Annotated in this window: 97 protein-coding genes and 4 tRNA genes (2 of these 101 only partly in view); 60 read left to right on the plus strand and 41 right to left on the minus strand. The window is 57.6% G+C overall.

Features of this window, described 5'->3' with window-relative positions; genetic code table 11:
• A protein-coding gene (exbD, locus tag C1N84_RS02680; protein WP_021509588.1) for a TonB system transport protein ExbD crosses the window boundary here: on the plus strand, nucleotides 1–119 show its 3' end. Its footprint begins 304 nt before the window's first position; the window shows 119 of its 423 coding nt (coding positions 305–423); its start codon lies beyond the left edge, outside the window; the stop codon is at nucleotides 117–119.
• 112 nt (nucleotides 120–231) lie between these two features.
• Here the strand turns inward: exbD and C1N84_RS02685 are convergent, their stop codons facing one another.
• The 4 genes from C1N84_RS02685 to C1N84_RS02700 all read right to left on the minus strand — a co-directional run bounded on the left by C1N84_RS02685 (nucleotide 232) and on the right by C1N84_RS02700 (nucleotide 9,776).
• The gene (locus tag C1N84_RS02685) at nucleotides 232–2,589 is read right to left on the minus strand and encodes an Ig-like domain-containing protein (RefSeq protein ID WP_394541715.1); all 2,358 of its coding nucleotides are present in this window, start codon (nucleotides 2,587–2,589) and stop codon (nucleotides 232–234) included.
• A gap of 196 nt (nucleotides 2,590–2,785) precedes the next feature.
• Nucleotides 2,786–4,591, minus strand: coding sequence for an Ig-like domain-containing protein (locus C1N84_RS02690; RefSeq protein WP_264441961.1), 1,806 nt, complete (start codon nucleotides 4,589–4,591; stop codon nucleotides 2,786–2,788).
• 12 nt (nucleotides 4,592–4,603) lie between these two features.
• Complete coding sequence (locus C1N84_RS02695; RefSeq protein WP_264441962.1) at nucleotides 4,604–7,738, minus strand: Ig-like domain-containing protein; 3,135 nt, start codon at nucleotides 7,736–7,738, stop codon at nucleotides 4,604–4,606.
• A 193-nt stretch (nucleotides 7,739–7,931) separates the two neighbouring features.
• Nucleotides 7,932–9,776, minus strand: a complete 1,845-nt coding sequence (locus tag C1N84_RS02700; RefSeq protein WP_264441963.1) for an Ig-like domain-containing protein — start codon at nucleotides 9,774–9,776, stop codon at nucleotides 7,932–7,934.
• Between the two features lie 401 nt (nucleotides 9,777–10,177).
• On the opposite strand from C1N84_RS02700, the gene C1N84_RS02705 reads away from it, so the two are divergent.
• Nucleotides 10,178–11,500, plus strand: a complete 1,323-nt coding sequence (locus C1N84_RS02705) for an MFS transporter (protein ID WP_021509584.1) — start codon at nucleotides 10,178–10,180, stop codon at nucleotides 11,498–11,500.
• 630 nt (nucleotides 11,501–12,130) lie between these two features.
• Complete coding sequence (locus C1N84_RS02710) at nucleotides 12,131–13,285, plus strand: IS481 family transposase (protein WP_238561055.1); 1,155 nt, start codon at nucleotides 12,131–12,133, stop codon at nucleotides 13,283–13,285.
• Between the two features lie 350 nt (nucleotides 13,286–13,635).
• On the opposite strand, the gene C1N84_RS02715 is transcribed toward C1N84_RS02710, so the two are convergent.
• The 5 genes from C1N84_RS02715 to C1N84_RS02735 are packed head-to-tail and all read right to left on the minus strand — an operon-like array spanning nucleotide 13,636 to nucleotide 18,844.
• On the minus strand, nucleotides 13,636–14,598 hold the full coding sequence (locus C1N84_RS02715) for a Csu type fimbrial protein (protein ID WP_141496425.1): 963 nt from the start codon (nucleotides 14,596–14,598) through the stop codon (nucleotides 13,636–13,638).
• Nucleotides 14,595–17,027, minus strand: a complete 2,433-nt coding sequence (locus C1N84_RS02720) for a fimbria/pilus outer membrane usher protein (protein ID WP_264441964.1) — start codon at nucleotides 17,025–17,027, stop codon at nucleotides 14,595–14,597. Before C1N84_RS02720 ends, C1N84_RS02715 begins: the two co-directional genes overlap by 4 nt.
• Nucleotides 17,027–17,725, minus strand: coding sequence for a fimbrial biogenesis chaperone (locus C1N84_RS02725; protein WP_370445701.1), 699 nt, complete (start codon nucleotides 17,723–17,725; stop codon nucleotides 17,027–17,029). The genes C1N84_RS02720 and C1N84_RS02725 overlap by 1 nt, the downstream gene beginning before the upstream one ends.
• A 23-nt stretch (nucleotides 17,726–17,748) precedes the next feature.
• Nucleotides 17,749–18,252, minus strand: coding sequence for a Csu type fimbrial protein (locus tag C1N84_RS02730; RefSeq protein WP_021509579.1), 504 nt, complete (start codon nucleotides 18,250–18,252; stop codon nucleotides 17,749–17,751).
• 22 nt (nucleotides 18,253–18,274) lie between these two features.
• Nucleotides 18,275–18,844 (minus strand): spore coat protein U domain-containing protein, encoded by a 570-nt coding sequence (locus C1N84_RS02735; RefSeq protein WP_021509578.1) that lies wholly within the window; start codon nucleotides 18,842–18,844, stop codon nucleotides 18,275–18,277.
• Between the two features lie 547 nt (nucleotides 18,845–19,391).
• On the opposite strand from C1N84_RS02735, the gene C1N84_RS02740 reads away from it, so the two are divergent.
• The 3 genes from C1N84_RS02740 to C1N84_RS02750 all read left to right on the plus strand — a co-directional run bounded on the left by C1N84_RS02740 (nucleotide 19,392) and on the right by C1N84_RS02750 (nucleotide 25,418).
• Nucleotides 19,392–21,491, plus strand: coding sequence for a putative bifunctional diguanylate cyclase/phosphodiesterase (locus tag C1N84_RS02740; protein ID WP_264441965.1), 2,100 nt, complete (start codon nucleotides 19,392–19,394; stop codon nucleotides 21,489–21,491).
• A gap of 162 nt (nucleotides 21,492–21,653) precedes the next feature.
• Entirely contained in the window at nucleotides 21,654–23,744 is a 2,091-nt protein-coding gene (locus tag C1N84_RS02745; RefSeq protein WP_264441966.1) for a putative bifunctional diguanylate cyclase/phosphodiesterase, read from the plus strand.
• Nucleotides 23,745–23,987: 243 nt separating this feature from the next.
• The gene (locus C1N84_RS02750; RefSeq protein ID WP_021506715.1) at nucleotides 23,988–25,418 is read left to right on the plus strand and encodes an aminotransferase-like domain-containing protein; all 1,431 of its coding nucleotides are present in this window, start codon (nucleotides 23,988–23,990) and stop codon (nucleotides 25,416–25,418) included.
• 12 nt (nucleotides 25,419–25,430) lie between these two features.
• Here the strand turns inward: C1N84_RS02750 and C1N84_RS02755 are convergent, their stop codons facing one another.
• The 4 genes from C1N84_RS02755 to pepA all read right to left on the minus strand — a co-directional run bounded on the left by C1N84_RS02755 (nucleotide 25,431) and on the right by pepA (nucleotide 31,167).
• Nucleotides 25,431–25,937 (minus strand): GNAT family N-acetyltransferase, encoded by a 507-nt coding sequence (locus C1N84_RS02755; protein ID WP_370445700.1) that lies wholly within the window; start codon nucleotides 25,935–25,937, stop codon nucleotides 25,431–25,433.
• 63 nt (nucleotides 25,938–26,000) lie between these two features.
• Nucleotides 26,001–28,856 (minus strand): valine--tRNA ligase, encoded by a 2,856-nt coding sequence (locus C1N84_RS02760; protein WP_058776584.1) that lies wholly within the window; start codon nucleotides 28,854–28,856, stop codon nucleotides 26,001–26,003.
• A 5-nt stretch (nucleotides 28,857–28,861) separates the two neighbouring features.
• Nucleotides 28,862–29,320 (minus strand): DNA polymerase III subunit chi, encoded by a 459-nt coding sequence (locus C1N84_RS02765; protein WP_021506718.1) that lies wholly within the window; start codon nucleotides 29,318–29,320, stop codon nucleotides 28,862–28,864.
• Between the two features lie 335 nt (nucleotides 29,321–29,655).
• A complete protein-coding gene (gene pepA / locus C1N84_RS02770) occupies nucleotides 29,656–31,167 on the minus strand; it encodes a leucyl aminopeptidase (protein ID WP_021506719.1) in 1,512 nt (503 codons plus the stop codon).
• Between the two features lie 267 nt (nucleotides 31,168–31,434).
• Between pepA and lptF the strand changes: the two genes are divergently transcribed.
• Entirely contained in the window at nucleotides 31,435–32,535 is a 1,101-nt protein-coding gene (gene lptF / locus C1N84_RS02775) for an LPS export ABC transporter permease LptF (RefSeq protein ID WP_031279533.1), read from the plus strand.
• Nucleotides 32,535–33,611, plus strand: coding sequence for an LPS export ABC transporter permease LptG (gene lptG, locus C1N84_RS02780; protein ID WP_021506721.1), 1,077 nt, complete (start codon nucleotides 32,535–32,537; stop codon nucleotides 33,609–33,611). Before lptF ends, lptG begins: the two co-directional genes overlap by 1 nt.
• 115 nt (nucleotides 33,612–33,726) lie before the next feature.
• Here lptG and C1N84_RS02785 read toward each other — a convergent pair whose 3' ends face one another.
• The 3 genes from C1N84_RS02785 to C1N84_RS02795 form a co-directional block, all read right to left on the minus strand.
• Nucleotides 33,727–35,004 carry a DUF445 domain-containing protein gene (locus tag C1N84_RS02785; protein ID WP_132464325.1) on the minus strand — a complete coding sequence of 426 codons (1,278 nt, stop codon included), beginning with the start codon at nucleotides 35,002–35,004 and terminating at the stop codon, nucleotides 33,727–33,729.
• Nucleotides 35,005–35,027: 23 nt separating this feature from the next.
• A complete protein-coding gene (locus tag C1N84_RS02790; protein ID WP_264441967.1) occupies nucleotides 35,028–36,530 on the minus strand; it encodes a helicase HerA-like C-terminal domain-containing protein in 1,503 nt (500 codons plus the stop codon).
• Between the two features lie 170 nt (nucleotides 36,531–36,700).
• Nucleotides 36,701–38,275, minus strand: a complete 1,575-nt coding sequence (locus tag C1N84_RS02795; RefSeq protein WP_394541716.1) for an ABC transporter substrate-binding protein — start codon at nucleotides 38,273–38,275, stop codon at nucleotides 36,701–36,703.
• 525 nt (nucleotides 38,276–38,800) lie between these two features.
• Here C1N84_RS02795 and C1N84_RS02800 point away from each other — a divergent pair.
• From C1N84_RS02800 to C1N84_RS02810, 3 genes are read left to right on the plus strand one after another with little or no spacing between them, the layout of a single operon-like run.
• The gene (locus C1N84_RS02800) at nucleotides 38,801–39,532 is read left to right on the plus strand and encodes a gluconate 2-dehydrogenase subunit 3 family protein (protein ID WP_264441968.1); all 732 of its coding nucleotides are present in this window, start codon (nucleotides 38,801–38,803) and stop codon (nucleotides 39,530–39,532) included.
• Nucleotides 39,533–39,564: 32 nt separating this feature from the next.
• Nucleotides 39,565–41,334: a GMC family oxidoreductase gene (locus C1N84_RS02805; RefSeq protein WP_264441969.1), complete on the plus strand. Its 1,770-nt coding sequence runs from the start codon at nucleotides 39,565–39,567 to the stop codon at nucleotides 41,332–41,334.
• 4 nt (nucleotides 41,335–41,338) lie between these two features.
• Nucleotides 41,339–42,589, plus strand: a complete 1,251-nt coding sequence (locus tag C1N84_RS02810; protein ID WP_264441970.1) for a c-type cytochrome — start codon at nucleotides 41,339–41,341, stop codon at nucleotides 42,587–42,589.
• Nucleotides 42,590–42,701: 112 nt separating this feature from the next.
• Here C1N84_RS02810 and C1N84_RS02815 read toward each other — a convergent pair whose 3' ends face one another.
• The 5 genes from C1N84_RS02815 to C1N84_RS02835 all read right to left on the minus strand — a co-directional run bounded on the left by C1N84_RS02815 (nucleotide 42,702) and on the right by C1N84_RS02835 (nucleotide 46,021).
• Complete coding sequence (locus tag C1N84_RS02815; RefSeq protein WP_021506728.1) at nucleotides 42,702–43,379, minus strand: MarC family NAAT transporter; 678 nt, start codon at nucleotides 43,377–43,379, stop codon at nucleotides 42,702–42,704.
• Nucleotides 43,380–43,755: 376 nt separating this feature from the next.
• Nucleotides 43,756–44,391, minus strand: coding sequence for a hypothetical protein (locus C1N84_RS02820; RefSeq protein WP_021506729.1), 636 nt, complete (start codon nucleotides 44,389–44,391; stop codon nucleotides 43,756–43,758).
• A gap of 95 nt (nucleotides 44,392–44,486) precedes the next feature.
• Nucleotides 44,487–44,966: a carboxymuconolactone decarboxylase family protein gene (locus C1N84_RS02825; protein ID WP_058781936.1), complete on the minus strand. Its 480-nt coding sequence runs from the start codon at nucleotides 44,964–44,966 to the stop codon at nucleotides 44,487–44,489.
• A gap of 12 nt (nucleotides 44,967–44,978) precedes the next feature.
• Nucleotides 44,979–45,584: an FMN-dependent NADH-azoreductase gene (locus C1N84_RS02830; RefSeq protein ID WP_262265041.1), complete on the minus strand. Its 606-nt coding sequence runs from the start codon at nucleotides 45,582–45,584 to the stop codon at nucleotides 44,979–44,981.
• Between the two features lie 11 nt (nucleotides 45,585–45,595).
• On the minus strand, nucleotides 45,596–46,021 hold the full coding sequence (locus C1N84_RS02835) for a GNAT family N-acetyltransferase (protein ID WP_021314487.1): 426 nt from the start codon (nucleotides 46,019–46,021) through the stop codon (nucleotides 45,596–45,598).
• Nucleotides 46,022–46,141: 120 nt separating this feature from the next.
• On the opposite strand from C1N84_RS02835, the gene C1N84_RS02840 reads away from it, so the two are divergent.
• Entirely contained in the window at nucleotides 46,142–47,521 is a 1,380-nt protein-coding gene (locus tag C1N84_RS02840; RefSeq protein WP_264441971.1) for a MocR-like pyridoxine biosynthesis transcription factor PdxR, read from the plus strand.
• Between the two features lie 109 nt (nucleotides 47,522–47,630).
• On the opposite strand, the gene C1N84_RS02845 is transcribed toward C1N84_RS02840, so the two are convergent.
• The gene (locus C1N84_RS02845) at nucleotides 47,631–48,146 is read right to left on the minus strand and encodes a DUF2501 domain-containing protein (protein WP_264441972.1); all 516 of its coding nucleotides are present in this window, start codon (nucleotides 48,144–48,146) and stop codon (nucleotides 47,631–47,633) included.
• Between the two features lie 249 nt (nucleotides 48,147–48,395).
• On the opposite strand from C1N84_RS02845, the gene C1N84_RS02850 reads away from it, so the two are divergent.
• The 4 genes from C1N84_RS02850 (at nucleotide 48,396) to C1N84_RS02865 (ending at nucleotide 54,438) form a co-directional block, all read left to right on the plus strand.
• A tRNA-Leu gene (locus C1N84_RS02850) sits at nucleotides 48,396–48,480 on the plus strand.
• A gap of 162 nt (nucleotides 48,481–48,642) precedes the next feature.
• Nucleotides 48,643–49,908, plus strand: a complete 1,266-nt coding sequence (locus C1N84_RS02855; RefSeq protein WP_394541717.1) for a tyrosine-type recombinase/integrase — start codon at nucleotides 48,643–48,645, stop codon at nucleotides 49,906–49,908.
• A 136-nt stretch (nucleotides 49,909–50,044) separates the two neighbouring features.
• A complete protein-coding gene (locus C1N84_RS02860; RefSeq protein WP_394541718.1) occupies nucleotides 50,045–52,588 on the plus strand; it encodes an AAA family ATPase in 2,544 nt (847 codons plus the stop codon).
• A 59-nt stretch (nucleotides 52,589–52,647) separates the two neighbouring features.
• Complete coding sequence (locus C1N84_RS02865; protein WP_394541719.1) at nucleotides 52,648–54,438, plus strand: DUF2357 domain-containing protein; 1,791 nt, start codon at nucleotides 52,648–52,650, stop codon at nucleotides 54,436–54,438.
• Nucleotides 54,439–54,690: 252 nt separating this feature from the next.
• Here the strand turns inward: C1N84_RS02865 and C1N84_RS02870 are convergent, their stop codons facing one another.
• The 3 genes from C1N84_RS02870 to C1N84_RS02880 are packed head-to-tail and all read right to left on the minus strand — an operon-like array spanning nucleotide 54,691 to nucleotide 56,242.
• Complete coding sequence (locus C1N84_RS02870) at nucleotides 54,691–54,969, minus strand: ogr/Delta-like zinc finger family protein (protein WP_394541720.1); 279 nt, start codon at nucleotides 54,967–54,969, stop codon at nucleotides 54,691–54,693.
• On the minus strand, nucleotides 54,969–55,520 hold the full coding sequence (locus C1N84_RS02875) for a phage polarity suppression protein (protein WP_394541721.1): 552 nt from the start codon (nucleotides 55,518–55,520) through the stop codon (nucleotides 54,969–54,971). The genes C1N84_RS02870 and C1N84_RS02875 overlap by 1 nt, the downstream gene beginning before the upstream one ends.
• Nucleotides 55,517–56,242: a phage polarity suppression protein gene (locus C1N84_RS02880; protein WP_394541722.1), complete on the minus strand. Its 726-nt coding sequence runs from the start codon at nucleotides 56,240–56,242 to the stop codon at nucleotides 55,517–55,519. Before C1N84_RS02880 ends, C1N84_RS02875 begins: the two co-directional genes overlap by 4 nt.
• Before the next feature lie 546 nt (nucleotides 56,243–56,788).
• Between C1N84_RS02880 and C1N84_RS02885 the strand changes: the two genes are divergently transcribed.
• The 8 genes from C1N84_RS02885 to C1N84_RS02920 all read left to right on the plus strand — a co-directional run bounded on the left by C1N84_RS02885 (nucleotide 56,789) and on the right by C1N84_RS02920 (nucleotide 62,633).
• Nucleotides 56,789–57,055 (plus strand): helix-turn-helix transcriptional regulator, encoded by a 267-nt coding sequence (locus C1N84_RS02885; RefSeq protein WP_088516838.1) that lies wholly within the window; start codon nucleotides 56,789–56,791, stop codon nucleotides 57,053–57,055.
• Nucleotides 57,052–57,261, plus strand: a complete 210-nt coding sequence (locus C1N84_RS02890; protein WP_058781897.1) for a hypothetical protein — start codon at nucleotides 57,052–57,054, stop codon at nucleotides 57,259–57,261. The genes C1N84_RS02885 and C1N84_RS02890 overlap by 4 nt, the downstream gene beginning before the upstream one ends.
• Nucleotides 57,262–57,268: 7 nt before the next feature.
• Entirely contained in the window at nucleotides 57,269–57,808 is a 540-nt protein-coding gene (locus C1N84_RS02895) for a host cell division inhibitor Icd-like protein (protein ID WP_394541723.1), read from the plus strand.
• Nucleotides 57,805–58,029, plus strand: coding sequence for a hypothetical protein (locus tag C1N84_RS02900; RefSeq protein WP_394541724.1), 225 nt, complete (start codon nucleotides 57,805–57,807; stop codon nucleotides 58,027–58,029). Before C1N84_RS02895 ends, C1N84_RS02900 begins: the two co-directional genes overlap by 4 nt.
• Entirely contained in the window at nucleotides 58,026–58,349 is a 324-nt protein-coding gene (locus C1N84_RS02905; RefSeq protein WP_394541725.1) for a DUF5375 domain-containing protein, read from the plus strand. The genes C1N84_RS02900 and C1N84_RS02905 overlap by 4 nt, the downstream gene beginning before the upstream one ends.
• A gap of 11 nt (nucleotides 58,350–58,360) precedes the next feature.
• Nucleotides 58,361–60,697, plus strand: a complete 2,337-nt coding sequence (locus C1N84_RS02910) for a phage/plasmid primase, P4 family (RefSeq protein ID WP_394541726.1) — start codon at nucleotides 58,361–58,363, stop codon at nucleotides 60,695–60,697.
• Nucleotides 60,698–61,281: 584 nt separating this feature from the next.
• A complete protein-coding gene (locus tag C1N84_RS02915) occupies nucleotides 61,282–62,160 on the plus strand; it encodes an AraC family transcriptional regulator (protein WP_058771418.1) in 879 nt (292 codons plus the stop codon).
• A gap of 143 nt (nucleotides 62,161–62,303) precedes the next feature.
• Nucleotides 62,304–62,633, plus strand: a complete 330-nt coding sequence (locus tag C1N84_RS02920; protein WP_058757234.1) for a DUF1493 family protein — start codon at nucleotides 62,304–62,306, stop codon at nucleotides 62,631–62,633.
• Between the two features lie 38 nt (nucleotides 62,634–62,671).
• Here C1N84_RS02920 and C1N84_RS02925 read toward each other — a convergent pair whose 3' ends face one another.
• On the minus strand, nucleotides 62,672–63,451 hold the full coding sequence (locus C1N84_RS02925; protein ID WP_264441973.1) for an NAD(P)H-dependent oxidoreductase: 780 nt from the start codon (nucleotides 63,449–63,451) through the stop codon (nucleotides 62,672–62,674).
• A gap of 90 nt (nucleotides 63,452–63,541) precedes the next feature.
• Here C1N84_RS02925 and C1N84_RS02930 point away from each other — a divergent pair, with 90 nt between their 5' ends.
• From C1N84_RS02930 to C1N84_RS02945, 4 genes are all read left to right on the plus strand, one after another.
• Nucleotides 63,542–64,432, plus strand: a complete 891-nt coding sequence (locus tag C1N84_RS02930; RefSeq protein ID WP_264441974.1) for a LysR family transcriptional regulator — start codon at nucleotides 63,542–63,544, stop codon at nucleotides 64,430–64,432.
• A gap of 160 nt (nucleotides 64,433–64,592) precedes the next feature.
• Nucleotides 64,593–65,462 carry an SDR family oxidoreductase gene (locus tag C1N84_RS02935; protein WP_264441975.1) on the plus strand — a complete coding sequence of 290 codons (870 nt, stop codon included), beginning with the start codon at nucleotides 64,593–64,595 and terminating at the stop codon, nucleotides 65,460–65,462.
• Between the two features lie 44 nt (nucleotides 65,463–65,506).
• Nucleotides 65,507–66,685: an arabinose transporter gene (locus C1N84_RS02940; protein WP_264441976.1), complete on the plus strand. Its 1,179-nt coding sequence runs from the start codon at nucleotides 65,507–65,509 to the stop codon at nucleotides 66,683–66,685.
• A 79-nt stretch (nucleotides 66,686–66,764) separates the two neighbouring features.
• Complete coding sequence (locus C1N84_RS02945; protein WP_264441977.1) at nucleotides 66,765–67,811, plus strand: DUF1176 domain-containing protein; 1,047 nt, start codon at nucleotides 66,765–66,767, stop codon at nucleotides 67,809–67,811.
• A 33-nt stretch (nucleotides 67,812–67,844) separates the two neighbouring features.
• On the opposite strand, the gene C1N84_RS02950 is transcribed toward C1N84_RS02945, so the two are convergent.
• Complete coding sequence (locus tag C1N84_RS02950) at nucleotides 67,845–68,465, minus strand: TetR/AcrR family transcriptional regulator (RefSeq protein ID WP_264441978.1); 621 nt, start codon at nucleotides 68,463–68,465, stop codon at nucleotides 67,845–67,847.
• Between the two features lie 323 nt (nucleotides 68,466–68,788).
• Between C1N84_RS02950 and C1N84_RS02955 the strand changes: the two genes are divergently transcribed.
• Nucleotides 68,789–69,928, plus strand: coding sequence for an MFS transporter (locus tag C1N84_RS02955; protein WP_264443584.1), 1,140 nt, complete (start codon nucleotides 68,789–68,791; stop codon nucleotides 69,926–69,928).
• A gap of 70 nt (nucleotides 69,929–69,998) precedes the next feature.
• The gene (locus C1N84_RS02960; RefSeq protein ID WP_276557009.1) at nucleotides 69,999–70,952 is read left to right on the plus strand and encodes an alpha/beta fold hydrolase; all 954 of its coding nucleotides are present in this window, start codon (nucleotides 69,999–70,001) and stop codon (nucleotides 70,950–70,952) included.
• 49 nt (nucleotides 70,953–71,001) lie between these two features.
• On the opposite strand, the gene C1N84_RS02965 is transcribed toward C1N84_RS02960, so the two are convergent.
• Nucleotides 71,002–71,685 carry a YecA/YgfB family protein gene (locus C1N84_RS02965; protein WP_264441979.1) on the minus strand — a complete coding sequence of 228 codons (684 nt, stop codon included), beginning with the start codon at nucleotides 71,683–71,685 and terminating at the stop codon, nucleotides 71,002–71,004.
• 206 nt (nucleotides 71,686–71,891) lie between these two features.
• Between C1N84_RS02965 and C1N84_RS02970 the strand changes: the two genes are divergently transcribed.
• From C1N84_RS02970 to C1N84_RS02985, 4 genes are all read left to right on the plus strand, one after another.
• Nucleotides 71,892–72,911, plus strand: coding sequence for an isopenicillin N synthase family dioxygenase (locus C1N84_RS02970; RefSeq protein WP_254919484.1), 1,020 nt, complete (start codon nucleotides 71,892–71,894; stop codon nucleotides 72,909–72,911).
• 18 nt (nucleotides 72,912–72,929) lie between these two features.
• A complete protein-coding gene (locus C1N84_RS02975; RefSeq protein WP_264441980.1) occupies nucleotides 72,930–73,712 on the plus strand; it encodes a MetQ/NlpA family ABC transporter substrate-binding protein in 783 nt (260 codons plus the stop codon).
• A 111-nt stretch (nucleotides 73,713–73,823) separates the two neighbouring features.
• The gene (locus C1N84_RS02980; protein WP_264441981.1) at nucleotides 73,824–75,161 is read left to right on the plus strand and encodes a serine hydrolase domain-containing protein; all 1,338 of its coding nucleotides are present in this window, start codon (nucleotides 73,824–73,826) and stop codon (nucleotides 75,159–75,161) included.
• Between the two features lie 39 nt (nucleotides 75,162–75,200).
• Nucleotides 75,201–75,695, plus strand: coding sequence for an RcnB family protein (locus C1N84_RS02985; protein ID WP_031279558.1), 495 nt, complete (start codon nucleotides 75,201–75,203; stop codon nucleotides 75,693–75,695).
• On the opposite strand, the gene C1N84_RS02990 is transcribed toward C1N84_RS02985, so the two are convergent.
• The gene (locus tag C1N84_RS02990) at nucleotides 75,685–77,136 is read right to left on the minus strand and encodes a MocR-like pyridoxine biosynthesis transcription factor PdxR (RefSeq protein ID WP_394541727.1); all 1,452 of its coding nucleotides are present in this window, start codon (nucleotides 77,134–77,136) and stop codon (nucleotides 75,685–75,687) included. The genes C1N84_RS02985 and C1N84_RS02990 overlap by 11 nt on opposite strands.
• 105 nt (nucleotides 77,137–77,241) lie before the next feature.
• On the opposite strand from C1N84_RS02990, the gene C1N84_RS02995 reads away from it, so the two are divergent.
• The gene (locus tag C1N84_RS02995; protein WP_264441983.1) at nucleotides 77,242–77,952 is read left to right on the plus strand and encodes a GNAT family N-acetyltransferase; all 711 of its coding nucleotides are present in this window, start codon (nucleotides 77,242–77,244) and stop codon (nucleotides 77,950–77,952) included.
• 27 nt (nucleotides 77,953–77,979) lie between these two features.
• On the opposite strand, the gene C1N84_RS03000 is transcribed toward C1N84_RS02995, so the two are convergent.
• The 3 genes from C1N84_RS03000 to C1N84_RS03010 form a co-directional block, all read right to left on the minus strand.
• A complete protein-coding gene (locus tag C1N84_RS03000) occupies nucleotides 77,980–78,798 on the minus strand; it encodes an AAA family ATPase (RefSeq protein WP_104093736.1) in 819 nt (272 codons plus the stop codon).
• Between the two features lie 184 nt (nucleotides 78,799–78,982).
• Complete coding sequence (opgB, locus tag C1N84_RS03005; RefSeq protein WP_394541839.1) at nucleotides 78,983–81,283, minus strand: phosphatidylglycerol--membrane-oligosaccharide glycerophosphotransferase; 2,301 nt, start codon at nucleotides 81,281–81,283, stop codon at nucleotides 78,983–78,985.
• Nucleotides 81,284–81,494: 211 nt separating this feature from the next.
• On the minus strand, nucleotides 81,495–81,884 hold the full coding sequence (locus C1N84_RS03010; RefSeq protein WP_058757180.1) for a tautomerase family protein: 390 nt from the start codon (nucleotides 81,882–81,884) through the stop codon (nucleotides 81,495–81,497).
• 120 nt (nucleotides 81,885–82,004) lie between these two features.
• Between C1N84_RS03010 and C1N84_RS03015 the strand changes: the two genes are divergently transcribed.
• Entirely contained in the window at nucleotides 82,005–82,928 is a 924-nt protein-coding gene (locus C1N84_RS03015; RefSeq protein WP_021506761.1) for a LysR family transcriptional regulator, read from the plus strand.
• Here C1N84_RS03015 and C1N84_RS03020 read toward each other — a convergent pair.
• On the minus strand, nucleotides 82,902–83,921 hold the full coding sequence (locus tag C1N84_RS03020; RefSeq protein ID WP_264441984.1) for a glycosyltransferase family 32 protein: 1,020 nt from the start codon (nucleotides 83,919–83,921) through the stop codon (nucleotides 82,902–82,904). The two genes, C1N84_RS03015 and C1N84_RS03020, sit on opposite strands and share 27 nt — an antisense overlap.
• 415 nt (nucleotides 83,922–84,336) lie before the next feature.
• Between C1N84_RS03020 and C1N84_RS03025 the strand changes: the two genes are divergently transcribed.
• Nucleotides 84,337–85,290 (plus strand): YncE family protein, encoded by a 954-nt coding sequence (locus C1N84_RS03025; protein WP_262257144.1) that lies wholly within the window; start codon nucleotides 84,337–84,339, stop codon nucleotides 85,288–85,290.
• Nucleotides 85,291–85,305: 15 nt separating this feature from the next.
• Here C1N84_RS03025 and C1N84_RS03030 read toward each other — a convergent pair whose 3' ends face one another.
• Nucleotides 85,306–85,860 carry a histidine phosphatase family protein gene (locus tag C1N84_RS03030; protein ID WP_021506764.1) on the minus strand — a complete coding sequence of 185 codons (555 nt, stop codon included), beginning with the start codon at nucleotides 85,858–85,860 and terminating at the stop codon, nucleotides 85,306–85,308.
• Between the two features lie 585 nt (nucleotides 85,861–86,445).
• Between C1N84_RS03030 and C1N84_RS03035 the strand changes: the two genes are divergently transcribed.
• The 4 genes from C1N84_RS03035 to C1N84_RS03050 all read left to right on the plus strand — a co-directional run bounded on the left by C1N84_RS03035 (nucleotide 86,446) and on the right by C1N84_RS03050 (nucleotide 91,378).
• Nucleotides 86,446–87,834 carry an MFS transporter gene (locus C1N84_RS03035; RefSeq protein WP_394541728.1) on the plus strand — a complete coding sequence of 463 codons (1,389 nt, stop codon included), beginning with the start codon at nucleotides 86,446–86,448 and terminating at the stop codon, nucleotides 87,832–87,834.
• A 75-nt stretch (nucleotides 87,835–87,909) separates the two neighbouring features.
• Nucleotides 87,910–88,932 carry a LacI family DNA-binding transcriptional regulator gene (locus C1N84_RS03040; RefSeq protein WP_394541729.1) on the plus strand — a complete coding sequence of 341 codons (1,023 nt, stop codon included), beginning with the start codon at nucleotides 87,910–87,912 and terminating at the stop codon, nucleotides 88,930–88,932.
• A 12-nt stretch (nucleotides 88,933–88,944) separates the two neighbouring features.
• Entirely contained in the window at nucleotides 88,945–89,928 is a 984-nt protein-coding gene (locus C1N84_RS03045; RefSeq protein WP_166711096.1) for a nucleoside hydrolase, read from the plus strand.
• A 229-nt stretch (nucleotides 89,929–90,157) separates the two neighbouring features.
• Entirely contained in the window at nucleotides 90,158–91,378 is a 1,221-nt protein-coding gene (locus C1N84_RS03050; protein WP_021506769.1) for an MFS transporter, read from the plus strand.
• On the opposite strand, the gene C1N84_RS03055 is transcribed toward C1N84_RS03050, so the two are convergent.
• The 3 genes from C1N84_RS03055 to C1N84_RS03065 all read right to left on the minus strand — a co-directional run bounded on the left by C1N84_RS03055 (nucleotide 91,375) and on the right by C1N84_RS03065 (nucleotide 93,970).
• Complete coding sequence (locus C1N84_RS03055; protein ID WP_058757173.1) at nucleotides 91,375–91,839, minus strand: YbaK/EbsC family protein; 465 nt, start codon at nucleotides 91,837–91,839, stop codon at nucleotides 91,375–91,377. The genes C1N84_RS03050 and C1N84_RS03055 overlap by 4 nt on opposite strands.
• Before the next feature lie 95 nt (nucleotides 91,840–91,934).
• The gene (gene fhuF / locus C1N84_RS03060; protein WP_222951628.1) at nucleotides 91,935–92,729 is read right to left on the minus strand and encodes a siderophore-iron reductase FhuF; all 795 of its coding nucleotides are present in this window, start codon (nucleotides 92,727–92,729) and stop codon (nucleotides 91,935–91,937) included.
• A 146-nt stretch (nucleotides 92,730–92,875) separates the two neighbouring features.
• On the minus strand, nucleotides 92,876–93,970 hold the full coding sequence (locus C1N84_RS03065) for a GGDEF domain-containing protein (RefSeq protein ID WP_021506772.1): 1,095 nt from the start codon (nucleotides 93,968–93,970) through the stop codon (nucleotides 92,876–92,878).
• Nucleotides 93,971–94,199: 229 nt separating this feature from the next.
• Between C1N84_RS03065 and C1N84_RS03070 the strand changes: the two genes are divergently transcribed.
• Nucleotides 94,200–94,484, plus strand: a complete 285-nt coding sequence (locus tag C1N84_RS03070; RefSeq protein ID WP_058757170.1) for a DUF1435 domain-containing protein — start codon at nucleotides 94,200–94,202, stop codon at nucleotides 94,482–94,484.
• Nucleotides 94,485–94,573: 89 nt separating this feature from the next.
• On the opposite strand, the gene C1N84_RS03075 is transcribed toward C1N84_RS03070, so the two are convergent.
• The 4 genes from C1N84_RS03075 to rsmC form a co-directional block, all read right to left on the minus strand.
• Nucleotides 94,574–94,660, minus strand: a tRNA-Leu gene (locus tag C1N84_RS03075).
• 28 nt (nucleotides 94,661–94,688) lie between these two features.
• A tRNA-Leu gene (locus C1N84_RS03080) sits at nucleotides 94,689–94,775 on the minus strand.
• 31 nt (nucleotides 94,776–94,806) lie between these two features.
• Nucleotides 94,807–94,893: transfer RNA gene (locus C1N84_RS03085), tRNA-Leu, on the minus strand.
• A 144-nt stretch (nucleotides 94,894–95,037) separates the two neighbouring features.
• Nucleotides 95,038–96,069 carry a 16S rRNA (guanine(1207)-N(2))-methyltransferase RsmC gene (gene rsmC / locus C1N84_RS03090; protein WP_058776440.1) on the minus strand — a complete coding sequence of 344 codons (1,032 nt, stop codon included), beginning with the start codon at nucleotides 96,067–96,069 and terminating at the stop codon, nucleotides 95,038–95,040.
• 106 nt (nucleotides 96,070–96,175) lie between these two features.
• Here rsmC and C1N84_RS03095 point away from each other — a divergent pair, with 106 nt between their 5' ends.
• From C1N84_RS03095 to C1N84_RS03180, 18 genes are all read left to right on the plus strand, one after another.
• Entirely contained in the window at nucleotides 96,176–96,586 is a 411-nt protein-coding gene (locus C1N84_RS03095; RefSeq protein ID WP_264441987.1) for a DNA polymerase III subunit psi, read from the plus strand.
• Nucleotides 96,558–96,998, plus strand: coding sequence for a ribosomal protein S18-alanine N-acetyltransferase (gene rimI, locus C1N84_RS03100; protein WP_058776442.1), 441 nt, complete (start codon nucleotides 96,558–96,560; stop codon nucleotides 96,996–96,998). The genes C1N84_RS03095 and rimI overlap by 29 nt, the downstream gene beginning before the upstream one ends.
• 20 nt (nucleotides 96,999–97,018) lie before the next feature.
• Nucleotides 97,019–97,699, plus strand: a complete 681-nt coding sequence (yjjG, locus tag C1N84_RS03105) for a pyrimidine 5'-nucleotidase (protein WP_021506777.1) — start codon at nucleotides 97,019–97,021, stop codon at nucleotides 97,697–97,699.
• An 865-nt stretch (nucleotides 97,700–98,564) separates the two neighbouring features.
• Complete coding sequence (locus C1N84_RS03110) at nucleotides 98,565–99,161, plus strand: SH3 domain-containing protein (RefSeq protein WP_031279568.1); 597 nt, start codon at nucleotides 98,565–98,567, stop codon at nucleotides 99,159–99,161.
• 22 nt (nucleotides 99,162–99,183) lie between these two features.
• Complete coding sequence (gene tssJ, locus C1N84_RS03115; protein WP_021506780.1) at nucleotides 99,184–99,681, plus strand: type VI secretion system lipoprotein TssJ; 498 nt, start codon at nucleotides 99,184–99,186, stop codon at nucleotides 99,679–99,681.
• 8 nt (nucleotides 99,682–99,689) lie between these two features.
• Nucleotides 99,690–101,030: a type VI secretion system baseplate subunit TssK gene (tssK, locus tag C1N84_RS03120; RefSeq protein ID WP_058771443.1), complete on the plus strand. Its 1,341-nt coding sequence runs from the start codon at nucleotides 99,690–99,692 to the stop codon at nucleotides 101,028–101,030.
• A gap of 19 nt (nucleotides 101,031–101,049) precedes the next feature.
• A complete protein-coding gene (locus tag C1N84_RS03125; RefSeq protein ID WP_021506782.1) occupies nucleotides 101,050–102,291 on the plus strand; it encodes a DotU family type VI secretion system protein in 1,242 nt (413 codons plus the stop codon).
• Nucleotides 102,292–102,294: 3 nt separating this feature from the next.
• Entirely contained in the window at nucleotides 102,295–105,924 is a 3,630-nt protein-coding gene (tssM, locus tag C1N84_RS03130) for a type VI secretion system membrane subunit TssM (RefSeq protein WP_264441988.1), read from the plus strand.
• A 14-nt stretch (nucleotides 105,925–105,938) separates the two neighbouring features.
• Nucleotides 105,939–106,652: a type VI secretion system-associated protein TagF gene (gene tagF, locus C1N84_RS03135; RefSeq protein ID WP_021506784.1), complete on the plus strand. Its 714-nt coding sequence runs from the start codon at nucleotides 105,939–105,941 to the stop codon at nucleotides 106,650–106,652.
• Between the two features lie 17 nt (nucleotides 106,653–106,669).
• A complete protein-coding gene (tssA, locus tag C1N84_RS03140) occupies nucleotides 106,670–107,680 on the plus strand; it encodes a type VI secretion system protein TssA (protein ID WP_058780967.1) in 1,011 nt (336 codons plus the stop codon).
• Nucleotides 107,681–107,759: 79 nt separating this feature from the next.
• Nucleotides 107,760–108,287, plus strand: coding sequence for a type VI secretion system contractile sheath small subunit (tssB, locus tag C1N84_RS03145; protein ID WP_150361261.1), 528 nt, complete (start codon nucleotides 107,760–107,762; stop codon nucleotides 108,285–108,287).
• A 2-nt stretch (nucleotides 108,288–108,289) separates the two neighbouring features.
• On the plus strand, nucleotides 108,290–109,786 hold the full coding sequence (gene tssC / locus C1N84_RS03150) for a type VI secretion system contractile sheath large subunit (RefSeq protein ID WP_021506787.1): 1,497 nt from the start codon (nucleotides 108,290–108,292) through the stop codon (nucleotides 109,784–109,786).
• A gap of 314 nt (nucleotides 109,787–110,100) precedes the next feature.
• Nucleotides 110,101–110,583 (plus strand): Hcp family type VI secretion system effector, encoded by a 483-nt coding sequence (locus C1N84_RS03155; RefSeq protein ID WP_021313206.1) that lies wholly within the window; start codon nucleotides 110,101–110,103, stop codon nucleotides 110,581–110,583.
• Nucleotides 110,584–110,732: 149 nt separating this feature from the next.
• Entirely contained in the window at nucleotides 110,733–111,725 is a 993-nt protein-coding gene (locus C1N84_RS03160; RefSeq protein ID WP_264441989.1) for a hypothetical protein, read from the plus strand.
• Entirely contained in the window at nucleotides 111,722–112,129 is a 408-nt protein-coding gene (locus C1N84_RS03165) for a hypothetical protein (protein ID WP_264441990.1), read from the plus strand. Before C1N84_RS03160 ends, C1N84_RS03165 begins: the two co-directional genes overlap by 4 nt.
• Before the next feature lie 533 nt (nucleotides 112,130–112,662).
• Nucleotides 112,663–113,112, plus strand: coding sequence for a hypothetical protein (locus C1N84_RS03170; protein ID WP_264441991.1), 450 nt, complete (start codon nucleotides 112,663–112,665; stop codon nucleotides 113,110–113,112).
• A 365-nt stretch (nucleotides 113,113–113,477) separates the two neighbouring features.
• A complete protein-coding gene (gene tagH / locus C1N84_RS03175) occupies nucleotides 113,478–115,298 on the plus strand; it encodes a type VI secretion system-associated FHA domain protein TagH (protein ID WP_264441992.1) in 1,821 nt (606 codons plus the stop codon).
• Nucleotides 115,295–115,343, plus strand: partial view of a PP2C family protein-serine/threonine phosphatase gene (locus tag C1N84_RS03180; RefSeq protein ID WP_021506792.1) — the 5' end (the start) only. It continues 743 nt past the right edge of the window; the window shows 49 of its 792 coding nt (coding positions 1–49); it begins with the start codon at nucleotides 115,295–115,297; its stop codon lies beyond the right edge, outside the window. Before tagH ends, C1N84_RS03180 begins: the two co-directional genes overlap by 4 nt.

Below are 115,343 nucleotides of genomic sequence, written 5' to 3' on the forward strand. Positions count from 1 at the left end.
TCTTCTTCCAGGCGGACAAATCAGTCGATTATGAAACGCTGATGTCGGTGATGGATCAGCTGCGTGAAGCGGGTTATCTGAAGATTGGTTTAATGGGCATGGAGACGGTGAAGAAATAGTTTCACCGGCGTAATACCAGCACCATATCTGTAGGGTCGTCATTCATGACGACCTTTTTTATTATGGCGGCCAGAGCAGGCCGCCATGTCATTATGCGGTGGCGAACCGCGGTTAAACCAGATTCACCGTTACGCCGTCCTGCACCAGCAGTTCCGCGTCGCCGTGGCTGAACACATGGTACTGGTTGCCAGCGATGGTCACGGTGCCGGTTTGCTGCGTCCAGCCGCTGACCGCTTCGCCTTCCGGCAGGATGTCGCTAAGCTGCACTGTTTCGCAGGCATGATTATCAATCATTAACTGCGTCTTACCATCATCGATAAACTGATCCTGTTGTCCTTGCTCAAGGATTTCATCTGGATCAATTTGTAATAAACTATTGATGGCATCGTCATGTTGTTCATCAATCTGATTAATCGTTGTATTAACAATCGGAACGGCTTTTTGCCATATAAAATTATCTAAATACAATCCTCCTAAGTCACGCACCTCAATATCAAACTTAGTAAATAACCCTTCATCGATAGAGAACTTATGGTGCAATACCCCTTCTGGTACGGAAACTTTTTCTGAATGTATGATGTTATTATCTTTGTCATAAAAATTTATTATGTAATAGCCTTTATTTCCACCTATAACGTTAAATTCTAAAATTTTCGATGGTGGGACAGTGAACTCTGCTTTAGAGTTTTCTCTCATTATAAGATTATTGCCCGTGTAAGCTTGATTGCCGACATAATAATAGTGGTTTGATAGTTGTACAACTCCGGCTAAAGGCTTCATAGCAAAATCACTTTTGAAATTATATTTGCTGTATAAGTTAAATTGACTGCCAACCCCTACACTAGGATAAGGTTTAGGTATGTGGCTTCCTAAAGATGATGGTAAACCCTCAAAATTACAACCGCTATTAACGTAATTGTATTGCTGTATATTTATAACATAGCTATCGCTGGTTTTATCGCTATCTATCGTCGAGACCGTAAACGCCCACGAGCCGAATTTAAGCGGTGGAGGGGTATAATTCCAGTCGCCTTTGTCGTTTGAGAAGACAGAAACTGTAAATGTGTCCTTACCGTCTGTATATTTGATAACCACAGTACTGTTTGCTTCCGCAACGCCAGAAAGAGTGGGAGTTCGGTCATCGGTTTCCCCGCCATTACGGATTATGCCTGTTGATGTTCCCTCATCATCCCAAACAGATATAATTTTCGGCACTATTGTGCCAGATGTTATAATCTGCAATTCGAAGGTTTTACCAGAGGGAGTATATGTGGCGGAAGTCCCTGACTGGAATTCATAAAGGCCTTCTGTCAAATTTTTACTTTCATAAGTCCATGTTCCATCTGCTTTAGTTATTACGCTACCCAATAAGTCCCACATGCCGGTTAGGTTGCGGTAGTGTATATAGACAATATTATTAGCTTCGGCACGGCCGTATAAAGTAGGAGTAGTATCGTCTGTAATCGCACCAGAACCGAGCATACCGGTAGACGGACCAAAATCATCGTAAGCATGAGTAATCTCAGTGCGAGTTGATGCCGATAGATCAATATTAAGTATGAACTCGTCAGTCCAGCCGCTACTATCATTGGCTCGGAACTCCCAGGTACCTGCACTCAGCGCCGGATTCGGTGTCCAGCTCCAGCGGCTACCGTCCATCACTGCGTTGCCTGCATCGATCCATTCGCCATTATCATTTCGATACTGGATTCTCACCGTGCTACCTGCTGGTGCGTTACCGCAAAGCTCTGGTGTGGTGTCATCAGTCAGTCCGCCACTTTTCAATTCGCCAGTTGCATTGCCGACATTATCTATTGCGTGAGTGATTTCCAGAATGGCGCCGGGATCGGGCGGGGTTGAGCCATCTTTTCCGATGATGATACTAAAAGCATCCGAAACCTCACCCTCGCGCACCTTACCGGCAAAGGTTTCATTCGCCACCAGCGTCAAATCATGCTGGCCGTCGGTAAGGTCAACCTCCGGCTCGATCTTCCACATCCCGGTATTTTCATCCGCCTTCGCGCTGCCGATAACCGTATTGCCTTCTTTCAGATAAACAATCACGCCTTTTTCCGCGATACCGGTCAGGGTGGGGCGGCGGTCGTCGGTCATCTTGCCAGAATCGAAGCTGCCGGTGATGTCACCCTGATCGTCGTACATGTTCAGCAGCGTCGGCGCTGCTGGCGGCGTGGTATCAACAATCAGCGTACGCAGACTGGGCGTACTGACGTTGCCGGCCTTATCAACCGACTGGAAAGACATGTTGTAGTAACCATCCTCCAGCGGCGTTGCAGGTGTCCAGCTCCAGTAGCCGTTGGCAGGGTCGATATCTACCGTAAAGGTCTCTTTGCCGACGGTAATCAGCATGGTGCCGCCCTTACCGATTTCTGAATTTGCATAGCCAAAAAACGTGGGGGTGTTGGTGTCGCGCTCGAGGTATTTCACCTCTTCATAATTGAACAGTTCCATGGAGATTATTCCTGTGTTTTTTTACGTCGGGTCCACCGCAGCGAGGGCCGCTGCGCCTTGTTACAAAGAGCGCATTTTGTAATAGATGATGTAACACGCCGTATGAGATACGTCCCGAAGGGAGAAAAATCCGAACGGATTAAAAACAGAGGAAAAGGAGAAGTTGATGCCGTGCTGCGCGCACGGCATCGGGGGATTACACCAGCTCGATTTTCACGCCGTCCTGCACCAGCAGTTCCGCGTCGCCGTGGCTGAACACGTGGTACTGGTTGCCGGCGATGGTGACGGTGCCGGTTTGCTCGGTCCAGCCGCTGACCGCTTCGCCTTCCGGCAGGATGTCGCTGAGCTGCACGCTGTCGCCGGCCTGGCCGCTGACGCGCAGCTGGGTTTTGCCGTCGTCAATGAACAGGCCCTGCTGACCGGCTTCCACCACGTCGCTGAGCGTCAGGCCGAGCGGGGCGAGCGCGTTGATTTCCACCTCGCCCGGCGGCGTGGCGTCCACGACGATGCTGTACGCCGGCAGGCCAGCGTCGTAAGCGCCGTAGCTGACGCTGAGGCTGTGCGAGTCGTCGCTGAGCTCTGGCGTGATAAAACGCCAGTTGCCGTCTGCGCCGACCTGCACGCTGCCGATCAGCGTGCTGCCATTGTAGACGTTGAGCACGCTGTTAGCCTCAGCAACGCCGCTCAGCTCCGGCTGGCGGTCGTTAGTGATGCCGCCGTTACTGACTTCGCCGATGTACAGCGCCACGTCGTCGTACACGCTGAGGATCTCCGGCGTGTGCTGGCCGCCCGGCATCAGGACGAGCTCGAAGGTATCGCTCCACTGGCTGTTGCCCTGCGCCTGCGCGGCAAACGACCAGACGCCGTACTCCAGCGCCGGCGGCGTGAAGCTCCAGTTGCTGTCCGCGCCCACTGTCACCACCACGGAATGGGTGAACTCGCCAGCAATGCCGTAGCGCACCACCACGTTGCTGTTGGCTTCGCCGCGCCCGCTAAGGGTTGGCGTGGTGTCATCGGTGAGCGCACCGCTGAGCAGCGTGCCGGTGACCGGCCCGAAATCGTCGGTGGCGTGGGTCAGCGTGGCGTGCAGCGCGTCGCTGCCGGCGAAGGCGATATCGAGCGTAAAGCTGTCGCTCCAGCTGCCTTCCTGACCGGCGCGGAACTCCCAGCTTCCCGCTTCCAGCTCAGCTGGTGGCGTCCAGCTCCAGCGGGTGCCGTCCATCTGCGCCGCGCCGCCGTCAACCCACTCGCCGCTGGCGTTGCGGTACTGCACGAAAACCGTGCTGCCCGCCGGGGCGCTGCCGTGCAGCTGCGGCGTGGCGTCGTCGGTGAGCGCGCCGCTCAGCAGCGAACCGGTGACCGGGCCGGCGTCGTCCACCGCGTGGGAAATCACCGTGGCGGCAGCGCCGTCGCGGCCAATCAGCAGCTCAAACGGCGCAGACGGTTCGCCCTCGCGCAGCTTGCCGTTGAAGGTTTCGACCGCCACCAGCGTCAGCTGATGGGTGCCGTCGCTGAGGTCGGCGTCCGGCTCCAGCGTCCAGATGCCGGTTTTGGCGTCGGCCTGCGCGCTGCCAATCACCGTATCGCCCTCTTTGAGGTACACCACGGTGCCCTTTTCCGCGACGCCGGTCAGGGTCGGGCGACGGTCGTCGGTCATGCGCCCGGCGTCGAAGCTGCCGGTGATATCGCCCTGGTCATCGTACATATTGAGCAGGCGCGGCGCGTCCGGCGCCGTGTAGTCGACCACCTGGATGAACTGGGCGGGGTCACCGATGTTGCCGGCGGCATCAATCATGCGCACCGACACGATGTGTTCGCCTGGCGTCCAGTCGGCGGGCGGCGTCCAGCTCCAGCGGCCCTCTGCATCGACCTTGACGGTGTACGGCGGCTGGCCATCAATAGCGATTTCCGCGAAGCCGTTGCGCGCCTGCGGACTGGTGCCGCTGTAGCCGCGGCGCGGATCGTCGGTGTAGCGGTAAGATGCATTAAGAATCTGGTTCATGATGGCTCTCCCTTACACCAGCTCGGTTTTCACGCCGTCCTGCACCAGCAGCTCAGCGTCGCCGTTGCTCCAGACATGGTACTGGGTGCCGGCAATGGTGACGGTGCCGGCCTGCTCGGCCCAGCCGTTTTGCTCACTGCCCTCAGGCAGGATATCTTCGAGGCGTACGGTATCGCCCTGGTTGCCGTTAACCATCAGCTGGGTTTTGCCGTCGTCGATGAAGAGATCTTTTTGACCGGTTGAGAGTAGCTCTTTAAGGCTTAATGATATAACGCTGTCTACATCATCATTCAAATCCATAATTACTGTGGCTTCGTTAGACATTGTTTTAGTTGACGGATCATTGTTAGTCATACCAGGTGTCCAACTGAAATTGTCAATGTACATTGCACCCGGATCGTTTGTCTCTAAAGTTACATTATAAATAAGCTGTCCTCCTGCAGAAAATTTATGGCGATAAATGTCATACATATAACCTCCAGGAGGTTGAATGGTTTCAGTCCCAATAATTTCACCGTTAATGTTATAGTAAGTTGCTTTTATTTTTCCTGGGTTTTCGCCTCCAGTGCCACTACCTAATCCTGACATGTCGAATGAGAAGTCTAAAACGCCTTTGAACTTTAATTCAAAGGTGGTGTCCGGTTCGACTCGTATATAATGGTTTCCAAGATTCGGGCGAAGGTTGTTGTCTGTTGTAAAATCAGAGGCCATGCCGTGAATGATATTGATGGAAATATTTTTTGAAAATTCAAATTCATCTCCGGCAGTAAGTGTGGGCATTCCACCGTTATATTCATGGCTAGTGCTTTTAAATTCTATAGGGCTGATTTCTAATTTTTTAGTTTCACTCCATGCGGTATCACTTTGCGCTTTCACATTAAAAGACCAATTCCCATAATCCAGTGATGTAGTTGGGGTAAATGTCCAGTTTCCTTGTGAATCAGCAACAACAGTGGCTGTATATACAGCGGGATCGTTCTCTAACTGATATTTAACCATTACAATATTGTTAGGCTGTGAGTATCCTTTCAATGTTGGCGTGCGATCATCCGTATAGCTGTCATAGACAGCTCCCTGATATTGACCATAATTATCCCATATGGAATCAATCATAGGTAGTGCTTTGATTCCTGGGGTCCAGTGAAAGTTATCTATATATAACGATCCTGGATCGTTCACTTCAATCAATGCACCGAATATAAGACCTGAATTTGATGAGAACGTATGTGTGTATATTTTGTTTTGGTATCCAGTAGGAAGGTTTACAAGCTCATGTCCAATTACATTTCCATTCTTGTCAAAATAAGTGACTTTAAAATTACCAGGATTGGTTCCAGCCATTGTCGATCCAATACCATAAGTATCAAATGTGAAATCCTTAACGCCTTTGAATTTCAATTCAAATGTGGTCTTGTCTTCCACTCTGAGCTCTTTTTTTCCCAAGATTGGATCAAGTGAGTAGCCGGTTTCATGCTCGGATATTTTTCCGGAAATAACTTTCATTGTGAAGTTTTCCAGGAAATTAATGCTCTCGCCAGTTAAAAGTTCAGTTATTCCACTTTCATAGTTAAACTTATTAGTGCGAAATTCATTAGGGTTGATTTCCAGTATAAAGTCACTACTCCAGTCATAGCCATTTTCAGCTTTGGCCTTAAATGTCCAGTTGCCGTAATTTAAATTGTCCGGTGGAGTAAAGCTCCAGTGACCGTTACTGTCGGCGGTTACGGAAGCGGTATAAATGCGAGCATCATTGACTTTTTGATATTCGATTACAACTAATCCATTAGCTTCTGCCAGGCCTTTCAGGGTAGGTGTTTGATCATCAGTGTAACTATCACTGATTTTGCCATGAAGCATGCCAGAGTCATCCCATGCACCTTCAATGACAGGAATAGTGCTGCCTGGTGCAACAATTTTTAAGCCGAATGGCTTACCGCTACTGTCACGAGTTGCTGACGTCCCCGCCTGGAACTCATACGTACCCGGCGTCAAACGATCCGACTCATATTCCCAACGCCCATCGGCACCAGCAGTCACGCTGTCCAGCAGAGCCCATGCGCCTGATGCGTTGCGATAGTGGATATACACCAGGCTGTTGGATTCGGCGCGGCCGTGCAGGTTTGGCGTGCGGTCATCGGTGATGGCGCCGTTGCCCAGCGTGCCAGTGAACGGGCCAAAGTCATCGTAAGCGTGGGTGATTTCCGTTTTTGCCGCCGGTGCGAGATCGATATCCAGTTTAAACTCATCGGTCCAGCCGCTGCCGGCATTGGCGCGGAATTCCCAGTTACCGGCACCCAGCGCCGGGTCTGGCGTCCAGCTCCAGCTGGTGCCGTTCATTACCGCATTGCCGCCGTCGATCCATTCACCTTTATCGTTACGGTACTGAATACGCACCACGCTGCCTTCCGGCGCGCTGCCGCGCAGCTCTGGCGTGGTGTCATCGGTAATGCCGCCGCTTTTCAAAGAGCCGGTCAGGCTGCCGGCATTGTCGATCGCCTCAATGATTTTGGCCACGCCGCCCGGATCGCTCGGCACGTCGCCGTCTTTTCCGATAGTAATGTTAAACTCATCGGATACTTTGCCCTCACGCACCTTACCGGCGAAGGTTTCCGCAGCCACCAGCGTCAGGTTGTGACGACCATCCGCCAGATCCACCGTCGGCTCCAGCGTCCACAGGCCAGTTTTCTCATCGGCTTTGGCGCTGCCGATCACGGTGTTGCCCTCTTTCAGATACACCACGGTGCCCTTTTCGGCGATGCCGGTCAGGGTCGGGCGGCGGTCATCAGTCATTTTACCGGCGTCAAAGCTGCCGGTGATGGCGCCCTGATCGTCGTACAGGTTGAGCAGCGTCGGTGCGGCCGGCGGCGTGGTGTCGACTATCAGCGTGCGCTGCGTCGGCGTGCTGAGGTTACCGGCGGTATCGATGGTCATAAAGGAGAGGCTGTATTCGCCGTCGGTCAGCGCTTCCGGTGGCGTCCACTTCCAGCTGCCGTCCTGCGGGTTGATGTCGACAAAGAAATTCCTGTCGCCAAGCGTAATCATTACCTGGCCGCCTTTACCCACTTCTGAATCGATTTTACCGAAAAACGTTGGGGTGTTGGTGTCGCGCTCGAGGTACTTCACCTCTTTAAAATCAAACAGATCCATGGAGATTATTCCTGTGTTTTACGTTGGGTTTATTGCAGCAAAGCCCGCTGCGCCTTGTTATAAAGTGCGCATTTTGTAATAGATGACGTAAAACGCTGTATGAGACCTGTCCCGAAGGGAGAAAAGTCCGAACGGGTGAAAAGCCGGGAAAAGAGGGCAGGGTGATGCCGTGCTACGCGCACGGCATCGGGGGTTACACCAGTTGTAATTGCACGCCGTCCTGCACCAGCAGTTCAGCGTCGCCGTGGCTCCAGACGTGATATTGCGTACCGGCGATGGTCAGGGTGCCGGTCTGCTGCGTCCAGCCGTCGACCGCTTCACCTGCCGGCAGAATATCCTGCAGCTGCACGCTGTCGCCCGGCTTGCCGTTCACCAGCAGCTGGGTGCTGTCATCCTCAATGAACAGCCCTTTGCCACCTTCGCTCAGCAACTGGTGCAGCGTCAGCGCGTCCGGCTGGGCTTCATCCTGCGCCTGCTGATCGAACGCGGCGTCAGGGCTGACGTCGAGCACGAATTTGCTGCTCCAGTTGCTCTTCATCTCACCGGTCGAGGCGCGCGCCTGATATTCCCACACGCCAGGCTGATGCAGATAGGGTGAGGTGAAGCTCCACTTGCCGTCGGCATCGACCTGCACGCTGCCGGCGTGGCGCAGGCCTTCACCCTGCACGCCATATTCGATCTCAATCACCTGGCCCGGCGTGCCGCTGCCGTGCAGCGTTGGCGTGGTGTCATCGGTTGAGTCGTGCTGATAAACCGGCCCCTGCAGCGGGCCCGCGTTGTCCCAGGCGTAGTCGATGGTCGGTTCCAGCGGCGCGCCGGGGATCACCAGCAGCTCGAACTTATCGCTCCACGCACTGGCTTTGCCATCGGCCACGCCGCGCGAGCGGAAACCCCATTCGCCAAAATAGGTGAGTTCGAAGCCGGCGAACTGCCAGTTGCCCTGCGCATCGACCGTCACGCTGCCCGCGCTGTGCCAGCCGCTGTTACTCAGGTTGTACTCAATCTCAACGATGCTGCCCGGCGCACCGCGACCTTCCAGCACCGGCGTTTTATCGTCGGTGGTGCCGCGATGGTACACCTGGCCGGTATGGGCGCCGGTATCGTCACGCGCACAGTCGATAGCCGGACGCAGATTCTCCAGCGCCGACATATTAAGGCTGAAATCCGGGCGGTAGTCGTCTTTGCTGTTCTCGTAGGAAGCGTAGAAGGTGTAGATGCCGTCACCGCTGATCATCGCGCGTGACTGAATCACCCAGTCACCGTTGGCATCGGTTTTAACGCTGCCTTTATAGCCGATGCCGCCGTGATCGTTCTGCGCGAACAGATAAACGATGCTGTTCGGCTCCGCGCGGCCCACGATCAGCGGCGAGAAGTCGTCGGTGGTGGAACCGCTGGCGAGCTGGCCCTGTACGGTGCCGACATCGTCAATGGCGTAGCTGATGGTCGGCGGCACCGGTCCGCTTTCAACCACAGTGATGTCGAAATGTTCAGAAGGTTCGCTGACACGGCCAAACTCGTCGGTCGCGGTGACGGTTAGCTGATGGCCGCCCGCGTCCAGCAGCGGCTCCAGTGACCATTCGCCGCTTTTACTGGCCACGGTGCTGCCAATCAGTCTGTCGTGATCGTACAGCCGCACCGTGCTGCCCGGCAGCGCATAGCCCTGCACTTTGGGCGTGGTGTCATCAATGGTGTGTCCGCGTCCGACCGGGCCGGTTTCGCTGCCGACATCGTCAAACAGCGCGGTGATCGCCGGTTTGTCCGGCACCGAGAGCGCGACGTCAACAGAGAACGGATGCGGTTCGCCGCTGTCGCCGATGCGCGCCATCATGTCGTGGCTGCCTTCGCTCAGCGAGAACGGCGGCTGAAATGACCAGCTGCCGTCGGCGGCAATCGGCGTGCTGTAGTGGTGATCATTGATAATGAATTCAATGATTTCACCGGCCTGCGCCGGCAGGCTGCCGCTCAGCAGCGGATAAGGTGTGCCCACTCGCAAGGTATTAATGGATGAAAAGGGGTCAAAGCTGAGAGGTGTTAGCATAAGTATTCTCCACCAAAATCAACAACGGCGTGATTACCGTTGCCTGCCCAGCATAAAGGGGGAGGGGATGGCGGCATGTACCAGAATCGTCTCGTTTCTAAGACTGATCTTAATAAGTTCTGCTAATGAAAAAGGCATTAAAAAGAGTGGGATATGGCTCATGATATTGTTTGTTGGGGATTGATATCGCTGAATTTATACCACTCGTAAAGTCGATAGTCTGTGCTGCACCTGTCACCTGGAAAGCCCAGAATTATTAACTTTCCTCATAAGCTGATCGGACCGGTCGTGTTAACTGTTTGTTACCTTTGTTTGTACTTTTGTAAAGTGCAATGGTGAACAGGATCACATCTATTCACGCGCCGGCAGGCTAAAACAGGAGAAAAACCAGGAAGGACGATATGAGCTCAAGTCACGCTTTACAAAAGTCATCGCAGGGCGGTGCCAAAACCATCTTTAGCGTTACCAGCGGTAACTTTCTTGAGATGTACGATTTTATGGTGTTTGGCTACTACGCCACCGCCATTGCAAAAACCTTTTTCCCGGGCGACGATCCGTTTGCTTCGCTGATGCTGACGCTGATGACCTTTGGCGCCGGCTTCCTGATGCGTCCGCTCGGGGCGATTATACTGGGGGCCTACATTGACCATCACGGCCGGCGCAAAGGGCTGCTGCTGACGCTCGGCCTGATGGCGCTCGGTACGCTGACTATCGCGCTGGTGCCAGGCTACGCCACGTTGGGCGCGGCGGCACCGATCCTGATTCTGCTTGGCCGCCTGCTGCAGGGCTTCTCGGCGGGCGTGGAGCTCGGCGGCGTTTCGGTTTATCTGTCTGAAGTGGCTCCCAAAGGCCGTAAAGGCTTTTACGTCAGCTGGCAGTCAGGCAGCCAGCAGGTAGCGGTAATCTTTGCCGCGCTGCTGGGGCTGGGGCTTAATCATCTGCTGGCGAAGGACGCGGTGACCGAATGGGGCTGGCGTATTCCGTTTGTGGTCGGCTGTCTGATTGTGCCGTTCCTGTTCTGGATTCGCCGCATGCTGGAAGAGACCGAAGCGTTCAGCCAGCGTAAATCGCACCCGTCGATGGGCCAGATTGTGCGTTCAGTGGGACAGAACTGGGCGCTGGTGCTGGCCGGCATGCTGATGGTGGTCACCACCACGGTGATGTTCTACATGATCACCGCATTCACCCCGACCTTTGGTAAAACCGTGCTGATGATGAGTGACAAACAGAGCTTCCTCGTGACGCTGTTTGTCGGCATCTCCAACCTGTTCTGGCTGCCGGTGATGGGCGCGCTATCGGACCGCGTCGGAAGGCGACCGCTGCTGATTACTTTTACCGTGTTGATGATCCTGACGACCTGGCCGGTGCTGCACGGGCTGGTGGGATCGCCGACCTTTGCGCACCTGGTTGAAGCGGAGCTATGGTTATCGTTCCTGTACGCCAGCTATAACGGCGCGATGGTGGTGTATCTGGCGGAGATCATGCCGGCTGAAGTGCGCGCTTCGGGCTTTTCGCTGGCCTACAGCCTGGCGACCGCGCTGTTCGGTGGTTTTACGCCGGCGATTTCGAGCTATCTGATTCATGCTACTGGCGATAAAGCGATGCCGGGCGTCTGGCTGTCGTTTGCCGCGGTGTGCGGCCTGGTAGGCACGCTGCTGATCGGCCGCATGGTGAAACAGTATCAGGCGCGGCACAGCGCAACGGTAGTGGGCGCGTCGCTGTAGTTCGAGTGCGCGCGCGCTGGACTCACCCTGACTTTCTCTCACTGGCCCTCACCCTAACCCTCTCCCGCACGCGGGAGAGGGAACCGCTCGGTGCGGTTATGCAAATCTGCACTTCACCTCAACAACCGAGCGATCGGCTCCTTCTCCCATTGGCGGGAGAAAGCGGGGGATGAGGGCGCAAGCCTGCTGCTGCTCTGCGCGCTGGCCCTCACCCTAACCCTCTCCCGCACGCGGGAGAGGGAACCGTTCAGTGCGGTTTTGCAGACCTGCACTTCACCTCAACGCCCGCGCGGTTGGCTCCTTCTCCCGCTGGCGGGAGAAGGCGGGGGATGAGGGGGCAAGCGAGCTCCCGTCTGCGTGCTGGCCCTCACCCTAACCCTCTCCCGCACGCGGGAGAGGGAACCGCTCGGTGCGGTTTCGCAAACCTGCGCTTCACCTAAACATCCACCCGGTCGGCTCCTTCTCCCGCTGGCGGGAGAAGGCGGGGGATGAGGGGCAAGCCAGCTCCTGCTCTGCGCGCTGGCCCTCACCCTAACCCTCTCCCGCTGGCGGGTGTACAGTCCGGGGACATCGTGAACACTTGTTCGGGGACATGGTAGACACTTACAACTAAGGCATAAGAACCCGTTTATGGAGTCGCTTATGCCCTGGGATGCGAGAGATACCATGTCATTACGTACTGAGTTTGTTCTGTTCGCCTCGCAAGACGGGGCGAACATCCGCGAGCTGTGCCGCCGCTACGGCATATCTCCCGCCACCGGCTACAAGTGGCTTCGCCGCTGGGAGGAGGAAGGACCGTCCGGCCTTCAGGACCGCTCCCGCGCGCCCCGTCACTCACCCAGCCGCTCATCTGACGACATCACTGACCTTCTGCGTATGGCGCACGAGCTTCATCAGCACTGGGGGGCCCGCAAGATTAAGCGCTGGCTCGAAGACCGCGGGCACGGCATGCCGGCCTTCAGCACCGTCCACAACCTGATGGCCCGCCACGGCCTGCTGCCGGGCGCAGCGCCGGGCGTCCCGGCCACCGGCCGGTTTGAGCATGCGGCCCCGAACCGGCTCTGGCAGATGGATTTTAAGGGCCACTTTCCCTTTGGCGGCGGCCGCTGCCACCCGCTTACCCTGCTGGACGACCACTCCCGGTTCTCGCTGTGCCTGGTGCACTGCGCTGACGAACGGCGTGAGACGGTACAGGAGCAGCTGGTCAGCGTCTTTGAGCGCTACGGCCTGCCGGACCGGATGACGATGGACAACGGCTCGCCGTGGGGCGACACCACCGGCACCTGGACGGCAGTGGAGCTGTGGCTGATGCGCCACGGCATCCGGGTGGGGCACTCGCGGCCGTATCATCCGCAGACGCAGGGGAAGCTGGAGCGCTTTCACCGCAGCCTGAAGGCGGAAGTGCTGCAGGGGAAGTGGTTCGCGGACAGCGGTGAGCTGCAGCGCGCCTTCGACCACTGGCGGACGGTCTACAATCTCGAGCGCCCGCATGAGGCGCTGGAGATGGCGGTGCCGGCGTCGCGCTATCAGCCCTCATCGCGGCAGTACAGCGTCCGCGTAGCGCCACCGGAATACGACGAGGGCGTGATGGTCAGGAAGGTGGATATCAGCGGGAAGCTGAGCGTAAAAGGACTCAGCCTGAAGGCGGGAAAGGCGTTCAGGGGAGAGCGTGTCGGGCTGAAGGAGACGGGGGAAGACGGTTATTACGAGGTGTGGTGGTACAGCACAAAAGTGGGGGTGATCGACCTGAAGAAAAAGTCGATCACCATGGGTAAAGGATGTTAAAAAGTGTTCACTATGTCCCCGAACACCTGTCTGCCATGTCCCCGGACTGTACACCCGCACGCGGGAGAGGGAACCGTTCAGTGCGGTTTCGCAGACCTGCACTTCACCTCAACACCCGCGCGATCGGCCCCTTCTCCCGCTGGCGGGAGAAGGCGGGGGATGAGGGGAAAAGCCAGCTCCTGCTCTGCCTGCAGGCCCTCACCCTAACCCTCTCCCGCATGCGGGAGAGGGAACCGTTCAGTGCGGTTTCACCAACCTGCGCTTCACCTCAACACCCGCGCGATCGGCCCCTTCTCCCGCTGGCGGGAGAAGGCGGGGAATGAGGGAATCAGCCACTCCTTACCCGCCCGCTAAAACGCCACATCCACCACCACGCTATCGCTGTAATTGCCCGCTGCGGGCGTATTCTGCGTAGTCAGAATCTGCGCCGTATAGGTAAAGTTGCGCGTCACGGTATCCGCGTTGAGCGATGTCGAGGTCGCGCTGCTCCAGCGGTCGCTGCCGCTCGGGCCCCAGCGATTGGTGGTGGTGGTGCCTTTATAAATATCGTACGCCAGCCGGTTGGTGCCGCTCGCCATCTGGCGCGTGGTGCCGCTGTAATAGCTGCCATTACTCAGTCCTACCGTATACGTGCTGCCCTTTGAACACACCACGTTAATTGTCTGCTGCACGGTAGAAAAACTACCGACCAGCGGGGCACTGCCGAAGCTGACGTTCGGCGCCGTAATGGTGGTGCAGTCGTTGGTGATCACCATATTCACGGTGATCGGCATCGCCGTCCCGCTGCTGCTCTGCACCGTGCCGACGCACGCGCCAGCTACGTTCAACCCGGCGCACACGTTATAGCTCACCGTCAGCGTGATGGTGGTGGTGTAACTGCCGGCGGCAATCACCTGGCCAGGCACGGTGCGGAAATAGAGTGGAATGACAAAATTGAGGCTGTTGCCAAGCGCCAGCAGCGCGGAAGAGTTCCAGCGATAGCTGCCGCCCTGGCGCAGTTCGGTGGCACAGGCGCTGTCGATGCACAGCTGAATCGGCACGTTATCGGTGCCGCTGGCCGATGCCTTCATGGTGGCGCGCGTGCCGCTCAGGTAGTTGGCGGTGGTAAACGCATAGGCGACGTAATCGCTGCCCAGCAGGTTGAGCGTGCCGGTGCCGCAGTTAACGTTGGTGTTACTGGAAGTATTGACCGCCGTCGACTGCACGTAAAACGTGGTTTGCGTGCCAAAGCTGGCGCTGGGGGCCGAAAGCGAACAGAGCGCGTAGCTGCTGGCCGGCAGCAGCCACAGCAGCAAGAACAGAAATTTCCTCATGGTGAGATCCCTGACTGTGAGTTGTTGGCGGCATTCACGGCCGTACCGGGCGCGGCAGGCGGCAGCGGGCAGGTGAGTGGACCGTAAGTCTGCAGCGCTTTAGGCTGACCCTCAGCGATAGCCAGCGTGGTCTCGCACTGGCGGCCGTCCGGCGTCACCACGCGCATCGGGTTGCTGGCGCTGAGATCTTCCATCCACACGAGGCCGTCCCAGCCGACATATTCGGTGGCGCGATCGCGGCGCAACACCTGGCTGGAGACTGGCAGCGGCTGGCCGTCGCTGTCGTGCAGGATCACGCTGGCGGCGCGCAGGCGCTCCACCGGGAAATTCAGCAGATAGCCACTTTTGCGCTTCACCGCGAAGCGCTGCTCCACTTTGGGCGCGGTCATGTCAGCCGGCAGATCGAGGGTATCGATATCGTACTTCGCGCCGTAATAGCTGCTGATGGACGGCACCAGCAAATAGCCGGCGTCATCGGTGCGGCCCATCGTCTGGTTTTCGTAGCGCACCGTCACGTCCGGATAGCGGGTTTTCACCACCACAAAGGCATCGTTGATGTTGTTGGCGGCGAACACATGGTTGTCCATCAGCACCAGCGAGCCGGTGAAATCGGCCCACTGCGTGGTGTTGTCATCATCGCCGTAAAAGCCAGCGGAAGTATCGATCTTGTTGTTGCGATAGCGCAGGCTGCCCTGACGATAATCGCCGCTGTCGCCGCCCTGATGCGCCCATGACGCATCGTAAGCAAAACCGCCGTCGCTCGGCATGGCGCGCGACACGTACAGGCGCTGATTACTTTGTCCCTGCTGATCGCGCTCGACGCTGATCGATGCGCTGCTCTGTTCGCCAAACGGAATCACCAGCGAAATCGCGCCGCTCCAGTCGCCCTGTTGCTGGTCGCGGCTGGCGGAGATGTACAGGCTGCTGTTGCCCCACAGGTTTTTACTCCACGATAAATTCCACAGGCGGGTGCGATCGCCGCTGCCGCCGGCAATGTCCAGATACGCCAGACCGAGGCTGCCGTACTGGCTGAGCGACAGGCTGGCGGTGTACTGCGCGCTGCGTCTGGCGAGCGAATAGCTGGTATTGGCGCTGTCGCCGCGGCTGCCGACCAGCGCCAGGTTGCCGAAATCCGCGCTGCGCAGCGTGTGCTGGGTGCCGAGGCTGAACCAGCTGTTGTTGTACTGGTAACCCCAGCTGTACTGGGTGCCGGGCCTGCCGTCCAGCTGGCTCTGCGCCAGCGCGGCGTTGATGACGCCCAGGCTGCCCAGCTTCACCAGCGCGCCGGCACCGCCCATCGCCACGTCGCTGCTGCCTTCGGCGTGCGATTCCAGCGTCAGCCAGTCGCGCAGGCCGTAGCGATAGGAGCCGCTGGCCGCCGCTGCGCCGTAATCAAAGTTTTTGATGCCGTAGTTCTCGCGAATCGCCCCGGCGGAGAAGGCGTAATCGGACAGACCGGTTTTCAGCAGGCTGCTGGAGACGTAGAACGGCAGCGTCGTCGTCACCTGACGGCCGACCGCGTCGGTGGTGGTGATCACCGCATCGCCCGCCCCGTTAACGAATGGCACATTGGTCAGCGACCACGGTCCCGGCTGCACGTTGGCCTGCGCGCTGCGGTAACCATTGATAAACAGATCGACTGACGACGGCACCGCCGCCTGGCCGCTAAAGGCCGGCAGCGGGTAGGTGACCAGATCCGGTCGCACGCTGAAGTCACGCGCGATCTGCACGCCGCCAAGGCGCACGCTGTTGCTCCAGCCCAGCGCATCCGTAATCAAATCCCCGGCGCGCCAGCTGAGCGCGGCATTCTCGTTCTCGTTGCTGTACCAGGTGTCGTAGCGAATGTAACCCTGCTGCTGGCCGCTCGTGTCGCCCGCAAGCTGCTGAATATAGACACCGTTGCTGGAGAACTGGCCGGCCGGGCCGAACAGACGCAGCTCGTTCCAGCTGGAGAGACGCGAACCGGCGTTGTCGGTGCGCGTGGCGTAGAGGTCGTAGTTGAGCAGCGCGCCGTTGCTGGCCTGGCCGGGGTAGCGCGGGCCGTTTTGCGGCTGACCAAGCGTCTGCTCCGGCAGCCAGGCGGGCGGTACCGTCAGCAGCAGGCGCTGACGGCGTTCATCGTATTCCACTTTAACCTCACCCAACTGACCGGGAGCGACCTGTTCGCCAGCCAGCTTCGCCGCCGGAATGCCGGCGCGCTGCAGATCGCCGCTGCGCAGCCAGAACTCACCGTCGCGCCGCTCGACCGGCACAATCTCGCCCCGTTCGCGCTGGTTCACCACCAGTTCCAGCATGTATTGCTGGCCGCTGGCGCTGTGGCTGACGGCAGGCGGCGGTGGCAGCTCAGAGAAAGTCTCTGCGCTGCTCAGCGGGGAAAAACACAGCACGCTGGTCACCGTCAGCGCGCAGGGAGGCGGCGTCAGCTTCATCAGCGCGCGGCAGCGCTGCGCCAGTGAGTTTTATTCACCTCGGCCGCGAGTTCACCGCTCACCGGGCTGTTCAGCGGCCAGCGGTGGCTGCTGTTAGCCAGCACATAGCCAAACAGGCCGTTGCCGAGCGCGCGACCGCCGACGGTGACGTTGCTCAGGCGCGCGTGGCCGTTGCCGCGATTGGTCAGCTCCAGCCAGCGTTTGCCGTCGCGGCTGACCTGACGCCAGCTGAGATCGGCTTTGGCGCTGTCGCGCGTCAGGCCATCGCCATAGACAAACAGCGGCACCGAGTAGCGCATCTGAAAGGTTAGCCCGGCCTGATTCTCGCCCGGCGAGCGCGGCGTCGGGATCTCATCCAGCACCACACGATAGGCTTGCTCCACGCCCGCGGGCGGCGCGCTCTGGCGAATCAGGCGCACCAGCTGCTTCTGCCCCGGTTCCAGCCGCACCATCGGCGGGCTGGCGACCACCTGCTGCTGCGTTTGATACTGTTCCTGGCCGTCAATCTGCTGCCAGTTGAAGATGCGCACCTGCATGATGGTGGTGGCGTTACCGCGATTCTCCAGCCACAGTTCGCTGGCTTTTTCCTGCGGATTGATGGCGGGATCGATCGGCCAGATCATCAGCGAGTTGGCAGCGAAGCTGGCGGGCGACAGGGCCAGAAGAAACCACAGAAGCAGGGCGCGCAGGCTCATCATCTTTCATCCTTTTTATGCTGCCGTCACCAGCTCAGGGTGACGGTTAACGTATCGGTATAGGTCCCGGCGCGCGTCGGGCCGGGCAGGGTTAACAGGCCATAAATCGGCAGCACGATGTTATTGGCGTTGCTGTAACTCAGCGCCACCGGCGAGTTAACCGGAATCGCAGTAGTGTGCGCTGCGTTGGTATACAGGCTGTACGCCACGGTATCGGTATTACTGGTGTGTTTGAGATTGCGGCTGCTGGTGTAATTGCTGCCGCCATTGATACTCATGCTGAGGGCGGTACCCGGCGTGCAGGCGAGGGTGAGGGTGGTGCTTTGCACGTAGCTGGCACTGACGCTGCTGCTCGCCACGCCCGACTGGGTGCCAAAATTCAGCGTGCCAAACACGCCGGTATTGGTACCGGAGATCACGCAGCCTGCCACCACTGACGCAGAGACCTGGAAGGTGGCCGTCGGCAAACTCCAGGCCGGGACGCTCCCTATCAGCAGGGCCAGGCTGCCAGCACGCAGCAGCCAGACCATCCTTCTTACCCCACCGCTGGCGTCAGTAGTTCACCGCCACGTTAATGGTATCGGTGTAGGTACCGGCCGGAATCAGTGGGTTAAAGCCGCCGCCGACTACCCGACCGTAAATGGCATAGTTGGTACCGAGCGTCGGATCGGTGGTGCCGCTGGCGGCAATGTTGGTGTTGTTGGCGATGGCGGTGGTAAACGCGGCGTCGCTGTACAGCGTGTAAGCAATGCCCTGCGTATTGTTGGAGCCGAGAATCAGGTAACGCGGCTGGCCGCTCACCGTACCGTAAATGGTGGCCGGTGCCGGATTACTGCTGGTGACCTGCACGTTGAAGGTCTGGCCGGTGGTGCAGCGGACAAAAATGCCGTTCCCGGATGCGCCCACCAGGGTGGCGTTTAAGGTATCAAAGGTTGCAGCGCTGCTACCGAAGTTCAGGGTACCGAAGTTAACCCCGCTGGTGGCGGACTGACCGTTCACCAGACAGCCGGTGGTGAGCGTCAATGTGGCATTGATGGTTCCCGTTGTGGTGGCAGCAAAAACCGTTGCAGGGGCGAGCGCGGCGCTCAGGCTGGTAGCCAAAAGAAAAAGCTTGAGTTTCATAATCAATCCTTACTGATTATCCAATGTCAGTGCTTTTTCGCCTGGTGATTTATTAATGAAACGAACCCGTAAATAACAAGACGCCGCGATCGGCAAACGAACTTAATGCCCTGTCACCTAAGAAAATTCTTAAAGGCTGAGTTAGTGATTTATATCAGTTTTATTTACTATAGATCACCCTTTTGCCGCTTGTACAACGCACCGGAGAATTTTCGCTAATCAATTTCTCCTTTTCCCCGTTAATGCAGTCATAACAAGGGCTGGCGGCCCGTTAAAAAAACCAAACGGCAAGTGATTCCCCCCTCTACCGCGACTTCAGGTTCAATGCTATGTTCATGCATTAATCAGATATCATTACTTTTCCCGGCCGCGACAGACGATGAGAATAAAAAATAGCCGTGCAATACCTCCAGTTATTTATGGATCTGTTTTTGTGTTGCCGCATCGCTGGTGGTCATTACCTGCCTCTCATTGATGTTTTCACTTTTTCTGTTGTTAATTGACGATACCGCACCTGCGCCGCCGCGGGTTGAGTTGAGGAGCGCACATGTTGCTGGTTACCTGGGATAGCGTTCTGGTTGCCGTTTCGCTGATTGTGGCGTTTATCGCGGCGTTTACGGCGCTGGATACCGCCGGGCGCGTCGCCGTGTCGCGCGGCCTGCTGGCGAAGCTGTGGCTGGTGGCCGGCGGCACGGCGATGGGCATTGGCATCTGGGCGATGCACTTCATTGGCATGCTGGCGATGATGATGCCGATGACCATGCGCTATGACATTCCGCTCACCGCCTTCTCGCTGCTGCTGGCAATTCTCACCAGCATCTTCGCCTTTGCGCAGGGCCTGCAGGGCAGCCATCTGACGCGCCGCCGGCTGCTGCGCGGCACAGTGATCCTCGGTAGCGGCGTGGTTGCCATGCACTATCTCGGCATGCTGGCGCTGCTGATCGAACCCGCCATTCACTGGGATTTGCGCCTGGTGGCACTGTCGGTACTGATTGCCTACGGCGCATCCGGTGCCGCGCTGTGGCTGGCATTCCATCTGCGCCATGGCGAGAGCCTGCTGCTGATGCGCGCCTGCGCGGCGCTGGCGATGGGGGTGGCGATTGCCGGCATGCACTACACCGGCATGGCGGCCGCGCAGTTCAGCGCGCCCGGCAGCATGCAGCATCATGGCATGGGACAGGAGGGGCTGGCGGTGTGGGTGACCATCATCACGCTCACCATTCTTGGTCTGACGCTGCTGATCTCGATGCTGGATGCCCAGCTGCGCGCAGCGCGTCTTGCCGCCCGGCTGCGGCGCGCCAACAGCGAGCTGCGCCAGCTGGCGCTGCACGATAATCTCACCGCACTGCCCAATCGCGTCATGCTGGACCAGCAGCTCAGCACGCAAATCAAACAGGCGACGCTGTATGACCAGCCCTTTGCCCTGATGTTTATGGATCTCGACGGCTTCAAAGCGGTGAACGATACCTGGGGGCATCACGTCGGCGATCGTTTACTGGTCGCCGTGGCGGAACGGCTGCGCACCCAGCTGGATGCGGACATTTTGCTGGCGCGCCTCGGCGGCGATGAGTTTGTCATGCTGTGTCCGCAGTACGCGGCAACCCAGGCTGAAGCGCTGGCGCAGCGGCTGGTGCACAGCATTGATGCACCGTTTGAGCTGGATCGCTACTCGCTGCGCGTCTCGCTCAGCATCGGCATTGTGATCTTCCCGCAGCATGGCCGCAGCCCGCAGGAGATGATGTTCAACGCGGACTCGGCCATGTACCACACCAAGCACAGCGGGCGTAATGGCTGGAGCCTGTTTGAACCGGTGATGAGCGCGGTGGCGCAGCATCAACTGGCGCTGGCCAACGATTTATGGAACGCGCTGGAGTGCCAGGAGATGCGCCTGTTCTATCAGCCGAAATTTCGCGCGGGTGGGACCATTCTGATGGGTTTTGAGGCGTTACTGCGCTGGCAGCATCCGCGCCGCGGCTTGCTGATGCCGGATATGTTTCTGGCGCGCGCCGAGAAAACCGGCCAGATCGTGGCGCTCGGCAACTGGGTGATCAACGAAGCCTGCCGTCAGCTGCGGCAGTGGCAGGACGAGGGCAACCGCGACTGGAGCGTCTCGGTTAACCTCTCCGCACTGCAGTTTCATCAGCGCGATCTGATCGACACGCTGCGCCAGACGCTGCAGCGCTACCAGCTGCCGGAAGGCGCGCTGATGCTGGAAATCACGGAAAACATCGCCATGCGCGATCCGCAGTTCAGCCAGCAGCGCATCGCCGAACTGCAGCGGCTTGGCGTCAAAGTGGCCATCGACAACTTCGGCATTGGCTACGCCAATCTGCTGCACCTCAAGCATCTTGAAGCCAGCGAACTGAAGATTGATCGCGCCTTTATTAACAGCCTGCGTGCCGACAGCGAGGATGCAACCGTGGTAACCGCCATGCTGACGCTGGCGCAAAGCCTTAACCTGCGCATGGTGGCGGAGGGCGTGGAGACCGAAGAGCAGCAGCGCCTGCTGACCGGTCTCGGCTTTGACACGCTGCAGGGGTATCTGCTGGGCAAACCGACGCCGGCGGAGCGCATCGGCGAATTCACCGCGTCAACGCCGATTGCGCCGCACTTTCCTGACAACGTGCTGCCGCTCACCGGCGCCTGACCAGCAATTTTTGTTCTCCTTCACATCGGAAGCTTTCATCGTTCAGTGACTCATATCGGCAGCCGGTCTGCCGATAATTTCAATTATAAAACCAACATTTTCTTTTTCATTTCAACAACACCACAGCTGATTTAACACAGCTTTTTTATATGGGAAATCACTATGTTAGTGACTTCGTACGATGCGTTTACCGTTCTCGTTTCGATACTGGTAGCGATGCTGGCCTCGTTTACCGCGCTGGATATGGCGGGGCGCGTCGCTTCCTCCACCGGCCGGGTGGCGCTGGTCTGGCTGCTGGGCGGCGGTTTCGCCATGGGCGTGGGCATCTGGGCCATGCACTTTATCGGCATGCTGTCGATGAGCCTGGATATGGTGATGAGCTACGATCCGCTGCTCACCGCCGCCTCAATGGTGGTGGCGATTCTTGCCTCCATCTTTGCCCTGTGGCTGGTGTGCTCGTCCGGCGACTTGCCGTGGCGACGGCTGCTGGGCGGCGCGCTGGTGCTGGGATCCGGCGTGGTGGCGATGCACTACACCGGCATGGCGGCGCTGATGTTTGAACCGGGCATCAGCTGGAACTGGGGCTGGATTGCGGTTTCGGTGCTGATTGCGCTGGTGGCTTCCGGTGCCGCGCTGTGGCTGGCGTTCAACCTGCGCGAAGGGCATGACCGCGTCACGCTACTGCGCGTCGGGGCGGCCGTGGTGATGGGCTGCGCCATTGCCGGCATGCACTATACCGGCATGGCGGCGGCGAACTTCCCGATGCACAGTCACGCCACGCATCACGGTGTGAACAGCGACTGGCTGGCGATGCTGGTCACGGTGGTGACGCTGGCGATCCTCGGCATTACGCTGCTGGTTTCGATGCTCGACGCGCGTATGCAGGCGCGTACCTCGATCCTCGCGCGCTCGCTGGCAGAGGCCAACCGCGAGCTGGCGCAGCTGGCGCTGCACGATAATCTGACGCGACTGCCGAACCGCATCCTGCTGGAGGATCGTCTCGAGCAGGCGATCAACAAGGCCAACCGCGAGCGCTCGCAGTTTGCGCTGATGTTTATGGATCTCGACGGTTTCAAAGCGGTCAACGATGCTTTTGGTCACCACGTCGGCGATAACCTGCTGATTGCGGTAACCGAGCGCATGACCGACCAGATGAAAGGGCACTACACGCTGGCGCGGCTGGGCGGTGACGAATTCGTGCTGCTGATTGAGATCGGCGATCCCAATGATGCCGCAGCGGTGGCGGATGCGCTGGTAAAAGCCGTGGATCGCCCGTTTAGCGTGTCACGCTACGAGCTGATGGTGTCGCTGAGTATCGGCATCGCCGTTTATCCCGGTGATGGCAAGGACGAGCGCGAGCTGATGTTTAACGCCGACGCCGCGATGTATCACACCAAGAACAACGGCCGCAACGGCTACAACTTCTTCCAGCCGTCCATGAACACGCTGGCGCAGTCGCAGCTGCAGCTTAATAACGACCTGTGGCAGGCGCTGGATAGCAACGAGCTGCGTCTGTTCTATCAGCCTAAGTACTGCGCGCCGAGCGGGCCGATCATTGGCTTCGAAGCGCTGCTGCGCTGGCAGCACCCGACGCGCGGCCTGCTGACGCCGGACAAGTTTTTGCCGATTGCCGAGAAGACCGGCATGATCATTAATATCGGCAACTGGGTGATCAACGAAGCCTGCCGCCAGCTGCACATCTGGCACCAGCAGGGCCATCCGCACTGGTCGGTGGCGGTGAACCTCTCTGCCTTGCAGTTTGAGCAGTGCAACCTGGTCGACACCGTGACGCAGGCGCTGGAACAGCACCAGATCCCGGCGGAGCTACTGACGCTGGAGGTCACCGAAACCACGGCGATGCGCGATCCGGAAGAGAGCGTGCGCATCCTCACCGAGCTGACCAGCATGGGGGTAAAAGCCTCGATTGATGACTTCGGCACCGGCTACTCAAGCCTGCTGTATCTCAAGCGCTTACCGGCCAGCGAGCTGAAAATCGACCGCGCTTTTGTTAACGAGCTGCAGGCGAAATCGGAAGACGCAACCATCGTCTCCGCCATCGTCGCACTGGCGCAGTCGCTGGATCTCAAAGTGGTGGCCGAAGGCGTGGAAACCCAGGATCAACAGGCGTTCCTCACCGGGCTCGGCTGCGACACCCTGCAGGGCTTCCTGCTGGGCAAACCGCTGCCGCCAGAGCGCATCAGCGAGCTACCGGACTTTGTTAAGGACAAACCCGTGGCGCTGACAGCGGAGTAGGGGCATAGCGGCACATCATTCCCCCTCTCCCACGTGCGCGCTGTGTGTCTTTTCTCCCTCTCCCGCGTGCGGGTGAGGGCCAGACCGCACCCAACCCAACAAAAAGTCGCAGCATCCCCGACACCTTCGCTCAGCTTCCAGTCGTACGGTGCAACATCAGTTCTGAATGTCTCTGAGGACGCGATATCCTCTCCGAATCAATCCATGTAAACTGGCGCGCGACATTTCCGCAGCGGAGGCGCCATGGCCAAATACCAGCAGCTGGTAGATCAGCTACGTACGCAAATCGAAGCACGCATCTGGCCGCCGGGGGAAAAGCTGCCGTCGCTGCGCCAGCAGGCGGAGCAGAGCGGGTTGAGCCTGATGACGGTGATGCACGCTTACGAAGTGCTGGAGAGCCAGGGCTGGATTGTGTCGAAGCCGCAGTCGGGCTATTACGTGGCACCGCGCGCGGCGGAGAGCCGTCCGCGTTTGCCAACCCAGGCGATCGCTAAAACCGATCAGGCCGATACCAACAGCTTCGTGTTCGATGTGCTGCAGGCGACGCGCGATCCGGCCATCATGCCGTTTGGTTCTGCTTTCCCCGATCCGGAACTGTTTCCCCAGCGCCAGCTGATGCGCTCGCTGGTGAAGGTCTCGCACAATCTTAAACCCACCGATGCCCTGAATAATCTGCCGCCCGGTAATGAAGCGCTGCGAAAAATCCTCGCCCAGCGTTATGCGCAGCAGGGCATTACGCTGTCGCCGGATGACATCGTCATTACTAACGGTGCAATGGAAGCGCTGAATCTCAGCCTGCAGGCGGTGACCGAACCGGGCGACTGGGTGGTGATCGAAAACCCTTCATTTTACGGCGCGTTGCAGGCGATTGAACGGCTTAAGCTGAACGCGATTGCTATTGCCAGCGATGTGGAGCAGGGCATCGATCTGGATGAGCTGGAGCAGGCGCTGCAGCGCTGGCCGGTGAAAGCCTGCTGGCTGATGACCAACCGGCAGAATCCGCTCGGCTTCACGCTCAGCGCCGGGCGCAAACAGCAGCTGGTGGCACTGCTGACGCGTTATCAGGTGGCGATGATAGAGGACGACGTCTACAGCGACCTGTATCACGGCCACGATAAGCCGTTGCCGGCCAGAGCGTTCGACCGCGAGGGTTACGTGCTGCACTGCGGCAGCTTTTCGAAAAATCTGGTAGCGGGATTTCGCGTGGGCTGGGTCGCGGCGGGACGCTATGCGCAGCGCGTGCAGCGTATTCAGATGATGAGTACGCTCTCGACCAGCGCGCCGATGCAGCTGGCGCTGGCGGATTTTCTCAGCACCCGCAGCTACGATACGCATCTGAAAAAGCTACGTCAGACGCTGGCGAAGCGCAAACAGCTGGCACAGCAGGCGCTGCGCCGCGTGCTGCCCGCCGAGGCGCACATCAGCGATACGCCCGGTGGCTACTTTTTGTGGATTACCTTACCAGAGCAGATCAACGCTACGCAGCTGTATCATCTGGCGCTGCAACAGGGCATCAGTATTGCGCCGGGCCAGCTGTTTTCCAGCAGCGAGAGTTTCAGCCACTGCTTCCGTTTCAACACCGCCTGGCCATGGGATGCACGCGCCGAGGCGGCGGTAGAGACGCTGGGGGCGTTAATTGGTCAGCTGGCGCAGGGCGTTGCGGTAGAGAAGTGAGTGGTTTTTCCCTCACAACACCCGCAGCATTCTCACTTCGCAATCCACGTGGCCGGTACAGCCCATCGCGTCCGCAATCTGTTCAAAGCCCAGCGACTGATAGAGCTTAATGGCGCGCGTCAGGCTGCCGGTGGTCTCAAGGTAGCAGCGCCGGAACCCGCGCTGGCGGGCAAAATCCATTGCGCGCAGCGCCAGTTCGCGCGCTAAACCCAGCCCGCGCACCGACGGCAGGAAATACATCTTCTGCAACTCACAGATATCCGGTGCGCTGCAGGCGAGCGGTGCCACGCCGCCGCCGCCGACCACCTGACCTTCATGCTCCACGATCCAGTAGGCGCTGTCCGCCGCACTGTACAGCTCAAACAGCCGATCGAGCTGCGGGTCGGACACGGTATAACCTTTATCCGCCGTCAGGCCGAACTCGGCGGAGACATCGCGGATCACCTGCGCAATCCGCGGATTATCGGCGGCGATAATCGGGCGCACCTGCAGGTTAAGTGGCGTGGCGGTGGTCATCATAATTTTCCGATAGAAAAAAGCCGGGCAGTGCCCGGCTTCGATTAAGCGTCAGGACTGAAGCGCTTACAATGCCGCAATCACGCCCTGCTGTTCAATCAGTTTTGCTTTTGATTGCTCCAGCTCGGCTACGCGCTCGCGCTCTTTCGCCACCACCGCTTCCGGTGCGCGCGATACAAAGCCTTCGTTAGCCAGTTTGGTCTGAATCTTTTCGATCTCGACATCCAGCTTCACCAGCTCTTTCGCCAGACGCTCCAGCTCGGCTTCCTTGTTGACCAGATCTGCCATCGGGATCAGCAGCTCTGCGCCATCAACAATCTTGGTCACCGAGACCGGACCTTTCTCGCCGGCTGGCAGAATGGTCAGGCTTTCCAGACGCGCCAGGCGCGACAGGAAGTTGCGGTTCTCTTCAACACGACGCTGCGCCGCCGGCGAGCAGTCGCGCAGCAGCACGTCGAGCGGCTTGCTCGGCGCGATGTTCATTTCGGCACGGATATTACGCACCGCCACAATCGCCTGCTTCATCCACTCGATATCGGCCTTCGCTTCCGCATCTTCCTTCGCCGCGTCATACTGCGGGAACGGCTGCAGCATGATGGTATCGTGGTCGATGTTCTTCAGCACTTTCACGCGCTGCCAGATGGTCTCGGTAATGAACGGGATGATCGGATGCGCCAGGCGCAGTAACGCTTCCAGCACCGTCACCAGCGTGTTGCGCGTGCCGCGCAGCTCCGCTTCGCTGCCGCTGTTCATCACCGGCTTGGTCAGCTCCAGGTACCAGTCACAGAACTGGTTCCAGGTGAAGTCGTACAGAATGTTGGCAGCGATATCAAAGCGATAGCTATCCAGCGCTTCACGGTACGCTTTCACGGTGCTGTTGAATTCCGTCAGAATCCAGCGATCCGCCAGCGACAGCTTCAGCTCGCCGCCGTTCTGGCCGCAATCCTGATCTTCGGTGTTCATCAGTACGAAGCGGCTGGCGTTCCACAGCTTGTTACAGAAGTTGCGGTAGCCTTCCAGGCGCTTCATATCCCAGTTGATGTCACGACCGGTGGACGCCAGCGCGGCGAGGGTGAAGCGCAGCGCATCGGTGCCGGAAGGCACGATACCGTCCGGGAACTGCTTCTCGGTGCGTTTGCGAATCTTCTCAGCCAGCTGCGGCTGCATCATGTTGCCGGTGCGTTTCTCCAGCAGATCTTCCAGCGAAATGCCGTCCACCATATCCAGCGGATCGATGACGTTGCCTTTCGACTTGGACATCTTCTGGCCTTCTTCATCGCGGATCAAACCGGTCATGTAGACGGTTTTAAACGGGACCTGCGGCTTGCCGTTTTCATCTTTGATGAAGTGCATGGTCAGCATGATCATGCGCGCAATCCAGAAGAAGATGATGTCGAAGCCGCTCACCAGCACGCTGGTAGGATGGAAGGTGCGCAGCGCTTCGGTATTCTCCGGCCAGCCCAGCGTAGAGAACGTCCACAGGCCGGAAGAGAACCAGGTATCAAGCACGTCGTCATCCTGGCGCAGCGTCACGTCGGTGGCCAGATTGTTTTCCTGACGCACTTCTTCTTCGCTGCGGCCAACATAGACGTTACCGTTGTTGTCGTACCAGGCCGGAATGCGGTGGCCCCACCACAGCTGACGTGAGATGCACCAGTCCTGGATGTCGCGCATCCACGAGAAGTACATGTTTTCATATTGCTTCGGCACAAACTGGATATCGCCGTTTTCTACCGCTTCCACCGCGACTTTCGCCAGCGGTGCCGTGCGTACGTACCACTGATCGGTCAGCATCGGCTCGATCACCACGCCGCCGCGGTCGCCGTACGGCACCGTCAGATCGTGTGGTTTGATTTCGTCGAGCAGGCCGAGCTCGTCAACGGCCGCGACAATCGCTTTACGCGCGGCGAAACGCTCCATCTTCTGGAACTGCGGCGGAATTTCATCGGAACAGGCATCGCTGACTTCACCGTTGGTGTCGAACACTTCCGCACGCTCGCGGATGTCGCCATCAAAGGTCAGGATGTTGATCATCGGCAGCTTGTGACGACGGCCCACTTCGTAGTCGTTGAAGTCGTGCGCCGGGGTGATCTTCACGCAGCCGGTGCCTTTCTCCATATCGGCGTGTTCGTCGCCGACGATCGGAATACGACGGTTCACCAGCGGCAGGATCACTTCTTTGCCGATCAGATCTTTATAACGCGGATCTTCCGGGTTGACCGCCACGCCGGTATCGCCCAGCAGGGTTTCCGGACGGGTAGTGGCCACCACCAGGTAATCTTTGCCTTCGGCAGTTTTCACGCCGTCCGCCAGCGGATAGCGAATGTGCCACATTGAGCCTTTGCTCTCGCGGTTTTCCACTTCGAGATCAGAGATCGCCGTGCGCAGTTTCGGATCCCAGTTCACCAGGCGCTTGCCACGGTAGATCAGGTTTTCTTTGTACAGACGGACGAAGACTTCTTTCACCGCGTTGGACAGGCCTTCATCCATGGTGAAGCGCTCGCGCTCCCAGTCAACCGAGTTGCCAAGGCGACGCATCTGGCGGGTGATGGTGCCGCCGGATTCAGCCTTCCACTGCCAGATTTTTTCGATAAAGGCGTCACGACCGTAATCCTGACGCGTTTTGCCCTCTTCAGCGGCGATCTTGCGCTCAACCACCATCTGCGTGGCGATACCGGCGTGGTCCGTACCTGCCTGCCACAGGGTGTTTTTACCCTGCATGCGCTGGTAGCGGATCATGGTATCCATGATGGTTTGCTGGAAGGCGTGACCCATATGCAAGCTACCGGTGACGTTCGGCGGCGGGATCATGATGCAAAAGCTTTCCTGGCTGGTATCGCCATTCGGTTTGAAGTAGCCCTGCTGTTCCCAGTGCTCGTAGAGCGGCTGCTCGATATCTTGCGGGTTATATGTCTTTTCCATATCTGCTATGTCGTTTGCGGCGGGGGTGGCGTCGCCGTATTCAATTGGAAACCAACGCTGCGATACGCTTTATAGCGGTCGCGCGCCAGTTGTTTCAGGGATTCTTCATAAGGTACGAAGTCTATCACTTCATGGAAACCGGTAGCAAAATCTGCGAACTGCGGCAGCAGGCTGATCAGCAGATCGCGCGGCGCACTGCCGCGTCGCTGCGGCCAGGCCAGCTCAACCGGCGCGCCATAGCGCGGGCCTTCGCCGGCCAGGTTGTGCGGCACAAAGGCGTTGGCCGGACGCTGCCACAGTGCTTCATCCAGCCGATTGGCCTGCTGTTCATCTTCGCAGGCAATCAGGATGCGCTTACCGTCTCGCCAGCGGCTGGCGGCCAAATCGCACACCAGCGCTTCGATGGCGCTTAAGCCGTCGCTGGCGCTTTCAGACTCCATGACGAAGAAGGTGGCGTTTTTCATGGCAGGTTATTTCCATCAATGACAGTGGGGCGCATTGTGCGACAGTAAGATTGCGGCGTCCAATAATAAGGTCGCCATCAATGGCGACCCTGTAAACCGTGCGGCTGATAATCAGGTCGCCGTGAACGGCGACCCTACACCGTAGGGTGCGCAGTGATACGTATCATTACACCCGTAGGGTGCGCATTCATGCGCACCGTTCCAATGGCCGCACGGTATTTAACGCATTTATACGCACCATCACACCCGTAGGGTGCGCATTCATGCGCACCGTTTCAATGGCCGCAGGGTACCAAACGCATCCATACGCACCGTTGCAGCATTCGCCCCGGCTCTTAATCGTCGCCGTTCAGGCCAGCGCGGTTCAGCAGGAACTGCGACAGCAGCGGCACCGGACGGCCGGTCGCGCCTTTGGCTTTACCGGAGCGCCAGGCGGTGCCGGCGATATCCAAATGCGCCCAGTTAAATTTGCGCGCAAAGCGTGCCAGGAAGCAGGCGGCGGTAATTGCGCCGCCCGGACGGCCACCGATGTTGGCCATATCGGCAAAGTTAGATTCCAGTTGCTCCTGATACTCATCGGCCATCGGCAGACGCCAAGCGCGGTCGCCCGACTGCTCTGATGCGCTGATCAGCTCGTGCGCCAGCGGATTGTGGTTCGACATCAACCCGCTGACGTGATGGCCCAGCGCGATCACGCAGGCGCCGGTCAGGGTAGCGACGTCAATCACCACTTCCGGATCGAAGCGCTCAACGTAGGTCAGCGCATCGCACAGCACCAGACGGCCCTCGGCATCGGTATTCAGCACTTCAACCGTCTGGCCGGACATGGTGGTCAGCACGTCGCCCGGACGCATCGCGCGCCCGTCCGGCATGTTTTCACAGCCCACCAGCACGCCGACCACGTTCAGCGGCAGATTCAGCTCCGCCACCATGCGCATCACGCCGTACACCGACGCCGCGCCGCACATGTCATATTTCATCTCATCCATCGCCTCGGCAGGTTTGATGGAGATGCCGCCGGAGTCAAAGGTCAGCCCTTTACCTACCAGCACGATAGGGCGCGCATCGGCGTCGCTGCTGCCTTTGTACTCAATCACCGACATCAGCGACTCATTGTGCGAACCGGCACCGACCGCCAGATAGGCGTTCATGCCCAGCTCTTTCATCTGCTGTTCGCCAATCACGCGGGTGGTAACGTTTTTGCTGTACGCATCGGCCAGCTGACGTGCCTGCGATGCCAGATACGCGGCGTTACAAATATTCGGCGGCATATTGCTCAGGTCTTTCGCCGCTTTGACGCCGGCGGCAACGGCCAGACCGTGCTGAATAGCGCGCTCACCGCTGGTCAGCTCACGGCGGGTCGGCACGTTGAACACCAGCTTGCGCAGCGGACGGCGCGGCTCAACTTTGTTGCTTTTCAGCTGGTCGAAGTTGTACAGCGCCTCTTTAGAGGTTTCTACCGCCTGGCGCACTTTCCAGTAGGTATTGCGCCCTTTAACGTGCAGTTCGGTCAGGAAGCACACCGCTTCCATCGAACCGGTATCGTTCAGGGTATTGATGGTTTTCTGAATCACCTGTTTGTACTGGCGCTCATCCAGCTCGCGCTCTTTACCACAGCCGATCAGCAGGATACGTTCGGACAGGATATTTGGCACATGGTGCAGCAGCAGCGTCTGACCCACTTTGCCCTCCAGCTCACCGCGGCGCAGCAGCGCGCTGATGTAGCCATCGCTGATCTTATCCAGCTGCTCGGCAATTGGTGACAGACGACGCGGTTCGAAAACGCCAACCACAATGCAGGCGCTGCGCTGTTTTTCCGGGCTACCGCTTTTTACACTGAACTCCATGCACTCTCCTGAATCTTAAAGACAACGGCCTTAGCTGTCGTTAGAATGTAGCGCGTTCGTAACCCATTAATTTGTTGCGACGCCATGACAATTTAACGCCGGCGGCCATAATGAGTGGGGTGACAATGTGTTGTTTTTTCACCACCCTAACGCGTTCGTCATACTATTTTAGCTACCATGACGGCCATTGATGAAGAAAAATGGCTGATAAGCGTTGAAACTAGCGATTTTCCTGCAAAAAGACAAGTTTTCACAGGCGTACTAAGCGTGATCATCATTAGATATCTGGTTCGGGAAACGCTCAAAAGCCAGCTGGCTATCCTGTTCATCCTGCTACTTATCTTCTTTTGCCAGAAGTTAGTCAGGATTTTGGGTGCGGCGGTGGATGGCGAAATCCCAACAAATCTGGTTCTGACATTGTTAGGACTTGGCGTGCCTGAAATGGCACAACTTATCCTGCCCCTAAGCTTGTTTCTGGCGATTTTAATGACCCTTGGGCGGCTGTACACCGAAAGTGAAATTACGGTGATGCACGCCTGCGGGCTGGGTAAAGGCGTCCTGATTAAAGCGGCGATGATCCTGATGCTGTTCACCTCGCTGGTGGCGGCGGTCAACGTGATCTGGCTTGGCCCGTGGTCCTCGCGCTATCAGGATGAAGTGACACAAAATGCCAAAGCCAACCCGGGAGCGGCGGCGCTGGCGGCGGGGCAGTTCCAGACCTCCAGCGACGGCAACACCGTGCTGTTCGTCGAAGACGTGAAGGGCAACAAATTCGGCAGCGTGTTCCTGGCGCAGCTGCGGCCGAAGGGCAATGCACGGCCTTCGGTGGTGCTGGCCGACAGCGGTCACATGGAGCAGCACAAAGATGGCTCGCAGACCGTGACGCTGGACAAAGGCACGCGCTTTGAAGGCACGGCGCTGCTGCGTGACTTCCGTATTACCGACTTCGTCAATTATCAGGCGCTGGTGGGATACAAAGAGGCGGTGCTCGATCCCAACGATGCCGATCAGGCCGATATCAGCACGCTGATAAAAACCAAAACGCCACAGTTCCAGGCGGAGCTGCACTGGCGTCTAACGCTGGTGTTCGCTGTGCTGGTGATGGCGCTGATGGTGGTGCCGCTCAGCGTGGTTAACCCGCGTCAGGGCCGCGTGCTGTCGATGCTGCCGGCAATGTTGCTCTACCTGATCTTCTTCCTGCTGCAGAGCTCACTGCGCTCTAACGCGGCGAAAGGCCGGTTTGATCCGGCGATCTGGATGTGGGTGGTCAACCTGGCGTATCTGGCGCTGGCGGTGGCGCTCAACGTATGGGATACCGTACCGATGCGCCGTTTCCGCGCGCGCTTTAGCCGTGGAGGATCCGTGTGATGTTTAAGGTCCTTGACCGCTATATCGGCAAAACCATCTTCAACACCATCATGATGACGCTGTTCATGCTGGTGTCGCTGTCGGGCATCATTAAGTTCGTCGATCAGCTGCGTAAAACCGGGCAGGGCGCTTATACCGCGCTGGATGCCGGTTACTACACGCTGCTCAGCGTGCCGAAAGATATCGAGATCTTCTTCCCGATGGCGGCGCTGCTGGGCGCGCTGCTGGGGCTGGGCACGCTGGCGCAGCGCAGCGAACTGGTGGTGATGCAGGCCTCCGGCTTTACCCGTCTGCAGGTGGCGCTGGCGGTAATGAAAACTGCGATTCCGCTGGTGCTGCTGACCATGGCGGTGGGCGAATTTGTCGCCCCGCAGGGCGAGCAGATGGCGCGTAACTACCGGGCGCAGCAGCTGTACGGCGGCTCGCTGGTTTCGACGCAAAACGGCCTGTGGGCGAAAGACGGCAACGACTTTATCTACATTGAGCGCATTAAAGGCGACAACGAGATCGACGGCGTCAGTATCTATCGCTTTACCGACCAGCGGCGTCTGCTGAGCGTGCGCTATGCCGCCACCGCGGTCTGGAATAAAGATCGCAAACTGTGGGAGCTGTCGCAGGTGGATGAGTCGGACCTGAAAGATCCGAAGCAGATTACCGGTTCACAGAGCCTGAGCGGCGAATGGAAAACCAATCTGACGCCAGACAAGCTCGGCGTGGTGGCGCTGGACCCGGACGCGCTGTCGATCAGCGGTCTGTATAACTACAGCAAATATCTCAAACAGAGCGGCCAGGAATCCGGGCGCTACCTGCTGAATATGTGGGGCAAAATCTTCCAGCCGCTGTCGGTGGCGGTGATGATGCTGATGGCGCTGTCGTTTATCTTTGGTCCGCTGCGTAGCGTATCGATGGGCGTGCGCGTGGTCACCGGCATCAGCTTTGGCTTCCTGTTCTACGTGCTGGATCAGATCTTCGGGCCGCTGAGTCTGGTATACGGTTTACCGCCGGTGCTGGGCGCGATTCTGCCCAGCGGCGCGTTCTTTGCCATCAGTTTGTATTTGTTGCTGAAACGGCGGTAGGGAGTGTTGCAGGGCCGCGATTCAGGGCGCCCCTGTCATTCCCGCACCGTTACCGTAGGGTCGCCATTCATGGCGACCTTTTTTATTCATGGCGACCAGGTCGATGCCCGCACCGTTAGCGCAACGTCTGCAGCCAGCCCGGCAGCTGCGACAGCAAAAACAGCACCAGGCCAATGGTACCGCCCACCAGCGTGCCGTTGATGCGGATAAACTGCAAATCACGGCCAATGTTCAGCTCAATCTGTTGCGACATTTCGCGCGCATCCCAGCTTTTCACCGTATCGCTGATATGGCGGGTGAGAAACGCCGCAAACTCCGGCGCGACGCTGCGCGCAGCGTCTTCCAGATGCTGATTCATTGAAGTACGCAGTGCTTCATCGGCGGCGAGCGTTTCGCCCAGCCACAGCGCCGCCAGCCGCACCCGCTCCTGCACGCGCGAATCATCACTGTTGAGGTCGCTCTTCAGCCAGCGGCGCAGGTCCTGCCACAGCTCGCCAATGTAACGGTTAAACGACTCATCCTCTTTCAGCCAGTGTTTGATGGTCTCAGCGCGTTCGGCCATCTCCGGATCGCTTTTCAGTCGCTCTATCAGGCGCTGTACCGCGCGGTTAAAACCGAGGCGAAATTCGTGGCCCTGGTCGCGCGCCACTTCATCGAGAATCGAATCCACCGCGTTGGCGACCAGCTCGGCGCTGTGTTCGCCCAGCCATTCGGTCGGCAGCACTTTGGCCTTGATCGGATGTTCGCGTTTCAGCCAGCGCACAATCTGCAGCGCGATAAACTCGCGTGTGCCGGGTTTGTGCAGCAGACGCAGCAGCTGTTGCACAGCAGCGTCCAGCAGCTCCTGATGGCGATTGTTTTTGGTCAGGCTGTCCAGCAGCAGCGCGCTGGACTGGGTCAGATCGACCTTATCCAGTGCGCGATGCACCGCGCGGCGCAAAAAGCGCTGAATACGCTGATCGTCAGTGAGATCGAGGAAACCGCGCATCACCTGCAGCAGGTGGCGACCAATGCGATCGGCGTTGCCCGGCGTATTGAGCCACTGCGCCAGCAGCTGTGACGGATCGTGGCGGCGAATCAGTGCCAGCAGCGAATCGGTATCGAGAAACTTCTCCTGCACGAAGCGGCCAAGATTCTCGCCGATGCGATCTTTGTTGCGTGGAATGATTGCCGTATGGCGCGAGATGAACGGCACCGGCACGCGACGAAACAGCGCCACCACCGCAAACCAGTCGGCCAGCGCGCCGACCATCGCCGCTTCGGCAATCGCCTTCAGCCCCAGCACCCAGAACGTGGGCGGCAGAAACAGCGTCACGACAAAGGTCGCGGCGGCAATCAGCAGCAGCGACAGGGCCAGACGCTTGCTCCGTTTTAATTGTTGATATTTATCCATACCACGATCATAGCAGAGGGCGATTAACGGCGGCGTCCACCGAGCAGACTGCCCAGCACGCCGCGGATGATCTGATTGGTCACCTGGCGCGCCGCGCTTTTCGCCACGCTCTGCACTACGCCGTCGCGCTTGCCGCCGCGCGGCCCGGTGCTGCCGAACAGAATCTCTTTCAGCCCGCCCAGAATACCTTCATCCACCGCCACGCTATTGCCTTTGCTGGGCGGCGCATCGGCCTGCTGCGGCGCGGCCTGTACGCCTTGCTGCAACATTTCGAACGCCGATTCGCGATCGACGGCACTGTCGTATTTGCCGTACAGCGGCGAATGGTTGATCAGGCTGTTGCGTTCATCAGGAGTGGCCGGCCCCATGCGCGAGCCCGGCGCGATCACCATGGCGCGCTGCACCATCGACGGGCTGCCTTTCTCATCGAGGAAAGAGATCAGCGCCTCGCCGGTGCCCAGCGCCTGAATCGCCTCCACGGTATTAAACGCCGGGTTGGCGCGCATGGTTTCGGCGGCGCTTTTCACCGCTTTCTGGTCTTTCGGCGTGAAGGCACGCAGCGCATGCTGCACGCGGTTACCCAGCTGACCGAGCACATTATCCGGAATGTCCGCCGGATTCTGCGTGACAAAGTACACGCCAACGCCTTTCGAGCGAATCAGGCGAATCACCTGTTCTACTTTCTCCAGCAGCACCGGCGGCGCGTCGTTAAACAGCAGATGCGCTTCGTCAAAGAAGAACACCATCTTTGGTTTTTCCAGATCGCCGGCTTCCGGCAGCTGTTCATACAGTTCCGCCAGCAGCCACAGCAGGCTGGTGGCGTAGAGTTTCGGCTGCTGATAAAGCTTTTCCGCTGCCAGGATATTGATGAAACCTTTGCCGTCAGCGTCGCAGCGCATCCAGTCACGGATATCCAGCATTGGCTCGCCAAAGAAGTGTTCAGCCCCTTGCTGCTCCAGCGCCAGCAGGCCGCGCTGAATGGCGCCCACCGAGGCGCTGCTGATATTGCCGTACTGCGTCTGAAACGCTTTGGCGTTATCACCGATGTATTGCGTCATGGCGCGCAAATCTTTGAAGTCCAGCAGCAGCAAGCCCTGATCGTCGGCGATACGGAAGATAATTTGCAGCACGCCGGACTGCACCTCGTTGAGGCTGAGCAGCCGCGCCAGCAGCAGCGGGCCGAGATCGGACACCGTTGCGCGCACCGGATGGCCCTGCTGGCCGAAGATATCCCACAGCATCACCGGATTTTTCTGCGCCTGCCAGTCGGTGACGCCAATCTTCGCCAGCCGCGCCAGCAGCTTTTCCGAGCCATCGCCCGCGGCCGCAATACCGGAAAGATCGCCTTTGACATCGGCCATAAACACCGGCACGCCGATGGCGGAGAAGGATTCAGCCAGCTTTTGCAGCGTCACGGTTTTACCGGTGCCGGTCGCGCCGGTTATCAGTCCGTGACGGTTAGCCATGGCGGGCAGCAGATGCAGTTGAAGGTCAGGCGTCTGGGCGATCAGCAGTGGGGTAGTCATAATGGTTGCGCTCTCCGGCATTGCGTAATGACTCAAAGAATAGCAAGCGGTGCGCGGGAGAGAGAGGGATATTTGGGTGAAAAATAAGGGGAGTTCCGGTTGCTGCCCGCGTGATCGGCCCTTCTCCCGCGGGCGGGAGAAGGCTGGGATGAGGGGCAGCGCGTACCGACCTACCTCTTCTCTACCGCATCGAAAAACAGCAGGCTCACGCCGATGCCCTGCTGCACGTGGCTGACGTTATTACGCACCGCCACCTGCTGTGCGCCCTGTAGCATCACCACGAACGGCGAATCCTGCTGTACGCGCTGTTGCAGCGCGGTATACAGCGCGCGGCGCTGGCTGGCGTCGCTCTCACCAGCTGCGGTGCGCGTCTGTGCGCTCAGTTCGGGAATCTCCCAGCCGACGCGCCACGCCAGCGTTTTAGAGCCGCCCGGCACGTTATAGGCAAAGGCGCTGGCGTTGGTATTCGGATCCACATAGTCGGCGCCCCAGTAAATAAAGATCGACTGGAAATCACGTCCGCGCATTTTGCTCCACAGTTCCGATTCCGCCACCGGCTGCAGCTCAATCTGCACGTCGGCTTTGGCAAAGCTGGCCTGCAGCGCCTGCGCCACGTCGATGTACGGCGGCTGGTTGATCACCGTCAGCGAGAATTTGCTGCCGGGCCTGATACCGCCCTGCGCCAGAATCGCTTTGGCTTTGGCCACATCATAATGGAACGGCTGATTCTCCAGCGCGCCGTCAAAGCCCTGCGGCAGGAAGCTCTGGTGAATACGGTACTGGCCTTTCAGCAGATCGCGTGAAATGGCGTTGTAATCCACCAGCCAGCGCGCCGCCTGCCACAGCGCCGGATTACCCAGCGCCGGCTGCGCTTTGTTTTGCGTATTAAACGCCAGGTAATAGACCAGGCTCGACGGGAAGGCTTCAATGCGCAGCTGCTGGTCGTTTTTCAGCGCATCGATCTGGTCCGGGCCCAGCTGGTAAGCCACATCGACATCGCCCTGCTGAATCAGCAGGCGGCGCGCACCGGCATCGGCCACGCCTTTCAGCAGGATGCGTTTCAGCTGCGGCTGCGGGCTGGCGTGCGGATTTGCGCTCAGTACCAGCGCCTGTTGCGGCACATATTGCTGGATGCTGAATGCGCCGCTGCCCGCGGAGTGAGTGTGCAGCCAGCCGTTGCCTCTATCGTTGCCAGTGATGTGCTGCTGCACGGTTTTGCTGTCCACCACCGAGGCCACCGGTGCGGTCAGCAGGCGCAGCGCCAGGTCCTGACCAATCTGCGCCGGCCACTGAATCTCCAGCTGATGATCGTTCACCGCCCGCAGCTGGCTGGCGATGTTGTCCGCCGTCCAGCCAAACTCAGCGAGAATAAACGACGGGGCTTTATTGAGCTGCACCGCGCGCGTCAGCGAAAACACTACGTCCTGCGCGGTCACCGGGTTACCGCTGACGAAATGCGCATCCGGTTTCAGATTGAACACCAGGCTGTGCGGCGTGCTGCCGGGCTGCCATGAGGTGGCGAGCAGCGGCGCGAGTTTTTGTGGCGCATCGCGATCGGCCTCTACCAGCGTCTGATAAATGTTGCGCTGCACGCTGTTACTGACGGTCTCAAAACTTTCTGCCGGGTCGAAGCTGATAATGCCGTCGAGCGGCACGGCCACCACCAGTGTGTCTTTTGGCGTGGCGGCCTGCAGGGCAAAGGCGCTGCTGAATAAGGTGAAGAACAATAAGAGTGCTCGCATCATGATTATCCTGAGTAATTGATGCGACGACTTTATCGCTGTCGCGCTGCTGGCTAAATGCCGGTTTGTTCTGAGCTGTGCCGGAAATAACAATTAATACCGGCAATTAACTAATCGGTTATTTTGTGCGCGCGCTGTCATATTCAGGAAATAAATCGCTCAGACGTTGCGCATTGAGCCAATAAGCGGTTATTGATAAGAATAAGCTCTGGTATGGAAGTATGATTTTTTCTGATTAATTAAGCTGAGCGACTATTTCTCACGCCGATTTGTTTCAGTCATTTGCCCAGTCTCTGGCGCTAATCTCCTGGCATTTGTACGGTTAAAAGCGCAATTCCCGCTGCGAAAGCGCGTCCACAGCGCCTGGCGACTTTTTGTCAGGTTGATGGTTTCTCATCAAAACACATTTAAAATTTAATTCTTACATCCTGAAATATCTGTATCCATAAGATTGCCAGCTTGTTTGCCGATTTATAAATCTATTAACAAAAATAATTCCCTTTCTTAGCAAGTGAGAGTCGTCGCGCCATGCTTTTAGAAAAACCGACCACCAGACGTAAGTTTTTACTTGGGTCGTTGCTGGCTTTGCCATTAAGCGACCTGGTTTTAAAAGGACTGACTGCAGCCCAGGCTGCGGAAATGGCAGCACCGGACCTTGCCGACTATAAACCGATCTTTTTTAGCGCTGAGGAGTGGCAGTTTATTCTGGCCGCGACCGATCGCCTGATCCCCGCCGGAGGCAACGGCAAAGCGCCGGGTGCGCTGGAAACCAACGTGCCGATCTTCATTGACCAGCAGCTGCACAGCCCGGAGTTCGGCGCAGAGATCTACCTGCAGGGGCCGTTTGACGTGCACGCGCCCGCCACCATGGGCTACCAGATTCCGTTCACGCCGCAGCAGATGTATCGCACCGGCATCAAACTGGTGGAGCAGTGGACGCAGAGCACCTACCACAAAGCGTTCACTCAGCTGACGCTGGCAGAGAAAGATGCGGTGCTGACCAGAGTGAATAAAAACGACGGTATCGACTTCGCCGCGCTGGGCGAACCGAACCTGAAAGCCTCGCAGTTCTTCAGCCAGCTGCTTTCCGATACCAAACACGGCTACCTCGCTGACCCGATGTACGGCGGCAACAAAGGCATGAAAGCCTGGATCGCCATCGGCTTCCCGGGGGCACGCGCCAGCTTCACCGAGTGGGTGAAGCAGCACAACGTGCCGTATCCGCTCGGACCGGTCAGCCTGATGGGCGAACGCGCCTGAATCCCCGTATTTGGTATGTGAGACAGAAAAACATGGCACAGATTATAAAGAAAGAAGTCGACGTCGTGGTGTGCGGCCTCGGCTGGGCCGGCTCGCTGATGAGTATCGAGCTGGCAATGGCCGGACTGGACGTGCGCGCCCTTGAGCGCGGCGGCGAGCGCGACTACCCGGATTTCGCTTACCCGAAACCGGCCGATGAGTACGCCTATAATGTGCGCAACAAAGTGTTCGCCACGCCAAAAGAAGTGGCGGTCACCGTGCGTTACAACATGGACCAGACGGCGCTGCCAACCCGCAAATGGGGCGCATTTGCTCCAGGTACCGGCGTCGGCGGCGCGGGCATGCACTGGACGGCGGTACTGATTCGCCCCACGCCCACCGATATCAAACTGAAAACCTACGTCGATCAGGCCTATAAGCCCGGCATCCTGCAGGATGACATGCGCGTGATGGATTTCCCATTCACCTGGGATGAGATCGAGCCGTATTTCTACAAGTTTGAGCTGATTTGCGGCCAGTCGGGCACCACCGGCAACCTGCGCGGGCAAATTCTGGAAGGCGGCGATCCGTTTGAAGGCCCGCGTTCTGAGCCGTATCCGTTGCCGGCGCTGGACGATACGCTGAACAACGTGATGTTCAAAGAGGCGGCGAAGAAGCTGGGCTATCATCCGTTCCCGAACCCATCAGCCTGCGTCTCGCGCGCGTGGAAAAACCCGTACGGCAACCAGATCGCTCCCTGCAACTACTGCGGCTACTGCTCGAAATATCCGTGCCTGAACTACTCAAAAGCCTCACCGCAGACGGCAGTGATGGACGCGCTGAAGCGCATGCCGAATTTCTCCTATGAAGTACATGCGGAAGTGTACAAAGTGGTACTGCACGACGACGGCAAAACCGCGAAGGGCGTGCTCTATTTTGACGCCGACGGCAACGAAGTGTTCCAGCCGGCGAAGATTGTGGTGCTCTCCAGCTTCCAGCTGTATAACGTGCGCCTGATGCTGCTGTCCGGCATCGGCAAGCCCTACAACCCGATCACCGAAGAGGGTGTCGTCGGGCGTAACTATGCGTTTCTCTCCAACGGCGGCGCCACGCTGTTCTTTAAAGACAAGAACTTCAATGCTTTCGCCACCGCTGGCGCGACCGGTCAGATGTTCAACGACATCTCGCCCGGCAACTTCGACGGTCCGGGACTCGGCTTCCTGGGTGGTGCCAAAATCCACAGTTCGCAGGCAACCGGTACGCCGATTGGCACCGCGCTGCCGAAAGGCACACCGAGCTGGGGCATGGGGTACAAAGAGGGGCTGGAGCAGTGGTACAACCATTCGATGAAGATCAGTATTACCACCACCTGCCAGTCGTACCGCGATATCTATCTGGATCTGGATCCGCACTACACCGACCATCGCGGTCAGCCGCTGCTGCGCATGACCTTTAACTGGAAACAGAACGAGCTCAAGCTGCAGCAGCACCTGAAAGGCATCGTTGGCGACATCGCCAAAGAGCTGAATCCGGACAGCATGAGCATGAGCTTCCTGCCGATGGGCGCTGACTTTGATCTGACCAAATACGTCTCTACCCACAACGTGGGCGGCGCGGTGATGGGCGACAACCCGAAAACCTCGGCGCTGAACAAGTACCTGCAAAGCTGGGATGTGCACAACGTGTTTGTGCCGGGCGGTAACGCCTTCCCGCAGAACTTCCAGGCGAACCCGACCGACACCATCGGCGCGATTACCCTGATGGCGGCGCAGGCTATCAAAGAGCACTATTTGCAGAATCCCGGCCCACTGGTACAGGCATAAGCACATGAAATTAAAATCATTGTTAATCGCTCACGCGGTGCTGCTGGCAAGCTGTGCGGTGCAGGCGCAGGCAGCAGATGACGCATCACTGATTAAAAAGGGCGAGTATCTGGCGCGCCTTGGCGACTGTATGGCGTGCCATACCGTGGCGGGCAAAGCGGATTACGCCGGCGGGCTGGCGATTGAGTCGAACCTCGGCACCATTTACTCCACCAACATCACGCCGGATAAACAGCACGGCATCGGCAACTACAGCGAGCAGCAGTTCTCGGACGCGGTGCGCAAAGGCGTGCTGCCGGACGGCTCGCGCCTTTACCCGGCGATGCCGTACCCGGATTACGCCAAAATCAGCGATGAAGACCTGCACGCGCTGTACGTCTACTTCATGCAGGGCGTGAAGCCAGATAGCGCGCAGCCGCCGGAAACCAAGCTGAGCTTCCCGTTCAGCCAGCGCTGGGGCATGCGTTTCTGGAACTGGGCGTTTACCTCAGATAAGCCGTTCCAGCCGATTGGCGGTGCGTCAGCGCAGGTTAATCGCGGTGCTTACATCGTGGAAAGCCTCGGCCACTGCGGCAGCTGCCACACGCCGCGCGGCCTCGGCATGAACGAGAAGGCGCTGGACAGCAGCGACGATCGCTTCCTCGCCGGCGGCAGCCTGAATAACTGGGAGGTGCCATCGCTGCGCGGTGTGCCACGCTGGAGCGAGCAGGAGATTGTCGATTATCTGCAAACCGGACGTAACGATAAAGCCGCGGTGGGCGGCGAGATGACGTCAGTGGTGGAGCACTCCAGCTCGCACATGACGGATGCCGATCTGCAAGCGATTGCCGCTTACCTCAAGTTCCTCGGCGGCAATCCGCCGCTGCAGGCGTACGACGTGCAGGCGCAGCAGAAGACCGAGGCGAAGCTGACGGCGGCGAAGAATCTGAGCGAAGGCGAGCGTCTGTATCTCGACAACTGCGGTGCCTGTCACTTTGTCACTGGCAAGGGCGCGCCGGGGATCTTCCCGGAGCTGGATCAGGCCACTATCGTCAATGCGCAGGACCCCAGCGGGTTGATTCACACCATTCTGGCCGGTGCGCAGCAGCCCTCAACGGAGAAAGCGCCGTCGACGCTGGCGATGCCGCCGTTTGCGTATCGTCTGACCGATGATGAAGTGGCGCAGCTGGCCACCTTTATTCGTCAGGGCTGGAGCAACCACGCGCCGGCAGTGACGAAAGAACAGGTGGCGGATGTGCGGAAAACGCTGCACTAAAACGTAGCGGCGCGTTCTGGCGCGCTGTCCTGATGGCAATGCCCGGCGTCGCGAGATGGCGGGCATTGCGCGATGAATCGCGCCGCTACAGTACGGTGCGATTTTTTATTGTTTAATGAAAGGTGTGCGCCACTTCCAGCACGCCGTTGATGACAAACTGCACGCCCATACACACCAGTAAAAACCCCATCAGGCGCGAAATCGCTTCGATGCCGCCTTTGCCGACCAGCTTCATGATGGCGCCGGAGCTGCGCAGCGAAATCCATAAAATCACCGCCACCGCCAGGAACGTCAGCACCGGCGCGATGGCTACCACCCACGCGGGGAAATCGACGCCGGCTTTCACCGTCGAGGCCGAACTGATGATCATCGCGATGGTGCCCGGTCCGGCGGTGCTCGGCATTGCCAGCGGCACAAAGGCGATATTCACCGTTTCGCGCGGGTCGTCGCTGGCGTCGAGTTCATCCAGCTTGTGTTTGGCCTCCACCGAATGCCCGACCGGTTTGGCGGGGAACAGCATGCGAAAGCCGATAAAGGCGACAATCAGCCCGCCAGCCATGCGCAGGCCGGGAATCGAGATGCCAAAGGTGTGCAGCACCGCGTTACCGGCATACCAGGCGACCATCATAATCAGGAACACGTAGATCGACGCCTGCAGCGCCTGGCGATTGCGTTCCTGAAAATTCATGTCACCCGCGAGGCCGAGAAACAGCGCCACGGTGGTTAACGGATTAGCAAGCGGCAAAATCACCACCAGGCCAAGCCCGATGGCTTTGAACAGTTCCAGCATGATTTATTCCACATCCAGGTGCGCCCATGATGGCGCGGTTAACAGGCACATCATTCAGACGCGCTCTTATTGCACCCAACCCGTAGCGGCGCAATTTATTGCGCATCAGACAGCGATGCGGCTGTTCAGGGCGCGCGAAAAATCACGCCGCTACAGAATGTGCCATTAACGGGGGCAGACTCAGTCATCTGCATATCCCCTCGTGGCGCAAAGCATTCAGACGCGCTCTTATTGCACCCAACCCGTAGCGGCGCAATTTATTGCGCATCAGACAGCGATGCGGCTGTCCAGGGCGCGCGAAAAATCGCGCCGCTACATAATGTGCGATTAACGGGGCAGAATCAGTCATCGGCATTCCCTGTCGCGGCGTAAAGCATCAATGCTTCGGCGTTTCCATCGCTTCCAGCAGCTCGGGGAAAAAATCTTCCAGCAAATCCGGCGTCATCAGCTCGGGATAATGAATCAAATGCTCGCGAATGCGTTCATTCACGTCTGGCAACAGGCGCTGGGCGGCGTCGCTGGCGCTGATTTTCTTCTGCTTCATCAGGCGCAGCACGTTATCTGGCAGGTTATCCTCATCTTCCTCGCTCTCCACGCCTTCCAGATCGTCCAGCTCATCCAGCAACTCCATCAGCGCTTCAATCTGCGGCGTGCGTGACTGATACTCTGCCGGCTTCTCGTTCTCCAGATAGCGCAGCAGCGCGCGCACCGGCGAGCCGTCTGGCGTGGCGGGCGGCTCACTGGCGAACCAGCTGAGCAGCGCATGCTGGCTCACCTGATGTACGTGATAACCGTTGTCCACCAGCTCATCGGCGAGGATATCGGCGGTGTCGTGCTCAATCAGGCAAATGTGGGTGCGACCCGGCGTGAACTGCTCCAGCCACTGATAGATCTCCTCAATCACGCTGTCGGCGTAATGAAACGTCTGGCTGAGGTAGCTGTCATCCGGCTGGTGAACGCAGATGCGAATCAGGTCGGGATCGAAGTAAATCGCAATGTTGATGCCTTTCATGCGCGGTGTCCTGTGTGGTGCAAAACTTCACTATAGCGTCAGGGCGCGCAGAAAAACATGCTATCGCCAGCAGCCGCAGCCACTGGCGATAAAAATTACCGCAAATCAGCACGATCCAGCCCGTAAGCGCTGTCGAGCGCGCCGGGGGCCATCTGCGACAGGATCATCAGCCGGTTCCAGGTATTGATCACCGCGATCTTGAAGGTCAGCTCGCTAATCTCCACCTCGGAGAAGTGCGCGCGCAGCTCGCCGTACAGCGCCTCGTCAACGCCGTGCTCACCAATGCGCGTCAGCGCTTCGGTCAGGGCAAAGGCAGTTTTCTCCCGCGCGCTGAACAGCGGCGATTCACGCCAGATCGCCACATGGTGCAGCCGCAGCTCGTGCTCGCCGTCAATCGCCGCCTGCTTGATGTGCATATCGAGGCAGAACGCGCAGTGGTTGAGCTGCGAGGCGCGGATATCCACCAGATGCCTGAGCGACTTCTCCAGCGACGTGCTGGCGACGCTGTTCGACAGATCCGACATCGCTTTGGCCAGCGCCGGGGTGGTTTTGAAATGGTTAACGCGTTGAGTCATGATTTTCCTCCGTCAAAACAGACGTTCAATGGTTTCGAGTGCTTCGGGTAACGCGCGGGCACGGCTGAGCGGGTCGTGCGTGCCGTCGACGCGGATAAACTGCACATCGCTGATGCCGATGTACGCCAGTGCCGCGCGCACGTACGGCGTGAACTGGTCATCCTGCATAAAGGGCCCGTGGGCAAACACGCTGCCGCTGGCCATCACGCAGTAAACTTTTTTGCCGCTCACCAGCCCGACTTTGGTGCCTTCAGGCGTAAAGGCGAAGGTGCGGCCGGCGCGGGTAATATGGTCGAACCAGGCTTTCAGCACCGACGGCAGCCCGAGGTTCCACATCGGCGATGAGATAACCAGGGTGTCGCAGGCAAACAGCTGATCCACCAGCTGTTCCGAGGTGCGAATGGCGTTACGCTGCGCTTCCTCACGCGCCTCCGGTGGGGTAAAAAAAGCCCTGATGGTGAAGGCATCCAGATGCGGCAGCGGCTGTTGCGCCAGATCCAGCACCGTCTCGTGCAGATCGTGATGGCGGCTGCGCAGCTTTTCGATCAGACGTGCCGAGGCGATGCGCGACGCCGATCCCGCCAGATCCGGGCTGACTTTAATGTGCAGCACATTCATGCAGTGATTCCTCATACGATAGAGCGATAAAAATGCAGGCCGAGCGCCTGATAGCCGCAGCGCTGATAAAACGCCTGCGCCCGGGTATTACTGATTGCGGTATCCAGCACCATGCGGCTGCAGCCGTACTCACGCGCCAGCACCGCTAAGCCGTCGAGCAGCGCGGCGCCGAAGCCCTGACCGCGCAGCGCGGGATCGCTCACCAAATCATCGACGTAGCAGAAGCTGCCATGGATAAAATTCTCCAGCAGGCGATAACCGGCCAGCACCGCCGGCTGTCCCTGATGTTCGATACCGGCGAGGCGATAACCCTGCGCCTGCTGACGCTGCGCCTGGGCGATAAACTGCGCCTCATCCGCCAGCCGCCCGCGCAGCGCACGCATCAGCGGGTAGCAGCGCGCGAGTTGTTCTGCGGTGGCGTAATGCACAATCTTCATGGCTGTCATCCGTATTGCGGGGGGAATGCCTGCATCTTAAACTGCTATGTCTGAGTGAACAGGGCCATTACGCGTGAAAAAAGGTAGGACATAGCGCAGTGGCTGAGAAAGGAGTGACGCGTGGGTTACAAAGAGATTTACCAGCGCTTTCGGCAGCAGATTCTTGCCGGACAGCTCCGGCCGGGCGATCGTGTACCGGCGATCCGCGTGCTGGCGGGCGAGCTGAAGGTGGCGCGCAAAACGGTGGAGGCCGCCTATGAAATCCTCATCGGCGAAGGCTATTTTGTCAGCCAGGGCGCGAAGGGCACGCGCGTCAATCCGCAGCTGAAGCTGGCGAGCGCAACTACGCCACCGCGCGCACCGGCGACGACGCCCGCGCTGCTGCCGGTGACCGAGAGCAAAGGCGAGCTGCGGCTCGGCATCCCGGCGCTGGACGAGTTTCCGCACAAAAAGTGGCGGCTGCTATCGGCGAAAGCGGCGCGCAGCCTGCGGCCGGACGAGATGATGATACCGCCGGTGATGGGATATGCGCCGCTGCGGGCGGCCATCGCCAGCTACCTGAACATTTCGCGCGGCCTCAATTGCCAGCCGGAGCAGATCTTCATCACCAGCGGCTACCGTGCCAACCTGCGACTGATTCTGGCGGTGCTGGCGCAGCCGGGAGACAAAGTGCTGTTCGAAGATCCCGGCTACTTCTTTGGCCAGCAGCTGCTGAAGCGCATCGCACCCAACCTGCACTATGTGCCGGTGGACGGGCAGGGCGTGGACGTGGATTATCTGCTGCGCTATCACGCCGACGCGCGCTTTGCGGTGGTGACGCCAACGCACCAGAGCCCGCTGGCGGTCAGCCTGTCGCTGCCGCGCAAGCATCAGCTGCTGGCGTGGGCGCAGCAGCATGACAGCTGGATTATTGAGGATGATTACGACGGCGAATTTCACTACACGCGTAAGGTGATTCCGGCGCTGAAAAGCCTGGATGTGCATGACCGGGTGATTTACACCGGCACCTTCAGCAAAACCATGATGCCGGCGATGCGCATCGGCTATCTGGTGATGCCGCAGCACACGCTGGCGCAGTTCGGCGAGCTGGGCGAGATTCTGGAAACCGGCCTGCCGCTGCTGCCGCAGAAAATCCTCGCGCAGTTCCTCAGCGAAGGGCATTTTTATCGCCACATCAAGAAGATGCGCATCCTGTATCAGCAGCGTCGCCGCATGATGCTGGAGGCCATCGAAGCCTGTTTTCCGGGGCTGTTTACCTTTGAACTGACCGACGGCGGTATGCACATCGTGGCGTTTCTGCGGCGCGGCACGCAGGACGTGGCGCTGGCGACGCTGTGGGCGCAGCAGGCGCTATACGTGCGGCCGCTGTCGGGCTGGTACGCGCAGACGCAAAAGCGCTATGGCCTGGTGATTGGCTACACCAATATTCAGTCGTTTGAGCAGGCGCGGGCGCTGCTGGCGCGGGTGGCGGATGCGACGCGGACGTTGCTGGCGGTATAGCGGCAGCGTGGCGAGAGAAGAGGGCGCGGGGGACAGCCCGCGCCGGCTGGCATAAGGTGAGCGGCGATTCGGACGGCAGGAAGGCGGCCTCTGAACCCGCGCGAAGGAATCACATGCCGATGTATTTTTTGCCCTGCTTCAGCACCACATCGCAGGCTTTGGTTTTCAGCTTCTCACCCATTGGCGAGTTGCTCAGGCTTTGCAGATTCAGCTGCTGACCGTTGCCGGTGTTCAGCAGGCCCTGCAGCCCTTGCTGGTAATCGGTTTTCTGCTGCTGCGCGGTGGTGCTGCTCAGGCCCAGCTTGCTCAGCACCTGATCCTTCACCGATTTCACGTTGTTATCCACCACGTTGTGCTGCACGCAATATTCCATCACGCCGGCGGCGTTAGTCATGCTGTTGGCGCTCACCGCTTTATCGCCGCCGTTCAGCAGGCCGCTAAGCGAAGAGAGCGACAGCCCGCCGTTCTGCGTGTTGCTGGTGGCGGTGTTGCCGCTGTTCTGCTGCGACAGCTGCGATGCGGCGCTGCTCAGCTGATCCTGCCAGCTCGCCGCCGATGCGCTACCGGCCACCAGTGCCGCCGCGATACCCAATCCCCAAACTAACCGTTGTGTTGCTTTTTTCATCTCAACCTCGTTGTGCTTATACGTCTGACTGCGTCAGTTGTGGTTAAGAGGCATGTGGTGGCAGAAAGTTCCGGAGAAGTGGCCGCCGCGCGCGAGTTTGGGAGTGTTCCGGAGGCGATTGCCGGGGTTTTGCGCAGCGATTTTGGCAGCGCTGCTTTTTTCGACGCTTAGCGCACATCCCCATCGATTCCGGTTGCGCCGCAAGCGCGTAACGGTATAATCGCCCACGTTTTCCGCATCCTCTTCAGTGCCGAAGTGGCGAAATCGGTAGACGCAGTTGATTCAAAATCAACCGTAGAAATACGTGCCGGTTCGAGTCCGGCCTTCGGCACCAAGCTCTCTTCCAAAGCCTTCCGAGAAAGTCCAGTTTCCCTTTTAAAATCAATTGCCATGGCCATTTTTCGTCCTGAGCCTTCCGAGGTGTTCCGTTGAAATCCGGATGCTATTGGGGGCATAATTGGGGGCATCTTATCTTCGATTAGAAATGTGCCCCCAAATGAAGCTCAACGCCAGACAGGTAGAGACCGCAAAGCCAAAAGATAAAACCTATAAAATGGCAGATGGTGGCGGTTTGTATCTCGAGGTTTCGGCCAAGGGTTCTAAATACTGGCGTATGAAATACAGACGACCCTCTGACAAAAAAGAGGATCGCCTCGCTTTTGGTGTTTGGCCTACGGTGACGCTTGCACATGCTAGAGCAAAGCGTGATGAAGCCAAGAAGCTGTTAGTGCAGGGCATTGACCCTAAAGCCGAACAGAAAGAAGCTCAGGCCGAGAATTCGGGGGCATATGCTTTCGAAACCATCGCTCGTGAATGGCATGCAAGTAACAAGCGCTGGAGTGAAGACCATAGATTGCGCGTTCTTCGCTATCTTGAGCTTTATATCTTCCCTCATATCGGTTCGTCTGATATTCGCCAGCTCAAAACCAGTCATTTGTTAGGCCCGATTAAAAAAGTTGATGCCTCGGGTAAGCATGATGTTGCGCAGCGTCTTCAGCAGCGCGTTACGGCCATCATGCGTTATGCTGTACAGAACGATTATATTGACTCAAACCCGGCCATTGATATGGCTGGCGCGTTATCAACAACCAAATCGCGACATTACCCGGCATTACCTTCCCGCCGTTTCCCTGAATTCCTTGCTCGTCTTGCAGCATACCGTGGCCGTGTAATGACACAGATTGCGGTTGAGCTATCGTTGCTGACCTTTGTTCGTTCAAGTGAGTTACGGTTTGCGCGCTGGGATGAGTTTGACTTCGAGAAAGCCCTATGGCGCATACCGGCAAAGCGGGAAGAAATTAAAGGCGTACGTTACTCATACCGTGGCATGAAGATGAAAGAGGAGCATATCGTTCCTCTTAGTCGGCAGGCTATGGTTTTGCTAGAGAGACTTAAGCAGATTAATGGTGATAAGGAGCTGCTGTTTCCTGGGGATCACGATGCAACTAAAGTCATGAGCGAGAACACGATTAACAGTGCCTTGCGTAAAATGGGGTATGACACGAAAACTGAAGTCTGCGGTCATGGATTCAGGACGATGGCACGTGGTGCGTTGGGTGAGTCAGGGTTATGGAGCGAAGATGCCATAGAACGCCAGTTGAGCCATTCTGAACGTAACAATGTGCGTGCGGCCTACATACACACCTCTGAGCATTTAGATGAGCGTCGTTTGATGGTGCAATGGTGGGCCGATTTTCTTGATCAAAATCGAAAAGAAAAATTAACGCCTTTTGAGTATGCTAGGTTAGGTAAGGCGATATAACATATTGATTTTATTTATTTATAATCTGATTTTTGTTTTTTTTTGTAAAAAAAAGGAATGATTTATTAAAAAATCCTGCTAAGTTATCTCATTTTAAGATTCCTCTGCTACCGGAGGGTGTTAATTGGAGATAGAGATGGACGATCGTTTGCTTGTTGTAAAGGATGAGAATCATTCTGCAAATCCTGATATGGGACTAGTGATACCCTTATCTCATTATAATTTAGATGGAAGCCTCACTGACATACAACCCGCAGAATTTCCAAATGGAGCTATATTTGTCTCCAAGAATTTTATCAATATAAATCAATCATTTAATAGCGATGAAATATTTGTTCTTAATGAGTATTTTGAAAGCGACGATGAAGACTGGAAAAGAAATTCAAGACTTCAAAAACACTATACCGTAGGTAGCAAAAGCGAGCGTTTAGAACGACATTTATTTGTTCCTATTTTAAATATTAATCTTCCTGATATTGCTACTGGTTTTGTTGATTACGCGTTTGATTTTCCGAGTAATTATTTTTTTACGAGTGATAAAGAATATGTATATGGTCCTTTTAAAGCTACAAAGCAGGAGGATAATTGGCTTCTTTCCCCATTAACAACACCCTCTCCCTTACAGCTTAATACAGATTATATAGCTAAAATCCCTTTTTTAGAAATGTCTGAAAAGAACCTTATCGCAAGGGTAAAAGTTAAGGGATCAGAGAAAATATTTATTAAAAATCTTAAGGATATTTCAACTGTAAGCTATGATCAGATAGATTATATATCTGATGTAAGGTTGATATCATACTTTACAAAAAACAACTTCGGGAAAAATAAAAATTCATTACTAGGTAAAAGCGAGGCTCAGCGCCTCTCGCAGGGAATCGAGGAATATGTTAAGAAAAACAAAGCTATAAGTAATAACGAAAGGCTTGAACGATTAAAGAATTTGCTATCTAATTTCTTGGATGAAAGTGATTATGGCAATGAAATTATAAACGAATATTTGACTGACAATAGAGAAGGGAGCTTGTATCTCAACAGCTACTTCGAAAAAAATCGAGAGTTCTTACTAAAAGAAAAAAATGCAGAGTTGGAAAAGAACTTTGCAGATAAAAAGAATGAATTGAATTCAGAGCTAAAAGAGATAGAAAAGCAAGTTCATCAAAAAAGAGAGGAGCTTGCCAACGAAAATATCAAAATTGAGCTTGAGAAGAAAAAAGCTAAAGAAAGGATAGAAGAGATAAGAAGACAATCGGATGAGGATGCACACCAAGCTCTTCTCGAAAAGCAACGAGAACTTACTGAAGATAATCTTAAATTAGAAAAAAGCATCAATGATAATAAAAAGGTTATCGACTCATTTTTGTCTAAACACGAGGCCATCAACGAATTTAATTCCCTGCATAAAGAGCTGGATTATTTAAAGCGTCGTAAGCAGGAAATGGAAACAGAGAATCGTGTTATTGAAAATGCTTTTATTACTCAAAAAGCAATGCTTGAATCACCACAATTACCTGATAAGTTGGCTGAAATCAGTACACTTACAACGATTTTACGTGGTGATAAAAAGAAAAGTGAGACACCACATATAATTACAAATAAAATTAAAAAGTCAAACATTTCTCTAGAGAAAGATAGTAGAGCAGACTATATAAATTATTTGATCGAATGTTTTGACGCTGATGGGGGCAGAACTTTCTCATTTGACGAGATGGCTAATCTTGTAATCTGTACTTCACAATCACTAATGACTATTTTAGCTGGGCCTCCAGGTACTGGGAAAACATCAACAGCAATCCGTTTTGCAAGACATTTAAATCTAACTGAAGATGATTTTAAGTTTAATGGAACAAACTTCTTAAATATAGCTGTTGGAAGAGCTTGGGTTTCAGGTAGAGATATCCTTGGTTTTTACAACTCACTCAAAGATTCATATCAACCAGCCAGGACAGGCTTGTTTGAATTTTTAAGAAACGATAAAAATAATGAATTCATGAAGCTCATTTTATTAGATGAAGCTAACTTATCTAGTATTGAGCACTATTGGTCAGACTTTTTGGGGATGTGTGACCCTGAAGGTGTAAATAGGGTGTTGGAGACAGGAATACCTAATATCGATGATCGCTATTTAAATGTGGGTGCAAATGTCAGATTTATTGCAACTATTAATAATGATTCAACTACAGAAAGATTGTCCCCTCGTTTAATTGATAGGGTGCCAGTGATAACAATGGATCATAATTTCAGTTTTAAAGGTAATGTACAGCAGCATAATGATTATGATGGAGCTGTAGACTTTTTAAAAATTGATGAGAGTTTTAACATTTCATCTACTGATGCATCCTTTACCCAAGATGAGCAGAATATTCTAAATAATATTATTGAGACACTTGCTGCGCCAATAAAAAGGACAACGTCCATCAGAGTAAGTCAGCGAAAAATTAATGCTATGAAAAGGTATTGTTCTATAGCTAATGAACTTGAGGGTATGCATACACCACCACTTGATTATGCAGTTAGTCAACACATCCTTCCTTTAATAGAGGGGTATGGAAGTGCCTTCAAAGAAAGATTAATAGACTTGGAACAAAAGTTGAGTGAATATGATTTCACTATTTCAAAAGCATCTCTGAACAATATAATAAATCAAGGGGATATTTTTGGCGATTCTTACTCATTCTTCTAAATGGTGGGCTGATGCTTGAATTTTATATATTAAATGGGGCACGGAAAGGGAGCACGTTTGTGCTCCAATTTATAGATGATGCTCAAAACCCTGCACCTTATCTTCTCGAAGATGAAGCTGTGATTGTAAAATTAAGGAGTAAAAAAGATTATTCGCGTGTTACGTTATATTTGCACGAGAATGAGATGGATTATACACAGTGTGAATATGATTCGGTTTTATGTGAATGGGTCTACTCATGGATTCCTAAGCGATATAAAGGAAGCTTTTATGAAAGTTTTTTTCATAATTTCTTTGGGATGGCTGAGTTGACTGTTGTTTTGTCTAATGACAGTGAAAATAAATACGTGAGTTTTGAGCGTTTAGACGTTTTGGCGAAAAAAATAAATGCTAGTCGTGTAGAAAATATGTTGTCGTTTCTGTCTAAGCATAATAGCGATGCGTTGTGCGCTTTTTTTAGAGTTACGAGAAGGAATGCTGGGTATCAAAGTGGTGATACGCCTGCAGATATTTTTTTAGAATGGATTGAGCATAACGCCAACTTACTAAATAAGTTAGTCGATGATGTAATCGTAGAACCAGTAACCAAACTAATTTCAACTTATAAAATAATAACGCCAACATCTAGCTCAAACATAGATGACAGAACTTTGGCATGGCTCTGTGACAATACCGAAGAATTGTTCGAGGTTGATGATGAGTTAGGTGCAATTATTCATTTTGATGATAGTTATTATGGCAGTGCTAAAATTAGGGAGAATGTTCTAATAGATGACACCGACATATATGAAAACCAAGTTATTCATGGTTTTGTACACACGCTTAAAATTGCTGTTTCAAGCTTGTTAGCAGGTTATGATACCGATTCATCATACAAGGAAGTCAGGATTGTAAATGAGGGTTATGTCAGCTTTTACAATCAGGTCAAGGTATTCCAACGCAGGATAAATGAACGCAAAATAATCAAGTGCAATGAAGTTTTATTCTTATTGAATTTAATCCAAAATAAAATAAAAAAAACAATACCAGTCAAAAGGAAGGTGGTAGGAGTTCCTTCTTTAACAATGAAGGCTAAATACAATCGAGCTTATCTTGCTATTTTTAATAAGGTAATAAGTTGGTATCGGTTTGGGAGTCCAGATTGGAGTAAGCAAGATGAACTTTTGTCAATTAAAAGTATACCTAAGTTATTTGAGTATTATTGTTTGTTTTATCTAAAGGAACAGTTGGATAATGTTTTGAAAGTGCAACCTTTATTAGAGGGTAATGGGGGAGAGCTGAGTTTTTCTTATCATATTGACGGATGTGAGCTTTCTCTACAATATGAGCCTAAGTATTGGATGCCTCTAAATAAAAATGCGGTCTCAGAGGATTTGGTTAATACAGAAGCTTGGAGTTACTATAATGATGCTTTGCGTGAAAGGGGGCATCATAACAAGTTTTCACATCGTTCCCCTGATTACGTTATCAAAGCCAGGAAAGATAATGATGTTGTTCATTATGTCTTGGATGCAAAATACACAACTCCTAAAAAGGCTTTTGCTCATTATTTGCCTGAATTAACATTGAAATACATGCATGGGTTACATAAAAGAAATGGTGAAAGTTCTTTTTTAGGGCTAACTATAATCGCTCCTGATGAACAGTCGCAAGTCAATCATTATCATGGGGAGGCTTTTAACTTATTATCATCTAATCCAGTAATACCTGCCTTGAACATAGCTTTAGTAAGTCCTGGTGATGAATTTTTAATGGATGGTGCATTTGAAAGGGTTGTTGAAAGAGTGGTGCATTTATTGCTAGAAAAAGTTTCACCTGAATATAACGTTCATCTAATGAGATTAGCATAGTTCCTTGATGCAAAGTCATGGCGCGCGCTCGTACCCCCGCCACGCCTGCCCGCTTTATGCAGTGGTTTTCATGCACCTGCATGAATGGTGCCGAGCCGCACCCGGCATGGCCTGAGCGGACATAAGCGAGGTGCAAAAACTCATGCGTTTTCATGCAGCATAGACATGCACTCAAGAGCAGAGAGGCCAGCCAGGAAAAAGAGGCGTGAAAAAACCGGCGCAGTGGCCGGCTCAGGGAAGGATCGGACGGCTTCAGGCAGGTGACTGCTGCCGGCTGGACAGTTTACTGGCAGAACCGTAGCGGCCCAGCGTCTGCGGCTGGCGCGCCGCGCTCAGCGCTTCCGTTTTGGGTTCCGGCCCGGCAGGCTTCTGCGGCTTCACGATGATTTTCTCGACGCTCTCCAGGGCGGTGAACGTGCAGGAGCAGTCGAGTTTCTGGCACTGATACCAGGTGCGCTTGACGGTCGCAGACTCGTAGGCGCTGGTGCGTGTGTGTGCGGTGGTGCCGCACTCCGGGCATTTCAGGGCCATTACGCGTCCTCCTGCGGCAGCCGGCTGAGGCGCTGCGTAAAGCGCTGGTGTTGTGCCGGCGTGTAGCTGCCCTCACAGTCGCGCATCATCCCGGCTTCCGGATAGAGGCCCGTTTCGGCCAGCGCGTCCTGATAAGCCGCTGCCACCGCCGGGCGCGCACGCTGCACCTCACGGGCCACGGCGCTGCGCAGCAGCCGGGCGGCTACCTCCAGCCCGCCGGGGCCGTTTAGGAACGGGGCCAGCGCCGAAGTCAGCGCCGGGCCGTGCTCGCGCATAAAGGCGCTGAGCGCGTCCTCCGTGCAGGCTTCCAGCACAATCCGCTGCGCATATACGCCCTCTCGGGCGGCGCAGTTAATCTGCCAGTCCAGCACCGCGATGCGCTCGCGCAGCGCCGGCACCCGTTCACTGTAATCAGCCTGCTTTTCACCGGCCGACAGCAGGGCGCTGAGCGCCGTTTCCGCGTCCTGACGCGCGGTCAGGTGCGCCTGCCACCGGCTGCGGGCGGCGCGAAACTGGTCCAGCGCCTGTGCGGGTGTGGTTGCAACGGTCATTGTGCCTGCTCCTTCTGCACCATTTCGCGGCGGACCAGCATTCTGTGACGCGCTGCGGGCGAGGGGCTTTTTCTGAAGTCTTCGTGCGCCCCGCGCGCCGGGAAGATACCCGCCAGCTTAAATACGGCGTCTTCCTCCGGCAGGGCGTCGCGCATCAGCGCCGGGTCGGTGATGTGGCGCGTGATAAAATTTTTCAGCACCGTTTCCGGATCGTTAACGGCGTGCACCGTGCCGGTTCCGTCGCTGGCCTGGCGCCCCAGCGTGATTTTTAGCAGGCTCAGCGTCTGAATCAGCTGCCGGCCGTGCGCCTCCATAAACGCCTGCCAGAGCTGCATGGCGCGAAGGTTCACCAGGTCATTGTGGGCGCTGATGTAGTCTCTGGCGAGGTCGGCCGTCTCCCACGGCAGGCGCTCATTTTCCTGCGCGTGCAGCGCCAGCAGGGCGTCGAACTCCTCCAGCGCCTCGCGGTCCAGCGCCACCTCCGCGCGCAGCTTCTTCATCTCCGGCGTCATCACGCCGCCGCTCTCGCGGAACAGCCGCCGCCATTCGTCGTTCTGTGCGGCCGCGTTCGTCTCGGTTTCGGCGCGGCGCTGACGGATGGTGTTCCCCTGTGAGGCGGCGGCCTCCTGCTTACTGCGTGCATCAAGCCATGCGGCCTTTGCGGTGCTGACTTTTTCCAGCGCGGCCTGCGTGCTGGCGGGAAAGGCGGTGATATCGGTCATAACGGGTTCCTGTCAGGTCGGTTTTTGTAAGTCAATTGTGCCGGGGCTGGCACAGGCGCTGCTACCTGACGGCGTTGTGTGACGGACCAGACAAAAGCTTTCCTTCTGGCGAGCCAGGAAAAGGTCTCACGAAAGCCTGTTATCCGATTTCAGTTTTATATAAATCCTTCACCATCCTTCACTTGAAAGAAAAAGAGAGTAAATACAGTAAATTAAGTGGTGAAGAATCAGATAATGATTGTTCACCCGCTGTTCACCATTCTTCACCAGCCTGATTCCGGCGACCCGGAATGATTAATGTTTATTGCTATTAATAAATTATTTTTGAGAGTCTGAGGCTATATGAAAAGCCGGGCCCGGCACTATCTGGTACTACCCGTTACTACTCGTTAAGAGTGGTTAACACTGTGCGAAATTCAGGCAGATTGTGTCAGCCACAGCACGCGGCCGCCCTGTTGCGCTGGCCGTAAATATGCTGAAAATAAAGCGCTACCCGACGCTGCACGTAACCGTGCGGCACTTAATGGACTCAGAAAGAGGTAGCTTATGCACACGGCTTTATCCGCGCACTCATCCGCCCCGGCGGCCCCCGTTATGCCGGCCATTGCCCCGGTTCAGGAGCGCTTTATGCGCCTGCCGGAGGTTATTCACGTCTGCGGCCTGTCCCGCTCGACCATTTACGACCTCATCAGCCGCAGCGCCTTCCCGGCGCAGGTGTCGCTCGGCGGCAAGAACGTGGCGTGGATGGCAAGTGAGGTCAGCGCCTGGATGAACGAACGCATCGCCGCGCGCGGTCAGGAGCGTGCAGCATGATCCGGCTGAACATTGGCGGCACGTCGCACGACCTGTCCGTGGAGGACGCAAAGCAGCTGGCGCTGGCCATTGCCGCTGAGGTGGATATGCCGGGCCAGCCGCAGCGCTTTCGCGGCACGGGCATCGCCTTCAGCATTGAGCGCAGCACGGCCCCAGCAGACCCGCAGTCTCCTTCCCGCGCCGGCATCACCCTCACGAACTGCTGAGGTGCGTATGTCGCTCGCTTCCCTCACTCCCGGCTTGCGCGCCGGGGGCTTTCCCTGGTACAGTAATTCCGCTGCCGCAAAATCGGCAGCCGGGATTGGCGTCCTGAGCAACTCAATGGCGACACCAGACGCGCCTTGCGTCTTTTTTTGTGTCTTAGCCTCAGTGCACCCATTTTTCGGGCGGCGGTTGTGTTTACGCTGTGCCTGTCGAGTAATGGTGGCCCGGGCGGGGGCTTCTCACGAAGCGCCGGTATCCATTGAGGCCGGTTACGCCAACCCCGTTCGGGCTACCACCAGTGAAATTGGCGTTTCCGGTGGTGGCGTTAACCGCTACTCAGTGGAGACTGCCCTTATGGCTACCGTCTTTCATTCCCCGCACCCTCAGTTTGTCTTCGTTTTCGCCGCCGTGCGCCGCTGTGAGCGTCACAGCCGCGTGCTGATGCTTCGTGCCACCGCCGCAGACGAGCACGCCGCGCGCCGGCTGCTTGCCCGCGACTACGTGCTGTCTTTTGCCTGCCGCCTGCCGGTGACGGAGGTGAGCGCATGAGCCCCATTACGATTTCCGACAACGACCTGATGCGCCTGGAGCACCTGCGCAACGCCGGGCGCTTCGTGTCCGACATGACCCGGCTTCAGGACTGCCACGAAGCGCCGCCGCCCGCGCAGCGCGCGCAGCTGGCCTCGCTGGTCTTCCTCATCACCGAACAGCTCGACGGCGTGGTAGCCCGCTGCCACGACAGCCTGATGAACAACGGAGTGACATCATGAAAATCCGCACGCTTTCCCCCGACCTCCGCGCCGCGCTGAGCCGCCGCGCGGTCGCCTGCGCCTGGCTCACCCTGTGCCGCGAGCAGCAGCGCTACCCCGGCCTGACGCTGGCGCGCCTTGAGCACGCCATCGAGACCGAGCTGGAGGGGTTCTATCTGCACCAGCACGGCCGCCGGCGCGGGCAGGAGATTGCCTGCGCCCTGCTGGACGACCTGCTGGCCGCCGGGCCGCTGAAGTCGGCCCCGTGCCTGAGCTTTTTAGGCCAGGTGGTGATGGACGAGCTGAGCGGGCGCATTCACGACGCGCGGCCGCTGCACTGAGGGACAACCGAATGAAAATGACCGTATCAGACGCGGCGAAGGCCGCGCGGGGCCAATGGCCCCGCATCCTGCCCGCGCTGGGCGTGAAGGTGGTTAAAAACCGCCACATGCCGTGCCCGGTGTGCGGCGGAACAGACCGCTTCCGCTTTGACGACCAGGAGGGGCGCGGCACCTGGTTCTGCAACCAGTGCGGGGCCGGCGACGGCATGGACCTGGTGAGAAAGGCGCTCAGCATTAACCTGACCGAAGCCGCCGAACGCGTGAACGCCCTGACCGGCAGCCTGCCGCCGGCGGATGCGTCCGCTGACTCTGTCGCTGAGGCCGGGGATAAGGACGCCGCCCGCGCCGCCGCCGCGACGCTCGCGGAGCAGCTGGTCAGCGCCGCGCAGGAGGTCAGCAGTAATGCCTACCTGTCGTGTAAGGGCTGGCCGGCGCAGCGCAGCCTGACGCTCGCGAAGCCGCAGAAAGTGGCCCTGACGACCTTCCGTCCCGGCGACCTTATCGTGCCGTTGCAGGACATGGCCGGCGCGCTGGTCAACGTGCAGCTGATTAACGCGGAGGGCGTCAAGCGCACCCTGAAGGGGGGACAGGTAAAGGGGGCGCGCCACGTGTTCGGCAGCGACGGCAGTAATGGCAGGCGCATCTGGCTGGCCGAGGGCTTTGCCACCGGCCTGACGGTGCACAACCTGACTGGTGACGAGGTGTGGGTTGCGCTGTCGTCCGCGAACCTTCTTTCCCTGGCCGGCCTCGCCCGTGAAAAGCACCCGTCGCTGCCGCTGGTGATTGCCGCCGACCGCGACCTGAGCGGCGACGGTCAGCGCAAAGCGCAGCAGGCCGCCGCGGCCTGCAACGGAGCCGTGGCGCTGCCGCCGGTGTTCGGCGACTGGAACGACGCGTATATACAGCACGGTGAAGCCGCAATCCGGCAGGCGCTGACGGAGGCCGCCGCGCCGCCCGCTGCCAGCCCGTTTGACGTCATGAGCGAGGCGGAGTTTTCGGCCATGAGCGCCAGCGAAAAGGCGGAGCGCGTGGCGGAGCACTACCGCAGCAGTCTGGCCGTGGACGCCAGCGGGGAAATTCTCTGCCGCTACGAGGCCGGGGCGTGGAAGGTGATTTCCGGCAACCAGTTCGGGCGAGACGTGGCGAAGCTGTTCCAGCGCCTGCGCGCGCCGTTCTCGGCGGGCAAGGTGGCGGGCGTGGTGGACACGCTGAAGCTGATGCTGCCCCAGCAGGCCGCGCCGCAGCGCCAGCTTATCGGCTTTCGCAACGGCGTGCTTGACACCCGCACCGGCGCGTTCAGCCCGCACCGCCGGGAAAACTGGCTGCGCACCGTCAGCGACGTGGACTACACCCGCCCGGTGGCGGGCGAAACGCTGGAGCACCACGCGCCGCACTTCTGGCAGTGGCTCGACCGCGCCGCCGGACGCAGCGCGGAGAAGCGCGACATCATTCTGGCTGCGCTGTTCATGGTGCTGGCGAACCGCTACGACTGGCAGCTGTTTCTTGAGGTCACCGGCCCCGGCGGCAGCGGCAAGAGCATCATGGCGGAAATCGCCACCATGCTGGCCGGGCCGGACAACGCCGTGTCGGCCACCATCGAAACGCTGGAATCCTCGCGCGAGCGCGCGTCCGTTATCGGCTATTCGCTCATCCGCCTGCCCGATCAGGAGAAGTGGAGCGGCGACGGCGCGGGCATCAAGGCGATTACCGGCGGCGACGCGGTATCGGTGGACCCGAAGTACAGGGACGCCTACTCGACCCACATTCCGGCGGTGATTCTGGCCGTGAACAACAACCCGATGCGCTTCACCGACCGCAGCGGCGGCGTGTCCCGTCGCCGGGTGATCCTGCACTTCCCGGAAATCATCCCGGCGAACGAGCGCGACCCGCAGCTGAAGGAGAAGATACAGAACGAGCTGGCCGTTATCGTCCGCCAGCTGATGCAGCGGTTCAGCCAGCCGCAGGACGCCCGCACGCTGCTTCAGTCGCAGCAGAACTCCGGCGAGGCGATGCGCATCAAGCGCGACGCCGACCCGATGGTGGACTTCTGCGGCTACCTGTTTGCGACGGCTGAGCCAAACGGCCTGCACATGGGCAACGCCAGCATCCGCCCCCTGCAGCCGAAGCGCTACCTGTATCACGCCTATCTGGCCTACATGGAGGCGAACGGCTACCGTAACCCGCTCAGCATGAAGTCGTTTAGCCAGGCGCTGGAAAGCATCCTGCGCGAGTACGGGCTGAACTACCTGAAGCGGCGCACGAAGTCAGGCATCCAGACCAACCTTGACCTGACCGATGAAAGCAGCGCCGACTGGCTGCCAAAATGCGACGACCCGGCAGCAGCCTGACTGACCCGAACCGGCGAAAGCCGGTTTTTTTACGCCCATGCTTCATCGCCGGTGAAGAATATGCATCACCCTTCACCCACTCATCATCACTTAACATACTGTTTAATATAAATAAAATTGAAAGGTGTAGAGTATGAAGGATTATTTATAAAATCTTTTTTATTTGGCTATTCCGGTTAGGTTCCGTTTTACGGAACCTAACCGGAATAGATTTCCAATGAAAGTTAGATAAGACGATTGGCAGCGAATCGGGCGAAATATGAAAAATAATTTGGGGGCACAAAAAGGGGCACTTAAAGGTTTTGCTTTTATTTTTGTTTTGTTAGACAGATGTTTGCATTGCCTTTCGAGTCCGGCCTTCGCACCATTTAGCATTAACCGTTCATCTATCCTATTTAGTGCCTAAAAAGCATGAATCCCGAACCTGCTACGCCCTCAAATAATCGCGCAATTTAAGCGCATAATCACCCCCGCTGATTCACAGCAAAAATCATCACCGCGCTTTACTCTCCCTCAAAACTCCGCAAGATCCATCAGGCCCACTCCCAGCCACAAGGGCATACTCATTCCCCAGAGAGGATGCTATGCCAGTAAACAAAAACCATCACCGCGAGACCTACCGCAAGCGCTTTGACAAGGTGTTCGACTATATCGAACGCCATCTTGATGAAGCGTTGCTGCTGGAGCAACTGAGTGAAGTGGCGCACTTTTCGCCGTACCACTTTCACCGCCAGTTCAGCGCCTGGTGCGGCATGCCGCCGGGGCGTTACATCCAGCTGATGCGGCTCAAACGGGCGTCGTACCGGCTGGCATTCAATCCGCACGAGAAAATCATTGAGATTGCGCTCGATGCCGGTTTTCAGCATGCCGAATCATTCAGTCGCGCCTTTAAGCAGGTATTTGACGTGACGCCGAGTGAATTTCGTCAGCAGCCGGTGTGGATGACCTGGCATCAGCGCATGCCTCAGCCACCCGTCAAACGGAGAGAGAGTATGTCAGTTGAGATTAAAATGTTTCCCACCACGCCGGTGGCGATGCTCACGCATAATGGCGATCCGCAGCGCATCAACGAAACGGCGGCACAGTTTATTGCCTGGCGCAAAAGCAGCGGCGCGTCGCCGGTGCGCAGCAGCCAGACGTTCGGCGTCGCGCCGCACGATCCGGCCAGCACGCCAGCCGGGGATTTTCAGTATCACCTTTGCGGTTCGGTGACCACACCGATTAACGAAGACAACGCCTTTGGCGTCGTCAACAGCACCATTCCCGGCGGACGCTACGCGGTGCTGCGTCATCACGGCTCGCACAGCGCTCTGACCGAGCTGGCGCGTTCGCTCTACAGCGAATGGCTGCCGGCCAGCGGTGAAGAGCTGCGCGATTTCCCGCTGTTCTTCCACTATCACAACTTCGTGCATGAAGTGGCGGAACACGAATTGCTGACGGATATCTATCTGCCGCTTAAGTGATAAGGGTCCCGGTAGCAATGGCTACCGGGATTTTTATGCAGGATTGCGATACGTATTCACGGCTGACATTTTTTTCCTCCTGCCTCGCGGCAAGGCATGGCAAAATGCCCTGCGATCCTACCAGCACAGGCGAAGAGGCGACGATGACAGAGCAACTCGAACAGCGTATCTATGAACTGGTGCGGCGCTATGACGGCGTGTATCTGTTCAAGCAGAAAACGCTCACGCCGCAGATTGATATCGACAGCGATCTCAACTTCGAGCGCGACGAAGCCGCCGCGCTGATGGAGGAGTTTTTCAGCGAGTTCGCGGTCGATCGCGCGAATTTCGCAATTGAAACCTACTACCCGGACGAACCGTCGCTGGCGCAAATCCTCAACCCGTTCAACAAGCGTGAAGTGCCGGTGGTGCCGGATTTCACGCTGGGCATGCTGATTGCGTCGGCGCAGGCGGGACGCTGGCTGTTTGAATAATGCGGCAGCGCGCCGCTGCGGGTTTGGCGGCCTGCGGCTCAGCGCGCCACGTGCACGCCAAATCCGCGCTCGCCTTCCGCAAGATCCTCGCGCAGCGTCAGCGCCGGAATCGCATATTCACCGCCGTTCTGGCGACGGAAGGCAATCGGTTGATCCTGCGCTAAGCGATCCAGTCGTTGCGCCAGCGCGGCGCACCAGCCAGCATAGCGTTCCTGCGCCGACTTCTGCACGCGATACAACACAAGCGGTGGTAAAACGCTGAAGCCGGGATAGAACAGCATGCCGTGCTGGATCGGGAACAGCAGATCCTCAATCGGGCCGTTGATGCCGCGCGGCGCGTAGTGCGACTCCCAGCCGCCGGTGGTCACCACCAGCATGGCGCGCTTGCCGGCGAGCGTGCCTTCGCCGTAGCGATCGCCCCAGTGATGATCGTTGTGCTCGCCGACGCCATAGGCAAAACCGTTGGCATACACGCGATCAAACCAGCCTTTCATGATCGCCGGCATCGAAAACCACCACAGCGGAAACTGAAAAATCACCGTGTCTGCCCAGCGCAGCTTCTCCTGCTCGGTGGCAATGTCCGCTGCCTGCAGCTGGTTGTCGTAGGCGAAACGCGAATCCAGCGTGGCATCAAAATGCGCGCCCACCGGGGGCGCCAGTGTGTCGGCGGCATCCAGCGGCGCTTTCCACTGCATGGCGTACAGATCTGAAACCTGCACCTGATGGCCCGCCTGCTGCAGATGATTCACGGCAAAGTCTTTCAGCGATCCATTCAGCGAGCGGGGTTCCGGATGGGCATACACAATTAAAACATTCATGGCGGTATCCTGTGAGATGAAAACCGCTGCAGGTTAAGCCAGCGCTGGCTATAGTAGAAATCAATTACTAATATCTCAGGTATAGCTAGCATGAATATGCACTCGCTGGATTTGAATCTGCTGCACACCTTAGACGTGCTGCTGGTGGAGCAGAACGTGACGCGCGCGGCGCAGCGCCTCAATCTGTCGCAGCCGTCGGTAAGCGCTCAGCTGGCGCGCCTGCGGGTGCTGTTTGACGATCCGCTGCTGTTGCCCGGTCCGCGCGGCATGTTGCCCACCGCCCGCGCCGAGGCCCTGCGCGAACCGCTGCGTCTGGCGCTGGAAGCGCTGGAGCGCGCGGTGGCACCGCCGGCAGCGTTCGATCCGGCGCGCGCGGAGCTCACCTGGCGCATTGCCGCCACCGATTACATGTCATCGGCACTGATCCTGCCGGCGCTGAAACTCATTCGTGAAGCGGCACCGCGCAGCCGCATGGCGGTGTTTGCACTCAATCCGCCACAGGTGGCGCAGCAACTGGAGAAGGGCGAGCTGGATATAGTGTTTCACACCGGCGACAACGCGCCGCCGACGCTGCATCAGCGCCGCTTGTTCAGCGAGCGCTACGTGCTGGCCGGCCGGCACGATCATCCGCAGCTGCAGCAGCCCCTGACGCTGGATCGCTTTTGCCAGCTGGAGTTTGTGATGGTTTCGCCGGATGGCGGCGGCTTCAGTGCAGCCACCGATCGCGCGCTGGCAACGCTCGGCCGCACGCGCCGCGTCGCGCTCTCGGTGCCGCATTTCCTGTTTATGCTCGATACGCTGGCCAACAGTGATTTGGTCGCCGTGCTGCCGGAGCGCCTGGTGCGAAACGCGCCGCAGCTTCGCGTGCTTGCACCGCCGCTGCAGATTGAAGGGTTTGACATCCTGATGCTGTGGCACGAGCGCCTGCATCGCGATCCCGCCCAGCAATGGCTGCGCCAGCAGATTGTGGCGGCGCTGTAAACCTGAACTCTCGCCGAATAAGTCGCGGTCTTCATGCCCTCAGGCCTTATCCGTCAAGGCTTGCTCCTGCATTGCTGATGCGATTAGCGCCACCGCTCCACAGCACGCATCATATCAACACGACGAAACACTCGCGTTTTAACGTGCAGGAGAGAAGACCATGCAGATATTTGTCACCGGGGCCACCGGCTGGGTAGGTTCAGCGGTGGTGGAAGAGTTGATCGCGGCGGGCCATCAGGTGACAGGGCTGGCGCGTTCGGCGGAAAAAGCCGTGGCGCTGGCCGTCACTGGCGCACAGGTTATTCGCGGTTCGCTGGAGGACGCTGACGTACTGCGTGACGCCGCGCAATCCGCGGACGCCATCATTCATACTGCGTTTAACCACGATTTCTCGCGCTTCGTGCAGAACTGCGAGCAGGACCGCCAGGTGATCGAACTGCTCGGCGAGGCGATTGCCGGATCGGATCGCATGCTGCTGGTGACGTCCGGCCTGTCCGGTATGGCGCGCGGGGCGACGGAGCTGGATCAGCCGCAGCCGGTGTCACCGCGTCAGTCGGAAGCGGCGGCGCAGGCGCTGTCGCAGCGCGGCGTGCACGTGGCGACGGTGCGGCTGGCGCCGTCGGTGCATGGCCTCGGCGACCACGGTTTCGTGCCGATTCTGGTGCGGCTGGCGCGTGAGAGCGGGATTTCCGCCTGGTGCGGCAGCGGTGAGAACTGCTGGTCCGGCGTGCACCGTCGCGATGCGGCGCGCGTCTATCGGCTGGCGCTGGAGCAGGGCGTCACCGAACGCGTTTATCACGCGGTGGCCGATGAGGCGGTGCCGTTCCGCGCAATCGCGGAGAAGATTGGACGCCAGCTCGGATTGCCCAGTGGCGAGCGCGACCGGGCTCATTTTGGCTGGTTCGCCAATATGGCGGCGGGCAACATGGCGGTCTCCAGCCAGCGTACGCGCACGCTGCTGGACTGGTCTGCAACCCGCCCGGACCTGCTGAGCGAGCTCGATACGCCTGCCTATTACACCCATCTCTGATATCACGCTGCCGCTGCGCGCGGCAGTTTTTCTGGATTATATCGATGAAAAATAATGTATTTATCACCTTGCTGCCGGTGACGCTGGCGGTGTTTATCGCTTTTCTCACCATGGGGATGCAGCTGCCGGTGCTGCCGCTGCATCTGCAGCAGAACCTCGGCATGGATACGCTGGCGATCGGCACGGTCATCGGCGCGCAGTTTGTCGCGTCGCTGCTGACGCGTTCGTGGGCGGGCAACTTCGCCGATATGCGCGGCGCGAAACGTGCGGTGCTGGCCGGGCTGTTGGTGGTTGCAAGTTCCGGCGTGATCTACCTGATTTCGCTGCTGTTCGTTGATCGGCCTGCCAGCTCGGTGGCCATCCTGCTGCTGGGGCGTGTGGTGCTGGCGCTGGGCGAGAGCCTGCTGGCCACCGGCGCGCTCGGCTGGGGGCTTGGGCTGGTGGGACCGGCCAATGCCGGTAAAGTAATGGCGTGGATCGGTATCGCGATTTACGGCGCCTGGGCGCTGGGTGCGCCGCTGGGCGTGGCGATTTATCACGGCTGGCACTTCACCGGCATCGCCATGGCGATCATCGTGGTACCGCTGCTGCCGCTGATGTTTATCACCCAGGTGCGCGCCGTCGCGCCGACCTCGACCAAACGGACACCGTTCTACAAAGTCATGGGCGCGGTGTGGCGGCCGGGACTGGGTCTGGCGCTCGCCAGCGTCGGTTTTGGCATGATCACCGCGTTTATCGCGCTGCTGTTTGCGGCCAGGGCCTGGGGCAACGCGTCGCTGGCGTTCACCGCGTTTGGCGTGGCGTTTATCGCGGCGCGCCTGTTCTTTGCCCATCTGCCGGATAAGCTGGGCGGCGCGCGCGTCGCGCTGGTATGCGTGCTGATTGAAGCCTGCGGTCAGCTGCTGATTTGGCGCGCTGATGACGCGACGCTGGTTTATCTCGGCGCGGCGCTGACCGGTTTTGGCTATTCGCTGGCCTTTCCGGCGTTCGGCGTGGAAGCGGTACGCCGTGCGCCGCCGCACACCCGCAGTCTGGCGATGGGGGCTTACGTGGCGTTTCTCGATATCGCGCTGGCAGTCACCAGTCCGCTGGCGGGCGCGCTGGCCGCCCACCGCGGCGTGGCTTCGGTGTATCTCGCTGGCGCGATTGCCGTGGCGCTGGCGATGCTGGTGGCGCTGAGCCTGATGGCGCGTCAGCCACAACCACAGGCAGCGATGGAATAAGACCCGCCGCAAAAAATTCACTTCTCCCGCGCCGCAAAAATCATCACACTAGCCACCTTTACCATTAGGGAGAGATGGCATGAAAAGCCGATTGCTGCTGGCGCTGACGCTGTTCGCCAGCCTGAGCACGCCGTTGTGGGCCGACGAAGGCGTCTCGTTTAGCCATAAAGACTGGGAGCTGGCTTGTGATAATACGCTGACCTGCCGCGCCGCCGGCTACAGCGCCGAAGAGGGCGCGGGCGGATCGGTACTGCTGACGCGCGCCGGCGGGCCAGACAGCCTGACGCACGGGCGCGTGGTGCTGGCCGATACCGGCGACGATGATGCGCAGCAGGTAAATGCGCTGGCGCTGTGGATTGACGATCGCGCGCTGGGCGAAGTCAGCAAAGCGGAGAACGATGAGTGGACGCTAAGCGACGCGCAAACCGAGGCGCTGATCGCCGCTATTAAAGGCAGCGCCAGAGTGGAGTTTCGCGGTGCGGCCGAGCCGTTTGAGCTCTCCGGCAACGGGGCCTTTGCCACGCTGTTAAAAATGGATGAGGCGCAGGGACGGCTGAACACGCCGGGCGCGCTGTTGCGCAAGGGTAATCAGCCGGAAGCCAGCGTACCGGCGGCAGTGGCGATGCCGGTGATCCAGCAGGTCCATGTGCTGAAAGCCGCACCGCGCCCGCTGACGCCGGACGAACTGGCACAGGTCAAGCCAAAGCTGATTGCCTCGCTGACCGATGACGACAGCTGTGACAATCTCGCGCCGTCCGACGATCAGCCAGAAGAGGGCGCAGAACCGCCTACGCTGACGCCGGTGGATGCGCAGCACGTGCTGATCGCCGCGCTGTGCTGGCGCGGGGCTTACAACGAAGGCTATGGTTTCTGGCTGCTGGATAACGCGCTGCAGGGCACGCCGCAGCTGATCACCGATTCCGGATCTGATTATCACGACGGCATGATCAGCGAAGCGCAGAAAGGGCGCGGCATTGGCGACTGCTGGAGTACCGCTGCATGGGTGTGGGACGGCCGCCAGTTTGTGCAGAGCAGCGAGGCCACCACCGGCATGTGTCGTGCCATCCGCGCCGGCGGCGCATGGCAGCTGCCAACGCTGGTCACCGAAGTCAAACCGGCGGGGTAATGTTCAGCGTGCGTCGCCAGGCGGCTGGGTCACTTAATCCGTCACGGATTTTGCCGCATCCCACACAGCCATGACGTGGGCGATGGCGGTGTCGATCTGCGCGCCGTTGATGCCATCGCGCACCAGCACCGACACGCCCAGCAGAAAAGCGTCGAGGGCGATGGCGATGGCGGCGGCATCGGTGTCGGCGCGCAGCTCGCCGCTGTCGATGCCGCGCTGCACGCAGGCCGTCATGCCTGCCAGCGTGCGGGCACGTGAGCGCGCCAGCGGCTGCGTGACGTCCGCGTGTTCGGCGGAAGGCGCACTCATCACGCCCAGGCCGACCATACAACCCAGCGGATGGCCGGCCTCACACTGCATGCTGGCAGAGCGCCGCAGCGCGGTCTCCATTGCGGTACGGGGCGGCAGACTGTTATCCCACAGCGACTCCACTACCTGCGCGTAAGTCGACAGATAGCGCTGCACACACTCCTGAAACAGCGCCTGCTTCGAGCCAAAGGCCGCGTAAAAGCTCGGTGCGGAAATACCGCCGGCAATTCCCGCCTTCAGCTGCGTTAACGATGTCGACTCATAGCCGTGCTGCCAGAAAATCTTCATCGCCTGTTCAATGGCCGCATCACGATCGAACGTACGCGGCCGTCCCATGGTGGCCATCTTAGTGCTCCGTTAAGCTCAATGCTTAAATACTAATCGATACATAAGTCGTTGACAATGATCTCGTCCGTCAACTAATGTATCGATCAGTATATATTTGTGCCTGCGGGCGGCGGATAGCGTATCCGCGGTAGTGTGTTCTTAAGCCGTAACGGGTTATCGCACTTCGCCAGTTTATATACTGATCGGTACACATAATTTTAACGACCGGCGCGCGCCTCACCTGCACGCTGATGACATCGGGAACGCTGATTGTGACGACTTTGAATACCGCCGCGGATAAAACCCGGCCGCTACCGCTGGGCGCGCTGCTGGCGCTGGCCATGACCGGTTTTATCTGCATCATCACCGAAACCTTACCGGCCGGACTGCTGCCGCAGATGGCGGCGGGCCTCGGTATTTCCACCGCGCTGGCCGGGCAGACCGTAACCGTTTATGCGCTTGGCTCGCTGCTGGCGGCGATTCCGCTGACCATCGCTACCCAGGGCTGGCGCCGCCGTAACGTGCTGTTGCTGGCTATCGTCGGTTTTCTGATTTTCAACTCCATCACCACGTTCTCGACCCACTTCGCACTGACGCTGGTGGCGCGCTTTTTCGCCGGCGCAGCGGCGGGACTCGCCTGGAGCCTGCTGGCCGGCTATGCGCGGCGCATGGTGCCGGTCCATCAGCAGGGCAAAGCGCTCGCCGTGGCGATGGTCGGCACACCGATTGCGCTGGCGCTGGGCGTTCCCGTCGGCACCTGGCTGGGCACGGCGGTGGGCTGGCGCACGGCGTTCGGCATCATGTCGGCGCTGACGCTGCTGCTGATCGGCTGGGTGCTGCTGCGGGTGCCTGACTATCCGGGACAAAGCAGCGATCAGCGTCTGCCGCTGCACACGGTGTTCATGACGCCAGGCGTGCGCCCGGTGCTGGGCGTGGTGCTGGCGTGGATGACGGCGCACAACATTCTCTACACCTACATTGCGCCGTTTGTTAGCCAGGCGGGTCTCGCCGGGCAGGTGGACAGCGTGCTGCTGGTGTTTGGCATCGCGGCGCTGGCGGCTATCGGCCTGGCCGGTCGCCTCGTCGATCACCACCTGCGCGTCGCCGTGCTCGGCAGTCTGGCGCTGTTTGCGCTGGTCTCGCTGCTGTTCATCTGGCTGGCGCGCTTGCCGCTGCTGGTTTATGTCGGCGTGGCGCTGTGGGGGCTGACGTTTGGCGGGGCGGCCACGCTGCTGCAAACGGCACTGGCGGATGCGGCGGGCGAGGGCGCGGATGTGGCGCTGTCGATGAACGTGGTGGTGTGGAACAGCGCGATTGCCGGCGGCGGTCTGGCCGGTGGCGTGTTGCTTACTCACTGGGGCGTGGCGTCCTTCCCGCTGGCGCTGCTGTTGCTGCTGGCGGTTGGCTTCCTCATCGCACTGCAGGCGCGTCAGCACGGTTTCCAGGCCGGCGCGCGGCACCAGCGCGTACAAGGTCACTGACCAGCCGTGCGTACATGAAAATTTAATTCACTGTTTTAAATGGCATTATCACAAAATGGAGATCAATCACGTGTTCAAAAAATTACTGTTAACCCTGCTGCTCGCCTCGGCCGCGCTGTTTTCCGCCGCCGGCACCGCCGCGGATGAATTCCCGCTGCCCGCCGGTTTCACCAGCAGCTATCAAACTGTGGATGGCGTACGCCTGCATTATGTGAAGGGCGGCAGCGGACCGCTGGTGTATCTGGTGCACGGTTTCGGACAGACGTGGTACGAATGGCACCAGCTGATGCCGGAACTGGCAAAAAACCACACCGTCGTGGCGGTGGATCTGCCGGGGTTGGGGCAGTCTGACGTGCCGCATTCGTATCGCGCCACCGATGTTGCACCGCTGCTTTATCAGCTGGCACAACAGTTCGCCGGCGGCAAAAAGTTCGATCTGGTGGCGCACGATATTGGCATCTGGAATACCTATCCGCTGCTGGTGAAACATCAGGACAACATCCGCCGCGCCATCTTTATGGAAGCGCCGATCCCGGATGAAAGCATCTATCAGTTCCCGGCCTTTACGCCTGAAGGCGAATCCCTGGTGTGGCACTTCAGCTTCTTTGCGGCGCAGGGACAGCTCGCTGAGCAGCTGATCGCCGGTAAAGAGCGCCTGTTCTTCGAGCATTTCATCAAAGAACATGCCGCCAACAAAGCGGTGTTCACCCCGGCGCTGCTCGATCTCTACAGCAAATCCTATGCAAAACCGCACAGCCTGAATGCCGCCTTTGAATATTACCGGGTGCTGAATCAGGGAGTGGCGGACAATAAAGAGCTCTCCCGCGAGAAAATTGCCGTGCCGATGCTGGCGATTGGCGGTGGCGGTCACGGCGGACTGGGTGCCTATGAGCAGCAGGTGGTCAGCCGCTACGCCTCGCAGGTCACCGGCAAAGTGTTACCTGGCTGCGGTCACTGGTTACCTGAAGAGTGCCCGGCGCCGCTGAATGCGGCGGTGATGGAGTTTCTCGCGTCCGGGAAATAACGCGGTGCGCAGGCCAGTTTTAGCGCTGGCCTGCATAGACGTGAACGTCTCAGGCTTTATTCAGGCAGCACTGCTTAAACTTTTTGCCGCTGCCGCACGGGCAGGGATCGTTGCGGCCGGTTTTTTCACCGGCAAAATGCGGCAGCTGCGGGGCCGGATCGGGCTGCGCCATGCGCTGTTCCTGCCAGTATTCGTGAAGTTCCAGCGCCGCCGGACGAATCGCCTCGATGCTGGCCTCAAACGCGTCCGGGGTGAAGCCTTCACGCTGCGCCAGCTGCTCTTCACTGCCGTGCAGCGCAATCGCCTGCAGCGCCGGTTGCTGTGCCGCCGGCAGCTGCGCCCAGTCCGCATCCAGCGCCACGCCGCGCATGTAGCCGTAGCACCAGTCTTCCACCACGGTAAACAGCTGGCCTTCCATCTCCTGCTCGCCGAACAGCGGATCGAACTGTTCCGGGTACTCCGCCAGCCGCTCGGCGATGTCGTTAAAGTGCTGGAAGGTCAGCGCCATGAAGCGGTCCATTTCGCGCGCGTTCGCCCACTGAGGAATCTTCTTCTCACCGCCCCAAATCGCCACCAGCCATTCGCTCGGTTCGATATCGTTCGGGCCGGAGAGCAGGGCGGTCAGCATGCCGTCCAGTTCGGCGGTGTCCACCACGGAGTGTTCGTTGCCATATTTTTCCAGCATGTCATCAAGCCAGTTCAGCTCTTTTTCGGTTAACGGACCCTGATTCATCCGGCGTCTCCTGCGGTGTGCATTGGTGGGCAAAAATTGCTGGGCGCGATTATAGCGGCAGCGCGCCTGATTTACCGCTTTTTGCATATCGATAGCCGAAGTGCGCCTAAAAAGGAATCGCCATAACTTATCGCGCAACAGTATTGGCGGGAAACGGCGGCGAATGTCAGCGTAAACGCAGGATTTACCGATAGCGAGGAGACAACATCATGGCGGATACCCTGCCAGTACTGGATCTGGCCCTGCTGGAATTACCGGACGCTGAGCAGGCAGCTTACCTGGCGCAGCTGCGCGAGACCGCGCGTGACGTCGGTTTCTTCTATCTGGTCAATCACGGCATCAACCCGCAACTGCTGCACAACGTGCAGAGTATCACGCGGGCGTTTTTTGCCCTGCCGCAGGCGGAGAAGCAGCGCGTGGCAATGATCCACTCGCCGCATTTTCGCGGCTACAACCACGCCGGCGTGGAATACACCCGCGACCAGCGCGATCAGCGTGAACAGTTTGATATCGGTGCCGAACGCGCGGCGCTGACGCTGCAGCCGGGCGATCCGGCGTGGAAACGGCTGCAGGGGCCTAACTTATGGCCGGAGGCGTTACCGCAATTGCGTCCGGTGATGCACGCCTGGCAGCAGGCGATGACCGCCATCGCGCTGCGCCTGCTGCGGGCCTTTGCCAAAGCGCTGGCGCTGCCGCCGGATGCGTTCGACGCGCTGTATGGCACCCAGCCCAATGAGCACATCAAGCTGATTCGTTATCCCGGTCAGGCAGCAGAAGCCAGCCAGCAGGGCGTCGGCGCGCACAAAGACTCCGGCTTCCTCACCTTTTTGCTGCAGGACGATCAGCCCGGTTTACAGGTGGAAGTGTCGCCCGGTCACTGGGTGGATGCGTTGCCAAAACCGGGCGCGTTTGTGGTCAACATCGGTGAACTGCTGGAGATTGCCAGCAATGGGTATCTGCGCGCCACCGTGCACCGCGTGGTATCGCCGCCGGCTAATCGTGAACGCGTGTCGATCGCTTTTTTCCTCGGTGCGCAGCTGGACGCCGAAGTACCACTGTATCAGCTGCCGCCGCAGCTGGCGGCCGAAGCTCACGGCCCGACCAGCGATCCTGCCAATCCGCTGCTGCGCGAAGTGGGCTGGAACTACCTCAAAGGGCGTCTGCGTTCCCATCGCGATGTGGCGCAGCGCTATTACGCTGATGCATTAAGCACAGTGAAATCATAAGAAACCGAAGGAAAGCCGATGCAGAAAACGATGATCGCCTCACTGGCCCTGATGGCCCTGTTCAGCAGCGTGGCGTCCGCCGCGGCACTGCGCGTGGCCGCCGATCCGGTGCCGCACAGTGAAATCCTCAACCACATCCAACAAACCGACAAACAGCTCGATCTGCAGGTGATCGAGCTTAACGGCAACTTAAACGCCAACGAACTGATGGCGCGCGGCGACGTCGATGCCAATTATTTCCAGCATGTGCCTTATCTGCGCGATCAGGAAAAAGCGCTGGGCGAAAAATTTGCCGTGGTGGCGACCGTGCATATTGAGCCGCTCGGCATCTACTCGCACAAAGTGAAATCACTGAAAGATTTGCCTGATGGCGCGCAGGTGGCGGTGCCCAACAACGTGACTAACCTGAGCCGCGCGCTCTATCTGCTGCAGGCCAGCGGCCTGATTACGCTGAAAAGCCGCAGCGCCACGACGCTGGTGACCACGGCGGACATCAGTGACAACCCGCACCATCTGAAGATCATTGAGGTTGAAGCGCCGCAGCTGCCGCGCGCGCTGGACGATGTGCAGCTGGCGATTATTAACGGTAACTATGCCCTGCAGGCCGGGCTGGTGCCGTCGAAAGACGCGCTGGCGCTGGAGCAGGCAAAGGATAATCCGTATGCCAACGTGCTGGTCACCACGCCAAAGCTGGCTGATGACCCGCGCATTCTCGCGTTAGCGAAAGATCTCGAATCAAAGCAAACTGCTGAATTTATCAACCAGCACTATAAAGGATCGGTTATTCCGGTTAATCAATAATGCCCGGCGCCACCTGCGGCTGACAGGTGGCGCACCCGCTGTTCTGTGGTATATTTCGCCACCAACACCAGTGGCACCTGCTGCATAACATAAAAAATAACTTATCAATCGATGGCTATTTCCCGCTTCGTCAGACTTCAGCGACTGACGCTTTCCCGCGCGCTGTATCGCCTGTTACTGCCAGCCCTGTGTCTGCTGCTCAGCGGCTGCGGGACACTGTCGCAAACGTCCGCACCGGTGAGCGATCGCGTGTACCTGTCCCACGCCACCTTCCATGAAAACGTCGATGACATTGTGCGCCACTACATGCAGCAGAAGCAGGTGACGGGCATCAGCATCGCCATCATTCACCAGCGCGGCGCGCCGCAGTTTTACAGCTATGGCGTCACCGATGCGCGCCAGCGTTATCCCATCACGCCGGATACGCTGTTTGCGCTGGGCTCGCTGAGCAAAGGCGTTACCGCGGAGGTCATTATCGGGCTGGTGGCGCGCGGCGAGCTGCACTGGAACGACACGCTGACCACGCTGCTGCCGCGCGGCGTGCCGCTGAGTGAGGATGCAAAACGTATCACGCTGCTGCAGCTGGTCACACACACCTCTGGGCTGCCGCGTCAGGATATGGATCTGCCGATGTTCCTGAAATTTATGGCTTACCTGCGCAGCGGCGAAAATTTTTACGGCAATCTGGATAGCGATGCCGTGCTGAGTTATCTGGCCGATTTCAGCGCCCCCGCGCACCCGGCGGCGCAGTATTCAAATCTCGGCTATGCGCTGCTGGGCTATATTCTGCAGCATCGCCTGCATCAGGACATTGAAACGCTGGCGCAGCATCAGCTGTTTGGTCCGCTCGGCATGACCAGCAGCAGCTTCCATCCGCAAACCCTGCGCGGCTATCCGTGGCGCGCGCTGGGCCACGCCGGCGATCAGCCGAAACTGATCGCGCGTGGTCAGCTGACGCCGGACTGGGCCTTTCGCGGCAATATGGTGGCGGCCGCCAGCCTGTACAGCAACGCGCGCGATCTGATTCGCTACCTCGATGCGCATCTCCACAGCGATGCACAGGGCGCGCTCAGTCAGGCGCTGGCGCAGGTCAATTATCCTTATGAGCAGCATGGCAACCAGGCGCAGAATATCGCCTGGGTAACCGATACTTATGGTCAGCAGCAGATCACTTATCAGGTGGGGTATATTGGCGGTTATGCCAGCTTTATTGGCTACGATCGCGCCCACGGCAATGCCATCGTGGTGCTGCAAAATGCCTTCAACTGGAGCAACTATCTCGGCATTGCGCTGCTGCGTGATTTGGCGCGTAAAGATCGCCGGATGCTGAACACGGTTGCTTGCAATTTTGCTGCTCAGCAAAGCGCGCCGCCTGAGGTATGCTGTGGAGCGAAATTTGACGCGCTAAGCGCGGCGCGGGAACCTTCCGCACGTGGCGCTTGTCAGTAAATGGGACAGTTAAATAATTAACCAGAGTGGAAATCACCAATGCGCAGGACACACGTCACCCTTCTTTCAGCAGGAATTTTTCTGGGCGCTTTAAGCCTGACGCCAGCAGCGCTGGCAGAAGGTGAGCAAACCGATAGCGTACCGATGCCGCCGCAGGTGCAGCAAACCGCACCGGACGCCTCAGCGCCAGCGGCCACCAGCGATGCGCCCGCCAGCAGTGAACCGGCAGAATCCAGTGGCGATGTCGCGCCGATTCGCCCGTCACAAAACGGTCCGGGTGAAGCGCCATCCGCCGCCAATAATTACGATCTGCACACCATTATCATCGATTACAAAGAGTATAAAGTCGGTGACGTCGTGCCGGATGAGTACCGTAAAAAGCAGTACACCATCGTTGAGTGGCAGCCGCGCCACCTGCCTGCACCGCAGGAAGGCACGCACTGGGCTTACATCAACGCCAACTACATCCTGATCACTGACGACAGCGGCAAGATCGTGATGGGCAAATCCGGCGACATTTTCTTCAAGGGTTAATGCCCGGCAGCAGTCGCGCTAACTGCGCCACGCCTGCCATTATCTGACTGGTGCTGGTATTACCGTATCCCAGCACCAGTCCCTGCTGTTTTTGCCCGCCCAGATAAAAGCCGGACAGCGCGCCAGGCGCATAGCCATGGCGAAACAACTGCGCCATCAGCGCCACATCATCCACCGTATCCGCCAGCGGCAACACCAGATGCATACCGCACTCACCGCCCAGCAGCGGCACCTGAGCACCAAACGTCTCCTGGAGCGCAGCCCGCAGCGTGGCCTGCCGCTGACGATACAGACGGCGCATTTTGCTCAGGTGGCGATTAAAATCCCCGCTGCGTAGAAACAGCGCCAGCGCCTGCTGTTCCGGCCGGTTACCGCCGCGTAACAGCTCATGCAAGGCCGGCCGCAGCCGTGGCAGTAGCGGGGCAGGCAGCACCATGTAGCCGATACGCAGCGCCGGAAACAGGGTTTTGCTGAAGGAGCCGATGTAAATCACCGGCGTCGGCTGCGCCATGCCCTGCATCGCGGCGATGGGCTCGCCGCTGTAGCGAAAATCGCTGTCGTAATCATCTTCGATAATCCACGTCTGATGCCGCTGTGCCGCCGCCAGCAGCGCCAGCCGGCGCGCGGCGCTCATGATCGCGCCGGTGGGATACTGATGCGTCGGCGTGGTGTAAATCAGCCGCGGCGGGCGCTGCTGCCAGTCCTGCGCTGTCGGTGCCAGTCCCTGCGCATCCACCGCAATCGGCTCGATCTGCAGATCGCCCAGGCGCATCGCTGCTTTGGCGCCGCGATAGCCCGGCTCCTCCACCCAGCCGGTGTCGCCACGATTGGTGAGCAGCGCGACGCACAGCGTCAGCGCCTGCTGCGCGCCTTCGGTAATCACAATCTGCTGCGGCGCACAGCGCACGCCGCGCGCCAGCGCCAGATGCTGCGCCAGCGCCTCACGCAGCGCCAGCTCACCCAGCGGATCGCCGTAGCCCAGCAGCTGTGCCTGCTGCGCGGTTTGATTGAGCGCGCGACGCCACTGCGCCAGCGGGAAATGCGCCAGCGCCGGCGTGCTCGGGCGCAGCGCCAGCTCCTGGCTGGAGAGGCGATGCAGCGAATGCAACCCGGCAGCGCGCGCGGAAACCGGCCAGTCGGCGCTGTCGTCGGACGCCTGCGCTGGCAGCGGCGTGTGCGCCAGTCGGCTGACGCGGCTTCCCTGGCGGTCGCTGAGGATAAATCCTTCCGCCTGCAGCTGTGACCAGACGGCGATCACCGTATTGCGCGACACCTGCAGTTCAGCCGCCAGCTGGCGGGTCGCCGGCAGGCGCGTGCCCGCCGCCAGCTGACCATTCAGTATCGCCTGGCGCAGCCGCTGATACAGCTGCTGTTGCAGCGTCAGGCTGCCGTCGGCCTCTAACGGTGCCAGCAGCAGCGAATGCCGGTTTAATGCGCGCATTGGCGCCTCCGTGGATCTATCGATTTGTCACATTGTGGCGCTTTTTCCTGAACCAGCAAAGTGGCACGCTGCACGCTGTCACTCTCACACAGAAGGAATCGCCGTATGTCATCGCAGACCAATCGTTATGGACAACCCATCGGCCCGGCGCTGGAGGCGTGGCAGCCGCGCCCGCTGCCGCAGGGGCAGATTTTCACCGGACAATATTGCCGGCTGGAGCCGCTGGATGCCGCACGTCACGGTCACGAGCTGTATGCGGCTTATGCGCTGGCGGAAGATGACCGCGACTGGACCTGGCTGCCGGTCGGGCGCTTTGACGATGAAGCGTCTTATCTGGCGTTTGCGCAGCAGTGCCAGCAGAGTCCGGATTACCTGCACTTCGCGGTTATTGACCGGCAAAGCGGGCAGGCGGTCGGCTCGCTGGCGCTGATGCGCCTTGAACCGCAGCACGGCGTGATGGAGGTCGGCTTTGTGGTGTTCTCTCCGTTGCTGAAGCAAACCCGCATGGCCACCGAAGCCCACTATCTGCTGATGCGTTACGCCTTCGAACAACTCGGCTATCGTCGCTACGAGTGGAAATGCGACAGCTGTAACCAGCCGTCGTACAACGCCGCACTGCGGCTGGGCTTCCGTTATGAAGGCACGTTTCGTCAGGTGGTGGTGTATAAAAATCGCAGCCGGGATACCGCCTGGTTCTCTATCATCGACAGCGAATGGCCGCAGGTGAAGCTGGGATTTGAGCGCTGGCTGGCGGCAGATAACTTCGACGCCCGCGGCCAGCAACGCGCCAGGCTGGAGACATTACGTCAGGCCTGACGCTCGCGCGCCGGGCTGGCTACCCGGCTAACCGGCAAAAATATATTTGGCGGCTGACAACACAAAGGCGCTTGCCATCGCCATCATCAGCCGCCGATGCCAGAGATTATCGCGTTTGAGCTCATTGAAACCGAGCTGCATGCGATGGTCGAGATCCAGCAGGCGCTCATCCACTTTTTCAAAGCGTTTATCAATTTGCCTGAATTGCTCATCCATCTTTTCAAAGCGTTTATCAATTTGCCTGAATCGCTCATCGATTTGTTCAAAACGCTGATCGATTTTCCTGAATTGCTCATCGATTTGTTCAAAGCGTTGATCGATTTTCCTGAATTGCTCATCGATTTGTTCAAAGCGTTGAGCGATTTTCCTGAATTGCTCATCCATCTTTTCAAAGCGTTGATCAATTTTCCTGAATTGTTCATCGATTTGTTCAAAACGCTGATCGATTGTCCTGAATTGCGCATCCACTTTTTCAAAGCGTTTATCGATTGATCTGAATTGCGCATCCACCTTTTCGAAGCGTTGATCGATTTGTTCAAAGCGTTGATCAATTTTCCGGAATTGCTCATCGACGTTATCAAACCGCAGCTCAATGGCTTTAAACGTATGGCGGACCTCATTTTCAAAATGCCTGAGGCTCTGTGCCAGTTTATCGACACGCTGCGCGGTGGCGTGATTTGCCCGCATCACGCCTTCCATGGCCTGCGAAAGGTGCGTTTTGGTCAGGCTGTTTTCCTGCTGCATTTCGGCAAAAATGTCGACCATCACTTCGGCCTGGTGATCGGCCACGCCCGCCTGCTGCAGCGCTTTGAATGCCTTATGGGTGTTCATCATCGTCGGTATCATCCCTGTTGCTCCTGGTCGCCTTTCCTGTTGCCTGCAAGGTTATCCAGGTGGTGATAGTTGCACCATGTGATGATGTGGATTTTGCGCGACGTCTCGAAAAATATCAATTCGTACAAAGAGTAACGCTAAGCGGCAATAAAAAGGGCCTGCACGCTGGCAGGCCCTGGTCTGGCACGCATTTCTATCAATTTTCGGGCTGCGGAATTATTTTTATCTCCGCCATGCCGATACCGAGTTTGCGTGGATCCTGACCGGTAATGTTGCCGAGATTAGACAGCTGTGGTTCTGGCGGCGTGATGATCAGGTTGCGGCTGGCGCCGGGGTTGGTGAAATGCAGCGTTTGCGTGGAGAACGCGTCACCCAGATTGAGCTGCTGCACTTGCTCGCCGACGCGCACCGGAATCGGTCGATGGGCGTTAGCCCCATAGGCGCGTGCGGTGATCACTACGTCAAAACGCGCCGGCAGCGGATCGACATATTCAATGTTCACCTCCGGCGCGAGGTTGGCGTTCGACCAGCGTCCCCAGCTTTCCGGCCGTGAAATACCGCTAAAGCGCTTCACGCTGGCCGGCGCGCCCGGCACGGTCAGCAGGAAGCTGTCCGCCTGGTAGCGAATGGCATTATCCTCGATGCGCATTTGCTGTTCGTTGAGCTGATAGGTCTCCGCGCTGACTTTCACCTGCGGGAACTGCGCTTTGCCCTGCCACACCGGCTGGTCAATGCGCGTCACCGTGGGCTGTCCGCCGGTCTGGCCCATCGCCAGACAGAGATTGGTCGACAGCGCCAGCGCCGGCTGCCACAGCCGGCCCATTTTGAAGCAGCGATCGACCCAGACAAACTTATCGCTGGCGGCAAAATCGGCCAGCTGGAAGCGCAGCGGCGCGGCGTATTCGCCTTCCGGTAGCGGCTCTACCTGATGATCGGATACGCGGAACAGGATCGGCAGCCTGAACGTCGCGCCCGAGAAGCTAAAGGTATTTTTGGGCTGGTCGATGGTGAACGTCTTCATCTGGCTGGGGAAATTCCACAGCTGAATGATATCGGCTTTCCACGCCGTGACCTTCTTCGCCATGTCATCGAACTGGCTGGAGAGCGAGGCCGAAGACAGCCCGCTGCGGCCAAGGCCAATCGCGTTATCCCCGCCGAGAATATCCAGCACCGTGGCGCCGTTATCCAGCGTGCTGCGCTTGCCGTCCAGCACCTCGGCCTGCGGCTGATCGCCACGGATCACCATAAACAGATCGCGGCGCGGCTGCTTGATCAGATACTGATGCGCCGTGTTATTCATCGCCAGATGATCGGAACTCACCACAATCACGGTGTTTTTAAACCACGGCGAGGCTTTGATGCGGGCAATCAGGCGCGCCACGTGCTCCTGGGAACAGGCCACCGCGCTAAACGACTGATTGGGTTTGCCGTCATAGCTGTAACTTTTGCGCTGACAGCTGCGCGAAATAAAGCCGTCCGGATGATGGGTGTCCACGGTGAGCGTAAACAGCGCAAAGCGTTTCTGCTGACGCGACAGCTCCTCATACTTTTCAAACACTTCATCCATCACCGTATCGTCGTAAAAGCCCCAGTTGTTACGGTAGCTGGGGTCGGCGACGCGGCTCTTCAGCTCCTGCGAGCCGTACATGTTGGCGGCGTCAAAACCGTGTGACAGCAAAAAAGTGTCTTTACCGGCAAAGCGCAGGTCTGCGCCCTGAATAAACCAGTTCTCATAGCCGGAGTGTTTGAGGATATCGCCGAGGCAGATATTTTGCGGATAGAAGCTGGAAAGCGAAGCCGAGGCGTTGCCGTCGAACGGCGCAAACAGCGGAATCCCGCACTGCGACGCCACCATGCCGGCGATGGTGTAATCGGTGCCGGGCAGTTGCTCGGTGTTGCTGAAGTCAATGCTGTGATCTTTTTCGCGGCTCAGTTCCGGTGCCAGGCCGGGAAAAGCCTGTTGATCGAAGTAGGTGCGCTCAAGGCTTTCGCCGTAGATATACACCAGGTTGAGCTTCGGCGCGTTAATCTGCTTGTTCGGCGTTTTGTAATAGGTTTCGAAATCCGAATCGGCCTGACGCGCGTGAGAAGCGATCAGCTCTTTTACCTGGCGAAACGCCGGCGTGGTTTGCACCGAGCCGGCAGCACAGGCGATCGCCAGCAGGCTCCAGCCGAGATGATGCGGACGTTTATGCCGGCGCAGCACCCAGGAGAGAAAACAAAACAGTAAAAACAGGCCGATGATCAAGCCAAGCGCCGGTACCACATATTTGCTCACGCCCGCGCCGGTCAGGCTATTGGTCAGGGTATAGAGCACCGCATCGTTGATGCCATCGCCGGTAAAATAGTTGCTGGCATACAGCGTGGCGTTGAGCACGATGAACAGGGTGAGCAGCAGCAAGATCAGGATAAACCAGAATTTATTTCGCCCGGCTTTATACGAATAGACTGCGATCGCAGCCAAAAAGAGCACTATTGAAAGCAACTCCAACGGCAGATCCTCACATTAAGTAAAAAGAACGCGTTACCTGCGTCTGCGGCCCTCTGCGGGGGTTTTGCGTCAATCTATATTGGCTGTCACAGGGCTGCAACACATCCAACCAGATTTGTGCGATGCATTGCGAATCGTTTAAGGCGGGTTTAGGCGGAGTCTGATTTAGTCTGGCAGCAACCGGCAGCGCTGCTGCCAGCCAGGGCGGGCGCGGGTGTTACAGCTTACCGGTGAGATACTGCGCTTCGCCGTCGGCAAAGCTCCAGTCACCTTTGCTGTTGGTGATAAAACTGATCATCAGATCGTTGCCCTGCACGCCACAATTCTCCCGCAGCTCGCGCGCTAACTCTGCCATGAAGTGCGTTTTCTGTTCTTCACTTCTTGGGCTGGTGTACACGCGCACCATCACCAGATTGTCGCTGCGCGTAAAGCCCAGCCCGGTATCCTGAAAGACCATCTGATAACGCTTGTTTTCATGAACAATCTGATAACGATCGCGCGCCGGAACCTTAAATGCCGTGAGTACCGCGCGATGCGCGGCGTCGAGTAAGGTGCGAATCTCTGCTTCAGAACGGCCCTGAATAACATCAAAAGTCAGTAACGGCATCAATAAATCCTCGTTTTTGCCCACGCGGAAAGAGTAGGATGAAACGCTATGCTGCCGCTTGCTGCCGGAAAGAAAAAGCGCGCTGATTAAAATGATTATTTATTATTTTGAACAATCATGATGAAAGAAATTAAAACCGATGCACTCTGGGTGCATTTGCACTGGCTGACGGTGCTGGCGGAACAGGGCAGTTTTACCCGCGCGGCTGAACGCCTGGATGTCAGTAAAGCGGCGATGAGCCAGAAAATCAAAGAGCTGGAGCAGATGGCGGGCGTGGCGCTGGTGCAGCGCACCACGCGCAGCGTGCGGCTGACGTCGGCCGGTGAAAAGCTGGTGGACGACCTGCGTGAGCCGTTTGCGCGCATCGCGCAGAGCTTCTTTAGCGTGCGTGACGAAGCCGGGCCGGTGCGCGGTCTGGTGCGCATCAGCGCGCCGGTAGCGTTTGCCCGGCAGCAGCTGGTGCCGATTATCGGCGACTTTCTGCGCGACTATCCGCAGGTGCGGTTGCAGCTCAACGTCAGCGATCGGCTGGTGTCGCTGGGCAGCGAAGGATTCGATCTCGCCATTCGCCACAGTCAGCAGCTGCCGGAAACGCACGTCGCGCTGCCGCTGTGTGAAACGCGCACGCTGCTGGTGGCCGCGCCGGACTATCTGACCCGTCACGGTACGCCAGATACGCCGCAGGCGCTGCAGCAGCATAACTGCCTCTATTATCCGCGCGGGCTGGAGTCGCCGCAGTGGCGCTTTCGTCTGCACAGCGATGACAGCGAAACGGTGCAGGTGAAGATTCAGGGTAATTTCGCCACTAATAACAGCGAGTCGATTCGTGACGCTGCGCTGCAGGGGCTGGGCATTGCTATGCTGCCAGACTTTAGCGCCAGCGCGGCGCTGGCCAGCGGCACGCTGCAGCAGGTGCTGCCGGAGTGGCAGGCGGTCGATGCCTTTGCCGACCGCCTGTGGGTGGTGCGGCCCTACGCAGCGCAGGTGCCGCGTGCCGTCACCACCTTTATCCACTGGCTACGCACGCGCTTTGTTGATGGGTGAGGCCAGCGGCGCGCTGAGCGGTGTACTAGGCTGCATCATCGCTCCCAGCAGGCTGCGACGGTTATAGTTACCGAGACGCAGATTGAAGTCGAGATGCAGCTGCTCAATGCCGCTCAGCTTGATCACCGGCGGCGGCGTATGCGGGCGCTGATGGAATAGCACCGTGTGCGCAAAGGCGTCACTTTGCCAGTTGCTCAGCCGCTGATAGTAATAGGCGTTGGCCTCGCATTTACGCAGATACAGGTTCACGCGGCGATGTTCGCGCATCGCCGCCTGCTGCGCCAGCGAACCCAGCTGCTGTGCCGGCTCGGCGATTTTCTGAGTCAGCAGGGCAAAATCATCGCGCTTTGCCAGCTCATTAAAATAGTTGTGCGCCCCCAGATGCTTGATCGGCGCGTACTGTTTTTGCCACTCGCGAATAAAAGGATTATTGGGCGCAGCGGCGAGAAACCAGTTTTCAATCACCGGTGCCAGATAGTTGACGGTGGCAATTTCGCGGTAATAGCCAATCACATCCATGCGGCGTTCCTGATGCGCACGGTGCACCCAGCTCAGGTCTTCAAATAACAGCGTGCTGCAGTCAATCGCAATACCGCCGTAGCGTAATAATAATTCGAGGCGAATGACTTCACTTTTTTGCTGCTCGCTTAATTGTGTCGAGGTAAAAATAAAATCCGGCAGGACTTCTTTAAGCGTTAAACGGTTTAATACATACACCTGATGGTCGGGATTATCCTGACGCAGCTGCTGGATATTTAACGCCATCGATTTCGGTAAATATTCATTGTCCCAGTACATCCAGATTTTTTTGGGTATTTCCGGCAGCGCTTTCTCACCCGAAAGCAACACGATATTGTCCTCTTCGCTGGGATCATATTCCGGCGCGCAGAGCGCAGTATGCTGTTTGTTCTGCAGTAATGTCTGGCCGGTGAAGGCGATTCTCTGCCAGTGTTGCCAGAGCGTAAGGGCTGGCTGGAAACGTTTTTTTGTCATGATGCACCTGATTATTGTGATTATGGGGAGCAAAGATTCCCTGATGCTGGCGGCTTGAGCGCGCTTATGTGTCCTGACGGCTGTGTGTAAAAAGACTACCCTTGCTTAATAATCGATCCGCAGCGGCAAGGCTACGAATTTTTTTCGCTTTCAGATTTACCGGAAACGCCGGGATCCGGGATGGCTAAAAAGAGGTATCAATAAAATGATGGGGGACGGCGTTTTTTATTTTTGCTCGATTAAGACTATTCCTAATAAAATAACCCTCTGCAGGCGCAGGCTGCGGCGCGGAATAAAAATGAGCGATCGGCGGTCCGTTAACCGCGCTGTATTTTCCTCTGGCCTCGCCGCCGCTTGCCCAACGCGGAGGCAGGTTAGCTACGCTTAGAGCAGGCAACGAAAAAAAGGAGACACTATGCAGCCACACAAGCGTGGGTTACTGGCGGTTGATAAGCAGGGCAACCGCGTGCTGTTTCTCAATCCCGACAGCTTCGCCGTTGAGCAGGAGCTGAATGCCTTACCGCCGCGACCGCATGAGCTGCTGATGCTGCCCGCGCTGGAGAAGGCGTATGTGCCGATCTACGGTGATGGCGTCCACGGCGACAATCCGCATCCGGGGCACAAGGTGGCAATTATCGATTTGCGCCGCCGGCAGATTCGCGGCTTTATCGATCTGTCACCGCTCAAGGCGCCGCACAGCGGCCAGCTGGGACGCGATGGCAAAGTGTATCTGTGCTGTGAACACAGTGCCGCGGTGGCGGTGATCGATCCGCACAGCGACACGCTGGAGAAAACTATCCGGCTGCCGTCGCACAACGCGCACCGGCTGACGCTGTCGCCCAGCGGCCGCAAGCTGTTTACTGAAAACGAAGAGGATGCCAGCATCACGGTGGTAGATCTGTGCGAGGCGGAAGGGCGCATCATTGATAACATCCTGCTGCCGGGACCGATTGCCGGCATTGCCGCCTCGCCAAAGCACCCTTACCTGGTGGCCAGCGCGGCAGACGCGCCGCTGCTGTACGTGGTGGATCGTCAGAGCCATCGTATCCGCCAGCGCATCACGCTGCCCGGCCATCAGCAGCCGTGCCAGGTGGTGCGCTTCAGCGCCAACGGTGAGCGGCTGGTGGCGATTGGCGACGGGGAAGGAGTGGTGACGCTGTTTGACGACTTGCTTAATCCGTTGGGTGACGTTGCGGTCGGCAATCAGCCGATGGATGGCTGTTTTAGCGCCGATAACCGCAGCCTGCTGATCGCTAATCAGGGTGACGGTTCGCTTAGCCTGATCGATCTGACGCAGATGAAGGTCATCGCCACGCCGCAGGCTGGCACCGGCTGCGAAGTCCTGAGCTACTTTCAGCTATCGTCCTGAGTGCGAAGGCCGCCATCAAATAAACGGCCGGTGATAAATCGCGCTGCTCCAGTGGCGGCTGCTGGCGTGTTTTTCTGCCTGCCAGCCGCGTTTGCGCAGTTGGCGCGCAATCAGTTTGTTCATAATACCGTGGCCCACCAGCAGCACCGTGCCCTGTTGCGACAGGGCTATCAGTTTGTCTGCCGCCCGCTGCGCGCGCTGCCGGGCATGCTGCACTGATTCCACGCGTCCGGCGTAACCGCACAGCCACAGCAGGCGCAGCAGCGCCAGCCACAGCGTCAGCGGCAGATGCAGGCGCGCGAACGGCAGCAGCGGCATCGCCACTTCACTGAACACCTCATCCACGTCCTGCGCCTGCAGACCGAGCCGCGCCAGCGACGAACGCGCGCGCGGCAACGGGCTGCAGGCAATCACGCTGGCCATGCGCGCAATCGCCATACTGCGCGGCGGCGGCGCATCACAAATCACCGCCTGGTCGTAGCCTTCACACCAGTCCGCCAGCGCCCGCGCCGTAAAGCGCCCGCTTACCGGATGGTCTGGCTTGCCGTGTCGCATGAGGATAATGGTCATGATGCTCCTGAGTGAAGGTCATCCAGTCTACTGCAGGCGCGCAGGATTTCGCGCGGCCCGGGCGGTTTTAAGAATAATGCCCGGGTGTCATCAAAACTTAACTGAAATGTGCGAAAACGGCGCGGTGAAAGTTTGGTCGCCGTTTTTGCCAATGATAAGCAATAGTCGTTAATCACGCAGCGTGCGTGGATTTTTTAATGACGCTGGCTGTAATGTAATGTCATGAATTAACGCCGTTTTTATCTTTTTATCCTGCACCATTGTGAAGATAAGTTAATTATTTTCCTGTTGATCACTTGATTTATCTACGCGCGTAGATAGACTGTCTTCACAGTGACAACTCACGGTGCCAGAGACGAAGTTGGCCTTGAGATGACCCAGTTACATTTGCCGTACTAATGCGATCGATGAAAAAAACATCGGCGAAATCAGGCAAATAGATGAATTCCAACACCAGGGAATTCCTTACTGACCTTTCATCCAGGTTTGCCTACTGAACGTCGCCACCGGGGAGTTCCGCTTGTTGCAAGGGAACCGACCCACGGATGGGCGTTTACTGTTTTCACCTCTTTCAGGGAAATGGTTATGACGGTACATCATTCCGTTACGCAACAAGGTTCACCCGCTTCCGCCGCCGATGCGCGGCTGGAAACCACCTCCGGGCGCAAAGATTTCTGGCGCGCCACCTTCTCCTGCTGGCTGGGCACCGCGATGGAATACGCGGATTTCGCCCTGTATGGCCTCGCTGCCGGCATCATTTTTGGCGATGTATTCTTCCCCGAAGCCACCCCGGCGATGGCGCTGCTCTCCAGCTTTGCCACCTGGTCGGTCGGCTTTATTGCGCGCCCGATCGGGGCGCTGCTGTTTGGCTGGATTGGCGATCGCAAGGGCCGCAAGGTAGTGATGATCAGCACCATCATTCTGATGGGCGCTTCGACCACGCTGATCGGCCTGATTCCTTCCTATGCAACGATTGGCCTGTGGGCGCCGGCCTGCCTGGTGCTGCTGCGTTTCACGCAGGGGCTGGGCGCCGGCGCAGAGCTCTCGGGCGGCACGGTGATGCTGGGTGAATACGCGCCGGTTGAGCGCCGTGGCCTGGTGTCGTCGGTGATTGCGCTTGGTTCCAACAGCGGCACGCTGATTGCGTCGCTGGTGTGGCTGGCGGTGATTCAGATGGATAAAGCCACGCTGCTCGACTGGGGCTGGCGTATTCCGTTCCTCAGCAGCGTGCTGATTGCTGCGGTCGCGCTGTGGATTCGCCGTCATCTGCGTGAAACGCCGGTGTTTGAGCGTCAGCAGGCGGAACTGCAGGCGCAGCGCCAAGAAACGCTGGCGCAAAGCGCGACGCAACCCGACAGCCGCAGCTTCTGGCAGCGCAGCCGCGCCTTCTGGACCATGGTGGGCCTGCGCATCGGTGAGAACGGCCCGTCCTATCTGGCACAGGGCTTTATCGTCGGCTACGTCGCCAAAGTGCTGATGCTGGACAAATCGGTGCCGACCACCGCGGTGTTCATCGCCTCGCTGCTCGGTTTCCTGATCATCCCGTTTGCCGGCTGGCTGTCGGACCGCTTTGGCCGACGCATCACCTATCGCGGCTTCTGCCTGTTACTGATGGTTTACGCCTGGCCCGCCTTTAGCCTGATGGACAGCCGCGAGCCAGCCATCGTGATTCCGGTGATTGTGGTGGGGATGGCGCTGGCGTCGCTGGGCATCTTTGGTGTGCAGGCTGCGTGGGGCGTGGAGATGTTTGGCGTCAAACACCGTTACACCAAAATGGCGGTTGCCAAAGAGCTGGGGTCTATCCTTTCAGGAGGCACCGCACCGCTGGTGGCGGCGGCGCTGCTGTCGTTTACCGGCCACTGGTGGCCGATTGCCGTGTACTTCTCGGCCATGGCGACCATCGGTTTCCTCACCACCTTCGTGGCACCGGAAACGCGCGGACGCGATCTGAATCTGCCGGAGGATGCTATCTGACGCGCAGGATCGTGCAACATTCTTTGATTACACTGGCCGGTACTCCCGGCCAGCGGCATTAACGCAGAGGCAATATTGGCGAAATCCCCAACCGGAAATGTGACACGCAGTGACGTCGCCAAAGCCGCCGGAACCTCGGTGGCGGTGGTCAGCTATGTGATCAACAACGGACCGCGTCCGGTGGCCGAAGCCACGCGTCAGCGCGTGCTGGCCGCCATCCAGCAAACCGGCTATCGCCCGAATGCGGTGGCGCGCGCGCTGGCCTCCGGCAGTACCAAAACCTTTGGCCTGATCGTGCCGAATATCGCAAACCCGTTTGTCGCCTCAATGGCGCACGTGCTGCTGCAGGAGTCGCTGAACCACGGCCACGTAATGCTGCTGGGCGATGCCGGCGACGATCGCCAGCGCGAGCTGGAGCTGATCCAGGGTTTGCTGAATCGTCAGGTTGATGGCCTGTTTTACACCAGCGTCGATCGCCATCCCTATATTGATGTCATCCAGGCGAGCGGAACGCCGCTGGTGATGCTGGACCGCATCGAACCGCGTCCCGGCGTCAGCATGCTGTGCGTTAACGAACGTGAAGCGGCGCGTCAGGTCACGGCGCATCTGCTCAGCCACGGCTATCAGCAGGTCGGCATGATCAGCGGTCCGCGCGAGATGCTCAACGCGCAGGATCGTATTCAGGGCTGGCGCGACGCCATGGCGCAGCACGGGCTGACAGTAGATGAAGCGCTGATTTTTCCGGCCGGCTATTCACGCCAGGGCGGTTACGACGCCGGGCAGCGCATGATTGCCAGCGGCCGGGTGCCGCGCGCGCTGTTTACCAGTAACGAAGGGCAGGCGATTGGCTGTATCCGCGCGCTGTCCGAACACGGTCTGCGCGTGCCGCACGATGTCGCGCTGGTGTGTTTCAACGGTACCGAGCAGTCGGCCTTTCATGTGCCCACGCTCACCACCGTGCGCCAGCCGCTGCGCGAAATGGCACGCAGCGCCATCGCCATGCTGAAAAACGGTCATGGTGAGGCGCAGCTGGCCGAATTTCCTCACTATCTGGAGATCGGTGAGTCCTGTGGCTGCCAGCTATCTCAACAAAAATAAATATATAACATTATGAAAAGACTAATTATTGATTGTGATCCGGGGAATGGTATTGCTGGCGCTAACACCGATGACGGGCTGGCACTGGCCTTAGCGCTGGCGTCACGCGCGCTGGCCGTTGAGCTGATCACCACCGTGAGCGGCAACACGCCGAGCGCGGTGGGAGCGCGGGTGGCTAAAGATCTGCTGCAGCGGCTCGGACTGAACATTCCGGTAGTGCAGGGCGCGCTGCAGGCGCTGCGCGAAGATCCGGCGCCGTGGCGCGCGCGGCTGGATAACGTCGCCGACCCGGCGCTGGGCGAACTGTGGCGCGGCGTGCGTCAGCCACAGACGGTGGCAGCGGACGGCAACGATGCGGCGGGCGTGATGGGCCAGCTGATTTGCGACAATCCCGGCGAGTTTACGCTGGTGGCGATTGGCCCGCTGACCAATGTGGCGCAGGCGCTGCAGCGCTATCCGCAGATGGCGGATTGCGTAGCGGAGATCGTCATCATGGGCGGCGTATTTGCGCTGGATGACTACATCAAAGACACCAATTTTGGCCTCGATCCGGAAGCGGCGCATCAGGTGCTGCACAGCGGCGCCACCATCACGCTGGTGCCAATGGATGCCACCACGCAGACGCTGCTGACCCATCAGGATCTCACGCGCCTGACCGCCTGCGATCATCCACTGCCGCAGTTTGTGCGCGAAACGCTGCGACCGTGGATTGATTACTCCATCCGCACCCGCCATCTGCCGGGTTGCTGGATCCACGATGCGCTGGTCATTGCCTGGCTGCTCAACCAGCGCGTGGCGGACGGCGTGGATTATCACGTCGATATCGAGCTGCGTCCCGGTGCCACGCGCGGCAAGACCTGGCGCTACCGCACGCCGCTGCGGCTGGACGTCGGCGTGCCGGCGGACGCGGGCGCGCTGGTGCATGTGATGCAGAACGTAAACAATCCGCTGCTGCTGGAAGTGATTGAGCAGACGTTCAACGGATTGAAACGCTGAGATTTTGCTGCGGCGCGCGGTCTCCCGGCCGGAGTACCGTGCGCCGCTTTCCTGCCGACACGCTTCCTTACATCGCGAATCACTCGCTGACAATTCCCCGCCGCGCGGCGCCTTTCTGACATGCTATATACAAATGGTTAACACAATAATAACCAGTGCAACCATTCGCTGGATAACGTTCCAATAAAAATCTGGCCGCGAGCCGGAAGCAATCAGACAGGATACCCTTATGTTTAACTGGACTGCGACCCAGCGCAACGTGGCTTTCGCCAGTTTCGCCAGCTGGACGCTGGATGCGTTCGACTTCTTTATTCTGGTGTTTGTGCTCAGCGATCTTGCGCGCTACTTCAACACCAGCGTCTCCGATGTTTCCATTGCCATTATGCTGACGCTGGCCGTACGACCGGTGGGCGCATTGATCTTTGGCCGGCTGGCGGAAAAATATGGCCGCCGGCCGATCCTGATGCTCAACATCGTGCTGTTTTCGCTGTTTGAATTGCTGTCGGCATGGTCACCCAACTTTGCTGCCTTCCTGACCTTCCGCGTGATTTACGGCGTGGCGATGGGCGGTATTTGGGGCGTGGCCTCTTCGCTGGCGATGGAAACCATTCCCGACCGTTCGCGTGGCCTGATGTCCGGCATCTTCCAGGCCGGTTATCCGTGCGGCTATCTGCTGGCGTCGATAGTGTTTGGCCTGTTCTTCGAACAGGTGGGCTGGCGCGGCATGTTCCTGATTGGCGCGCTGCCGATTCTGCTGCTGCCGTTTATCTATTTTAAAGTGCCGGAATCGCCGGTATGGCTGGCGGCGCGCGAGCGTAAAGAGAATCACGCGCTGCTGCCCATCATCCGCCAGCACTGGAAAATCTGTATTTACATGGTGCTGCTGATGGCCTGTTTTAACTTCTTCAGCCACGGCACGCAGGATCTCTACCCGACGTTCCTGAAAGTGCAGCACCAGTTTGACGCCCACACGGTGAGTATTATCGCCATCGGCTATAACATCGCGGCGATGCTCGGCGGCATTACGTTCGGCTCGCTGTCCGAGCGCATCGGGCGTAAAAAAGCCATCATGCTGGCGTCGTTTCTGGCGCTGCCGGTGCTGCCGCTGTGGGCGTTCTCCAGCGGTTCCTGGGCGATTGGTATCGGCGCGTTCCTGATGCAGTTTATGGTGCAGGGCGCATGGGGCGTGGTGCCGACCTACCTGACCGAGCTGGTGCCGGCCAATGCGCGTGCGGTACTGCCAGGCTTCGTTTACCAGCTGGGGAATTTAATTGCTTCGGTCAACGCCACGCTGCAGTCACGCATCGCCGAAGCCCACGGCGGTAACTACGGGCTGGGCATGGCGATTGTCGCCGGCACGGTGGCGGTGCTGATTTGCGTGTTCGTGGCGTTTGGCCGCGAGACGCGCGGCATCGAAATATCCGGGGCGGTGGCGAAAGAGACGCGTTAACGCGCTTCGCAGACGTCAATCCATTTCGCCGCCGTGAGCTCAGCCATGCGCTGCGGCGAAATGCGCACCGCGCTATGAATCGAGCCGGCCGCAGGTAACACTTCATCGAAACTGCGCAGCGACACATCGCAATAGACGGTCAGCGGATTTTCCAGCCCGAACGGGCACACGCCGCCGACCGGATGGCCGGTCCAGTTCACCACTTCATCCACGCTCAGCATGCGCGCTTTTGCCCCGAGCGCTGCCTTCAGCTTGCGGTTATCCAGCCGGGCGTCGCCGCGTGTGACAATCAGCACCACGCTCTCTTTCACTTTCAGCGACAGGGTTTTGGCGATTTGCCCCGGCGTCACGCCATGTACGCGTGCGGCCAGTTCTACGGTGGCAGTGCTTTCCGGCATCTCGATGATGTCGATATCCGGTGCGTGTTCGGCAAAGAAGTGCCGTACCGACTCCAGGCTCATTTTTTTCTCCGGTAAAAACAGAGCGTAAAAGCTGCCATAAGGCGGGAAAGCTGTAAACGGGAGAAACGGAGAATCTGTAACAGAATACGCCGCGCTTACACGGCATTTAACGTGCAGTTACCGCAGCGTTCGACGTCCGGAATGCGATAGCGCTGGCAGCAGCTGCGGCGCTCCATCGCGCCGTTGCGCGGGATCATGGTGCGATACAGCGGATTATCACTGCCGTCGGACAGGGATTTGCTGAAAAACAGCGCCTGTTCCAGTTGATGCCGGGTAGCCGCAGGCAGCTGCTGCTGCAGTTCGCCGAGGAACCAGTAAAACGAGAAGCCTAAGTTGTTCCAGATTAGCCGCGCGTTGATGTCACCGTGCTGCGCCATGCCGTTGACGGCGGGGATCAGGCTGTGCTGAATCAGGCGTTCGATACGCTGCTGCGGAGTGAGATAGCGCGCATCCTCATCCTCCTGCACATCAATCCAGAAGGCGCAGGGATGGCCGTTTTCGTGGAACTCAACGTGGATGCGCTGCGGCGAGCAGTCGAGCGCGCGCGGCTCCTGCAGCAGCGCCAGCATTAATGGTGGCAGCAGCAGGCCAAAATACCACTGGGCCCACAGCGACTGCAGCGGTTTGGCTTCCTGCGGAACATCGGGATGGTGGCGATAGAGATAGTCGCTGTAGCGCTGCGTCAGGCGGCGATAGTGAAACGGTGTGGACCATTCGGCCAGCGTCAGGGTTCCTGCGGGGGCCGGCTGGCCCAGCTTCACGTTTTCCCGCATGTAGCTGCGCTGGTCGCACATCAGATCTTCCAGCGCGCTGGCTAAGCTGCGATCGCTCTGCATAAAGATCAGCGGATGCGCGCTAAAGCGATGATCCTGACGCGTGATGATGGCCATGCGGCTCCTGAGTGAAACGGGAAGCGAAAAACAAATGATAATCGTTCCCGATTCACTGAGCAAGATGCCAGCAGCGCTCACTGCCTGGCCACCGCGCATTTTGCGTGAAATCCCCCGGAGCGGGCGCGGCGTTGTCGCCGCACCGCTTACACCAGATCGCTGCTTACCGGCGCCAGCTTCGGTAAATCCTCCCACGCCAGAATGGTGTTACGTCCCTGATTCTTCGCCACATACAGCGCGCGGTCGGCGTTGGCCACCGCCTGGTCGAAGTCTTCTGCGAAAATCGGCGCGATACCGGCGCTGATGGTCACGTGGGTCGAGACTTTATCATTGAAGCGGTGGGGAATTTCCAGATCAACCACGTACTGGCGGATGCGTTCGGCCAGCTTCATGGCAATCGAGGCGTTAACGTTGGTCATCAGCACCAGAAACTCTTCGCCGCCGTAGCGCGTCACCACATCGCGCGAGCGCACCGCATCGCGAATCGCAACCGACACCCGCGCCAGCGCCTGATCGCCCATGGCATGACCGTAGTTATCGTTGTAGGCCTTGAAGTGATCGATATCCAGCAGCAGCACAAAGTGGCTGCCGGCATGATTTTCCATGATGGTATCCAGCCGGTTCTTCAGCCCGCGCCGGTTATACAGGCCAGTGAGCGGATCGAGCATGCTCAAATCGCTAAAACTTTGCTTCTCCTCATACAGCTGGCGCACCAGCCGCAGGGTGAAGGTGTCGAAGCGGCGGCGCATCAAGTGGTGCAGCGAGAAGCCGATCAGCGGCAGCGTAATGGTGAACAGAATGGTCATTAAATGCTGACCATCATCCAGTAACAGTACGGTTAATACCGGTGGCGTAATATGTAAACAGAACGCAAGCAAATAATCACTCAGGGCAATCGCGCTGATAAAAAATACGCTCAGCAGACTGATTATTAAAAAGCTACCGTCAAAATAAAACACCAGATGGTAACGATGATTGATATGCCAGGCCCATAGCGCGCCTAATAGCAATGCGACAGGATTTAATAACGGGAATTTTAGATTCGGCGCGATTAAACATAGCGCCAGCAGCGTGGTGCTAAAGCCCGCCACCAGCGTCACCGGCAGCGAATTGATGGGATTATCCGTGCCGAAAAACGGCAGCAGACAAAAAAGCGAAACGGCGACATTCAAAAACAAAAATAGCATCAGCGACAGCCGATACTTGCTGTGTTTCAACTCATCATAAGATTGTAATTTCATTATTATTACTCGTGACAGCCCTGAAATATCAAAGCGCTACCCGCAGGAAATAATCCCACAACGCGGATAGTGAGCACGTTTTTGCTGTGTTATCAAAATAGTTATCGGCGGCAATCTATCATTTTCCAGTAATTCTGTCATCCGGCGCGGGCAGGGCAAAAAATTCGCTGCAAGATGAGAAGTATTGTCATATGATAATAGGAATATTTATCATTTGAAGGGTTGCGCGATGATCATGGCGATGATGGCCGCCTGCGGCTTGTGGGGCGTAAGCTGGGTGATGGGAAAACGTCTGGATAGCGGATGGGGCGTATTGCTGCCCTGTGCGGCCATGCCGGTGTTTGCACTGTGGGAGCCGAGTTTCAGCCAGTGGCGCTTAGTGATGATCGTTGCACTGCTGCTTACCGTGGTGATGCTGTTCCACCATCGTCTGCGTCATTATCTGCTGCTGCCTTCCTGCCTGGCGCTGGCTGGCGGTCTGGCGGCTATCTCAGTGAATTTTCACGTCATTTAACGGCGAGCAGAAACGACAATATCACGCAAAGGCGTGATAGCAGCGGTAACAATCAATAGGGATGTACTGCAGAAGAAGTGTGACAACGTTGGTGCGAAGAGAGGGACTTGAACCCTCACGTCCGTAAGAACACTAACACCTGAAGCTAGCGCGTCTACCAATTCCGCCACCTTCGCATCGTAGTTGTCTGTTTATATCACCGCATGGTGCGAAGAGAGGGACTTGAACCCTCACGTCCGTAAGAACACTAACACCTGAAGCTAGCGCGTCTACCAATTCCGCCACCTTCGCGCAGTGCACGCGATATAAACTCTGTGATTATTGGTGCGAAGAGAGGGACTTGAACCCTCACGTCCGTAAGGACACTAACACCTGAAGCTAGCGCGTCTACCAATTCCGCCACCTTCGCCTGCCTGCAATACATTACAGTATTGCTAACCACGGAGGCGCATTTTAGAGATTTTACTCATTGCGTCAACACATATTTTGCGACGGTGAAACGACTGCTGCAAAAAGCAACGTTTTCCCCGTCGCATCGCGGGTTCTACTACGCTTAGCGCGCTTTCGCGCCACGGCCATATACGGCGCGATACACTTTGAAGCGGCCGGTCTGCGCCAGCACTTCATGGTTACCGAAGGTTTCATCCAGCACCTGCGGATAAGGCAGGAAGGCGTTGGCCACGATGCGCAGCTCGCCGCCGCTGTTAAGATGCTTCACCGCACCGCGAATCAGCGTGTGGGCGGCATCAAGGCTGGTTTGCAGACCGTCATGGAACGGCGGGTTAGAGATGATCAGATCAAAACGGCCGCTGACGTCTGAGAACACGTTACTGGCAAACACTTCGCCTTCCAGACCGTTAGCGGCCAGCGTGGCTTTACTCGCCTCGATGGCGGCGGCGTGCACATCGCACAGCCACAGCCGGACTTTCGGCGAATGCTGCGCCAGCGCGGCGGCTAATACGCCACTGCCACAGCCGATATCCAGCACTTTGCCTTTGGTGTGCGGCGTCAGCGTGGAAAGCAGCAGATCGCTGCCGATATCCAGCCCGTCGCGGCTGAACACGCCCGGCAGGGTATGAATGGTGAGATCGTCCAGCTGATAGCGATTGCCGAACGCGCTGGCGTCAAAGCTGGCCTGCTGCGTCAGCTGACCGTGATACAGCCCGCAGCGGCGCGCGCTGTCGATCTTCTCCAGCGTGGCCCAGCTCTCCAGCATGCCTTCAGCGCTGCGCACGCCGCTGCGGTTTTCACCGACGACAAAAATATCGCAGCCCAGCGGCAGCAGCGACAGCAGGTTTTGCAGCTGGAATTGCGCTTCCGGTTTGTTCTTCGGCCAGAAATAGACCAGCGTGTCGCAACCGGCTACGTCGGCCGCACCGGCCACCAGCCCGTACACTGCCCGTTCACCGAGGCGGCGGCTGAGGTTCTGCCAGTGATGGTACTGCTGAGTGTGCACGCGGCTCGACGCGGTCTCCAGCTGGGCGGGCAGGTCATCCTGCAGGTCGCCGGCGAACAGTACGTGGCGGGCGGTAAATTCATCACTGTGGCGCAGAATCACTTCGCTGGCCGGGGTAAAAGCAGACATGGAACGCTCCTGTTAAATCAGAGCGGCGATTATAGTGCTTTGTTGGCGCATGTTCGATGGGTTTGCTAGCATAGCGTCGCATTCTGGCAGGATTACAGGTAACAGCATGAGCACAAGGCGCGACTGGCTTCTACAGCAAATGGGGATTACGCAGTATCAGCTGCGACGTCCGCGCGTGCTGCAAGGCGAAATTGCCGTCACGCTAACGCCGGACACGCGGCTGGTACTGGTCGCTGAGCAGGCGCCGGATCTGCAGGAGCCGCTGGTGCGCGACGTTCTGCGGACGCTGAGCATTCAGCCGGGGCAGGTAATGACGCTGACGCCAGAACAGCTGCCGATGCTGCCAGAGCAGGTCGACTGTGCTGGCTGGCTGCTGGGCGTGACCAGCGATCATCCTTTTAACGGCATCACGTTCACCAGCGCCGTTTTCAATGAATTAATCGGCAGCGGCGCGGCCAAACGCGCGCTGTGGCAACAGATGTGTAACCATGACAGCCATCTCTTTCATCACCCCTGATTTACAGCCGCGGCTGCTGGAGATCGAGCGCCGCGCGCATGCGTTTCCGTGGAGCGAGCAGACCTTTGCCAGCAATCAGGGCGAACGTTACGTCAATCTTTGCCTGCACGCGGACGGCCAGCTGGCCGGCTTCGCCATCACCCAGGTGGTGCTGGATGAAGCGTCGCTGTTCAACATCGCGGTCGATCCCGCGTTCCAGCGCCGCGGCTATGCGCGTCAGCTGCTACAGCAGCTGATTGCCGAACTGGAGCAGCGTGCGGTGATGACGCTGTGGCTGGAGGTACGCGCCTCCAATCAGCCCGCCATTGCGCTGTATCAGCAGCTGGATTTTCATCAGGTCAGCGTGCGGCCAAACTACTATCCCACCGCCAGCGGGCGCGAGGATGCCATCATCATGGCGCTCACGCTCTGACGTTATTCAAAAGGGGCACTATGTTAAACGACTGGGACTGCATCCTGTTCGATGCGGATGACACACTTTTCCACTTTGACGCCTTCGCCGGCCTGCAGCGCATGTTTGCCAGCTACGACGTGCACTTCAGCGATCAGGATTACGCTGATTATCAGGCCGTCAACAAACCGCTGTGGGTCGATTACCAGAACGGCACTATTTCAGCGTTACAGCTCCAGACGCGCCGCTTCACGCTGTGGGGCGAAAAACTGCGCGTGGCGCCGGAAGTGCTTAACAGCGACTTTCTTAATGCGATGGCCGAGATCTGCCTGCCGCTTGATGGCGCAGCCCGCCTGCTGGATACGCTCAAGGGCAAGGTAAAAATCGCCATCATCACCAACGGTTTTACGGCGCTGCAGCAGGCGCGCCTTGAACGCACCGGTTTCCGTGACTACTTTGACGCGCTGGTGATCTCCGAACAGGTGGGCGTACCCAAGCCGGACGCGGCGATTTTTGACCATACGCTGCAGCTGCTGGGCAATCCCGATCGCCGCCGGGTATTAATGGTCGGCGACACGCCGGAATCGGATATTCTCGGTGGTATGAATGCCGGCGTGAAAACCTGCTGGATCGATCACGGCACGCGTCCGCTGCCGGCGCACATCACGCCCACCTGGCAGGTGAAAACCTTGCCTGAGCTGCAATCTATTCTGACTGCTTAACAATCCCGATACCTGCTATTTTAGCGAATTAAACCAGCCTGGTCCGCCTGGCTGGTTTTTTTCACTGCCAGTTTGTCTTTATCACCCCTTTTTCACCGCCTGCCTGGGTTTTATCGCGCGCAGACAAAATGCGTGCCGCTCAGCGCCATTTTTTTTATGACAATTTTTAATGATCGCGCGAGCAAAATTTCATCTTTCATTTACAATCTTTCACAGTTTTAATGGATTGCTAAGAATAGTCTTAGGTTTACGGGCAAAAGTGACGCAAATTTGCATTAAAAATATTTGTTAACCTTTACTGAACTAATTTCCTCTGCTAGCGGCGCGTTGAAATTTTGTCAGGCTTCTGTAAACTTCCGTCAGACATTAACAAATGGATTGTGATTGCATGCTCACGGGCAGGTTTTACCTGGCTCGTGCGGTAGCTATGATGTTTCCAGTCTTTTATATGTTGTTGATATATCTCAATAAATAGCAATACTGTCAGCGAATGCCGTAAGTTGTTGCTGTTATCCTCTTAATCGTTACCGATTAACCAGATTCATTGAACGTGATAGTTTTTAACCCAGGGATGGCATAAGAGAAACCGAGGTTTGGCTGTGGCCGACCCCTTCGCTTAGCAAAAATTGATCATGTTGCTGATCGTTTGTGAAACGATCAGAATTCTTCCGACATCATCCCTGTCACTAATGTTGCATTTTTAATACTTAATTCAGACTGATCAATTTTTGCCTCGCTGGCGCGATGCGTTAGCCACACTCATTAAAGGGTCAACTTTTTAACTGGTACTGAATCGACGCCGGCTCCCGCCGTGCGCACGGTTCATTTTGCTCTTAACCGGCCTCTGGCCACTTTTTAGGCGTTAATGGAACTAAACATGAAGAAAATGGTGAATCTCCGTATGGCGTTGGGCCTGATGTTTGTTTTCGCAGTGGCTGGCTGTAAAGCACCGCCAAAGATGACAGACGACACTATTGTCAGCAGCACCGTTGACGGCGTCACGCTGTCGCACCGTTATGCCGTCCAGCCGCCGGCACAGTTCAGCCCGGTGAACGAGGCTTATCGCGCGCTCTATCCGGCTTCGATCATGACCCGCCCCAGCTTCGGCGGCAAAGTGGTGGATACGCTGAAAAGCGGTGAAACCTACACCGTGATTGGCCAGGTTGAAAACAACTGGCTGGCACTTGGCGAGTCGGCGCAGGCCGCAGACGAAGCGCAGCCTGAGACTGCACCGGCCGATGATAAAAAAGCGCAGCAGCCGGCGGCTCAGCCTGCGGTACAGCTGATCGGTTATGTCCCGTTCCGCGCGGTGGTGAAAAGCGCGCTGTATGAGCAGACCATCAAAGCGGACCAGCCGAAGCGTCGCGCCCGCGCCAGCAGCAAGAAAAAGACCTGCGTCGCGGTGGATGGCGACAGCAAAGCGTGCCAGAACAGCAACAGCGGCACCTGGATCATCAACTAACACGGTAAGCAGGGAGGGCTGAATGATGACGATGATTTCTCTCCGCCGCGCCGGATTACTGCTGCTGGCTTGCCTGCTGGCCGCCTGCAGCAGCAACAGTCCGGCGCCGGTTGCACGCTACAATCTCGACTTTCAGGCGCATCCGCAGATCAACGCGGGTGCGCCGCTCAAAGTCCGGGTGATGTTGCTGACCTCCGATGCGGAATTCATGTCCGCTGATTTCTACTCCCTGCAGAACCAGCCCGCCACCGCGTTGGGCAGCACGCTGCTCAACAATCAGCAGTTCTTCCTGATGTCAGGTCAGCTGAGTAAAACCCTCAGCGCGAAAAGCCTGCCGGAAGCGCGCTTCATCGGCATCATGGCCGAGTATCAGGCGCTGGACGGTAAAGTCTGGCGCCTCGCGCTGCCCTTCCCGGATGGCGACGACAGCGCATTCTGGCAGTTCTGGAAAAATAACGATGGTGAGTTGAATGCCCGCGTCGTGGCGGATATCAACGGCCTGCGCGTGGTTAAGCAGTAAGGATGCCTATGAACCGAGCCGAAAAGGTTGTCTGGACCGAGGGGATGTTCCTGCGCCCTCACCATTTCCAGCAGTCGGAAAATTTTCTACACAGCACCCTGCGCGAGTGGGGGCAGTCGCAGCGCGCCTACACCTGGGGTTTTTTTGATCTCGAATTTGATGAAGCGCTGCTGCGCCAGGGAAAACTGGCGCTGAGTGCCGCCAGCGGATGTCTGCCTGACGGCACCTTTTTCTCTTTCAGCCAGCCACAGCACGGTCCGGCCCCGCTGGATCTGCCGGCGAATGTCGATCGCAGCAAAGTGGTGCTGGCGATCCCGGCCCGGCGCAACGGGCGCGAAGCGGTGGCGTTTCAGGAGACGCAGGATTCACTGGCGCGCTATCTGGCGTGGGAAGCCGAAGTCGAAGATGACAACGCTCAGGCGGTCGGCGCTGCCACCGTTCAGTTCGGAAAACTGCGCCTGCGCCTGATGCTGGAACAGGATCTCACCGCGGAGTGGACGGCGATGGGCGTGGCGCAGGTGATTGAAAAACGCAGCGATAACCACGTGCGCCTCGACACCGATTACATTCCGCCGATGCTGACGCTCAACGCCAGCCGGCCGCTGCAGAGCATGCTCAATGACCTGCACGGCCTGATTCAGCAGCGCAGCCAGCAGCTGAGCCAGCGCACGCCGGGTACCGGCCGTTTTAACAGTGCCGACATGGTCGATTTTATGCTGCTGACCTTACTCAACCGTCAGCTTGGCCTGCACGCGCACTTACAGCATCTGCCGCTGCTGCACCCGGAAACGCTCTACAGTCACTGGCTGCAGCTGGCCGCTGAATTGAGCAGCTGGATGCCGGCGCGCACCCCGGACGCGCTGCCGCTGTATGACCATGACGATCTGTACAGCTGCTTTACCCGCTTAACGCTGCTGCTGCGCCAGGGACTGTCGCAGGTGATGGAAGAGAGCGCCATCCAGCTGCCGCTGACGCAGCGCTCGCACGGCCTCAACGTGGCCACGGTGCCGGAAAGCAGCATGGTGCGCGAGTTCGGCTTTGTGCTGGCGGTCAAAGCCAGCGTGCCGGCCGAGGCGCTGAAAACCCACTTCCCGGCGCAGATGAAAGTCGCGCCCGTCACCAAAATCCGCGATCTGGTGCAGCTGCAGCTGCCGGGACTGGCGCTGAAAGCCATGCCGGGCGCGCCGCCGCAAATCCCGTGGCATGCCGGCTACAGCTATTTCGAGCTCGATAAGAACAGCGAGCTGTGGCAGGAGATGGAGCGCTCAGGTGCCTTTGCGTTGCATCTGGCCGGTGAGTTTCCGGGCCTGAACATGGAGTTCTGGGCCATTCGTAGTCAGTCAGAATAATCAAAACTGAGCACGCCGCATGATGCAGGAACAACAGAAACCGAACAGTGACGTCACACAGCAGGATGTCAGCCATCAGAATGTGCTGGTCGCCGCGGCGAATCCGCTGATTAACGCGATCCCGCAGATTCGCCACTCCGTCTCGCACGACGATCCGGCGCGGCTGCGCCAGCAGCTGATCGATCAGATCCGTCGCTTTGAGCTTAGCTGCCAGCAGTCGGGGCTGAGTTATGAAGTGATCGTCGGCGCGCGCTACTGCCTGTGCACCGCGCTGGATGAAGCGGCGGCGCTGACGCCGTGGGGCAGCCGCGGCGTGTGGACCAGCAACGGCCTGCTGGTGACGTTTCACAATGAAACCTGGGGCGGTGAGAAGTTCTTTCAGCTGCTGGCCAAGCTGTCGCAAAATCCGCGTCAGCACATCCTGCTGCTGGAGCTGATCTATTTCTGCCTGCTGCTCGGCTTTGAAGGGCGCTACCGCGTGCTGGATAACGGGCGTTCGCAGCTGGAAACCATCAAACAGCGTCTGCTGCAGATGATCAAAAGCGTGCGCGGCAGTTACCCGGCGGCGCTGTCACCGCATCCCACCGATCAGCCGGTGCTGCGCAAGCTGTGGCGGCCGATGATTCCACTGTGGGCCTGTGCGGCGGTGGCCGGCTTTGCTGCCTGCCTGTTCTACATCGTTCTGAACTGGCGTCTCGGCGACTACACCTCGCCGGTGCTGGCCAGCATCTATCAGACCGCGCTGCCGGAAGTCAAAATCAGCAATCCGGCACCGCCGCCGCCCGCCACGCTGAACCTGAAAGCGTTCCTCAAGCCGGAAATTGATGCCGGCCTGGTGGCGGTGCGCGATGAAGCCGACCAGAGCGTGGTCACCCTGAAGGGCGATGGCCTGTTCGCCTCGGCATCCACCGAAGTGCGTGGTCGCTACGATGCGGTGATTCAGCGCATTGCCGCCGCGATGAATAACGTCAGCGGGAAGATTCTGGTGATTGGCTACAGCGACAACGTGCCGATTCGCAGTGCCCGCTTCGCCTCCAACTATGAACTCTCGCTGGCGCGCGCGCAGTCGGTGCAAACCCTGCTGCAGCAGCAGCTGGCACAACCGTCGCGGGTTAAAGCCGAAGGGCGTGGCGAAAGCCATCCGCTGGTGCCGAACACCAGCGCGGAGAATCGCGCCCGCAACCGTCGCGTAGAAATTACTCTGCTGGTCGCGCCGGATGCGACGCAAGCGGAACTCAACGGCCTGGCGAGAGGGAACTAATCCATGCTGAATATGCTTTTTGCGGTGCTGACCAGCCGCCTCGCCTGGGGTTTTGTCGGCATTACCGCGCTCTCCTTTATCATCTGGGTGATTGGCCCGGTGTTTTCCATTGTCGACTCGCGGCCGCTGGAGCCAGAGCAGAACCGTATTATCAGTATTGCGCTGCTCTATCTGGTGTGGGGGCTGAGCCAGGCGATTCCGCGCCTGTATAACTTCTGGCTCAACCGCAAACTGATGTCGAGCCTCGAAACCAGCAAAAGCGATGCGCCGGAGCAGGACCGCAAACGCCTGACCAATGAAGAACAGGTGCTGGCGAGCCGTTTCTCCGAAGCCACCGACATGCTGAAAAAAGCGCACTTTCAGCGCGCCAGCAGCAAGGGCGCGCCTTTCTGGGCGCAGCGCTTCAGCCATCAATACCTCTACCAGCTGCCGTGGTACATGATCATTGGCGCACCGGGTGCCGGTAAAACCACCGCGTTGGTCAACTCCGGGCTGCAGTTCCCGCTGGCGGACAAGTTCGGCAAAGCGGCGCTGCGCGGCATCGGCGGCACGCGCAACTGTGACTGGTGGTTCACCAACGAAGCGGTGCTGCTGGATACCGCTGGCCGCTATACCACCCAGGAAAGTCAGCAGGAGCGCGACGCCAGCGAGTGGCATCACTTTCTCGACCTGCTGCGCAAATATCGCGGCCGTCAGCCCGTCAATGGCGTGATTGTCACGCTCAGCGTCTCCGATTTACTGACGCAATCGCCGGAAGCGCAGCGCAATCAGGCGATCGCACTGCGTCAGCGGCTGATGGAGCTGCACGATCGCCTTGGCATTCGCTTCCCGGTTTATGTGCTGGTCACCAAAACCGACCTGCTCAAAGGTTTCCGCAGCTACTTCGCTTCGCTGGATAAAACCCAGCGCGAGCAAATCTGGGGCTTTACCTTCCCGTGGGCGCAGGCATCGACCGCAGAGTTTGAGCTCAACAGCCAGTTTCAGCAGGAGTATTCACTGCTGCAGCAGCGTCTGGATGCCGGTATGGCCGATACGCTGCTGGCGGAAAGCGATGCGCAGGCACGGGCGGAGAGCTATCTGTTCCCGCAGGAGTTCGCCGCGCTGCGCCCGCTGCTGGCGGAGGCGCTGGATACGCTGTTTGCCCGCTCTGATTTCGAAACCCAGTTCGCGCCGCGCGGTATCTATTTCGCCAGCGGTACTCAGGAAGGGCTGCCGTTTGACCGCGTGATGGGCGAGCTGAGCCGCGCCCTGCATCTGCCGGGACAGCGCAGCGGCGAGTCCGGCAGCTGGGACCAGGTCGACAAAGAGTCACCGATCCCACCGAACAAAGGCCAGAGCTTCTTCCTGAAAGGCGTGCTGGAAAATGTCATCTTCCAGGAGTCGGGCCTGGCGGGCAGTAACCGCTGGTGGGAGCTGCGCAATCGCGCCGGATTGTGGTCCGGCTATCTGGCGCTGCTGGTGCTGGTACTGATTGCCGGAGCGCTGTGGCTCACCAGCTACAGTAAAAACAAAGCCTATTTGCAGGAGATGGCGGGTAAAACGCCGCAGGTGGAACAGCTGGGACAACAGCTGGAACGCCAGGGCAATGGCGATCTGTTTGCGCTGGTGCCGTATCTCAACACGCTGCTGCAGCTGCCGAAAAGCGCCGACTTCTCGCTGGAAGATCCCCCGCTGACGCGCCGCATGGGGCTGTATCGCGGTACCGAAGTCAGCGACGCCACGCGCACCCTGTATGACAAAGCGCTGAAACAGCTGCTGCTGCCGCAGGTGGCGCAAAACATCACCCGCTGGCTGCGCAACGACAACGGCAGCGATGCGGATTACAGCTACGAAGCGCTGAAAGCTTACCAGATGCTGTATCAGCCAAAACATTATGACGGCAAATTCCTGCATGCCTGGCTGATGCTGAATATTAGCCGCGAACTGCCGCAAAACGTGACGCAGCAGGAAGTGAAACAGCTGGCGTGGCATCTGCAGCAGCTGCTGGAGACACAGATTCAGTCCTCGCCGTACGCGAAGGATGACGCGCTGGTAAAGCGCGAGCAGGCGCTGATTAATCAAATGCCGCTGTCGCAGCGCGTCTACGGACGTCTGAAGCGCCTGCTGCAGCGTGACGGCAGCCTGCAACCGGTCACCCTCGCGGCGCTGGGCGGGCCGCAGAGTGAGCTGGTGTTTTCACGCAAAAGCGGCAAATCGGTCAATGACGGCGTGGCCGGCCTGTTCACGCCAGACGGTTACTGGCAGCACGTCGATAAACAAATCGCACCGGTCACGCAGGCGCTATTCCAGGATGATGTCTGGGTGCTGGGCGGCGTTGCGTCGCCGGAGAACAGTCAGCAGACCGATCTCGCGGTACGCCAGCTCTACGTGCAGGATTACATCCGCCAGTGGGAGCAGTTCCTCAGCGATATTCAGCTCAACAGCAGCGCGGATTTGTCGCAGCGCATCAACACCGCACGTCTTCTGTCGGGCAACCACTCGCCACTGCGCCAGCTGGTGGTTAACCTTAGTAAGCTGCTGACGCTGAACCGCGCACAGCCGGATGAGCAAAGTACCCAGGCACAGCCGGCGACGGGCAACAGCGCCACGCGCACTTTAGAAGCGCTGTTCAGTTCCTCCAAAGCCAGCGCGGCGCTGGGCCAGGGCGCAGCCCAGCAGGCACCGGAGCAGGCGGTGGCGGTGCACTTTGCGCCTGTGCTGGAGCTGGCACAGCCGCTGCAGCAGGGCAGTAAAGTGCTGGCGGTGGATGATTTTCTGCATCAGATCGACGATCTCTACCGCTATCTGACGGCGGTGCAGGACGCCGCCAATAGTGGCATGCCGCCGCCTTCCGGCGATGCCATCAGTCGTCTGCAGGCCAGCGCCGGTCGCTTACCGGGTTCGCTGCAGAATATGGTTTCCAGCATGGCCGTGGGCGCCAGCAGCGATGCACAGCGCCGCGATATGGATAACGTGCGCAAGCGCATCACCATGGAAGTGGGCAGCTTCTGCCGCCAGGCGATTGCCGGCCGTTATCCGCTGGTGCGCAATGCGCGCAGCGAAGTGACGCCGGACGATCTGGCGCGCATGTTCGCGCCGGGCAGCGGGCTGATGGACAGCTTCTTCCGCGACAATCTGGCCAGCAAAGTGGATACCACCAATACGGCGTGGCGTTTCACGCCAGGTATCGACGGCAAAACGCTACCGGGCGGTGAGGCGCTGCTGCGTCCGTTCCAGCAGGCGCAGTCGATTCGTGATGCCTTCTTTGCTAACGGGGCGACCACGCCGTCGTTCCGCGTCACGCTGCGTACGGTGAAGATGGATAACGACATTCTCAACCTGACGCTCGACGTCGATGGCCAGATTCTGCGTTACAGCCACGGCCCGCAGGCGGTGCAGATGGTGAGCTGGCCCGGACCGGGCGGCACCAGCCAGGTGCGGATGCAGCTTGGCCTGACCAACGGCACCACCTCAACGCTGGTGACCAGCGGTCCGTGGGCGCTGAACCGCTTCTTTGATCGCGCTCGTTTGACCGCGGTCGGTGGCCTGACCCGCGAGGCCAGTTTTAACGTCGATGGCCATCAGGTCACGTTGTCGTTCACCCCTGGCAGTATTCGTAACCCGTTCCAGCTTCCCGGCTTTAGCTGCCCCTGAAACAGGACCTGATAATGACTCATTACGCAGCACCCGGCTGGTACGGCAAATTGCCCAGCTCGGGTGACTTTGTGAAGCGACGCTTCCCCGATGTGCTGTACCGGCAGTGGTCGAACTGGTTTCAGGTCGGACTGCATCACTGGCAAACCAGTGAAGAGAGTAAAAACGCCCCGTCGCGCGCCTTTCTCAAAGCGCCGGTGTGGAATTTTGTCGTGCCGCCGATGCTCGGCAGTCAGCTGATTCAAATGGGCTGCCTGATTGCCGCCCGCGACAGCGTCGGCCGCAACTATCCGCTGTGCGCGCTGCGCCATTTTACGCCTGCCGAGTGGTCACCGGCGCTGCTGGCCCGCTCGGGCGAGTGGTATCAGCAGGTCGGCAATATGCTGCTGCGCGTGGTGCAAAACGGCGGTACGCCAGAGCAGCTCGACCAGGCGCTGCTGAGCATTCCGCAGCCCCAGCAGCCGCAAACTGACGGCGAACAATCGGACATTTTACAGGTGATTGGCGACGGCGAGCCGTCGACGCTCAACTGGAAACTGCCGGGTGACAGCTTCGACCCGCAGTTTTACACCAGCTTCTGGTGGACAAACCAGAGCGACGGCTTCCCGCTTTACACCCAGGTGCACAGCGGCAACTTCACCGCACAGCTGTTCTCACTGCTGTTCGACCCGGCCGGCGGGGCAAAACCCGGACGAAACGGACTTTATCCTCCGATGTTTGAATCCTGAGGCCAACCGCTATGACGATGAATATTGACGCGCTGCTGGCGCCGGTCAGCAGTGATAACCCCTGCGGCGACAACCTGGAGTATCACGCGGATTACCAGGCGATGGAGCAGGCCAGTACCGGTAAAGCCGAACAGCAGTTTGGCGAGACCATTATCCCGGCTGAATCTGCGGACTGGAATAAAGTCGAAAAGCTGGCGATTGACTTGCTCAGCCGCAGCAAAGACCTGCGAGTGATGTTAGCGCTTACTCACGCCTGGACCGAGCTGAAAGGGCTGCCGGGCTATGCGCAGGGGCTGAAGCTGATTGAGCAGGCGCTGCTGCTGTACTGGGAGCCGCTGTGGCCGCGACTGGAAGAGTACGGCGAACAGGATCCGTTTTACCGCATCAACGCGGTGGCGCTGCTGGGCGATAAATCAGCGCTGAGCAGCGCGGTACGCCAGAGCTGGCTGCTGCGCTACGCCTCGGATGGCATCACGCTCCGCGATGCCGCAGCGCTGTGCGACGGCAGCAAGACCGAAGTCGCGGACTATCCTGGCGGTCTGCCGCGCCTGACCGATGAGCTGGCGCGCGGCGAGCAGCCCGGTATTGAAGCGGTGCTACAGATAAGTGAGCGTTTGCAAACTATTACCGAAACCCTGACCGAACAGCTGGGTGAAGCGGCGGTGCCGGAGCTGTCGCAGCTGCGCAGGCAGATCGCTATGATCGCCGAACGCTGTCAGGCCACTGACCTCAGCACGCTGCAGCCGGCCGTGGTAACAGAGCCGCCGCCGGAACCGAGCGTCGCCGCGCCCGCAGCAGCGGTTCGCACGGCTGACTGGCGCAGCGTGCAGCTCAGTTCGCGCGCCGATGCGCAGCTGATGCTGGAGAAGGTGAAGCACTACTTTGCTCAGCACGAACCCAGCCATCCGGCACCGCTGATGATCGACCGCGTACAGCGGCTGATTGAGCTCGATTTTATGGACATCATCCGCGATCTGGCGCCAGACGGCGTGCATCAGCTGGAAAATATCTTTGGACGCCGCGACTAAGCGAGCGTAACAACTCAACGCAGCGAGACCTGCGCGCCTCCTGCGAAACTTTACCCGCGCACCCTTAATGGAGAAAACCATGGCACCAACGAAATCCAGTGGGCAGAAGTTCATTGCCCGCAATCGCGCGCCTCGCGTTCAGATTGAATACGACGTGGAAATTTATGGCGCGGAACGCAAAATTCAGCTGCCGTTTGTGATGGGCGTCATGGCGGACCTGGTCGGTAAACCACTCGAGCCGCAGGCGAGCCTTGATGAGCGTAAATTCCTGGAAATTGATATCGATAACTTCGATGAGCGCATGAAAGCGCTGAAGCCGCGCGCGGCGTTTCAGGTGGATAACACGCTCAACGGCGAAGGCAAACTTAACGTCGAACTGACCTTTGAGAGCATGGACGATTTCTCACCGGATGCGATTGCCCGTAAAGTCGAACCGCTGAGCAACCTGCTGGAAGCGCGTACCCAGCTTTCGAATCTGCTGACCTACATGGACGGCAAAAACGGTGCGGAAGAGCTGATCGGTAAGATTCTGCAGGATCCAACGCTGTTGAAAGCGCTGACCCACCTGCCGAAGCAGGATGCAAACGCTGAAGGTAAGGAGGAGTAATCATGACCCAGTCTTCGCATCAGCAGCAACAGGGCGCCTCGCACTACAGCGAGAATGAACTCAGCGCCCTGCTGAACAAAGAATTTCGTCCAACCAGCGATCAGGCGCGTGCAGCCGTCGAAAGTGCCGTGAAGACGCTGGCGCAGCAGGCGCTGGAAAACACCGTCACCATCTCGAATGATACCTATCGCACCATCCAGGCGCTGATCGCTGAGATTGACGACAAGCTGTCACAGCAGATCAACCAGATTATTCATCATGAAGAGTTTCAGCAGCTGGAGAGCGCGTGGCGCGGTCTGAGCTACCTGGTGAATAACACCGAAACCGACGAGATGCTGAAAATCCGTTTCATGAGCATCTCCAAGCAGGAGCTGGGACGCAGCCTGAAGCGTTTTAAAGGCGCTGGCTGGGATCAGAGTCCGCTGTTTAAGAAGATTTATGAGCAGGAGTACGGTCAGTTCGGTGGTGAACCGTTTGGCTGCCTGGTGGGCGATTACTATTTCGATCACAGCCCGCAGGACGTGGAGCTGCTGGGCGAAATGGCGCGTATCAGCGCGGCGGCACACTGCCCGTTCATCACCGGTACCGCGCCGACCGTCATGCAGATGGAGTCATGGCAGGAGCTGGCGAACCCGCGCGATCTGACCAAAATCTTCCAGAACACCGAATATGCCGCCTGGCGCAGTCTGCGTGAATCGGAAGATGCCCGTTATCTCGGCCTGGTCATGCCGCGCTTCCTGGCGCGCCTGCCGTATGGCATTCGCACCAATCCGGTGGATAGCTTTGATTTTGAAGAGCAGACCGATGGCTCAAATCACAACGGCTACACCTGGAGCAACGCCGCCTACGCCATGGCAGCCAACATCAACCGCTCGTTCAAAGAGTACGGCTGGTGCACCGCGATCCGCGGCGTCGAGTCTGGCGGTGCGGTTGAAAACCTGCCGTGCCACACCTTCCCGAGTGATGACGGCGGCGTAGACATGAAATGCCCGACGGAGATTGCCATCAGCGATCGTCGTGAAGCCGAGCTGGCGAAAAACGGCTTCATGCCACTGGTGCACCGCAAAAACTCCGACTTTGCTGCCTTTATTGGTGCGCAGTCGCTGCAAAAGCCTGCGGAATACCATGATGCCGATGCGACCGCCAACGCACGTCTGGCTGCACGCCTGCCGTATCTGTTTGCCTGCTGCCGCTTCGCGCACTACCTCAAGTGCATCGTGCGCGACAAGATCGGTTCATTCCGCGAGCGTGATGAAATGGAGCGCTGGCTGAACGATTGGGTGATGAGCTACGTCGACGGCGACCCGGCGAACTCGTCACAGGAAACCAAATCGCGTAAGCCGCTGGCTGCCGCCGAGGTGAGCGTGGAAGAGCAGGAAGATAACCCGGGCTACTACGCCGCGAAATTCTTCCTCCGTCCGCACTACCAGCTGGAAGGCCTGACGGTGTCACTGCGTCTGGTATCGAAACTGCCTTCACTCAAATCGAATGAGAATTGATTAACTGCATCAGGCCGTCATGTATGGCGGCCAGAATGCTCACAAAGCTTTGCAGTTACCGTGCAGACGCAAAACGCTTATTTGCGAGCCGGCTCCACGTTTCGATATTAATATTGAGGAACTAAAAGATTCACTATTTTTTATTGCTCCATCCAGTGGGACAATAAAAACACTCTCTGAATAAACCATGTAGCGATATTCAGAAAACGAGGCAGAGGTAAAATATGGACTGTTTTATTCAGCCCCATGCTTTCCTGTTTGCCATAACGATGCTTTATCAAAGCAGAACGTAAATCAAGCAAGAGAAGATAATTATGGCTATTGATATGTTTTTAAAAGTTGATGGTGTGACCGGCGAGTCTAAAGACTCTAACCACACCGGCTGGACTGATATTACCTCTTTCAACTGGGGTGCTAACCAGCCGGGTAATATGTCTGTTGGCGGCGGCGGTGGTGCAGGTAAAGTAAATTTTGCTGACCTGAGCGTAAATGCACTGATTGACAAATCCACCACTGCAATCCTGAAAAATTGCGCCAGCGGTAAGCATATCAGCAAAGTAGAGCTGTCCGTATGCAAAGCAGGCGGCACACAGATTGAATACGCACGTATCACACTGGAAGATGTGCTGGTGTCAAAAGTTGATTATACCGGTGCTGCTAATGGCGATACCCTGAGCGTGACTTACGCGTTCCAGGCTGCCAAAGTGAAGCAGCAATACTGGGAGCAGAGCTCTTCAGGTGGTAAAGGCGCTGAAAGCAGCGCTGGCTGGAACATCAAAGAAAATAAAGAAGCGTAATTGCTTTATTAAGCGGCCCTGTGGGGCCGCTATAAAGATTTCAGGAAAGTTATCTGAAAATATAATTGATCGGGATACAACTTACAGAAGAGATGTTAATAAGATTGTCTTTTAACTAAATAAATATTTAACTGCAAAAGGAGATTGTGATGACAGGTAAAACTTCCATCGAACCGGGATTTTGTGTAGTGCAACGCCCTGGAAGCCTCACCGAGCAAGCGATGTGGCTGTACGGTACGCGCAACATGCCGGCGGCAAATTACTTTTTGCAGTTAAATGCTGATGTCGCATGGGCTAAACCGGGACAAATCCTGATCGTTGCTGATCCGGAAGGAAACAATCATCCTGCGGCAATGAGTGCCCTGGCAACGGCAAAAGCGACAACCAACAATAGTCTGGCACATCTATCCGTTGATGAGGCGAGTTTTTTTCATCAACATTATAAATCCATCGCAGCAATTACAAATTTCATGGATACAGCGTCTGGTTTAATTAGTGATGCAGGCGAAAAGTATTTCAATGAAATTAGCAAAAAGTTAACCGCTATAGAAGTCGCTTATCAAAATCAATATATAACTTCGGGTTCGCTTATCAGTGAGCAGTTTTATGCGGAAAGAAGGCGGTTGTTTTCAGAGCTTGATAGTTTATTAAATAGATTTTCAAGATTGATTATTAATTTAAGACCCTACGATAAGCTTAAAAGTGCCCTCAACCTTTCGAGTTCTTCGATTGTACATGATTGGCAAACTGCGGGGGTTGGTGCTATTCGTGGTTACTCAACATATGTAGACGGTGCTGCAAAAGCCGCAAGGATTATCAAGACAGGCGGTTGGATAGCGGTAGGTTTCAGCGCTTTGAATACCTCAAACACCGTGTATGATGCATGTACAGTTAACCGTAAAAACGAGTGTTTGCAAGTTGCAGTTACCGAATACTCTGCTTTTGTTGGTAGCACATTTGCCGGATTATACGGTGCTATGGGTGCAAGTATCGCTATGCGAGGTGCTTGTCTGGCGTTTGGTGTTGCTACAGGGCCGGTAGGTTTTTTAACGTGTAATGTGGTAAGCTCCGTTGCTGGCGGGTTAATTGCGTCTAAAGGCACTGAAAAAATAGTAAAAAAGGTTATGGAGAAAATCCTATGAATGGAGCTGATTTTTTTCTTTATTTAGCTTTCCTATTGATTTTCTTTGCGTTAATTATGCAGGTTTTTTCATACTACATCTTTAAAAAGAATGAACGTAAATACGTTGAGTTGATCAGTGAGTTTAGACGCCGTAATCTCGACCTGGATATAGTAACGAATATCTATTCTTTTTTGGGGCCTCTATTTAATGCCAACAAGATAGTCTATTTTATTGATCTTTATAATGGGAGGGCGATGAAGTTAGCGAAAGGAAAGCCTGTAAGTAAGAATGCATACAATTTCATGCAGTCACAGCCTAAAGAAAATATATCATGGATGCTGAGGCTTCATAATTTAAATCTTATCAGTTTTTTTCTGTTGTTTTCAGGCGTGGGTATCGGTTTGATTATTGGCTTTATTTAATAAGCTAAATATTTTTTTCGCGAACTTTAATAATATAATACCGCAAAAAAATTTCTGACGTTTGTATAGTGATCAACGGAATAAATAATGAATCATGCTTTATGAATCTTTCAGATTTTTTAATTTCTCTATCTGTATTTTATTTTCTTTTATCGATCGTTTTACAAATTTCTGGTTATGTGATTTTTAGAATAAATATCAAGAAATTCGAAGTTATTTTGTCTGAATTTCGACAGAGAAATCTTCAGCTAGACATCACGACGAACATTTCCTCTTACTTTAGCGCATCCTTTCATCCACTTAAAATAGCTTATTTTGCTTATCTTTATAAAGGTGTCATGCTCTATCATAAAAGGAATGAAAGGGTAAACAAGGAAACCTATGAGTTCATTCAGTCCCTGCCTAAAGAAAAAATAAACTGGTTGCTGCGTCTGCACACTTTAAACCTGGTTACTGCCTTTTTCATGATTGGGGGAGGCGTGGGGTTTATAATCTGGAGGCACTATTATAGTTAATCATTCGCAGCATCTGTGATGGACATAGCTCCTGAAGCTGGGACAGTCATGATTATGGAAACTACTGTGGACCTATTACTATCAATATCAGCTGCTTTGATAGGCTCGGGTTGCATTTTGCAAGTATGGGCATTTTTCCTGTTCAAGAGTAATCAGCGGAAATTTGATTTTATAATGAGTGAGTTTCAGCGTATTAACCTGCAGATAGATATTACCACGCAGGTTGCTAATCATTTTCCATCATTATTTCATCATAATAAGGTCTCATATTTTGCACGGCTTTATAAAGGTGTGACCATGTATCATAAGAAAAATGAGCGGGTTGGTGCGGAAACATATAATTTTGTGCAGAATCTCCCATCTGAAAAGATAAAATGGTTGCTCATAGTGCATAACCTAAACTTAATCAGTGCGCTGCTATTATTTTTAGGTGCCGTAACTATTTTAATTTATAAGCGGATGCACTGATTTCTTCAGTATACTGAATGAAGTTTTCAGAATTATATATGTCTGCTTTCATTGTTTATATTGAATAAATCAGTTATCGCTACATCCCGGCTAATCGTCTCGAACCGGTGTACTGACACAGCACCGCGCACATATTGTAGCGGCGCGATTCATCGCGCAATAAATGGTGCCGCTACAAAATTGCAATCATTTCAAAGCCACCGACAAACTAAATAGCAAATATGAAACAACGCATCGCGTTTTAAAGCACAGCCTCAATCACCTGATATCGCACACAGCATCGTATTACCCGCTTCCTATATTCCGCGTCTTTCCCGGAGAGCCGCGCAATATAGATGCCGAACCGCTAACCGCAGGAACCCGTTATGCGCTTTACGATAATAACGACTAAACCCGGCCACCAGCCGCCGCAAACCCGCTGTGACTTTATGCCGCCCGGCGGCACCATTGGCCGCGGAGTAGACAACAATCTGGTGCTGCCGGATGACGATCGCACCATTTCTCGCCTGCAGGCGATTGTGCACATCACCGCCGCTGGCGAATGCCGCCTCACCAACCGGGGCAACGTGACGCGCGTGCTGCTCAATGACATCCCGCTGGAGCGCGGGCGTCAGGTGGAATTACAGGATGGCGACGTGCTGGGCATCGATGATTACCAGCTGCTGGTCAACGATCTCAACGGCGCGCAGCAGCCGCAGGCCGCCACGCTGGCACCGCAGCCGGTGGTGCAGGCTCCGGTAATGGCTGATGTGCCACCGGCGGAAAAAGATGCCAGCACCGCCGCGATCCCCAGCGAGATCTGGGACAGTCTCGCCAAAGAGTTTTCGATCTCCGACGATCTGTCGAAGCGCAAAGCAGCGGCCGAGGTGCTGCCGGAGGCCAATCCGCTCACCGCGCCGGCCAGCCTCGATCGCAATCCGGAGGATCCGCTGGCTCAGCTGGTGAACGATGCGCCGCTGGATATTGGCCAGCAGCCGAAAAACACCAGCCTGTTCGATGAAGGCGATGCGCTGTTCGCGCAGGAAAGTATCTTCGACGATCGTACCCCCAGCACGCTTTCGGCGCAGCAGAATGCCGCCGCGCAGCCGCAGGTCGAAAGTGCTACCGAGCTCGATCCGCTCAGCCTGTTTGGCAGCCAGAGCAGCAGCGACGTGCGCAATCACGACGATCCGCTCGGCCTGATGATGGGTAATGCGGTTCCGCTGACGCAGCCGGAGATTGCGCCGACACAGACGGTACAGCCGCAGCCCGACGTCCAGCTGGAAACGCCCAGTGAACCCTCGCCGGAGACGGCACCGGTCGAGCTGGCGGATCTCAGCAGTTCGCCACTGTTTGATGACACCGAAACCCAGGCCACGCCGCCGCTGATCGAACCGCAGGCGGAGCAGCCAGAGACGGTCGCGCCGCAGATGGATTACGGCGGCATTACGCTGCCCACGCCGCAGGCGGTGCAACGTGTACCGTCGCCGACGCCGAAAGGGCGGCTACGTATCGATCCGGTGGCTTCCAGCCATCAGAACGCGGCACCCGCCAGTCAGGCGACAGCCAGCCACAGCAGCGGCGACGCGCTGAAAGGCGAACTGCTGGATGCACTGCTGGAAGGCATGGGGTTGCGCGATCTGCAGCCCACGCCGCAGTTCGACCGCGAGCAGATGCTGCAGTTTGGCCAGATGCTGAGCATGTTCTCGCAGGGCACCGTTGCGCTGCTGTCGTCACGCTCGATTCTTAAGCGTGGCGTTAAAGCGGATATGACGGTGATCCTCGACGACGCCAACAACCCGTTCAAACTGCTGCCGTCCGGCAAAACCGTGCTGATGCAGATGTTTGGCAGCCGCATGCCGGGCTTCATGCCGCCGCGTCAGGCGGTGCGTGATGCGCTGATCGATCTGCAGGCGCATCAGCTCGGCATGATCGCCGGGATCCGCGCCATTATCGCTTCGATGCTGCAATCCTTTAATCCGGATCAGCTGGAAGAGGAAGCACGCCAGGCGGGATCGCTGTCGCGCCTCGGCCTGCCTGGCAGCCGCAAAGCCGCGCTGTGGGAGCATTTTGTTGAGCGCTACGGCGAGACGGCGGGCGAGATTGAGGACGATTTCCATACCCTGTTCGGCGAAGCTTTCCTGCATGCCTACGACCTGGAAGTTAATCAGTACAAAGATTCACAAACCCACACGGATGACGCATGAATATCACCATTGCTTCCACGTCGAATCAGGGCGACCGCGCCAGCA

This window comes from Pantoea sp. SGAir0418 (assembly GCF_043529865.1).

What these genes read in the sequence shown, in the direction of transcription:
- C1N84_RS03035 (WP_394541728.1), top strand. Translation starts at nt 86,446, where the DNA reads ATGACGGTACATCATTCCGTTACGCAACAAGGTTCACCCGCTTCCGCC.
- C1N84_RS02755 (WP_370445700.1), bottom strand. Translation starts at nt 25,937, where the DNA reads ATGATGACCACCGCCACGCCACTTAACCTGCAGGTGCGCCCGATTATC.
- C1N84_RS03030 (WP_021506764.1), bottom strand. Translation starts at nt 85,860, where the DNA reads ATGACCATTATCCTCATGCGACACGGCAAGCCAGACCATCCGGTAAGC.
- C1N84_RS02965 (WP_264441979.1), bottom strand. Translation starts at nt 71,685, where the DNA reads ATGAATCAGGGTCCGTTAACCGAAAAAGAGCTGAACTGGCTTGATGAC.
- C1N84_RS02725 (WP_370445701.1), bottom strand. Translation starts at nt 17,725, where the DNA reads ATGATGAGCCTGCGCGCCCTGCTTCTGTGGTTTCTTCTGGCCCTGTCG.
- C1N84_RS02740 (WP_264441965.1), top strand. Translation starts at nt 19,392, where the DNA reads ATGTTGCTGGTTACCTGGGATAGCGTTCTGGTTGCCGTTTCGCTGATT.
- C1N84_RS03095 (WP_264441987.1), top strand. Translation starts at nt 96,176, where the DNA reads ATGAGCACAAGGCGCGACTGGCTTCTACAGCAAATGGGGATTACGCAG.
- C1N84_RS02905 (WP_394541725.1), top strand. Translation starts at nt 58,026, where the DNA reads ATGAAAATCCGCACGCTTTCCCCCGACCTCCGCGCCGCGCTGAGCCGC.
- C1N84_RS02815 (WP_021506728.1), bottom strand. Translation starts at nt 43,379, where the DNA reads ATGCTGGAACTGTTCAAAGCCATCGGGCTTGGCCTGGTGGTGATTTTG.
- C1N84_RS02835 (WP_021314487.1), bottom strand. Translation starts at nt 46,021, where the DNA reads ATGAAGATTGTGCATTACGCCACCGCAGAACAACTCGCGCGCTGCTAC.
- C1N84_RS03050 (WP_021506769.1), top strand. Translation starts at nt 90,158, where the DNA reads ATGTTTAACTGGACTGCGACCCAGCGCAACGTGGCTTTCGCCAGTTTC.
- C1N84_RS02750 (WP_021506715.1), top strand. Translation starts at nt 23,988, where the DNA reads ATGGCCAAATACCAGCAGCTGGTAGATCAGCTACGTACGCAAATCGAA.
- C1N84_RS02690 (WP_264441961.1), bottom strand. Translation starts at nt 4,591, where the DNA reads ATGAACCAGATTCTTAATGCATCTTACCGCTACACCGACGATCCGCGC.
- C1N84_RS03170 (WP_264441991.1), top strand. Translation starts at nt 112,663, where the DNA reads ATGGACATAGCTCCTGAAGCTGGGACAGTCATGATTATGGAAACTACT.
- C1N84_RS02855 (WP_394541717.1), top strand. Translation starts at nt 48,643, where the DNA reads ATGAAGCTCAACGCCAGACAGGTAGAGACCGCAAAGCCAAAAGATAAA.
- C1N84_RS02765 (WP_021506718.1), bottom strand. Translation starts at nt 29,320, where the DNA reads ATGAAAAACGCCACCTTCTTCGTCATGGAGTCTGAAAGCGCCAGCGAC.
- C1N84_RS02730 (WP_021509579.1), bottom strand. Translation starts at nt 18,252, where the DNA reads ATGGTCTGGCTGCTGCGTGCTGGCAGCCTGGCCCTGCTGATAGGGAGC.
- C1N84_RS02810 (WP_264441970.1), top strand. Translation starts at nt 41,339, where the DNA reads ATGAAATTAAAATCATTGTTAATCGCTCACGCGGTGCTGCTGGCAAGC.
- C1N84_RS02745 (WP_264441966.1), top strand. Translation starts at nt 21,654, where the DNA reads ATGTTAGTGACTTCGTACGATGCGTTTACCGTTCTCGTTTCGATACTG.
- tagH (WP_264441992.1), top strand. Translation starts at nt 113,478, where the DNA reads ATGCGCTTTACGATAATAACGACTAAACCCGGCCACCAGCCGCCGCAA.
- C1N84_RS03015 (WP_021506761.1), top strand. Translation starts at nt 82,005, where the DNA reads ATGAAAGAAATTAAAACCGATGCACTCTGGGTGCATTTGCACTGGCTG.
- C1N84_RS03025 (WP_262257144.1), top strand. Translation starts at nt 84,337, where the DNA reads ATGCAGCCACACAAGCGTGGGTTACTGGCGGTTGATAAGCAGGGCAAC.
- rsmC (WP_058776440.1), bottom strand. Translation starts at nt 96,069, where the DNA reads ATGTCTGCTTTTACCCCGGCCAGCGAAGTGATTCTGCGCCACAGTGAT.
- C1N84_RS02820 (WP_021506729.1), bottom strand. Translation starts at nt 44,391, where the DNA reads ATGAAAGGCATCAACATTGCGATTTACTTCGATCCCGACCTGATTCGC.
- C1N84_RS03165 (WP_264441990.1), top strand. Translation starts at nt 111,722, where the DNA reads ATGAATGGAGCTGATTTTTTTCTTTATTTAGCTTTCCTATTGATTTTC.
- tssJ (WP_021506780.1), top strand. Translation starts at nt 99,184, where the DNA reads ATGATGACGATGATTTCTCTCCGCCGCGCCGGATTACTGCTGCTGGCT.
- tagF (WP_021506784.1), top strand. Translation starts at nt 105,939, where the DNA reads ATGACTCATTACGCAGCACCCGGCTGGTACGGCAAATTGCCCAGCTCG.
- C1N84_RS02705 (WP_021509584.1), top strand. Translation starts at nt 10,178, where the DNA reads ATGAGCTCAAGTCACGCTTTACAAAAGTCATCGCAGGGCGGTGCCAAA.
- C1N84_RS03160 (WP_264441989.1), top strand. Translation starts at nt 110,733, where the DNA reads ATGACAGGTAAAACTTCCATCGAACCGGGATTTTGTGTAGTGCAACGC.
- rimI (WP_058776442.1), top strand. Translation starts at nt 96,558, where the DNA reads ATGACAGCCATCTCTTTCATCACCCCTGATTTACAGCCGCGGCTGCTG.
- C1N84_RS02885 (WP_088516838.1), top strand. Translation starts at nt 56,789, where the DNA reads ATGCACACGGCTTTATCCGCGCACTCATCCGCCCCGGCGGCCCCCGTT.
- C1N84_RS02875 (WP_394541721.1), bottom strand. Translation starts at nt 55,520, where the DNA reads ATGACCGTTGCAACCACACCCGCACAGGCGCTGGACCAGTTTCGCGCC.
- C1N84_RS02880 (WP_394541722.1), bottom strand. Translation starts at nt 56,242, where the DNA reads ATGACCGATATCACCGCCTTTCCCGCCAGCACGCAGGCCGCGCTGGAA.
- tssB (WP_150361261.1), top strand. Translation starts at nt 107,760, where the DNA reads ATGGCACCAACGAAATCCAGTGGGCAGAAGTTCATTGCCCGCAATCGC.
- C1N84_RS02785 (WP_132464325.1), bottom strand. Translation starts at nt 35,004, where the DNA reads ATGGATAAATATCAACAATTAAAACGGAGCAAGCGTCTGGCCCTGTCG.
- C1N84_RS02990 (WP_394541727.1), bottom strand. Translation starts at nt 77,136, where the DNA reads ATGCGCGCATTAAACCGGCATTCGCTGCTGCTGGCACCGTTAGAGGCC.
- C1N84_RS02995 (WP_264441983.1), top strand. Translation starts at nt 77,242, where the DNA reads ATGTCATCGCAGACCAATCGTTATGGACAACCCATCGGCCCGGCGCTG.
- C1N84_RS02790 (WP_264441967.1), bottom strand. Translation starts at nt 36,530, where the DNA reads ATGACTACCCCACTGCTGATCGCCCAGACGCCTGACCTTCAACTGCAT.
- C1N84_RS03155 (WP_021313206.1), top strand. Translation starts at nt 110,101, where the DNA reads ATGGCTATTGATATGTTTTTAAAAGTTGATGGTGTGACCGGCGAGTCT.
- C1N84_RS02735 (WP_021509578.1), bottom strand. Translation starts at nt 18,844, where the DNA reads ATGAAACTCAAGCTTTTTCTTTTGGCTACCAGCCTGAGCGCCGCGCTC.
- C1N84_RS02795 (WP_394541716.1), bottom strand. Translation starts at nt 38,275, where the DNA reads ATGATGCGAGCACTCTTATTGTTCTTCACCTTATTCAGCAGCGCCTTT.
- pepA (WP_021506719.1), bottom strand. Translation starts at nt 31,167, where the DNA reads ATGGAGTTCAGTGTAAAAAGCGGTAGCCCGGAAAAACAGCGCAGCGCC.
- C1N84_RS02980 (WP_264441981.1), top strand. Translation starts at nt 73,824, where the DNA reads ATGGCTATTTCCCGCTTCGTCAGACTTCAGCGACTGACGCTTTCCCGC.
- C1N84_RS02685 (WP_394541715.1), bottom strand. Translation starts at nt 2,589, where the DNA reads ATGGAACTGTTCAATTATGAAGAGGTGAAATACCTCGAGCGCGACACC.
- C1N84_RS02800 (WP_264441968.1), top strand. Translation starts at nt 38,801, where the DNA reads ATGCTTTTAGAAAAACCGACCACCAGACGTAAGTTTTTACTTGGGTCG.
- C1N84_RS02945 (WP_264441977.1), top strand. Translation starts at nt 66,765, where the DNA reads ATGAAAAGCCGATTGCTGCTGGCGCTGACGCTGTTCGCCAGCCTGAGC.
- C1N84_RS03010 (WP_058757180.1), bottom strand. Translation starts at nt 81,884, where the DNA reads ATGCCGTTACTGACTTTTGATGTTATTCAGGGCCGTTCTGAAGCAGAG.
- C1N84_RS03110 (WP_031279568.1), top strand. Translation starts at nt 98,565, where the DNA reads ATGGAACTAAACATGAAGAAAATGGTGAATCTCCGTATGGCGTTGGGC.
- C1N84_RS02870 (WP_394541720.1), bottom strand. Translation starts at nt 54,969, where the DNA reads ATGGCCCTGAAATGCCCGGAGTGCGGCACCACCGCACACACACGCACC.
- tssK (WP_058771443.1), top strand. Translation starts at nt 99,690, where the DNA reads ATGAACCGAGCCGAAAAGGTTGTCTGGACCGAGGGGATGTTCCTGCGC.
- C1N84_RS02915 (WP_058771418.1), top strand. Translation starts at nt 61,282, where the DNA reads ATGCCAGTAAACAAAAACCATCACCGCGAGACCTACCGCAAGCGCTTT.
- C1N84_RS02910 (WP_394541726.1), top strand. Translation starts at nt 58,361, where the DNA reads ATGAAAATGACCGTATCAGACGCGGCGAAGGCCGCGCGGGGCCAATGG.
- C1N84_RS02715 (WP_141496425.1), bottom strand. Translation starts at nt 14,598, where the DNA reads ATGAGGAAATTTCTGTTCTTGCTGCTGTGGCTGCTGCCGGCCAGCAGC.
- C1N84_RS02890 (WP_058781897.1), top strand. Translation starts at nt 57,052, where the DNA reads ATGATCCGGCTGAACATTGGCGGCACGTCGCACGACCTGTCCGTGGAG.
- C1N84_RS02900 (WP_394541724.1), top strand. Translation starts at nt 57,805, where the DNA reads ATGAGCCCCATTACGATTTCCGACAACGACCTGATGCGCCTGGAGCAC.
- C1N84_RS02760 (WP_058776584.1), bottom strand. Translation starts at nt 28,856, where the DNA reads ATGGAAAAGACATATAACCCGCAAGATATCGAGCAGCCGCTCTACGAG.
- C1N84_RS02825 (WP_058781936.1), bottom strand. Translation starts at nt 44,966, where the DNA reads ATGACTCAACGCGTTAACCATTTCAAAACCACCCCGGCGCTGGCCAAA.
- C1N84_RS02955 (WP_264443584.1), top strand. Translation starts at nt 68,789, where the DNA reads ATGACCGGTTTTATCTGCATCATCACCGAAACCTTACCGGCCGGACTG.
- C1N84_RS03055 (WP_058757173.1), bottom strand. Translation starts at nt 91,839, where the DNA reads ATGAGCCTGGAGTCGGTACGGCACTTCTTTGCCGAACACGCACCGGAT.
- C1N84_RS02985 (WP_031279558.1), top strand. Translation starts at nt 75,201, where the DNA reads ATGCGCAGGACACACGTCACCCTTCTTTCAGCAGGAATTTTTCTGGGC.
- fhuF (WP_222951628.1), bottom strand. Translation starts at nt 92,729, where the DNA reads ATGGCCATCATCACGCGTCAGGATCATCGCTTTAGCGCGCATCCGCTG.
- C1N84_RS03045 (WP_166711096.1), top strand. Translation starts at nt 88,945, where the DNA reads ATGAAAAGACTAATTATTGATTGTGATCCGGGGAATGGTATTGCTGGC.
- C1N84_RS02695 (WP_264441962.1), bottom strand. Translation starts at nt 7,738, where the DNA reads ATGGATCTGTTTGATTTTAAAGAGGTGAAGTACCTCGAGCGCGACACC.
- tssM (WP_264441988.1), top strand. Translation starts at nt 102,295, where the DNA reads ATGCTGAATATGCTTTTTGCGGTGCTGACCAGCCGCCTCGCCTGGGGT.
- C1N84_RS02930 (WP_264441974.1), top strand. Translation starts at nt 63,542, where the DNA reads ATGAATATGCACTCGCTGGATTTGAATCTGCTGCACACCTTAGACGTG.
- C1N84_RS03020 (WP_264441984.1), bottom strand. Translation starts at nt 83,921, where the DNA reads ATGACAAAAAAACGTTTCCAGCCAGCCCTTACGCTCTGGCAACACTGG.
- C1N84_RS02920 (WP_058757234.1), top strand. Translation starts at nt 62,304, where the DNA reads ATGACAGAGCAACTCGAACAGCGTATCTATGAACTGGTGCGGCGCTAT.
- C1N84_RS02805 (WP_264441969.1), top strand. Translation starts at nt 39,565, where the DNA reads ATGGCACAGATTATAAAGAAAGAAGTCGACGTCGTGGTGTGCGGCCTC.
- C1N84_RS03000 (WP_104093736.1), bottom strand. Translation starts at nt 78,798, where the DNA reads ATGATACCGACGATGATGAACACCCATAAGGCATTCAAAGCGCTGCAG.
- C1N84_RS02710 (WP_238561055.1), top strand. Translation starts at nt 12,131, where the DNA reads ATGGAGTCGCTTATGCCCTGGGATGCGAGAGATACCATGTCATTACGT.
- C1N84_RS02720 (WP_264441964.1), bottom strand. Translation starts at nt 17,027, where the DNA reads ATGAAGCTGACGCCGCCTCCCTGCGCGCTGACGGTGACCAGCGTGCTG.
- C1N84_RS02860 (WP_394541718.1), top strand. Translation starts at nt 50,045, where the DNA reads ATGGACGATCGTTTGCTTGTTGTAAAGGATGAGAATCATTCTGCAAAT.
- C1N84_RS02845 (WP_264441972.1), bottom strand. Translation starts at nt 48,146, where the DNA reads ATGAAAAAAGCAACACAACGGTTAGTTTGGGGATTGGGTATCGCGGCG.
- C1N84_RS02975 (WP_264441980.1), top strand. Translation starts at nt 72,930, where the DNA reads ATGCAGAAAACGATGATCGCCTCACTGGCCCTGATGGCCCTGTTCAGC.
- C1N84_RS03070 (WP_058757170.1), top strand. Translation starts at nt 94,200, where the DNA reads ATGATCATGGCGATGATGGCCGCCTGCGGCTTGTGGGGCGTAAGCTGG.
- C1N84_RS02895 (WP_394541723.1), top strand. Translation starts at nt 57,269, where the DNA reads ATGTCGCTCGCTTCCCTCACTCCCGGCTTGCGCGCCGGGGGCTTTCCC.
- C1N84_RS02830 (WP_262265041.1), bottom strand. Translation starts at nt 45,584, where the DNA reads ATGAATGTGCTGCACATTAAAGTCAGCCCGGATCTGGCGGGATCGGCG.
- C1N84_RS02940 (WP_264441976.1), top strand. Translation starts at nt 65,507, where the DNA reads ATGAAAAATAATGTATTTATCACCTTGCTGCCGGTGACGCTGGCGGTG.
- C1N84_RS02950 (WP_264441978.1), bottom strand. Translation starts at nt 68,465, where the DNA reads ATGGCCACCATGGGACGGCCGCGTACGTTCGATCGTGATGCGGCCATT.
- C1N84_RS03065 (WP_021506772.1), bottom strand. Translation starts at nt 93,970, where the DNA reads ATGAAATTACAATCTTATGATGAGTTGAAACACAGCAAGTATCGGCTG.
- C1N84_RS02925 (WP_264441973.1), bottom strand. Translation starts at nt 63,451, where the DNA reads ATGAATGTTTTAATTGTGTATGCCCATCCGGAACCCCGCTCGCTGAAT.
- tssC (WP_021506787.1), top strand. Translation starts at nt 108,290, where the DNA reads ATGACCCAGTCTTCGCATCAGCAGCAACAGGGCGCCTCGCACTACAGC.
- C1N84_RS03125 (WP_021506782.1), top strand. Translation starts at nt 101,050, where the DNA reads ATGATGCAGGAACAACAGAAACCGAACAGTGACGTCACACAGCAGGAT.
- tssA (WP_058780967.1), top strand. Translation starts at nt 106,670, where the DNA reads ATGAATATTGACGCGCTGCTGGCGCCGGTCAGCAGTGATAACCCCTGC.
- C1N84_RS02935 (WP_264441975.1), top strand. Translation starts at nt 64,593, where the DNA reads ATGCAGATATTTGTCACCGGGGCCACCGGCTGGGTAGGTTCAGCGGTG.
- C1N84_RS02700 (WP_264441963.1), bottom strand. Translation starts at nt 9,776, where the DNA reads ATGCTAACACCTCTCAGCTTTGACCCCTTTTCATCCATTAATACCTTG.
- lptG (WP_021506721.1), top strand. Translation starts at nt 32,535, where the DNA reads ATGTTTAAGGTCCTTGACCGCTATATCGGCAAAACCATCTTCAACACC.
- yjjG (WP_021506777.1), top strand. Translation starts at nt 97,019, where the DNA reads ATGTTAAACGACTGGGACTGCATCCTGTTCGATGCGGATGACACACTT.